Raw genomic sequence first — 112,781 nt, forward strand, 5'->3', positions numbered from 1 at the left:
CGAAGGTGTCGGGATGGGCGGCGATGCCTACGCCGGCGGGCAGGTGTCGCGCCGCGGCAGCCTCGGGCTGCTGGGCGAGCGGGACTTCCTGGAAACGCCCCTGAGCCAGACCTCCTACACCAGCGAGATGGTGAAGAACCAGCAGGCCCGCACCCTGGCCGACCTGGTCGCCAGCGACCCCTCGGTGCGCAGCACCAACCCCTCGGCGGGGCGCTTCGAGCAGTTCTCCATCCGTGGCTACAGCCTCTACAACAGCGATGTCGCCTTCGGCGGCCTGTACGGCGTGCTGCCCACCTATTCCATCGACATGGAGATGGTCGAGCGGGTGGACGTGCTCAAGGGCCCGGGCGCGCTGCTCGGCGGGCTGGCGCCCAACGGCAGCGTCGGCGGCTCGATCAACATCGAGCCCAAGCGCGCCGGGGCCGACCCGGTCACCGAATTCACCGCCATGCAGGCCTCCACCGGGCAACTGGGCGGTCACGTGGACATCGGCCGGCGCTTCGGCGAGGACCAGCGCTTCGGCCTGCGCTTCAACGGTGTGAAGCAGTCCGGCGACACCGAATGGGACCACCAGCACCTGGACCGCGACTCCGCCGTGCTCGGGCTCGACCTGCGTGCCGAGCGCGTGCGCCTGTCCCTCGACCTCGGGCGGCAGACCCGTGACGTGGACGGCCCCATGGAGCGGGTCGGCCTGAACGCCGGGGTCAAGGTGCCCGACCCGAAGGACATCCACGACAACTTCGCCCAGCCCTGGACCTACTCCCGCGCCAAGGACACCTTCGGTGCCCTGCGTGGCGAGTACGACCTGGGGGACTCCACCCTGCTCTATGCCGCCGTCGGCGCGCGCAAGGGCGACTACGACTTCCTCCGCCATGCCGTGCAGGTCACCAACGACGCCGGGCGCTTCGTGGTCAGCCCCCGCGCCTTCCAGCGCGAGGAGGACGTGCGCACCGCCACCGTCGGCCTGCGTCACTGGTTCGCCACCGGCCCGGTCAGCCACACCCTGAACGCCAGCCTCAACCGCTACGAGATGACCTTCGACAACAGTGGCGCGCGCTACGCCAACGGCGTCAGCAACCTGTACAACCCGGTGACCCTGCCGGTGCCGGGCACGCCCACCGCCCCGGACAACCCCACCCACACCGAAAGCGTGCTCAGCAGCCTGGCCCTGGCCGACACCCTCGGCTTCGTCGACGACCAGGTGCTGCTGACCCTCGGTGCGCGCCTGCAGCGGGTGGAGGTGGACAGCTCCGAACCCGGCGAGCCCGACCAGCGCTACGACGAGCGCGCCACCTCGCCGGCCCTGGGCGTGGTCTGGCGCACCACCGAGTCCCTGTCGCTCTACGCCAACTACATGGAAGGCCTGACCCAGGGTCAGACCGCGCCGGAGACCGCCAACAACGCCGGCCAGGTGTTCGCCCCCTACCGCAGCAAGCAGGTGGAGGCCGGCATCAAGTACGACATGGGCAACCTGACCAGCACCCTCAGCGTCTTCCGCATCGAGAAGCCGGCCTACTACACCGAGAACGGCTTCCTGCGGCCCGACGGCGAACAGCGCAACCAGGGCGTGGAGCTGAACCTGTTCGGCGAACCGCTGGAGGGCGTGCGCATCCTCGGCGGCGCCATGCTGCTGGACGCCGAACTGACCCGCACCGCCAATGGCACCAACGACGGCAACCGCGCGGTCGGGGCGCCGATCCTCAATGCCAACCTGGGGTTCGAATGGGACCTGCCCCAGGTCCAGGGCCTGACCCTGACCGCACGGGCCATCCACACCGGCGCCCAGTACCTCGACCAGGCCAACACCCAGAAGGCCGATGCCTGGCAGCGCTACGACCTGGGCGCGCGCTACGCCTTCAGCGTCGGCGAGACGGACGTCACCCTGCGCGCCAGCGTGGAGAACGTCATGGACAAGGCCTACTGGGCCTCCGCCAACGTCCCCGACGGCACCGCCACCGGCCTCACCCTCTCCACCCCGCGTACCTGGCTGATGTCGGCGACGTTCGGTTTCTGAGGAGCGTTCCCGGGCTGAAGCCCGGGCTACGGCATGGCGCGCAGGGTGGGCTTCAGCCCACCATCGGAGCAGCCGGAAACACCCCTGGTGGATGGAAAAAGCGCCATCCACCCTGCGCCTGAGGGGTGTTCCCGGGCTGACGACCGGGCTACTGCATGGCGCGCAGGGTGGGCTTCAGCCCACCATTGGAGCTGCCGGCAACACCCCGGTGGATGGAAAAAGCGCCATCCACCCTGCGCCTTGTAGGGGCGAATTCATTCGCCAAGGGCTGCGTAGCGGCCCCAGGGCGTGTACGACAGGCACAAAAAAGCCCGGCAGGTGCCGGGCTTTCTCGTTCACCGCTCAGGCAATCAGTTGCCGTACACCGGGAACTTGGCGCAGATGGCCTTGACCTGCTCGCGCACGCGGTCGACCACGGACTCGTCGCCCATGTTCTCCAGGATGTCGCAGATCCAGCCAGCCAGTTCGCGGCACTCGGCTTCCTTGAAACCACGGGTGGTCACGGCGGGGGTGCCGATGCGCAGGCCGGAGGTGACGAAGGGGGAGCGCGGGTCGTTGGGCACGCTGTTCTTGTTCACGGTGATGAAGGCGCGACCCAGGGCGGCGTCGGCGTCCTTACCGGTGATGTCCTGCTTGATCAGCGACAGCAGGAACAGGTGGTTCTGGGTGCCACCGGAGACCACGTCGAAGCCGCGCTCGATGAACACGCCAGCCATGGTCTGGGCGTTCTTCAGGACCTGCTGCTGGTAGGCCTTGAACTCGGGCTGCAGGGCTTCCTTGAAGCACACGGCCTTGGCGGCGATCACGTGTTCCAGCGGGCCACCCTGGGCGCCGGGGAAGACGGCGGAGTTCAGCTTCTTCTCGATCTCTTCGTTCTTGCGAGCGAGGATCAGGCCGCCGCGCGGGCCGCGCAGGGTCTTGTGGGTGGTGGTGGTGACCACGTCGGCGAACGGCACCGGGTTCGGGTACACACCGGCGGCGACCAGGCCGGCCACGTGGGCCATGTCGACGAACAGGTAGGCACCGACCTTGTCGGCGATGGCGCGGAAGCGGGCGAAGTCCAGCACCTGGGAGTAGGCGGAGAAGCCGGCGACGATCATCTTCGGCTTGTGCTCGACGGCCAGGCGCTCGACTTCGTCGTAGTCGATCAGGCCGGCGTCGGTGATGCCGTACTGCACGGCGTTGTACAGCTTGCCGGAGGAGGAGACGGAGGCGCCGTGGGTGAGGTGGCCACCGTGGGCCAGGCTCATGCCGAGGATGGTGTCGCCGGCCGACAGCAGGGCCAGGTAGACGGCGGCGTTGGCCTGGGAACCGGCGTGGGGCTGGACGTTGGCGTAGTCGGCGCCGAACAGCTCCTTGGCTCTGTCAATCGCAAGCTGCTCGACCACGTCGACGTACTCGCAACCGCCGTAGTAGCGCTTGCCCGGGTAACCCTCGGCGTACTTGTTGGTCAGCACGCTACCCTGGGCTTCCATCACCGCCGGGCTGGTGTAGTTCTCCGAGGCGATGAGTTCGATGTGCTCTTCCTGGCGCTGGGCTTCCTGCTCCATCGCGGCGAAGAGTTCGGCATCGTAGCGGGCGAGGGTCAAATCACGGCTGAACATGGCGGTCCTCTCAGGGATCGGTACGTGGAAAGGCGCGCATTCTAACCCATAGGTCGCTGGCTGACACATGAAGGTCGGTCATGCGACAGACAAGTGGCGCTCACGCGGATTCCTCTTCTGCGCCGTGCAGCTCGGCGAGCTTTCCTTGCAGGGCTTCGCGTTCGTGGTCGGCCAGCAGCGGCAGCTGCTGCCAGCATTCGTAGAGCGGCTCCAGCCAGCAGCAGTAGCCGGCATCGGGGCGCTGGCGCTCCAGTTGCTCGAAGGCGGTGTGGATCGCCAGGGCGTGGGCGGGCTCCTCCTGGGCCAGGGTGGTCAGCGCACGGATGGCGGCCACCGTGGTCCAGTCGGTGGGGCCGAACAGGGCACTGAGCAGCAGGGCGCGGCGACGCGAGCCCTCCCAGCCGCCGTCGAGCTGGGCGAGGACCTGGGCGGCGGCGGTCTGCACGCGGGTCAGCCAGACCAGCGCGGGGGTCGAACGGTCGGGCACCGCCGGTGGGTGCACCAGGCACGCCAGCACCTGCAGGGCCTCGTCCTCGCCCAGGCCGGTGGCCACATGGCTGGCCTGGGCCCAGTTGCTGCGGGCGTAGGGTTGTGCGGCCAGGCCGGCGATCAGGGCGCAGACCCGCTCGCCGGGCGGCGGCAGGGCGGGCCTGGGCTGGTCGCCTTCGTAGCGCCACAGCAGGTGGTCCACCGGGCCCAGCGGCTGGCGCGGATCGGGGTGGGCGATGGCCTCGGTGGTGACCTCCACCGTGCAGCCGGTGAGGCCGTGGGCAGCCAGTTCGAGGGCGATGGCCAGGGTGTTGCTGGGCGCCTCCAGGGAGGAGGTGCGCAGGCTGATGCGGTCGTTGGCCGAGCCGGAAAAGGCCCCCTCCAGCAGCTTTTCGCGGATCTGCCGCAGCACGTTGGCGCTGGCGTCACTCGGCTCCGGCGGGGCACCGGCGGCGAGGAACCACAGCTGGTAGGCGCGCTCGTTGCCGGCCCGGGCGGCGTCGATCACCCGCTGCAGCCGGGCGTCGTCACCGCTGGCCCGCCATTGGCAGTAGTCCAGTGAGGGCTGCGCCCAGTCATGCTCGGGTTGGCGGGCCAGTACCTGTTCGTACCAGCCGCTGGCCTGGGCCCAGCCCTGTTGCTCCAGCCAGGTGTCGCCGGCCTCCAGGTAGGCGCTGATTTCCTCGGGCTGCTGGCGCACGGCCAGGCTGAAGGCGATGTCGGCCTCGGCGGCCCGCCCCTGCTGGCGCAGCAGCAGCCCTCGGGCGACGGCCAGGTGCCAGTCCTGCTCGGCGCGGGCCAGGTCGGCCAGCGCCAGGGCCTGCTCGAAGCAGGCGGCGCGGCGCAGCAGGCCGATGTGCAGCATGGGCCACTGTGCGGCCAGGTCCGAAGAGGGCGTCACCCGTCCGGCGAGGGCGGCCCAGCGGCGCGCGGCGGTGAGCTGGCGGACGCTGGCCTCTCGGGCCTCCGGGGTGGCCTGGATGACCCGGGAGAACAGGCGCATCTGCAGCGCCGGGTCCAGTCGCTCCAGGGCGCCGGCCGGCTCCAGCCAGCCGAGTGCCCAGGCGTTGAGGTAGTCGGTGCCCGGGGCGACGTCGATCACCTGCAGCAGCAGGTCGACGGCCTCCGGCAGGCGCTCTTCGCGGGCCATGAGCCAGCTGCGCAGGGCTTCGCTGGCGTAGTAGCGCTGCTCCCCGATGGGCAGCAGCTCGGCGTCGGCCGGGCGGCCGACGCGGGTCCGGTACTGCTCGGCCAGGGCCAGCCATTCGGGGTTGCCGGGGGCGTAGCGCAGCAGCTCCGCCAGGTGTTCGGCGCCGTGGACGAGGTTGCCCTGCTCCAGCTCGGCGAGGGTGATGAAGTGCTCGTACTCGGCGGTGCCCTGGCGCAATTCGATGCTGCCGCCGGTAGCCTCGGGTGCCTCGGGCGCGTCGTGGTCGCTGTCGGTGGCGGGCGTGGCGTGCGGGGGGCGGAGGAAGCGTTTCCACCAGGACATGCGGGCTCCTTGTCGTGTCGTGTGCCGGTCGATGGCGAGTGGTGTGGCGGTGGCGGTGCGGGTGGCGCGATCTTACGGCAGGCGGGCGGCCGGGGCCCGGCCGCAGGTCACGAATCGCAGGCTCAGCTGAGCATGAACAGCGCGGCGCCGCCGAACTGGGCTTCCAGCTGGTCGGCGGGCATCGGCCGGCCGAAGAGGAAGCCCTGCACTTCGTCGCAGCCGTGCTCGCGGAGGAAGTCGAGCTGGGCGTGGGTCTCGACGCCTTCGGCGATCACCGCGAGGTTGAGGCTGTGGGACATGGCGATGATGGCGCGGGCGATCTGGGCGTCGCGCTCGCCGTCGGGCAGGCCGTCGACGAAGCTGCGGTCGATCTTCAGCACGTCGATGGGGAAACGCTTGAGGTAGTTGAGCGAGGAGTAGCCGGTGCCGAAGTCGTCCACCGCGATGCACAGGCCGAGGCGCTTGAGGTTGGCGAGGATCTCCATGGCCTCGGCCACGTCGCGCATGAGGATGCTCTCGGTCAGCTCCAGCTCCAGGCAGGCGGGCGGCAGGCCGCTCTCGGCGAGGATGCCGGAGATGCGCTGGACCAGTTGGCCGTCGGCGAACTGGCGGGCGGAGATGTTCACCGAGACCTTGGGCAGGCGCATCTTGCGCTGGTGCCAGGTGCGCAGTTGGCGGCAGGCCTCGCGCAGGACCCAGTCGCCGACTTCCACCACCAGGCCCAGCTCTTCCAGCACGGGGATGAACTCGCCGGGCGGTACCAGGCCGCGCTCGGGATGGCGCCAGCGCAGCAGGGCCTCGACGCCGGTCAGGCGCTTGCCGTCGCCGGAGAACTGCGGCTGGTAGTAAAGGACGAACTCGCGCTGTTCCAGGGCGTGGCGCAGGTCGCTCTCCAGCTCCAGGCGCTCCAGGGCGCGGGCGTTCATCTCGGCCTGGTAGAACTGGAAGTTGTTCTTGCCGCGTTCCTTGGCGTGGTACATGGCGGTGTCGGCGTTCTTCATCAGCTGGCTCGGCTCGTGGCCGTCCTGCGGGCCGAGGGCGATGCCGATGCTGGCGGTGACGAAGAATTCGCGGCCTTCCAGCACGAAGGGCCGGGCCAGGCGCGAGAGGATCTGCTCGGCGACGGTGATGGCCCGGTTCAGGGCCGTTTCGCGCCCGGTGCAGGGCGACAGCAGCAGGGTGAACTCGTCGCCGCCCATGCGCGCCACGGTGTCGTCGTCACCCACGCAGTCGGCCAGGCGCACGGCCACGTCCTTGAGCATGCGGTCACCGGCGGCGTGGCCGAGGGAGTCGTTGATCGGCTTGAAGCGGTCCAGGTCGAGGAACATCAGCACCACCCATTCCTCGCGCCGCTCGGCGTGCTGCAGGGCGGTGTGCAGGCGCTCCTGGAACAGGGTGCGGTTGGGCAGCTGGGTGAGGGCGTCGTAGTAGGCGAGGCGGTGGATGCGCTGCTCGCTGGCCTTGCGCTCGCTGATGTCGCTGAAGAAGCACACGTAGCTGACCAGGTCGCCTTCCTCGTCGTGCACGGCGGTGATGCCGACCCAGGCGGGGTAGTGGTCGCCGGCGCGGCGCTTGAGCCAGATCTCGCCCTCCCAGCTGCCGCGCTGGTTGAGCTGGCGCAGGATGTAGTCCAGCTGGGTGGCCTGCTGGCGGTCGGCGGTGAGCATCGAGGGCAGCTGGTCGAGCATCTCGGCGGACTGGTAGCCGGTGATGCGGGTGAAGGCTTCGTTGACCTGGACGATGTAGCCGGCCGGGTCAGTGACCAGAATGGCCGAGGTGGAGTGCTCGAACACCGTGGCCGCCATGCGCAGGTCCTTCTCGGCGCGGCGCTGCTGGCTGATGTCGCGGCCGACGCCGAGCAGGCCCTCGAAGCGGCCGTGCTCGTCCCACATGAGCATGATGCGCAGCTCCACCGGGATCTTGCGGCCATCGGCGCGCAGGCAGTCGAACAGGAACAGCTGCGGCGGCAGTTGGCTGCGCAGTTCCGCCAGTCGCTGGGGATCGCCCAGGGCGTGGTTGACCTTGTCCATCAGCACGAACAGCGAGGCGAGCTGGCGCGGGTTGGCCACGGTGCCGTTGAAGCCGTGGTCGATCACCCATTCCGGGCTCAGGCCCAGCACCGGCTGCACCGAGGGGCTGATGTAGTTGAGCTTCAGTTCGCGGTCGCTGGTGAAGATGACGTCGCTGATGCTCTCGGCCAGCAGGCGGTAGCGCCGCTCGCTGTCGCGCATCTGCTCGCTGGCTTCGATCTGTTCGGTGATGTCCTTGGCCACGCCGATCAGCCGGCTGACCCGCCCCTGGTCGTCGCGGGTCAGGGCCTGCTCGCGGATGTCAAACCAGTGCCAGCTGCCGTCGCGGTGGCGCCAGCGCAGCAGGCATTGCAGCAGCTGCCCGTCGCTGACCACCTGCTGCAGGCTGCGCATGCGGGCGTACTGTTCCTGGTCGTCGGGGTGGAGGATCTGTTCCCAGAAGTGCTCGCCCATCTCGCGCAGTTCGCGGCGGCTGTAGCCGAGCTGCTGGCCGAGGCGGTTGTTGCTGAGCATGACCCGGCGCGCGCCGATGTCGTGCACGTAGAGGGTGTCGGGCACCGCCAGCACCACGTCGGACCAGAATCGCTCGCGCTCGATCAGCGACAGCTCCATGCGCTTGCGGCTGGTGATGTCGCTCATGCTGAGGGTGACGGCGTGCAGGTCCTGGATCATCTCGGGCATGCGCAGCACCACCCAGAGGTGCCGTTCCACGCCCTGGGGCGTGACGATGCGGGTTTCCAGCTCCAGCTGCTGCTGGGTGCCGAGCACGGCGGCGATGAGCTGCATGCGCATGCCGCCGGGGCGCAGCGGGCGGTCGCCGATGATCAGCTGCCAGACCTGGTCGGCGTTGCGTGCGCCCAGCAGGCGCAGGGCGAACTGGTTGACCTCGGTGACCCGCAGGCGCTGTTGCAGTGGCAGGTGGCGCTCGGGGTGGCCCTGCAGCCAGTGCTCCAGGGCCTGGGCGTCGCGGATGCCGTTGTGCAGCAGGTGCTCGCGCAGGCTGGCGAGGTCGAGCACGCAGAGGGCGACGCCGGTGCCTTCGAATATTTCCTGGTAGCGCCGACGGGTTTCCTGGAGTACGCGCAGGGCTTGCTGCTCCTCGGTGACGTCACGCAGGACCCAGACGTAGCCGATGAGCTTGGCGCCGTCGTTGAGGTCGCTGCGGGTCACGGTGAACAGCCGCTGCACGGTGCCGACGCTGACCTGCACCAGGTCGGGACCGAGGTCCTGGCTGTAGTGGATGGTGTGCAGCAGCAGCGGGTCGAGGTTGGGCAGCAGGGCCAGCAGGTGGACCTGCTGGGCGTCCTCGCTGCTGAGGCCGAACATGGCTTCGGCCTGAGCGTTGAGGTAGCACACCAGGCCGTCGGTCCAGGTCACCACCACACGCTCTTCGATCACCCCGAGGGCGCTGGCGGCCTGGCGCAGGGAGCGCCGCGAGGCGTCGTTGAGGGCCTTCAGGCTGCGTTGCTCGCGTTGCAGGACGAACAGCGCCAACAGGGCCATGGCGGCGCAGACGGAGAACAGGGCGAGCTTGCCGATCAGGCCGGGCAGCATCGTGGCGCGGGCCTGGCGCTCGTCGTACAGGGCGCGCAGTTGCCAGTCGCTGTTGGCCAGGGGCAGTTGGGCGAGGGTCTGGGCCTGCTCTTCGGCGGTGAGGGGCACGCCGGTGGGTTTGCTCTGGTCCGCTTCGGTACCGCCATGGATCAGCACGCGCTGGTTGAGCCGGTCCTCCAGCAGCCAGCCGCAGCTCAGGCCGCGTTCACGCAGCCAGGCCTGCAACGTGGAGGCATCGAGGCGCAGCACCCAACTGCGCCCCTGGCCGTCGTGGAGCATCAGGTAGACGCGGCCGCCGGCCTCGGCGGTGAAGGCGAAATGGTAGGGCTGGCCGGCGCTGCGCTGGGCCAGGGCGGCGATGTAGAGGCTGTCGTCGCTGGCGGGGTCGCTGTCGTCGAGCACGCCGCCCCGGGGCGAGACTCGGGCGATGCTGTGCATCTGCGGATAGAGTACATGGAGGCTGTCGAGCAGGGCCGGTTCGCTGATCTCGCGGCCGCTGTATTGCAGCAGGGCGAGGCCGGCCTCGGCCTCCTGTTCCATGGCGCCTTCCAGCTGGCGCGCCAGTTGCTCGGCGAGGGTCCGGTCGTGCTGGCGTTGGCCGGTCTGCAGGCGGTGGTACTCCTGCAGCAGTTGCCAGAACAGCAGCCCGATCATGACCACCACCAGCACCCCGAGCAGGCTCTTGACCGAGCGCTGAAGGGCGGGCCCCTGGGGCTCTCCGGGCGCGCGGTGGGTGAGGGCGGGCGAGATGTCGGGCACGGGGCAATCCTGATCCATCGGCGCGAGGGCCGAACGGGCTGGTCGGGGTTGTCTGGGGAAAGCGGGCTAGCATGCCTGGGGTTGCGGCAAAGTGCCAGCACAGCCGACGAGCGTCCGGCGGGCCGCAAATACTGGCGCGCCACGGCAGGAAATGCCCACGGCTGGCGCGCGACCAGGGCCCCGATCAGTCCTCTTCGTCGCGCGCTACCGTCGTTCGGACGTTGGACGCGGTAGACGGGCCGGTTGTTCCCAAGGTGGGGTGCCGGCGTTCCGGCCAGATCTGTGCCGGCGCCAGTTCCAGGAGCGCAGCGATGGCGCGTTCGACCCGGGGATAGGGCTGGCGCTTGGCGTTCTTCACTGCTGCGCTGGAGACTCCGAGCTGGCGGGCCACCTCCGCCAGGCTGTGGCCGCGAGCGCGTAATTGGTATTTGACCCACTCCCAGCGTTCGTCCTCGTCATGGGGGATATCGAGGGGTAGCGAGGCGGAGTGCGGCGGTTGGCCGAGGTAGGCCAGCAGGTGCTGGTGCAGGGCGGGTTGGGCTGTGCGTAATGGCCGCTCGAGGGCGGCGCGGGGGAAGTGCAGGCGGTTGTGCAGGCGCTCGAACGCGATAGGGCAGGCGAAGGCCTGACGGTGGAGCCGTTCGTCGTCCGGTGCCGGGTGGGCGAGTTCGAGGCGCAGGGCCTGGGTCGGCGGGTGGGTCAGCGGGGCCAGGGCATTGGCCAGCAGGGCCAGGAAGAGTTCGTCGAATTGCCGGGTGCTGGCCGTTCCCCTGGACAGCAGGCGGAAGTCGACCACCAGGCCACGGGCATCGAGCCGCAGGTCGAGCCGGGCGGGGGTGACGAGCGAGGCCAGGTGGCGCTGGGCGCACATCAGTGCTTCGCCGAAGGTATTGGCGCTCTGTACTGCCAGGCCGTAGAGGCCGAGTGCGCCCAGGTCCAGCAGGGTGCCCTGGTGCAGGCCGATCTGGGGGAGTGGGCCCTCGTCGGCACGCTGCAAGAGGTGGAGAAAGTCATCCAGGGACCAGTGCGAGTCCGGCAGCAAGGCGTCCGGACCATGTCCGAGCGCCTGGGCGAGGGGAGGAAGCAAATGGCGGCAGCCCAGCAGCAGGCTGGCGGCGATCACCCGCCCCTGGGTCGTGTCGGTCATCGGCATGTCAGTAATAGATGAGGGTGAACACTAACGCGCCGTTGGCTAGACCGGCGTTGAACGGTTCGTTCAGCCTTAGATAACGCGCGCTGTAGGGAAAGGCGTACGACTGCCCGGGGGTGTCCGTCAATGCCAGCACGCCTCGTACCACCCGATTGTCCAGAGGCGCGGGTCCCGCCTGCCCTTCGAAACGCTGGCGCACCTCGATGGCCACGCCCTGGGCGCTGTCGGGGCCGGGGCTCAGGCGCATCAGGCCTCGGGCGGCGTCCACAGCACCGTCGCTGGGGCGCAGGGCGATGCCGATATCGTTCTGCTGCCAGCCGGCCTGGCCGTCGAAGAGTCGACGGGTGCCATGGAACGGGGGGCAGTTGACCAGCCGCACGGCGAAGTCGACCCAGGGTGTGGCATCGCCCGGCTGGGCCAGGGCGCTGGCGGGGAAGGTGCCGAGGGGCACGTCGACGTCGGTGGCCATGCAGGTGCTGCTGACGAGGTTGAGGCTGCCGCTCAGCTCGGTGCGCCCCAGTTCGCTTTGGCCGCAGTAGAGCGCCAGGGCCGGTAACTGGTCACCGGCCAGCGTGCCGGGTTGCAGGGTCGGCTCGGTCTTCACCAGTTGCAAGATCACGGCCGAGCCCCGCGCGCTGGCCAGGGCACCGCCGTCGGGGGCGCTGTAGCGCACGCCGACGCCGGGCAGGTTGGTCTGGTACACCGGTGACTCGGCCGAGCGGGCGTCCTGCCAGAGGGCCTGGGCGGGGCGCGGGGTGAGGGCCAGGGTCAGGGGCTGGCCGCTGCCGTCGTCAGCCATCTGGGGCACCGGCAACCATTGTTCATAGAGGACGGTGCCGATCGGTGCAGCGGGTGGTTGACTGATGGCGGGCGCGCCAAATGGCACCTGGCGGCTGGCTGCCACGGGGGCCGGGCAGTCGGCCCAGGCAGCAAGCGGCAGCAGGCCGGCGATCATGAGGGACAGCCAGGTGGCCAGGTACGGGGGGCGCAGGTTCGGCATGGTCGGCTCCGGGTCAGGGGTGGCAGGTGAGGTCGCGAGGGGCTTCGTCGACGGGCGGCAACGGTTGCGGCACGGCGAGGCTGCAGGACTTTCCGGGGGCCCAGTTGGCCCGCAGGGTGGTGGGCGCGCCGTCCAGGCGCAGGTAGATCAGCCCGCCCTGGCCGATCACGCCCAGGGCTTGTCCCTGTTCGTCCTGCAGGCTGGTGCCGAAGGGCAGGGGTTCGCCATCGGGCAGCAGGCCGCGAGCCAGCAGGACGCTGCCGGAACGGGTGGGAAACTTCACCAGCACCACGGCGCCGCTCCGCGGGGCAACGCGTTGCTCGGTTTCTTCGAACTCGACGCTGTCGGCGGCGCCGGCGGGGTCGAGGACCAGTTCGTTCATCTGGTACGGCTGCAGCCCGGCCACCACGGCCTGGCCCTGGCCGTCCAGGGCCAGGCCAGGCTGCTGCGCGACCCAGGCGCCGGCTCCGCCAGGGGCCACCAGTACGGCGAAGGTGTCGCCCTGCATGGGCGTCAGGGTGATGCCTTCCGGGTGGGCCAGCAGGCTGCCGTTGAGGCCGAGGGCGGTGGTGCGGTAGCCGTCGCCCTGGCTCAGTGCGCCGCTGAGCAAGGCTCGGGAGGATTGATAGCTGCCACCGAGGCTGCTGGCGTTCGAGCCCTGGCTGTTGCGGCTGGTGGACAGCGTGTAGGCCAACTGGCGGGATTCACCCGCGCTGCCGCGCAGGGACAGGCGTTCGTCGTGGGTGCCATCGCGGCGCCGGGTGAAGGCAGCGGAGAGGCTCTGGCTGCCGCCGAAGCGGGCACCCAGCGGGATATTGAGGCTCAGCCGCGTCTGGCCGTCGGGTTGGCCCTGGGCGTCGCGCGCGCGGACCGTGTCCAGGCTTAGGCTGAAACGACGGAAACGATGGGTATAGCCGACCTGGTACTGCCGCGCCCAGCCTGGGGTTTGCCAGTCGCGTTGCAGCAGCAGCCCGGCGTTGAGCTGTGCATCCTGGGTGACGTCGAGGGTCAGGGTGGCGCTGGCCCTGTCGCGCAAGCCGGCTGGTCGGGTGTTCGCCTTGAGCGGGGTGGGTTGGTCCTGGCGACGGGCTGCACTGGCCAGCGATTGGTAGCCCGGTGTTGGAGCATGGCGCAGTTCCAGGGCCATGGCGGGGCCTCCGGTTGGCCAACTGCGGGAGAAGGCCAGGCCCAGGCTGTTGCCCGTTTCGTCCTGGCCATGGATGTGTGCCTGGCTGCGGGTAAGGTCGGCTGCGAGCGCGCCCAGTGGCGTGTTGAGTGCCGCCCCGATCATGAGTGCGGTGTAGTCGGGGCTGGCCTGGCCTCCCAGGTAGGCGGTGGTGTGATTGCTAACACCGCGTCTGAAAACGCCATCGATCACCATTGGCTGGCGCTTGAGCGTGGCATCACGCAGGCGGCCTGCAGCCAGGCTGAAGCGCACCTGGCCGGGCCTCAGCAGTTCGACGGCAGGGCTGTATGGCAGGGTGAAGCGTTGCTCGCTGCCGTCTGCTTCGAGGACCCGTACCTCCAGATCACCACCGCGTCCGGGGGGCGTGAGGTCATCCAGTTCGAAGGGACCAGGGGCGACGTTCAGCTCCTTCAGCAGGGTGGTGCCCTGCCAGACCTGGATGCGTGCCTGGGTTCGGGCGACACCACGGAACATCGGAGCGAAGTTGCGCTGGGAGTAAGGCAGCATGCTGGCATCGCTGCGCAAATGGACGCCGGTCAGTGGTACGCCGGAGAGCAGTTGACCGCTGCTGTTGACTTCGCCGACCTCCACCTGGCTGCCCCAGTCGTCCAGGTCGTGCTGCAGGTAGGTGGCGGCATTGCGATAGGCGCTGGAAACATCGCTCTGCCAGGTCTGGGAGCCCTGGTGGCGCAGGCGCCAGCGGCCCAGGTTGAGGCCGCCGTCCAGGCTGAGAAACAGGTTGTCGCTGCGGCTGCCCGTCTGTTCCTGGCGGCTGGCGTTGAGGTTGTAGCCGAGAATGGCGGCGGTCACGCCTGCGTCCCACAGGGTCCGGTCCACATAGTCATAGGCGTTGCGGCGCAAGGCGAACTGGGGGATCTGCAGCTCCAGCACCAGCTCGGCCATGTCGAAGCGCGCCTGGGCGCCGTCCACCTGGTCTTCCAGGCGGCCGCAGGTATCGGGCTCGATGGAGCGCAGGTGGGCAGGGTCAGTGCCGATGAGCTGGAGCAGATCCGGCTGCAGGCAGGGAAAGGATCCTCGCGTATCGGTCGTCACTTCGATCTCGCGCCGCAGGGCTATCCGTTCGTTCAGGCGGATGTCCACCGTGTAGTGCCCTGGCACGACTGGGGCTTCGTCTTCGAATTGGCTGAGGTCGAAGTTGCGGGCCTCGGGGGGCAGGAAGGAGTCGTCGAAGATGACGCGCTCATCGGTGTGGCCTTGGCTTGTCAGAGCCAGCATGCCCCCGAGCAGCACTGCAGGTGGCAGGCAGCGGCAGGACCGCTGCGGGGCGTGGCACATCGAGCGTCAGGGCGACAGGCGGGCGGTATGGGTGGCGTCTGCTCCGAAGTCGTTGATGACCTTGAAGTCGATGGAGGTGTCAGCGGAGCCGGGTACCCGTTGCTTCAGTGGCAGGCGCAAGGTGTCCTGAGGGGCGACCATTGCCGAGCCCTTGTTCAGTGTGACCTCCTGCCCACCCAGGCGGATGTCGACGAAGGTGATGTGGAACGCGCCGCGGTTGGTGCATACCAGTTCATCGCCTTGCACCTTCCATTGCAGGTTCTGGATTCCGGACTCAAGGGATCCCAGGCCCTTGGGGCGATAGAACAGCTTGAGACGGCTGGCAAAGGCCATTTGCAGCTTGTTGGTGGCGGTGCCCTCCGCCGGCTTGGGTGGCAGTTCAAGCACGTTCAGCCAGAACAGTGATTCGCGGTCCTGAGGCAGGCTTTGCTCGATCAGGCGGATGCGCAGGCTCTGTCCCTTGCCGGGGTTGACCCGGGTCACGGGTGGCGTGAGCAGGAAGGGGCTGCGGGCCTTGGCGGCGTTCTCGATGTTCGGGCTCTGGTCGATCCAGGCTTGGGTCAGCGCGGGTACATCGCCGTTGTTGGTGAGCTGGACGGTGATCTCGCGTTGTTCGCCGGGGTAGATCACGCGGGTGCCGGTGATGACAATGCCGGCCTGGGCGAAAGCAGGTGCGAGCATGGCGAGCATGCCCAGCCAGATGTGGATGCGTTTCATGTGGACTCGAAGCACTTCACGGAAGGTAGGAAAGGCAGGCGTTGCGCCTGCCTTCCTGTGCGTCACGGATAGCCGATTACGTAGAGAGCGGTGGCCTCGACGGCGCCCGGCTCGACGACGTCCTTGGCGTAGTAGCGCACCTTGTAGGTGGCACTGCCCTGGCCGGCGTTGAGGCTCATGATGGTCGGGATCTGGCCGCTCAGGTCGACCGGAGTGCCGTTATTGTCAGTCAGCTCCAGAGCGACGTTGGTCGCTGCGCCCGTGGAGGCGATATTGCTCAACTGGTCGCCATCCAGGTAGGCCGAGGTAAACAGCACATCTGCCGAGCTGGCGTTGGTCTTGCAGTCCTTGAGGCTGATGACGAACGGGGTATCGCCAGCGGTCTGGCCTGCGATACGCAGCAGGGCGGCCTGGGTGTCCGGCAGGGTCACGGTGGCCGCGCCCGGGGTCGGGACGCCGTTCACTGCCACGGTGCAGGTTTTCTCCAGGATCTTCCCGGTGAAGTGAATCTCAGCACCGTCGGCGTCGCTGTATGCGTAGGCGGACAGGCTGGAGGCAGAGAGCGCCAGGACGGCGGCGGAGGTCACGAGTTTCCTGATCATGTTGCATTCCTTGAGTGTTAGGAGAGACCTGCCCCGTGGCCTGGGAGGCCGCGGGGCAGGTGCGCAACATGGTAGAAAGCGTGCCCTGTGGGACGCTGGCCGCCATCGCGTAGGTGGGTGAGATGGCGTTTGGGGAATTCGGCTATCACCTTGGACATATCGGCAAGCGAAGGCGGTCGAGGCGATACGTGGCGGACGTGCGCGTGCGGCGTTTGCACAACCCCAGGGGAGCTAATAAGCTGACGCACTTTCCTATTCATTCCGTCTGCGGCCAATGGCTTGCCACGCAAGCCATTGGCCCGATTCCACACGTTCAGCGAGGTCAAACAGTTTGGCTCAGTACGTCTACACCATGCATCGGGTCAGCAAGGTCGTGCCCCCTAAGCGTGAAATCCTCAAGGACATCTCGCTGTCCTTCTTCCCCGGCGCCAAGATCGGCGTGCTCGGCCTGAACGGCGCGGGTAAATCCACCCTGCTGCGCATCATGGCCGGCGTCGACACCGAGATCGACGGCGAAGCCCGCCCGATGCCGGGCATCAAGGTCGGCTACCTGCCTCAGGAACCGCAGCTCGACGCCAGCAAGACGGTCCGCGAGATCGTCGAAGAGGCGGTCGGCGAGATCAAGCAGGCCCAGGCCCGCCTGGACGAGGTCTACGCCGCCTATGCCGAGCCGGATGCCGACTTCGACGCCCTGGCCGCCGAGCAGGCCAAGCTGGAGGCCATCCTCCAGGCCGCCGACGGCCACAACCTGGAGCGTCAGCTGGAAGTTGCCGCCGATGCCCTGCGCCTGCCGCCGTGGGACGCGAAGATCGAGCACCTGTCCGGTGGCGAGAAGCGCCGCGTTGCGCTCTGCCGCCTGCTGCTGTCGGCCCCCGACATGCTGCTGCTCGACGAACCCACCAACCACCTGGACGCCGACTCCGTCGCCTGGCTGGAGCACTTCCTCCACGACTTCCCCGGCACCGTGGTGGCCATCACCCACGACCGTTACTTCCTCGACAACGTCGCCGGTTGGATCCTCGAACTGGACCGTGGCCACGGCATCCCCTTCGAGGGCAACTACTCGGGTTGGCTGGAATCCAAGGCCAACCGCCTGGCCCAGGAAGCCAAGCAGGAAGCCTCCCACGCCAAGGCCATGAAGGCTGAGCTGGAGTGGGTGCGCCAGGGCGCCAAGGGTCGTCAGGCCAAGTCCAAGGCCCGTCTGCAGCGCTTCGAGGAAATGCAGTCCCAGGAATTCCAGAAGCGCAGCGAGACCAACGAGATCTACATCCCGGCCGGTCCGCGCCTGGGCGACAAGGTCATCGAGCTGCACAACGTCACCAAGGGCTACGGCGATCGCGTGCTGATCGACGACCTGTCCCTGAGCATCCCGAAAGGCGCCATCGTCGGCGTGATCGGCGGCAACGGTGCGGGCAAGTCCACCCTGTTCCGCATGCTCACCGGCAAGGAGCAGCCGGATTCCGGCCGCATCGAGATCGGCGAGACCGTGCAGATCGCCAGCGTCGACCAGAGCCGCGACAGCCTGGACGGCAGCAAGACCGTGTGGCAGCAGGTTTCCGATGGCTTCGAGCAGATCAAGATCGGCAACTACGAAGTCCCGTCCCGCAGCTACGTTGGCCGCTTCAACTTCAAGGGCGCCGACCAGCAGAAGTTCGTCAAGGACCTCTCCGGTGGTGAGCGCGGCCGCCTGCACCTGGCCCTGACCCTGAAGCAGGGCGGCAACGTGCTGTTGCTCGACGAACCGTCCAACGACCTCGACGTGGAAACCCTGCGCGCCCTGGAAGAGGCGCTGCTGGACTTCCCCGGCGCCGCCATCGTGATCTCCCACGATCGCTGGTTCCTGGACCGTATCGCCACCCACATCCTGTCCTACGAGGACGACGGCAAGGTGACCTTCTTCGAAGGCAACTACACCGAGTTCGAAGCGGACCGCAAGAAGCGCCTCGGCGAGGCGGCTGCCCAGCCGCACCGCGTGCGCTACAAGAAGCTGGCCCAGTAAGCCGGCAGCACCACGAAAAACGGAGCCCTCGGGCTCCGTTTTTCATTCCGGGGGCGCTTACTTCACCTTGCGGCTCAGGTCCTCCAGGCTGCGTTGCAGCTGGTCGATGCGGCTGTCCTGGCTGTCCACCTCACGCTTGAGGCCGGACAGGTCGCTGGAGGAGGAGCTGTTGCGCTTGGCATCCTCCAGGCCACGCTGCAGCTGGTCGATGCGGTTGTCCTGGCTCTCCAGCTCGCGCTTGAGGCTGGAGACATCGCTGGACGACGAACTGCCACGCTTGGCGTCCTCCAGGCTGCGCTGGAGCTGATCGATCCGCCCCTTCTGGCTGTCCAGGTCGCGCTGGACGTTTGACAGGTCCGACGAGCCGGTGGTGCGCTTCACCTCTTCCAGCTGGCGGTTCAGGGTGCTGATGGTGCTGGCCTGGTCGCTGACCTGCCGGGTCAGCTTCTCCAGGCTTTCCTGGGTTCTCTTCAACTGCTCCTGCATCTTCTCGAGGGTGTCGATGCTGATACGGGATTCCTTCAGCGTTGTGCCACTGACCGGGTTGCGATCGACCGTAACCAGGTTGCTGTAGCTGCTGGACGAACTGCCGACCTCGATGCCCGCCTGAGCCGCCCCGGCAAGACCCGCCAGGACCAGGGCGGCCAGGGAAGCGGTGAAGGGGCGGACAGAACGCTTGGGCAAGCTGGACATGAACAGGTGCTCCTGAGTGGGTGCCGATATGGCACATCGCTATGACTGGAGCGCCGGGGTGCCGTTCCGTTTGTCGGGAAGGATGAGTTGTATCCAATCATGACGGCCGCTGACGACGGAACGCCGAGCCGGTTTCCCGGTGTCGTGAAAACGTCACTTTCTGGTGCTTGAAGCGCTCGAAAAAAGTGCAAAAACGCAAGAATCCAGTGGCACGGGTATCTGCCGGAACAGAGCGTTCTAAGCGTAGGTTTATGGCGTGTGGCGGTGGGGATTTACAGCAAATGCACCAAAAAGTTTCATCAATGCGTCATTTTGCCCTGTTTATGTGCCGGATCGCTTGCTAGAGTCTCGCGCTACCGATTGTCCACAAAAGAAAAATACTGGTGAGCATCATGACTCCTTCCCTGGACCTGTTCCTGCAACGGCTCAAGCAACGCGACCCCCACCAGCCCGAATTCCACCAGGCGGTGGAAGAGGTTCTGCGCAGCCTCTGGCCCTTCCTCGAAGCCAACCCCCGTTACCTGCGCGACGGCCTGCTGGAGCGCCTGGTCGAGCCCGAGCGCGCCATCCTGTTCCGCGTACCCTGGGTCGACGACAAAGGCCAGGCCCAGGTCAACCGTGGCTTCCGCGTGCAGATGAGCAGCGCCATCGGTCCCTATAAGGGCGGCCTGCGCTTCCACCCTTCGGTCAACCTCGGCGTGTTGAAGTTCCTGGCCTTCGAGCAGGTGTTCAAGAACTCCCTCACCTCCCTGCCCATGGGCGGCGGCAAGGGCGGTTCGGACTTCAATCCCAAGGGTAAGAGCGACGCCGAAGTGATGCGCTTCTGCCAGTCGTTCATGAGCGAGCTGTACCGCCACATCGGTGCGGACCTGGACGTACCCGCCGGCGACATCGGCGTCGGCGCCCGCGAGATCGGCTACCTGTTCGGCCAGTACAAGCGCCTCTCCAACGAGTTCACCTCGGTGTTCACCGGCAAGGGCCTGGCCTACGGCGGCAGCCTGGTGCGCCCCGAAGCCACCGGCTACGGCTGCGTCTACTTCGCCCAGGAAATGCTCAAGGGCCAGGGCCGTGGCTTCGACGGCGCGCGCGTGGCCATCTCCGGCTCCGGCAATGTGGCGCAGTACGCCGCGCAGAAGGTCATGGAACTGGGCGGCAAGGTGATTTCCCTGTCCGACTCCGGCGGCACCCTGTTCATCGAAGACGGCCTGACCCCCGAGCAGTGGGATGAGCTGATGGAGCTGAAGAACGAGCGCCGTGGGCGCCTGGAGTCCCTGCAGGGCGCCGGTTTGCGCTTCCTGCCCGGCGAGCGGCCGTGGAAGCTGGCCTGCGACATCGCGCTGCCCTGCGCCACCCAGAACGAACTGGACGCCGAAGACGCCCGCACCCTGCTCGCCAACGGCTGCATCTGCGTGGCCGAGGGTGCCAACATGCCCTCCACCCTCGAAGCGGTGGATGCCTTCCTCGAGGCCGGCATCCTCTTCGCCCCGGGCAAGGCCTCCAACGCCGGCGGCGTCGCCACCAGCGGCCTGGAGATGAGCCAGAACGCCATGCGCCTGCACTGGACCGCCGGCGAAGTGGACCAGCGCCTGCACGGCATCATGCAGAACATCCACCACGCCTGCGTCCACTACGGCGAGGAAAACGGCCGGATCAACTACGTGAAGGGCGCCAACATCGCCGGCTTCGTCAAGGTGGCCGACGCCATGCTGGCGCAGGGGCTGGTCTGACACGACCCACCCGCACCCGGACGAACAAGGGCAGCCAATCGGCTGCCCTTTTCATGTCGCCCTGACGGCAAGGGCTGTTCACTGCAACGGACCGTCCAACCCGCACATGGGGCTCGCACTCAATCGCTGTGCCCGCCCAGGGCGCGTGCGGCCGCGCGGTCCTTGTCCCGCTTCCACTCGTCATCGCGGTCCCGCGTCACCTGTTCGCGGAACTCCCGCAACTCCTGGCTGCGCATCTGCTCCTTGCACTGCTCGAAGCCGTCGCCCCAGCCCTCGGCGTAGGTGCGGTCGCGCAGGTAGCGGGGCACGTCCTTGCGGAACTCGCCGGTGATCGCCCCGGCGGCCTGGCGGCCGCTGCTGCAGCCGTCCTGGTAACCGTCGGCGAACGCCGGTGGATAACCCTGGGCAACCAGGTAGTCATGGGTGGTCTCGCAGCCGGCGAGAAGCAGGGCCGCGCAGAGCAGGACAGGCAGGGTGGCGCGCATGCACGCCATGGTGAGCTCCCATGCGCCGATAGGGCGGGCGCATTCGCCGGATGGTCGGGGCGCGGACCGGGTCCGCGCGCCCATTCTCGGCAGCGGGATGTCGTCTTTTCGTCAAGACGCCGTGAGCGTGACGTTGTGGAAGTCCTCCCGCTCGCTCTGGATCAGACAACGCACGGGCAGGAATTGCTGGATCACCTCGATGTTGCTGGTCAGGTGGTCGCTCAGCACGCAGGTGCTGAACTGCCCGCCGCCGGCCAGGGCCATCGGCAGCAGCAGCTGGTCGGCCAGGTACTCCGAGGTGGCCGCCCCGCTGGTGAGCCAGGCCTGCAGCGGGCGGATCGCCAGGTCCGCCACCCGTTCGGCCGACAGGCGCGTCTGGCCCAGGGCGCAGAACAGCTCGGTCACCGCCTCGCAGCCCACCTTCAGCAGCAAGGCATTGCCCGGTCCCATGCCGGGTGCGAGGTAGGCGCGTTTCAGCGCCTCCTCCGGCCAGCCCAGGCGCATCGCCACCTGGCGCAGCTCGCGCTCACCGACGTGATGCGGGATGTTGGCCAGCACGGCCGTGGCTTCCTGCTCGCGTACCTCGCCGCGTGCCGGCAGCACCAGCGTGCGCAGTTCGCCCGGCTGCACCTGCAGCGTCACCTCGCCACCGCCGGCGGGCATGAAGCCGTGGCGCAACAGCTTCATCTCCACCTGGGCGCCCATGCGCCGCAGCAAGGGCAGCCAGGCATGCTCGATGAAGTCCGCTGGCGGGGCCAGCGGGTTGTGGGTGCCACCGCTTATCCACAGGCGAGCCGGGCTGTCGGCGAACAGCAGGGCCGGCAACAGGGTCTGCAGCACCAGGGTGCAGCTGCCCGCACTGCCGATGGCGAAGCGGTAGTCGCCCCCGCGAATCGCGCCGGGAATGAAGGTCAGCTCCATCGAGCCCAATTCGGCCCCCTGGGTGCGTGCGCCACAAATCTGTGCAGAGGCCTGGACCGCCGTCAGGTGCTGGCGCAACAGGCCCGGACGACCGCGCTGCTTGCGGATGTTGCGGATGCGCATCGGGCGGCCGGTGATCATCGACAGGCTCAGCGCGCTGCGCAGGATCTGGCCACCGCCGATGGCGCCGTCGAGTTCGAGAAAATCCGTGTTCATGGTTCGGTGTTCCAATCAGTTGTTCGTGCCCGGCGCTCTGGCCAGGCCAATGGTGCAATGGGTTGTGAGTTGTACGTCGTTTGCCTGCTCACAGCGCCCTCATCAGCGCCGAGAGCTCTTCCTCCGGCATCAGTTGCTGGCCACGCAGGCTCTCCAGCCGTGCCTTGAGGTGGGTCGTGCTGGTCCAGTTGACGAGTCTTTTCTGCCTGTGGCGCCACGCGCGGAGCGCCTGCAACCAGGGTTCGCGTGATGCTTGCGGCGCCTCGCAGAGCCCGTCCAGCAGTGCCTCCAGCTGGGCGTGGGTGGGGAGTATCCGGCTGAGGCGAAGGCTGCCCGCCATGTCGGTTGCGGCAAGGCGTGTCATCGCGGCCCGGAGTGCGGGTTCGAACGCTGGATGGCACAGGCGCTCCAGGCCCTGCAGCGCTTCGACGACCACACCCGGCGCGCTGTCATCCAGCAAGGCGAGGCAGGCATCGACGGCCTGCTCCGGAACCTGCTCCACCAGCACCTGCAAGCCTCTGCGGCGGACCGACGGCAAGGGCGAGGCGAGCGCCTGGCGGGCCAGGGGCACGGCCTCCTCCAGGCGCAGTTCGGCGGCCTGGCCGAGCACGCCGTGCCAGCGCCCCTTGTCCACCGGGGCCAGCACCAGCGCCCGGCGTACTACGGCCGCCGCATCGACACCGTGGCGCGGCGCGGCCCAGCGGGCCAGGTTGCGGACCGATGGCGAGACGTCCAGCAGGGCCGTTTCCAGCCAGCCGTGCAGTTCCGGTGCATTGGGCTCGGCCTTGATCAGCGCGTACAGCGCCCTGGCGCGCAGGCGGCCGTTGCGGTCCGAGAGGGCCAGCCGCCAGAGCGGTGCGGCGGACTCCGCCGGCAGGCGACCCAGCCTGTCCATGACCCGGGCACGCAGTGCCGGATCGGGGTGCACCAGGGCCTTGTCGATCAGCTCGGCATCCGGCTGTTCTTCGTTTGCCAGGGCGTCGAAGACGAAGCGGGCTTCCTGGCCGCGCAGGCCTGGCAATGCCGCCCGCACGCTGCCTCGCAGGGCGGGCTCGCGCAGGCGCGCGCGGATGCGCTCCAGGGCCACGCTGTGGTCGGCGCGCTGCTTGCGCTGCAGGTCCAGCAGCAGGTCGAGGTTGTCCAGCAGGCTTTCGGCCGTGGCGTTGAGTTGCCGGCGCTCCAGTTCGGCCCGGGCCAGTTCGCGCAGGCTCGCCACCGGGTCGTTCAGGCAGACGAGGCAGTAGGCGAGGGCGGTTTCATCCTCGCGCTCCAGCTGGCGACGCAGCACGCCCTCGCGGATGAAGCCGTTGCGTTGCAGCGGCAATTCGCGGGCTGTGATGACGGTCCCATTGGCCAGTACGGTTTCGGCCTCGTCCAGCCGGTAGCGCAGCCAGTCGGTGTACTCGCCTGCGGCCTGTCTTACGCGTAGCTGGTCCCGCCAATGGGCGAGCCATTGCGTGGTGTTCATTGGATGCTCCTTGGACGGGGATGGCCCATCCGCCTCCCGCCGGCTTACTGCGTCGGTGCGGGCGTGGTCGATAGCTGTGCCAGCGGCACGGTCTCCGGGCGCAGGGTCGCTGCGCACGCGTGCAGGCGGGTGGTTTCCGCCTGGGCTTCGGCGTCGCTTTCCGCCACCTGTGCCAGGGCGTAGCGGGCCGCTGCCGGCGCGCCGGTATCGATGACCGCGTAGGTTGCCAGGCAGCCTTCCTGCCGGTCCCGGGCGGCCATGGCGCTGGGGTGGCGTTCGGCGACCACGGCGCGCAGGGCTGGCGAGGGCGGTGCCATCGACTCGCTGAAGGCCGTGCGATCCGGGTGCCAGGTCAGGCGGCGCGTCTCCAGGCGGTCCGCTGCGTCGATCGCGGCGGCACGCTCGTGCACCAGCAGCACCGGGACGTCGCCCGTGGGTGCCAGCACCCAGCTCTGGTTCGGCCCCGGGGCTTCGTCGTGGAACCAGGCCAGGTGCGGGCCCTGGGGCGTGGCGAGGTACAGGGCGTGATGGCGCTTGGGGTGCTCGAAGCCGCCCATCTGGCTGACCAGCAACGCGGGCGTGCCATCCGCCAGCCGCAGCAGGCGAGCGGCCGCGCTGACCTGCCCCTCTTCCTCGCCGGTTATCCACACCCTGGGCGCCGCGCCAGCCCCCAGGGGCGTACCGGCGCCGTACAGGGGATCGGGCGCTGCCTGGCTGGCGGGTGCCGCTGTCGCTGCCCAGTGCAGCGCCACCGTGGTGCCGTGTGGGCGACCGTCTTTCAACAGGCGCAGCTCGAACGGGCAGGGCGCGGTGGTGCAGGCGGGCAGTGACAGCTCGTAGGCCGTCGCCGAGTCCAGGGGCAGGGCGTCCAGCACCTGGCGCTCCTGGGCGGCGAGGCCGCTGGCCAGGCCCAGGAGCAGCAGGCTGGTGAAGGGTTTGAAGTCCATTTCAGCTGTTCTCCATTTATGCGATGGCCTCAGGTGGCGTGGGTGTGCACGCAGTGCCGCATGAATTCATCCAGCAAGGCGTCGTCCCCCTGGCCGCGCGGCAGTTGCGGGGCTTCGCCGGCGCGGGCCAGCTGGGCCTCGATGAAGGCGTGCAGCCCCTCGCGGCGCGGGCCGTGGGTGGCTTCGGTGGCGGTACGCTTGAGCTGCAGCAGCTCGTCGATTTCCGCCAGCAGCGTCGGGTCGTCCAGGGTCACCAGCAGGTCCTCGAAGGGCATCGGCGGGCGGCCACGGCCTTGGTCGAGCCAGCGTACCGCCAATAGCGAGCGCAGGACGTAGAGGTACTTCTTGAAACGCACCTCGTCGCCTTGCAGGTAGCTACGGAAGTTCTTCTTGGCCATGGACAGGTAGTGATGGCGCACGGCCCGGGGCGACCAGAAGGCTTCGGCCAGTTCGCGCAGGCATGCGGTGGCGGCGTCGTCCTGGCGGTAGACCAAGGGCGAGTCGAGCCACTCCAGCAGCGTGGGGTTGGAGTTGCGCAGCAGGCGCAGGGCCTTGCGCAGCTCCCAGCCGCTCACATCCAGTTCGTCGTCCAGCGGGCGCTCGATCACGTCGCGCGGCTCGCGTACCTGCAGGTACCAGTCGGGCTGCTCGACGTAGACGAAGCGCACGTCGTAGTCGCTGTCGCTGGAGGCGAAGCCCCAGGCGCGGCTGCCGGATTCGCAGGCGTAGAGCACGGTGACGTTGCGCTCGCGCTCGACCCGTTGCAGTTCCTCCAGCACCCGCTCGCGCATGGCGGCGGGGAGGGGATGGCGGTGGTCGCTGGTCATTTCGTTTGTTCCCTTACTGCTTCAATCGGTGGCGCTGGCGGCCAGCGCGCTGAGTGTTCGTCGTCTCGGGTTGTACAGCGTGAGGCACCAGATGCCCCACCATTCCTTGCCGTCATCGAAGTAGCGGCTCCAGGCGCTGCGCTGGGGCTCGCGGTCGGCGTTGCCGACCCAGTCCAGCACCTGCAGGCCTTCGTCCGGATAGAGGCGCAATACGTCGCGCCACTCCTGGAAGTCCGCTGCCTGCAACGGGGTGCCGTAGGGCGGGTCGACCAGGGCGCGGTGCAGTGGGCCGTTCTCACGGGCCAGCTCGGCGATCCGTGCGCTGTCCAGGGCTTGCGGGCGGGCCTGCGCCAGGTCGGGGCTCAGGTCCGGCCACGGGTGGTTGGCGTACCGCGGGTGTTGTTCCACCAGCTTTCGCCGCCAGACCTGGGTGCGTTCGTCGATAGCCTCGAACAGCACCCGCAGCGCATCGCGGTGCTCGGCCTCGCCGGGGCGGGCGGTGGCATCCAGGCTCAGCACGACGAAGTCGAAGACGCTGCCGGCTTCGTCGAGGCGGGCCCGTAATTCGGTGATCCGGCGGTTTTCCAGTTTCTGCAGCATCAGCCGCTCTCCCTCAGGGTCGAAAGGCGTTGGCGGGGCAACGCCGATCGTTTTTCATCCTTTCACGCAGACCACCTGGCGCAGGGTATGCACCACTTCCACCAGCTCGCGCTGGGCGTGCATCACGGCGTCGATGTCCTTGTAGGCCATGGGGATCTCGTCGATCACGTCCTCGTCCTTGCGGCATTCCACATGGGCGGTGGCGCGGATCTGGTCGTCCACGGTGAACAGTTTCTTCGCCTTGGTACGGCTCATGGTGCGGCCGGCGCCGTGGCTGCAGGAGCAGAACGCCTCCTCGTTACCCAGGCCGCGCACGATGAAGCTGCGCGCGCCCATGGAGCCCGGGATGATGCCCAGCTGGCCCTTCTGTGCCGATACCGCGCCCTTGCGGGTCACCAGGACTTCCTGGCCGAAGTGCTGTTCCTTCTGCACGTAGTTGTGGTGGCAGTTCACCGCTTCCAGGTTGGCCTCGAAGGGTTTCTTGATCACCGTACGCGCCGCCGCGATCACGGCGTGCATCATCAGTGCGCGGTTCTGCTTGGCGAAGTCCTGGGCCCAGCCCACGGCCTCCACATAGTCGTCGAAGTGCTGGCTGCCTTCTTCGAAGTAGGCCAGGTCGCGGTCCGGCAGGTTGGCGATGTGCTGGCGCATATCGGCCTGGGCCAGTTCGATGAACAGGCTGCCGATGGCGTTACCCACACCGCGTGATCCGCTGTGGAGCATGAACCAGACGCGCTGGGCCTCGTCCAGGCAGACCTCGATGAAGTGGTTGCCGGTTCCCAGGGTTCCCAGGTGCTTGCGGTTGTTGGTCTTCTCCAGGCGCGGGTACTTGTCGGTGATCACCTTGAAGCGCCCGGCCAGGGCCGACCAGGCGTGGTCCGCCAGCTCCGGCACGTCTTCCCAGGCGCCCTTGTCTCGGCCACCGCGGGACACGCTGCGCCCGTGGGGCACGGCCTTCTCGATGGCGCTGCGCAGGCCGGCCAGGTTATCCGGCAGGTCGGAGGCGGTCAGCGAGGTGCGCGCGGCGATCATTCCGCAACCGATGTCCACGCCCACGGCGGCCGGGATGATGGCGCCGACGGTGGGGATCACGCTGCCGATGGTCGACCCCTTGCCCAGGTGCACGTCCGGCATCACGGCCAGGTGCTTGAAGATGAAGGGCATCTTCGCGGTGTTGATCAGTTGCTTGCGCGCGTCGTCCTCCACCGGTACGCCCTGGGTCCAGAGCTTGATCGGCTTGCCGTTGGCGACTTCCAGCAGGTTGTAGTGCTTTTCCATGGTTCCTTCTTTCCTTTCAAAACGGCGACAAGTCGGGTGAAACGGCATCGCGCTCTATCCGATTGAGCTACGGCCCCGGAGAGCCGGCGGGAGTCGAACCCGCAACCACGACGTCCTGTAGTTCCACCGGCATTCGCCGGGCAAATTCGGTTGGCCGCCTGGGCGGCCGGGGTGCAGCGACAAGGGATGTGGACATGAATTGCTCTACCCGCTGAGCTACCCGTTGCCGGGGCGGGGCTCGAACCCGCGACACATGTAGTGCCCATTGCATTCGCTGCCAGCCCTTGCGGGCACCTCAAAAACTACCTGCGTTGCCATCGCGGCGTTAAAAACAGGCTCAAAATGCTCATTTACACTGCGTAAACTGCGCTTTTTCGCCTGTTTTTGCCTTGCGCTGGCGGCCTCGCCTACGTTTTTGAGGCGCCCTTGCGGGCCGTGGTGAAACAGGTGCGACGACAAAAGGTGGTGAAACGTTTTCGTGTTCTACCGTTGAACTACGGCCCCGCAGTATTGGAGCCGACGGGATTCGAACCCGCATTTCGACCGTTGGAGGGTGTAGTTCCACCGGCATTCGTCGCAAAACTCAAGGTGGCACGACAAGGGAAGGTGACTGTTCCGCGTTGCCGCGGGCCGGAATCGAACCGGCTCAACCGATGTACAGCCACCTGCATTCGTGCCGCGCGCTACGGTGACAAAGGTGTGCAGGGACATCGGTGATGGAGTCCCGGCTGCATTCGCCGTCTCGCGCTTCAACGCGTTGCGGGCCCCACCCTATTGCGGGGCCCTTGTTCAGTTCCTATCGCTACAGCTCGGTCGCCTCGATCAGCTCGACCCAGTGCCGCGCGCCGTATTCGCCATTGGCGAACTGGGCGATCACATCGAATACCGCATCGCCGAAACCGCCGACGTTGAGGATGTCCGCCTGCTCCTGCGCCTGGGTGGTGCCGTAGGGCTGGATGTCGATGCAGACCATCTTCGCCTTCGGGTTCAGCCGCTTCAGCTGCTGCCACTGGAGCATGGTTTCGGTGGCGCCGCGCCGCTTGGCGTCGATCCAGGATTCGTTGTCCGAAACCAGGATCAGCGTGTCCACCTTGGCCTTCTCCTTCACCAACTGCGCCAGCGGTGCCGAGCAGTTGGTGCCACCGCCGCCGATCGAGGCCAGCTTCTGCGCGTTGCTCATCACGCTGTCACGCGGGTTGAGGCGCACGTCCACCACCTGGTTCTCGAACGGCATCACCCGCGCCGCCGGCTGCTTGCGCAGCACCGCCGCCGCCATCAGGGCCGCCACGTCGATGCAGCGCACCGTGCTGGTGGCGCCCTGGCGGTAGCCGGTGGCCGGGCTCTGCATGGAGCCGGACACGTCCGGGCACACCACCACGTTGCCTGCCAGTGCCGGCACGTTGGCCAGCGACAGTTCCAGGGCGTCCTGCAGCGCCTCGCGCACCGGTCCCGGTACGTCGTTGCCGGCCATCGTGTAGGCGGTCAGCAACTGGTACGGGTAGACCCGTGACTTGGCCACCGCTTCCCGGTCCGCCAGCCGCGCGGCAACCGTGTAGGCCGCGCCGGGCAACTGGAACACACCGTGGCGCGCCAGGGTGTTGAGGTTCATCCGCAGGGCCTGCCAACCCATGCGCTGTGCCTGCTCCAGCCATTGCGCGGCGCTCAGTTGACGGTCGCCCAGCAACTGGAAGGGCACGTCCGGCAGCTCGTCGCTGGCGCCGCTGCGGAAGGCCAGCAGGGCGCGGGTCAGCGGCGGCAGCGCGTCGGCATCCGCCGGCTTGCCGAGTACCCAGGCGAAGAAGGCTTCACGCCAGGCTTCGCTCGGTTTCGGGTGGACCATCTTCAGCACGTCCGCCAGGGACGGCTGGTTGCCGATCGCGGCCTGCAGCAGCTGGCGCTCGCTGGCGCTGTTCAGCCACGCCTGCACCAGGCGCTTGGGCTGCGTACCGAGCGATTTGCGACCGGTCACGCCGCTGCGCAGGATCTGCACCACGTTGCGCAGCATCTTGCCGTTGTCCACCACCTGGCCGAAAACCGCCGGCAGCAGGGAGGAGCGTTGCGCCGCCAGGGCGGCCACCAGCAGGGCCGGCATGTCCTTCATGTGGCCGGCACGGCGGGCGTACACGGCGGTCTTGGCCACGAAGGCCGCGTCCAGCTGGGTCACCAGGGCCAGCACCTCGGCCAATTGCTCGGGGGCGTCGGCGTAGAAGGTCTGGTTCAGGCAACCGGTCATCGCCAGCTGGGCCAGCTTGTGCTTCGGTTGCAGGGCGTAGGCGCCGGCCTTGCTGCGGTTGTAGGTATCCACCTGCGGCAGGCTGGCTGCCCGGGTGTTGAAGAGGGCGGTGTTGGCCATCGTGGCGTCTCGCTCTGTTGTCCTTTCGTTGACAGGGATATAGCGAGGCGCGTGCCAACTTCGCTTTGCGTTCCGAAAATATTTTTCAAATCATTGATATTTAAGGGTTTTATTTTTATTCGAGATTTTCGGGTGCAGAATCTCAAGCCGACTGCTGCATGGCTTTCCTATTCCTGTATATACGAATTTATCTTTTTGGATAAACTGCCGCTCTTTCAATCGTCTTCGAGTCGCCAGCGGCAAGTGCCGTGGCGGAGGAATGAACATGAGCCGCAAGACCGTTGCCATCGGCTTCGTTGGCGCGACCCTGGACCGCATGGGCAAGGGCGCCGACCGCTGGAACAAATGGCGCCCCACTGTGGGCCTGTGCCAGCAGCCGGACCTGCTGGTGGACCGGCTGGAGCTGATCCACGGCAGCGATGCCCGCGACCTGGGCCTGTCCCAGCGCATCAAGGGCGACGTGGAGCAGGTGTCGCCGCAGACCGAGGTGCGCCTGCACGAGATGCCGCTGCGCAACCCCTGGGACTTCGAGGAGGTGTATGGCGCGCTGCATGACTTCGTCAGCGCCTACCGTTTCGACACCGAGCACGAGGACTACCTGGTGCACATCACCACCGGTACCCACGTGGCGCAGATCTGCTGGTTCCTGCTCACCGAGGCGCGCTACCTGCCGGCGCGGCTGGTGCAGACCTCGCCGGGCCGGCGCCGAGACGAGGATCGCCACAACATCGGCACCCATTCGCTGATCGACCTCGACCTGTCCCGCTATGACCGCATCGCCTCGCGCTTCCAGCGCGAACAGCTGGAAGGGCTGGAGCTGCTGAAGTCGGGCATCGCCACGCGCAACCCGGCGTTCAACCGCAGCATCGAGCAGATCGAGCGGGTGGCGGTGCGCTCGCGGGCGCCGATGCTGCTGATCGGCCCCACCGGTGCGGGCAAGTCCTTCCTGGCGCGGCGGGTGTACGAACTCAAGCGGGCCAGGCACCAGGTGGCGGGGCGCTTCGTCGAGGTGAACTGCGCCACTCTGCGCGGCGACGGTGCCATGTCGGCGCTGTTCGGCCACCTCAAGGGCGCCTTCACCGGCGCGCAGAGCGCCCGTGACGGCCTGCTGCGGGCGGCGGACGGCGGCATGCTGTTCCTCGACGAGATCGGCGAGCTGGGCCTGGACGAGCAGGCCATGCTGCTCAAGGCCATCGAGGAAAAGCGCTTCTTCCCCATGGGCGCCGACCGCGAGGTGGAAAGCGACTTCCTGCTGATCGCCGGCACCCACCGCGACCTGCGCACGCGGGTGGCCGAGGGGCTGTTCCGCGAGGACCTGTTCGCCCGCATCAACCTCTGGACCTTCGAGCTGCCGGGCCTGGCGGGGCGCCGCGAGGACATCGAGCCGAACATCGACTTCGAGCTGGAACGCCACGCCCGCGACCAGGGGCGCCTGGTGCGCTTCAATCTGGAGGCGCGGCGTCGCTACCTGGCGTTCGCCTGTTCCGCCGAAGCGCGCTGGAGCGGCAACTTCCGCGAGCTGTCGGCGTCCATCACGCGCATGGCGACCCTGGCCGACAGCGGCCGCATCGACGAGGCGCTGGTGCAGGAGGAGATCGACCGGCTGCGCCGTGCCTGGGGCAACGAGTCTGGCCCGGATGACGGGCTGGCGGCGCTGCTGGGGGAGCGCCTGACCGAGCTGGACCGCTTCGACCGCCTGCAACTGGCAGCGGTGGTGGCGGTGTGCCGCGAGGCGAGCAGCCTGTCCGAGGCCGGGCGGCTGCTCTACGACGTGTCGCGCCAGGCCAAGGCGCAACCCAATGACGCGGACCGGTTGCGCAAGTACCTGGGCAAGTTCGGCCTGGAGTGGAAGGACCTGGCGCGGTAGGGCGCGAAGGCGCGGGTTCACGGTGAGCGTGCCGATCCGGGCACAGCCGGAGCCGGCGTGCTCGGCTATCCTGTCGGCCTTTTTCACCCGCCATGCAAGGACCGCCCATGAGCCTTCCCCTGTCCGTCGAGCAGTTGCGCGAGCGCTGCGCCGCCGGAGACACCTTCGACTACCTGTACTTCTGGGGCCACACCTCGGCACCGGGCGCGCCGCTGGGCAAGGCCTGCTTCAGCCAGTGGTTCAAGTCCCCCTTCGTGCTGGAGGGCGTCCGCTATGCCACGGCGGAGCACTGGATGATGGCCGGCAAGGCACGCCTGTTCGGCGATGAACGTGCACTGAAGGCCGTGCTCGCGGCGCGCACGCCGGCCGATGCCAAGGCCGTCGGGCGGGAGGTGCGCGGGTTCGATGAGGCCCGTTGGCTGGCCGCCCGCTTCGACCTGGTGGTGGCAGGCAACCAGGCCAAGTTCGAGCAGAACGTCGAGCTGCGCCGGGTGCTGCTGGCCACGGCCGGTCGGGTGCTGGTGGAAGCCAGCCCGGTGGACCCGGTGTGGGGCATCGGCCTGGCCGAGGCGGATGCGGCGGCCCGTACCCCGGCCACCTGGCGTGGGCTCAACCTGCTGGGCTTTGCGTTGATGGCGGTGCGCGAGCGCCTGGCGGTGGCGCAGCCGATGCAGGAGGTGTGCGAATGAACGCCTTCAGCGCGGAAGACCTCCAGCGCCTGGCCCGGCATGGCCTGGTGCTGTTCGGCGGGCGGCTGATCCACCAGGCGCAGCCGCCCGTCACCGACGAGCAACTGGCCGAGGTGGAGCGCCGTGTCGGCCGCCCGCTGCCGCCGACCCTGGTGCGGCTGTGGCGCGTCGCCTATGGCGGCGTGCTGGATTACGACCTGCGGGTGGATTACCAGGGCCACATCCATCCCTATTCGTTGCGGGAGCTGTTCTACCCCGGCAGCGATGGCTACAACGACCTCTGGGGCTGGCTGGAGCACGAGCAGGAGTGGGCCCGGCAGATCGCCGAGGAGGAGGGCCGCGAGTGGGACGGGCGGCTGGACTTCCTGCCCATCGGCGGCTTCGAGTACCTGGAGCGGCTGTATGTCTGCGTCGAGCCCGGGGACTACTTCGGCCGCGTCTACGCCTGGAGCCAGGGCCTGCCGCCGGCCTGGGCGATGCGCCTGCACGAGGATGCCTTCGCCCGGGTGGCCGATGACCTGGAGGGGCTGTTCGCCCAGTTGGCCTACGAGCGCGACCCGCTGGCGGAGGAAGCCGACGGTTCCGGCCTGGAGCTGCTGGAGGCGCTGATCCCGCTGGAGGAAGGCGATGCCGCCGACCAGGCCCTGGCCGAACGGGTGAAGGCCTGCCTGGGCGCCCTGGTGCTGGATTGGCAGGCGGCGCTGGAAGCCGGCGCGCTCTGTGCACGACCCGACCTGCAGCGCCTGGCCCTGGAGCGGGCGGTGGAGGCCGACGACACGGCACTGCTGGAGCGGCTGGAGGCGTCAGGTGTTGAGCTTGGCCAACTGATCCGCGGCGGGGTCAACGGGCCGGTGTTCGCCCGCCTGCTCAAGCGGGACGCGGTCCAGGCCTGGTTCGCCGCTCGCGGCATCGCGGAGCGCCAGCGCGAGGACGCTCAGTAGTGGTACCAGCGCAGTTGCAGCATCACCTGGTTGTCGTCCCCGGCGAGGTGGCTGAACGAGCGCTCCGCCGACAGGCGCAGGCCCAGTTGCTGGCTCAGTTCCCACTGCTGGGCCAGTGACAGCCGGCGGCGCACCTCGCCGTTGTGGAAGTAGTCCCCGGCGGCTTCCAGGCTGAGGGTGCCGAGGCGGTTGTGCCAGAGCAGGCCGGTGTCGAAGCCGCCCGCGCCGGCGACGAAGGCGGCGAAGTCCGGGTTGTGTTCCACGCGGGCCGTGGCCAGTGCGTAGTAGAGCGCGTCGTCTCCCAGTTGCCAGGTGGCCCCGGCGCCGCCGTTGAGGTGGCTCACCAGGGTTTCGTCGCCGTCCTTCCCGGGCACCCGCTCCAGGCCGCCGGCGACCTGCCAGGACCAGGGCTGCAGCAGGGCGGTGCGGGGTGTCAGCGAGCGGATGGTGGCGAAGTCCAGCTGCTGCAGTTGCCAGTGGTTTTCCTCGTACTGGCGCAGCTTGAGCTGGAGGATTTCGATCTGGGCCCCGAGGGGGAAGCCCGCCAGGTTGTCCTGCAGGTCGTGGTAGGCCATGCGCAGACCGTACTCGGCGTAGGCGCGGTCTTCGCGGCTGCCCAGGCCCAGTTGCCAGGTGCGCGAGTCGTGGCCGTCCTCGGGCAGGGCCGGGCGTTCCACGTCGAGGGCGGGCGGCGGGTTGCGGTTGATCGCCTGCAGCAGCTGGAAGCCACGCCGTGCGCGGTCCTTGTCGCGCTCTTCACCGGCGCTGCGGTAGCGGTCCAGGCGGAAGGCGGCATCCTGCACCAGCGCCCGGCGCGGGGCCGGCAGGGCCTGGAACTCGGGGGCCTGCAGCAGCGAGGCGTCGTCGGCCAGGCGCAGGGCCCACTGCTGTTCCACGGGCTCCAACGGTTCGGCACGGGCGGCCAGCTCCCGCTCGCGGGAGGGGCGGAAGTCGATGCGGTCCACCAGCCCGGCGTTCTTCACCGCGCGCACGGTGTCGGTGGGGATGGCGGTGAGGGGGAACTGCTCGGTCAGCTCGGTGCCGGGGCGGGCGATCTCCAGCAGCTCCAGCAGGCGGTAGGAGCAGTTCTCGTCGAAGAAGAAGTAGTCGAAGCGCACCTGCTTCAGTTCCCACACGTGCTCGACCATGCGCCCGGTCTCCTCGGGGCTGAGGTTGAGCCGGTATTCCCACAGGTCGCGGTTCTCCAGGCGGCTGTATTCCTTGAGCTTGTCGCGGTAGGGGACCAGGGCGAAGAGCCCGGGGTAGCCGCCCATCAGGCCCTTCCAGGCGTAGAGGATGCTGTTGTCGGCGCCTTCGATGAAGGCACCGAAGTTGAGGGCGTAGCTGAGCAGGGCGGTGTTGTTCTCGTCCACGTCGCTCTGGTCGATGCGCAGCAGGGTGTGGCCGAACATCGAGGAGGGGCTGTTGAGGTAGGCCGCCGGGAACACCAGCACGGTGCTGTGGGGGTTGATGTCCTGGAACCACTGCTTGTACTCGTTGCACGCCGGGGTGGGCAGGTCGCGCAGGTCCAGCTGTTCGCGCAGCCAGCGGGTGCGGGCGGGGTAGACGCACTGGGGGTGGCGGTCGCCGAGGGCCGGGTCCTGGTACAGCGCCTGGACGGTGGCGCCGAGTTCCGCTTCCGGGCTGTGTGCGCCGTCAGGCGAGAGGAAGAAGCGCCCGTCGTCGACGTAGCTGCGCCAGCCGCCGAGCTTGCCGCGCTCGTAGTGGCCGAGGGCGATCCAGTAGGGGTCGTTGGCCAGGCGCTGCAGTGTCTCCACGGGGATGGGCGTGGCGGCCAGCAGGGCATTGCAGGTGAGCAGCAGCGGGAGAAGGAGGATCCGTTTCAACGGGCGGCTCGCTTTGCCTGGGGAAGGGGGCGAGCTTTCGTGAAGGGCGGGGCGGGTGTCAAGCAAGGTCAGGCGAGGGATTTTCGCAAGCCGTGACGGGGCTCGCCGCCACACGCGGAACGCCTTGCCACGCGCTTCCGGCGAGCGCCAGAATGCGGTCATCTCCCGCGTCGCCCACAAGGATTCCCGATGCCCGCTCCATTCGCTGCTTCCCTTCGCCTGGCCCCTGAAGCGCTCACCCGCTGCTTCGACGCCGGCCAGTTCTCCTTCACCACCACCGACGACCTCGAGCCCTTCCGTGGCGTGCTCGGCCAGGAGCGCGCGGTGGAGGCCCTGCAATTCGGCGTGGCGATGCCCCGCGCCGGCTACAACGTCTATGTCATGGGCGAGCCGGGCACCGGCCGCTTCTCCTTCGTGCAGCGCTACCTCAAGGCCGAGGGCAAGCGCCTGGCGACCCCGGAGGACTGGGTCTACGTCAACCATTTCGACGAGCCTCGCGAGCCCCGCGCGCTGCGCCTGCCGCCGGGCGAGGCGAACGCCTTCATCGCCGACATCGGCCAGCTTGTGGATAACCTGCTGGCCACCTTCCCGGCGGTGTTCGAGACGCCCACCTTCCAGCAGAAGAAGAGCGCCATCGACCGCGGCTTCAACCAGCGCTACGACCGCGCGCTGGACGTGATCGAGCGCCTGGCCCTGGAGAAGGACGTAGCGCTGTACCGCGATGCATCGAACATCGCCTTCACCCCGATGAAGGACGGCAAGGCGCTGGACGAGGCGGACTTCGCCCAGTTGCCGGAAGCCGAGCGCGAGCGCTTCCACGATGACATCGCGCTGCTGGAGGAGCGCCTCAACGAGGAGCTGGCCAGCCTGCCGCAATGGAAGCGCGAGTCGAGCAACCAGTTGCGCCAGCTCAACGAGGAGACCATCACCCAGGCGCTGCAGCCGCTCTTGGCGCCGCTCTCGGAGAAGTACGCGGAGAACGCCGGGGTGGTGGCTTATCTGCAGGCGATGCAGGTGAACCTGCTGAAGACCGTGGTCGACCAGTTGCTGGACGACAAGCCGGACGTGCAGCGCCGCGAGATGCTGGAGGAGCAGTACTGCCCCAGCCTGGTGGTGGGGCACCCCGATGGCAGCGGGGCACCGGTGGTGTTCGAGCCGCACCCGACCTACGACAACCTGTTCGGCCGCATCGAGTACGGCACCGACCAGGGCGCGCTCTACACCAGCTACCGCCAACTGCGCCCGGGTGCACTGCACCGCGCCAACGGCGGGTTCCTGGTGCTAGAGGCGGAGAAGATGCTCAGCGAGCCCTTCGTCTGGGATGCGCTGAAGCGCGCGCTGCATTCGCGCCAGCTGAAGATGGAGTCGCCGCTGGCCGAGCTGGGCCGCCTGGCCACCGTGACCCTGACGCCCCAGGTGATCCCGCTGCAGGTGAAGGTGGTGATCATCGGGTCGCGCCAGCTGTATTACACGCTGCAGGACCTGGACCCGGACTTCCAGGAGATGTTCCGGGTGCTGGTGGACTTCGATGAAGAGATCGACTTCAACGAGGAGACCCTGGAACAGTTCGCCCAGTTGCTGAAGACCCGTACCACCGAGGAAGGCATGGCGCCGCTGAGCGCGGATGCCGTGGCGCGCCTGGCGACCTACAGCGTGCGCCTGGCGGAGAACCAGCGGCGGCTGTCGGCGAAGATCGGCGACCTGTTCCAGCTGCACAGCGAGGCGGACTTCCTGCGTCAGCTGGCCGGCGAGCCGGTGACCAACGCCGAACACGTGGAGCGGGCGCTGAAGGCCAAGGCCACGCGCACCGGCCGGGTGTCGGCGCGCATCCTCGACGACATGCTGGCCGGCACCATCCTGATCGACACCGAGGGCGCGGCCGTGGGCAAGTGCAACGGCCTCACCGTGCTGGAGGTGGGGGACTCGGCGTTCGGCGTGCCGGCGCGGATTTCCGCCACCGTCTACCCCGGCGGTTCGGGCATCGTCGACATCGAGCGCGAGGTCAACCTGGGCCAGCCGATCCACTCCAAGGGGGTGATGATCCTCACCGGCTACCTGGGCAGCCGCTACGCCCAGGAGTTTCCCCTGGAGATTTCCGCGAGCATCGCGCTGGAGCAGTCCTACGGCTATGTGGACGGCGACAGCGCCTCCCTGGGCGAGGCCTGCACGCTGATCTCGGCGCTGTCGCGCACGCCGCTGAAGCAGTGCTTCGCCATCACCGGTTCGATCAACCAGTTCGGCGAGGTGCAGGCCGTGGGCGGGGTGAACGAGAAGATCGAAGGCTTCTTCCGCCTGTGCGAGGCCCGGGGGCTGACGGGTGAGCAGGGGGTGATCATTCCCTACGCCAACGTCACCAACCTGATGCTCGACGAACGGGTGGTGCAGGCCGTGCGCAAGGGCCAGTTCCATGTCTACGCCGTGCGCCAGGCCGACGAGGCCCTGAGCCTCCTGGTGGGCGAGCCGGCCGGCGCGCCGGACGAGAAGGGCCGCTTCCCGGCGGGCAGCATCAATGCACGCGTGGTGGCCCGCCTGCGGGAGATCGCCGAGATGGGCATGGAGGAGGAGGAGAAGGCCCCCGCCAAGGACGCGGAGGCTGTTGCTGCTGCCGTCGCTGCCGAGAAGGCGCCGGAGCCCGCCAAGCCGAAGCGCAAGGCGCCCACCCGGAAGGCACCTGCGGCCGAGGGTGGCAAAGCGTCGGAATGATCTGACAGACGGTTTGACGCCGTGCCAGGGAGGGCGCGGCTGGTCAGGCTTCGAGCAAGGCCCCGCAGCACAGGCGGGGCGGCGCTTCGGCGGTTTTGCCGACATTCATTCCACAGGGTTATCCACAGAAGGCGTGGATAAGAATTCCTCGCTTTCCCAGGTTTTCGGGGTGTAGGCTGGGCGCCAGGTTCACGCGAGGAATGTCGTCATGTCCCGCACCCTCTGCCTTACCCGTCAATGCCTGGGGCTGGTCACCCGTATCGAATGCGTGATCCTGCCGCTGGCCGGTGACAACGGTCTGTGGACCCTCATCTGTGCGGCCGGCATTTCCGGCACCCAACCGTCCGCCATTCGAGCCCAGGGCCCATTCCATGGGCCTTTCGTCGCCGAGTCGGTGATGGCGAGCATCGCGGATTGCCTGGGCGAGCTGGGCTACTGCCCCTGCGAGGAACCCATGACCTGGCGCCTGCACCAGCAGGCGGAGCTGCGTCGCCTGAACCAGACGCGAGGGCGCACGCTGGGGAATTGCCTGTCACGCCCGGACAGTTGATGGCGGTTTTTCGAGCATCCGTTGCAACGCCGCAGGCGCAGGCGGCGGCAGCGATCCTTGCAGTGCTCATGCACAGGGTTATCCACAGCTTTCGGGGATATTTCCGGGCGTTTCATTCTGTTTTTCTGTAGGAAAGTGCTCGCTATACTCGCCGCCATTTCCACCCCTGCTGCGAGGCTTCATGGAACGCTTTTTGGAAAACTCGATGTACGCGGCGCGCTGGCTGCTGGCGCCCATCTACTTCGGCCTGTCGCTGGCGCTGCTGGCGCTGGCGCTGAAGTTCTTCCAGGAGATCTACCACGTCATTCCCCACGTCTTCGAGAAGACCGAGGGTGAGCTGATCCTGGTGCTGCTCTCGCTGATCGACATGTCCCTGGTGGGCGGCCTGCTGGTGATGGTGATGTTCTCCGGCTACGAGAACTTCGTGTCGCAGCTGGACATCGACGAGAACAAGGAGAAGCTCAGCTGGCTGGGCAAGATGGACTCCGGTTCGCTGAAGATGAAGGTGGCGGCGTCCATCGTGGCGATCTCGTCCATCCACCTGCTGCGGGTCTTCATGGATGCGCAGAACATCGATAACGACAAGATCCTCTGGTACGTGGTGGTGCACATGACCTTCGTGGTCTCGGCGTTCGCCATGGGCTACCTGGACAAGATGAGCAAGAGCAGCCACTGAACCTTGCCGCAACGGCCGCCCGCCTTCCAGGCCGGCGGGCGGTTTCGTTTCCGGGGTAGGGCGGTGCGGGGGGCTGTGCTAGTCTGGCCGACCTTTTTTCCCTGTGCGGAGCCCGGCCATGTCCGAACTCGATCTTTCCAGTGATGAATCCCGCGTCAGCTACGGCATTGGCCGCCAGCTGGGTGACCAGATCCGTGACAACCCTCCGCCCGGCGTGAGCATCGATGCGGTGGTCGCCGGCCTGCGCGATGCCTTTGCCGGCCAGGAAAGCCGCGTCGACGCGGCCGACCTGAACGCGGCGTTCCGGGTCATCCGCGAGCGCATGCAGGCCCAGGCCCAGGCCAAGGCTGAAGCGGCGGCTGGCGAAGGCCGCGCCTACCTGGCGGAGAACGCCAAGCGCGAAGGCGTGACCGTGCTGCCGTCCGGCCTGCAGTTCGAGGTGCTGGTGGCAGGCGAGGGCGCCAAGCCGTCGGCCGAAGACACCGTGCGCACCCACTACCACGGCACGCTGATCGACGGCACCGTGTTCGACAGCTCCTACAACCGTGGCGAGCCGGCCGAGTTCCCGGTGGGTGGCGTGATCCCGGGCTGGGTCGAGGCCCTGCAACTGATGAATGCCGGCAGCAAGTGGCGCCTGCACGTACCCAGCGAGCTGGCCTATGGCGCGCAGGGTGTGGGCAGCATCCCGCCCCACAGCGTGCTGGTGTTCGACGTGGAGCTGCTGGCGATCCTCTGATCCCGCAAAGAGCGATGCCCGGGCTGGCCGTCCTGGCCCGCCCGGGCACCTGCGGGGCCTTTCCGGCCCCGTTTGCAGGCGGGCGCCCCGGGGCGCCCGCTTGCGGGTGGCGCGTCCTGCACCACCCGGATCTCCGTCATGCCAGGTGGGCGTCCTGTTGCGGCCTCAAGGCCCGCGCGTAGCAGAACAGGAAGAGGTTGCGCACCAGTTCCTTGAGCACCAGCGGCTCGCTGGAGTTCAACCCGGCGAGGTCGAGGTCGCCCTGATCACGCAGTTCGTCGAGGGCTTCTTCTTCCAGCACGGCGCAGATTTCCCCGGTTTCACGGTGGAGGATGCGCAGGTAGGGGTGGGGGCGATCCAGCCAGGCATCGATCAGGTAGGTCATGGCTCATCTCCTTGAAAAGCTGTGAGATGAGAATAATTCCTATTATCAAAATAGCAAGGGTCTATCGGTGCCTTTCGTCGCCAGCCGTTTCCTGCGGGCATGAAAAAAGCCCGCCATGTGAGGAGGGCTTTCCGGTGAGCGCTCTGGCTCAGTGTGTGCGGGCGACGGCGAACTGCGTCAGCTCGATCATGGCGTCGCGGTGCTCGCTGGGCGGCAGGGCGTCCAGGCAGGCGATGGCGCGCTCGGCATAGTCGCGGGCGAGGCGGGCGGTGTAGTCGAGGGCGCCGGCGGCTTCCACGGCTTCGCGGATGCCTTCCAGGTCCTGGCTGCCGCCTTGCTGGATGGCCTTGCGGACCAGTGCGGCCTGCTCGGAGCTGCCGTCACGCATGGTGACGATCAGCGGCAGGGTCGGCTTGCCTTCGGCGAGGTCGTCGCCGACGTTCTTGCCGAGGGTGGCGGCGTCGCCACGGTAGTCGAGCAGGTCGTCCACCAGTTGGAAGGCGATGCCCAGGTAGTCACCGAAGGTCCGCAGGGCTTCGGCCTGGGCTTCGCTGGCGCCGGCGAGTACGGCGGCACTGTGGGTGGAGGCCTCGAAGAGCATCGCGGTCTTGCCGCGGATGACTTCCATATAGGTCTCTTCGGTGGTGCTGGCGTCGCGGATCTTCGACAGCTGCAGCACTTCGCCTTCGGCGATGACACGGGTGGCCTGGGAAATGATGCGCATCACCGGCATGGAGCCCAGCTCGACCATCATTTCGAAGGAGCGCGCGTAGAGGAAGTCGCCCACCAGCACGCTCGGCGCGTTGCCCCACAGGGCATTGGCGGTGGAGCGGCCGCGACGCAGGCCCGAGGCATCGACGACGTCGTCGTGCAGCAAGGTGGAGGTGTGCAGGAATTCGATGGTGGCGGCCAGCAGGCGCAGCTGGTCGCCGCCGAATCCGAGGGCATTGCCGCTGAGCAGGACCAGCAGCGGGCGCAGGCGCTTGCCGCCGGCGGAGACGATGTAGTCGCCGATTTTCTCGACCAGGGGTACGCGGGAGGTGAGTTGCCGACGGATGATGTCGTCGACTGCGGTAAAATCGTCCGCCACCACGCGGTAGAAGGCCTGGGGTTGCATCAGCGAGGGGTGCTCCTTTGAGAATGCGCGGCATGCTAGGGGGCGGGTAGGGGGCTGTCAAGGCAAGCCCCGCCGGTGCTTGCGCGGCTTTTGCGGCTTGCGTACAATCGCGGCCCCTGAACTTCCTTGGGCATTTCCCTGCCTTACGCAATTGCACGGGTTCCAGTTCCGGCCCCATGCAGCCATGCCGACCCATTCTTCTTTCTATAAAGCGTCGGGTGAGCAGGTTTAACGGAGAAAATCCATGTACGCAGTTATCGTTACCGGCGGCAAGCAGTACAAAGTCGCTGAAGGTGAATTCCTGAAGATCGAGAAGCTGGAAGTCGCCACTGGCGAATCCGTGACTTTCGATCGCGTTCTGCTGATCGGCAATGGCGACGACGTGAAAATCGGCGCTCCGGTTGTCGATGGCGCCAAAGTGGTTGCCGAAGTGGTCTCTCAAGGCCGTCACGACAAGGTTCGCATCATCAAGTTCCGTCGTCGTAAGCACCACATGAAGCGTCAGGGCCACCGCCAGTGGTTCACTGAAATCAAGATCACCGGCATCCAGGCCTAATTTCCTTTTTGGAGGATTTGACTCATGGCACACAAAAAAGCTGGCGGTTCTACCCGCAACGGTCGCGACTCAGAAAGTAAACGCCTTGGCGTGAAACTGTACGGCGGCCAGGTCATCAAGGCCGGCAACATCATCGTTCGTCAGCGCGGCACCAAGTTCCACGCCGGCGTCGGCGTTGGCCTGGGCAAGGACCACACCCTGTTCGCGAAAGTGGACGGCGTTGTGAAGTTCGAGGTCAAAGGCGCCTTCGGTCGCAAGTACGTGAGCGTCGTCGCGGCCTAATCGCGATCTCGCTGCAAAAGCCCTGTCTCGCGACGGGGCTTTTTTGTTTCTGACAGCGGAAACTGCGCGTAGCGCCGGCTCCCTGTATCCTTGTGTTCCTTTTTAATTGGCCCGCCACCGTGGCGGGAGGCTTCCTGATGAAATTCGTCGATGAAGTTTCGATCTTTGTAAAAGCAGGCGACGGCGGCAATGGCCTGATGAGTTTCCGTCGCGAAAAATTCATTGAGAAAGGCGGCCCCAACGGTGGCGATGGTGGCGACGGCGGTTCCGTGTACATGGAAGCCGATCTGAACCTCAACACCCTGGTGGATTACCGCTATACCCGTCGTTTCGATGCCCAGCGTGGCGAGAACGGCGGCAGCAAGGACTGCACCGGCCGCAAGGGTGAAGACCTTGTCCTGCCGGTGCCGGTCGGCACCACGGTGATCGATGCCGGCACCCAGGAAATCATCGGTGACCTGACCGTGCCCGGTCAGCGCCTGCTGGTGGCCCAGGGTGGTTGGCACGGGCTGGGGAATACCCGCTTCAAGTCCAGTACCAACCGCGCGCCGCGCCAGACCACCAAGGGCAAGCCGGGCGAGTCCCGCGACCTCAAGCTGGAGCTGAAGGTGCTGGCTGACGTCGGTCTGCTGGGGCTGCCGAATGCGGGCAAGAGCACGTTCATTCGTGCGGTGTCGGCCGCCAAGCCGAAAGTGGCGGATTACCCCTTCACTACCCTGGTACCGAACCTGGGTGTGGTCAGCGTCGGGCGCTTCAAGAGCTTCGTCGTGGCCGACATCCCCGGGTTGATCGAGGGCGCTGCCGAGGGTGCTGGCCTGGGGATTCGCTTCCTCAAGCACCTGGCGCGTACGCGCCTGCTGCTGCACATCGTCGACATGGCGCCGCTGGACGAGAGCGATCCGGCCGAGGCGGCTGCGACCATCGTTGAGGAGCTGGGGCGCTTCAGTCCGGCGCTGACCGAGCGTGATCGCTGGCTGGTGCTGAACAAGGCCGACCAGTTGCTGGATGAAGAGCGCGAAGCACGCATGAAAGAGGTGATCCAGCGCCTCGGTTGGGAAGGGCCTGTATTCGTCATCTCCGCCCTGGAGCGCGAGGGGACCGAGGCACTTTCCCAGGAGATCATGCGTTACCTCGACGAGCGGACCCTGCGCATGGAGGAGGACCCGGCCTACGCCGAGTCGCTCGCCGAGCTGGATCAGCGCATCGAGGACGAGGCACGTGCTCGCCTGCAGGCCCTGGATGATCGCCGTGCGCTGCGTCGTGCCGGTCTGAAGAGTGCCGACGAGGCCGATGACGACGATGATTTCTTTGATGACGAGGACGACGGCGACGGGCCGGAGATCTTCTACGTTCCCTGATGACCGCGCCTTCGGGCGCACCGGATGATCGCCATAGGCTGTGCGCCATGGGCCGCACGGCTTTCTAGCTAAGGTTGGAAGATATGCGGGACAAGGTGACTGGCGCGCAGCGCTGGGTGGTGAAGATCGGCAGTGCTTTGCTGACCGCTGATGGGCGTGGCCTCGATCGCGATGCCATGGCGGTGTGGGTGGAGCAGATGGTGGCGCTGCGCAACGCGGGCGTCGAACTGGTGCTGGTGTCGTCCGGCGCGGTGGCGGCGGGCATGAGCCGGTTGGGCTGGAACACCCGCCCGAAGGCCATGCACGAGCTGCAAGCTGCCGCTGCCGTCGGGCAGATGGGGCTGGTGCAGGCCTGGGAATCCAGTTTTGCCGAGCACGGCCGTGGCACTGCCCAGATCCTTCTGACTCACGACGACCTTTCCGACCGCAAGCGCTACCTCAATGCGCGCAGCACCCTGCGTGCACTGGTCGACCTGGGCGTGATTCCCGTCATCAACGAGAACGACACGGTTGTCACCGATGAGATCCGCTTCGGTGACAACGACACCCTGGCGGCCCTGGTGGCCAACCTGGTGGAGGCGGACCTGCTGGTCATCCTCACCGACCGCGATGGCATGTTCGATGCCGATCCGCGTCACAACCCCGATGCCCAGCTGATTTTCGAAGCGCGTGCCGATGATCCGGCGCTGGACGCCGTGGCGGGTGGCACCGGTGGTGCGCTGGGGCGCGGTGGCATGCAGACCAAGCTGCGTGCAGCACGCCTGGCGGCGCGCTCCGGGGCGCACACGATCATCGTTGGTGGCCGTATCGAGCGCGTGCTGGATCGCCTGAAGAGCGGCGAACGCCTGGGTACGCTCCTGGCGCCCGAGCGCGGCATGCTGGCCGCCCGCAAGCAGTGGCTGGCCGGCCACCTGCAGACCCGCGGCACCCTGGTGCTGGATGCGGGGGCGGTGAAGGCGCTGCGTGCCGATCACAAGAGCCTGCTGCCGGTGGGTGTGAAGGCGGTGCAGGGCAGCTTCCGTCGGGGTGAGATGGTGGTCTGTGTCGACCCCGAGGGGGGCGAGGTGGCGCGTGGCCTGGTGAACTACAGCGCTCTGGAAGCGCAGAAGATCATTGGGCAGTCGTCCGAGATGGTGGAGAAGCTGCTGGGCTATGTCGGTGAGCCCGAACTGGTGCACCGGGACAACCTGGTCCTGGTCTGACGAGGAGGTGTCATGAGGCTTCTGAAGGGATTGCTGGCGGCCGTGGCCGCGATGCCGTTGCTGGTGGCGGCCGAGGAGATCGGCTCGGTCTCCACGGTGTTCAAGTGGCTGGGGCCCAATGACAAGATCGTCATCGAGGCGTTCGACGATCCCAAAGTGGAAGGGGTGACCTGCTACCTCTCGCGAGCCAAGACCGGTGGCGTGAAAGGTGGCCTGGGTTTGGCCGAGGATCGTGCGGAGGCCTCCATTGCCTGTCGGCAGGTGGGGCCGGTGCGTTTCACGGCTGAGCTGAAGGATGGCGAGGAAGTGTTCAAGGAGCGCACCTCGCTGGTGTTCAAGACCATGCAGGTGGTGCGCTTCTTCGATCGCAAGCGCAACACGCTCGTCTATCTGGTCTACAGCGACCGGATCATCGAGGGCAGTCCGCAGAACGCGGTGACGGCCATTCCGATCATGCCCTGGTCGAACAAGCCCTGAGTCAACGATGGAAAGCCCGGTTCGCCGGGCTTTTTATTGCCTGGCGGATGTGCAGTGCCAAATCGCGGGCAATAAAAAACCGGCCATCAGGCCGGTTTTTCGTACAAGAACGAGCTTAGGCAGCAGCCTGGCCCAGCGCCTTGATGTGCGCGTTCAGGCGGCTCTTGTGACGAGCGGCCTTGTTCTTGTGGATGATGCCTTTGTCGGCCATGCGGTCGATGACCGGTACAGCAGCGGTGTAGGCTGCTTGGGCCTTGTGCAGGTCCTTGGCGTCGAGCGCCTTGACTACGTTTTTGATGTAGGTACGGACCATGGAGCGCAGGCTGGCGTTATGGCTACGACGCTTCTCAGCCTGTTTCGCGCGTTTTTTGGCAGAAGGTGTATTGGCCACCGTCAAGCTCCTCGGAAACTGGGGGATACGAACAAATAAGGCCGCGAATCATGCCGATGCACTGTGGCGATGTCAAGGGCGGTTGAGTGCCCTTGCCGTGGCGGGCGACGAGCGTGCAACGTGATTTCTTCGCTGCGCAGCTCTACACTCGCGCGCTCCGGGGCTGCCCGGGCGTCGGCTTCTGCGGTCGCGCATTCTTTCCTTCGGCCTCCTGGGATGCAAGCTTTTACGTCATGAATCTGCTCAAGTCGCTGGCCGCCGTCAGCTCCATCACCATGCTGTCGCGGGTACTGGGCTTCGTTCGCGACACCATCGTGGCGCGTGCCTTCGGTGCCGGCATGGCCACGGATGCCTTCTTCGTCGCCTTCAAGCTGCCCAACCTGCTGCGGCGGATCTTCGCCGAGGGGGCGTTCTCCCAGGCGTTCGTCCCGATCCTGGCGGAGTACAAGAGCCAGCAGGGCGAGGAGGCGACCCGAACCTTCATCGCCTACGTGGCGGGGCTGCTGACCCTGGCGCTGGCGCTGGTCACGGCGCTGGGCATTCTTGCGGCGCCCTGGGTGATCTATGCCACCGCTCCCGGCTTCACCGACACCCAGGAGAAGTTCGAACTGACCACCGACCTGTTGCGGGTCACCTTTCCCTATATCTTCCTGATCTCGCTGTCGTCACTGGCGGGCGCGGTCCTGAACACCTGGAACCGCTTCGCGGTGCCGGCCTTTGTGCCGACGCTGCTGAACGTAGCGATGATCGTCTTTGCGGTGTTCCTCACGCCTTATTTCCATCCGCCGGTGATGGCGCTGGCCTGGGCGACCCTGGCGGGCGGGCTGGCCCAGTTGCTGTTCCAGCTGCCGGCGCTCAAACGCATCGGCATGCTCGTGCTGCCGCGCCTGAACCTGCGCGATACCGGCGTCTGGCGGGTGCTGAAGCAGATGGGGCCGGCCATCTTCGGGGTCTCGGTGAGCCAGATCTCGCTGATCATCAACACCATCTTCGCGTCCTTCCTGGTGGCCGGCTCGGTGTCCTGGATGTACTACGCCGACCGCCTGATGGAGCTGCCCTCCGGCGTGCTTGGCGTGGCGCTCGGTACCATCCTGCTGCCGTCGCTGGCCAAGACCTACGCCAATGACGACCGCACGGCCTATTCCGAGCTGCTGGATTGGGGGCTGCGCCTGTGCTTCCTGCTGGTGCTGCCCTGCGCCCTGGCGTTGGCGCTGCTCGCCGAGCCGCTGACGGTGTCGCTGTTCCAGTACGGCAAGTTCACCGCCCATGACGCGCTGATGACCCAGCGCGCGCTGATCGCCTACGCCGTCGGTCTGCTCGGGATCATCCTGGTGAAGGTCCTGGCGCCCGGCTTCTATGCCCGGCAGAACATCCGCACCCCGGTGCGTATCGCCCTGCTGACCCTGGCGGTGACCCAGTTGCTCAACCTGGTGCTGATCGGGCCCTTGCAGCACGCGGGCCTGGCACTGGCCATCGGGCTGGCGGCCTGCCTCAACGCGGCGTTGCTGTTCTGGCAATTGCGCCGGCAGCGTCTTTTCCTGCCCCAGCCGGGCTGGGGTGTGTTCCTGCTCAAGCTGCTGGTAGCGGTTGCGGTGATGGGGGCGGTCCTGGTGCTGGGCGCTGCCTGGCTGCCGGCCTGGGACAGCGGTGGCATGCCCGAGCGTCTGGCGCGGCTGATGCTGCTGGTGGTCGCCGGGGCGGGCAGTTATTTCGCCACCCTGGCGGTGCTGGGTTTCCGCCTTCGCCACTTCGCCCGACGGGCTGTCCGATAGCGGGGTTGTGCCCTCCGGAGAGCGGCTTTGCGACACGTCAGACGTGCCTGTTGTGATGGCGCGGCTGTGCGTATAATCGGCCACTTTGTGAACAAGACGTGTGCTATGCAGCTGGTCCGAGGTCTTCATAACCTGCGGCCCCGATCCGGGGGCTGCGTTGCCACCATCGGCAATTTCGACGGCGTCCACCGGGGTCACCAGGCCATTCTCAAGCGCCTGCGCGAACGCGCGGCCGAGCTGGGCGTACCCAGCTGCGTGGTGATCTTCGAGCCCCAGCCCCGTGAGTTCTTCGGCCCCGATACCGCCCCCGTCCGCCTGACGCGCCTGCGCGACAAGCTTGAGCTGCTGGCTGGCGAGGGCGTGGATTTCGTCCTGTGCCTGGCGTTCAACCGGCGCTTGCGCGAGCTGTCCGCTGCCGAGTTCGTCCATGCGGTGCTGGTGGAAGGGCTGGGCGTGCATCACCTGGAGATCGGTGACGACTTCCGCTTCGGCTGTGATCGCGCCGGAGACTTCGCCTTCCTCCAGGCCGCCGGGGAGGCCGAGGGCTTCACCGTCGAAGCCGCCGCCACCGTCGAACTGGATGGCATGCGGGTCAGCAGCACCCGTGTCCGCGAGGCCCTGGCCGCCGCCGACTTCCCGCTGGCCGAGCACCTGCTCGGGCGGCCCTTCAGCATCACCGGCCGTGTCCTGCATGGCCAGAAGCTGGCCAGGCAGCTCGGCACGCCGACTGCCAACGTGCAACTCAAGCGACGCCGTGTACCGCTCTCCGGGGTCTTCCTGGTCAGCGTGGAGCTGGATGGCCAGCGCTGGCCCGGTGTCGCCAACATCGGCGTGCGCCCCACCGTGAAAGGGGATGGCAACGCCCACCTGGAAGTGCACCTGCTGGATTTCGCCGCCAACCTCTACGACCGGCGTATCAGCGTCACCTTCCACCGCAAGCTGCGCGAAGAGCAGCGATTCGCCTCCCTGGAGGCCCTCAAGTCGGCGATTGACGCGGACGTCGCCGCAGCCCGTGCCTACTGGCAGGGCGCCCACCTTCAATGATGAGCCTGGACTGACATGACCGATTACAAAGCGACCCTCAACCTGCCGGAAACGGCATTTCCGATGAAGGCCGGTCTTCCCCAGCGTGAGCCGGAGACCCTGCAGCGCTGGGACTCCATTGGGCTTTATCAGAAGCTGCGCCAGATCGGTGAGGGCCGCCCCACGTTCATCCTCCACGACGGCCCGCCCTACGCGAACGGCGAGATCCACATCGGCCACGCGCTGAACAAGATCCTCAAGGACATCATCGTCCGCTCCAAGACCCTTTCCGGTTACGACGCGCCCTACGTGCCGGGCTGGGACTGCCATGGCCTGCCCATCGAGCACAAGGTGGAGACCACCCACGGCAAGAACCTGCCGGCGGACAAGGTCCGCGAGCTGTGCCGTGCCTACGCCGCCGAGCAGATCGAGCTGCAGAAGGCCGACTTCATCCGTCTGGGTGTGCTGGGTGACTGGAGCAACCCCTACAAGACCATGAACTTCGCCAACGAAGCCGGCGAGATCCGTGCCCTGGCCGAAATGGTCAAGGGCGGCTTCGTGTTCAAGGGGCTGAAGCCGGTCAACTGGTGCTTCGACTGCGGTTCGGCCCTGGCCGAGGCCGAGGTGGAGTACAAGGACAAGCAGTCCGACGCCATCGACGTTGCCTTCCCGGTGGAAGACGCCGACAAGCTGGCTGCCGCCTTCGGCCTGGCCAGCCTGCCCAAGCCGGCCGCCATCGTGATCTGGACCACCACCCCCTGGACCATCCCGGCCAACCAGGCGCTGAACGTCCACCCCGAATTCGAGTACGCCCTGGTGGACACCGGCGCTCGCCTGCTGGTGCTGGCGACCGAACTTGTGGAGTCCTGCCTGACTCGCTACGGCCTCGAAGGCCAGGTGATCGCCACCGCCAAGGGCGAGGCGCTGGAGCACATTCGCTTCCGCCATCCGTTCTACGAGCGCTTCTCCCCGGTCTACCTGGCCGAGTACGTCGAACTGGGCGCCGGCACGGGCGTGGTGCACTCGGCGCCGGCCTATGGCGAGGATGACTTCCGCTCCTGCAAGAACTACGGCATGAGCAATGACGACATCCTCAGCCCGGTGCAGAGCAATGGCGTGTATGTGGCCGACCTGCCGTTCTTCGGTGGCCAGTTCATCTGGAAGGCCAACCCGGCCATCGTCGCCAAGCTGGAAGAAGTGGGGGCGCTGCTCAAGCACGAGGCGATCAAGCACAGCTACATGCACTGCTGGCGCCACAAGACCCCGCTGATCTATCGCGCTACCGCCCAGTGGTTCGTCGGTATGGACAAGCAGCCCAACCAGGGCGGCACCCTCCGCGAGCGTGCCCTGGCGGCCATCGAGCAGACCCAGTTCACCCCGGCTTGGGGCCAGGCGCGCCTGCACAGCATGATCGCCGGCCGTCCCGACTGGTGCATCTCGCGCCAGCGCAACTGGGGCGTGCCGATCCCGTTCTTCCTGCACAAGGCCACCGGCGAGCTGCACCCGCGCACCGTCGAGCTGATGGAGGAAGTGGCCAAGCGCGTCGAGCAGCAGGGCATCGAGGCCTGGTTCAAGCTGGAGCCTGCGGAGCTGCTGGGCGACGAGGCCGGTGACTACGAGAAGATCCTCGACACCCTGGACGTCTGGTTCGATTCCGGCACCACCCACTGGCATGTGCTGCGTGGTTCGCACCCGCAAGGCCACGCCAGCGGTCCGCGTGCGGACCTCTACCTGGAAGGCTCCGACCAGCACCGCGGCTGGTTCCATTCCTCGTTGCTGACTGGCAGTGCCATCGACGGCCATGCACCCTACAAGGGCCTGCTGACCCACGGCTTTACTGTGGACGAGCGCGGCCACAAGATGTCCAAGTCCCTGGGCAACACCGTGGCGCCGCAGAAGATCAACAACACCCTGGGCGCCGACATCCTGCGCCTGTGGGTTGCGGCCACCGACTATTCGGGCGAGATGGCCGTTTCCGACCAGATCCTGCAGCGCAGCGCCGACGCCTACCGGCGTATCCGCAACACCGCGCGCTTCATGCTGGCCAACCTCAACGGCTTCGACCCGGCCCGCGACCTGCTGCCGCCGGAGCAGATGCTCGACCTCGACCGCTGGGCGCTGGACGCCGCTGCGCGCCTGCAGGACGAGATCCTCGAGGCCTATGGCGAGTACCGCTTCTGGAACGTCTACTCGAAGCTGCACAACTTCTGCGTGCAGGAGCTGGGCGGTTTCTACCTCGACATCATCAAGGACCGTCAGTACACCACCCGTGCCGACAGTGTGGCCCGTCGTTCCTGCCAGACCGCGCTGTTCCACATCACCGAGGCGCTGGTGCGCTGGATCGCGCCGATCCTGGCCTTCACTGCCGAGGAGATCTGGCAGTACCTTCCGGGCGAGCACAACGAGTCGGTCATGCTGAACACCTGGTACGAAGGCCTGGACCGCCTGCCGGAAGGCTTCGCCCTGGATGCGGCCTACTGGACCCGTGTCATGGCGGTCAAAGGGGCGGTCAACAAGGAGCTGGAAGCCCTGCGTTCGGCCAAGGCCATCGGTGGCAACCTGCAGGCCGAAGTCACCCTGTTCGGCGACGACGCCCTGCAGGCCGACCTGGCCCGGTTGGGCAACGAGCTGCGCTTCGTGCTCATCACCTCCACCGCTGAAGTCCGCCCGGCGGGCGAGGCGCCGGAGCAGGCCGTGACCACCGAGGTGCCGGGCCTGAAGCTGCGCATCCTCAAGTCCGAACACGCCAAGTGCGGCCGTTGCTGGCACCACCGTGCGGACGTCGGCACCCACGCGGCGCACCCGGAGCTGTGCGGTCGTTGCGTGGAGAACATCGAAGGCGCCGGCGAGGTTCGCCACCATGCCTGAGGCCCGTTTCGGTCGGCTGGGCTGGCTGCTGCTGAGCGTCCTGGTGTTCCTGCTGGACCAGGGCACCAAGTGGGCAGTGCTGGACCTGATCCCTAAGCACACCCGCATCACGGTGATCCCCGGCTGGTTCGACTGGACCCACGTCTACAACACCGGCGCTGCCTTCAGCTTTCTGGCGGACAGCTCGGGCTGGCAGCGCTGGCTGTTCGCGCTCATCGCCATCGTGGTGAGCGGCGTGCTGGTGGTCTGGCTCAAGCGCCTGAAGGCCGACGAGACCTGGCTGGCCATCGCCCTGGCCGCCGTGCTCGGTGGCGCGCTGGGCAACCTGTACGACCGCGTGGTGCTGGGCCACGTGGTCGACTTCCTCCTGGTGCACTGGCAGGACCGCTGGTATTTCCCGGCGTTCAACCTGGCCGACACCGCGATCACCCTCGGCGCCATCATGCTGGCGCTGGATATGTTCAAGACGAAGAAGTCCGGAGAAGCCGCCCATGACTGAGTCCCTCGCCACCGAGCTGCGCATCGGCCCGGACCGTGAAGTGACGCTGAACTTCGCCATCAAGCTGGAGAACGGCGACGTGGTCGACAGCACCTTCGGCAAGCAGCCGGCCACCTTCAAGGTCGGCGACGGCAACCTGCTGCCGGGCTTCGAGAACGCGCTGTTCGGCCTCAAGGCCGGCGACCGTCGCGAACTGCCCATCAGCCCCGAGCAGGGTTTCGGCCAGCCGAACGAGCAGAACGTCCAGGTCATGCCCCGTGGCCAGTTCCAGGACATGGAGCTGTCCGAAGGCCTGCTGATCATCTTCAACGACGCCGCCAACGCCGAGTTGCCCGGTGTCGTGAAGGCCTTCGACGCTGACCGCGTGACCATCGACTTCAACCACCCGCTGGCTGGCAAGACGCTGCGCTTCGAGGTGGAAATCCTGGCGGTTCGCCCGCTCTGATCCGTTTCCCGACAGGGGAGGGCGGCCGGCAGGCCTGGAGGTAACAAGCATGCAGATCAAACTCGCCAACCCCCGTGGGTTCTGTGCCGGCGTGGACCGTGCCATCGAGATCGTCAACCGTGCGCTGGAAGTGTTCGGCCCGCCGATCTACGTCCGCCACGAAGTGGTGCACAACAAGTTCGTCGTCGAAGACCTGCGCGCCCGTGGCGCCGTGTTCGTCGAAGAGCTGGACCAGGTGCCGGACAACGTCATCGTCATCTTCAGCGCCCACGGCGTGTCCCAGGCCGTGCGCCAGGAGGCCGAGCGCCGTGGCCTCAAGGTGTTCGACGCCACCTGCCCGCTGGTGACCAAGGTGCACATGGAGGTGGCCCGCTACAGCCGTGACGGCCGTGAATGCGTGCTGATCGGCCACGCCGGTCACCCGGAGGTGGAAGGCACCATGGGGCAGTACGACACCGTCAATGGCGGCGCGATCTACCTGGTGGAGAACGAGGACGACGTGGAGCGCCTGGTGGTTCGCAACCCCGAGGCCTTGTCCTTCGTCACCCAGACGACCCTTTCCATGGACGACACCAGCCGCGTGATCGATGCCCTGCGGGCTCGCTTCCCTTCCATCGGCGGGCCGCGCAAGGACGACATCTGCTACGCCACCCAGAACCGCCAGGACGCGGTGAAGCAACTGGCTGACGAAAGCGATGTGGTGCTGGTGGTGGGCAGCCCCAACAGCTCCAACTCCAACCGCCTGCGCGAACTCGCCGAGCGCATCGGCACCCCGGCCTACCTGATCGACGGCGCCGAGGACCTGCAGCAGGGCTGGTTCGCCGGTGTGCAACGGGTCGGCATCACCGCCGGCGCCTCCGCCCCGGAGGTGCTGGTGCAGGGCGTGATCCAGCAACTGCGCGAGTGGGGCGCCGAGGTAGCGCTTGAGCTGGACGGGCGGCCGGAGAACGTCACCTTCTCGATGCCCAAGGAGCTGCGGGTCAAGGCGATCTGAGCTACGGCAGTAAATAAAAACGGGGGCTTCGGCCCCCGTTTTCATTGCCCATGAAAAATGCCGCCCATCAGGGATGGGCGGCATGGAGGGTGCGATGGATCAGTCGAAGACGATCTCCTCCCCCTCGACTCGAGCGTGGATGGCGACGCCTGGGGCGAACTGGCCGGCGAGGATCTGCTGGGCCAGCGGGTTTTCGATCCAGCGCTGGATGGCGCGCTTGAGCGGGCGGGCGCCGTAGACCGGGTCGTAGCCAACGGCAATCAGCTTGTCGAGGGCTTCCGGGCTCAGCTCCAGGCTCAGGTCGCGTTCGGCCAGGCGTTTGCGCAGGCGTTGCAGCTGGATGCTGGCGATGCCGCCGATCTGGTCGCGGCCCAGGGGCTCGAACACCACGACTTCGTCGATCCGGTTGATGAATTCCGGGCGGAAGTGGCTGCTGACGGCATCCATCACCGCCGCGCGCTGGGCCTCACGGTCGCCCACCAGCTCCTGGATCTGCGCGGAGCCGAGGTTGGAGGTCATCACCACCACGGTGTTGCGGAAGTCGACGGTGCGGCCGTGGCTGTCGGTCAGGCGGCCGTCCTCCAGCACCTGCAGGAGGATGTTGAAGACGTCCGGGTGGGCCTTCTCCACTTCATCCATCAGCACGACGGAGTAGGGCTTGCGACGCACGGCTTCGGTCAGGTAGCCGCCTTCCTCGTAGCCGACGTAGCCCGGAGGGGCACCGATGAGGCGGGCCACGGAGTGTTTCTCCATGAACTCGGACATGTCGATGCGCACCAGCGCCTCTTCGGTGTCGAAGAGGAATTCGGCCAGGGCCTTGCACAGCTCGGTCTTGCCCACGCCCGTCGGGCCGAGGAACAGGAAGGAGCCGCTGGGTCGGTTCGGGTCGGCCAGGCCGGCGCGGGAGCGGCGCACGGCGTTGGCCACGGCGACCACGGCTTCATGCTGGCCGATGACGCGCTTGTGCAGCTCGTCTTCCATGCGCAGCAGCTTGTCGCGCTCGCCTTCGAGCATCTTGGCCACCGGGATGCCGGTCCACTTGGAGACGACCTCGGCGATCTCCTCGTCGGTCACCTTGTTGCGCAGCAACTGGTTCTCCGGCTTGCCGTGCTGGTCGACCATCTGCAGGCTGCGTTCCAGGTCGGGGATGATGCCGTACTGCAGCTCGGCCATGCGGTTCAGGTCGCCCCTGCGGCGGGCGGCTTCCAGTTCGGTGCGGGATTGTTCGATCTTCTGCTGGATCTGGGCGGAGCCCTGGACTTCGGCTTTCTCCGATTTCCAGATTTCCTCCAGGTCGGCGTATTCGCGCTCCAGCTTGAGGATGTCGTCCTCCAGTTTGGCCAGGCGCTTGATGGCGGCCTCGTCCTCTTCCTTCTTCATGGCCTCGCGCTCGATCTTCAGCTGGATCAGGCGGCGGTCCAGGCGGTCGAGGGCTTCGGGCTTGGAGTCGATCTCCATGCGGATGCGGCTGGCGGCTTCGTCGATCAGGTCGATGGCCTTGTCCGGCAGCTGGCGATCGGTGATGTAGCGGTGCGAGAGCTTGGCGGCGGCGATGATGGCGCCGTCGGTGATGGTCACGCCGTGGTGCACCTCGTAGCGCTCCTTCAGGCCACGGAGGATGGCGATGGTGTCTTCCTCGCTGGGCTCGTCCACCAGGACTTTCTGGAAGCGGCGCTCCAGGGCGGCGTCCTTCTCGATGTACTGGCGGTACTCGTCCAGGGTGGTGGCGCCAACGCAGTGCAGTTCGCCACGGGCCAGGGCAGGCTTGAGCATGTTGCCGGCGTCCATGGCGCCTTCGGCCTTGCCAGCGCCGACCATGGTGTGCAGCTCGTCGATGAAGAGGATGACGCGGCCTTCCTGCTTGGACAGTTCATTGAGCACGGCCTTGAGGCGCTCTTCGAACTCGCCACGGAACTTGGCACCGGCGATCAGGGCGCCCATGTCCAGGGCCAGCAGGCGCTTGTCCTTCAGGCCATCGGGCACTTCGCCGTTGATGATGCGCTGGGCCAGGCCTTCGGCGATGGCGGTCTTGCCGACGCCAGGCTCGCCGATCAGCACGGGGTTATTCTTGGTGCGGCGCTGCAGGACCTGGATGGTGCGGCGGATCTCGTCGTCACGGCCGATCACCGGGTCGAGCTTGCCGTCTTCGGCGCGCTTGGTGAGGTCGACGGTGTACTTGTCCAGGGCCTGGCGGGCTTCCTCGACGTTGGGGTCGTTCACGGCCTGGCCGCCTCGCAGGTTGGCGATGGCGTTCTCCAGGGCCTTGCGGGTGACGCCCTGGCCGAGCAGCAGCTTGCCCAGGCGAGTGTTTTCGTCCATCGCGGCCAGCACCACCAGTTCGCTGGAGATGAACTGGTCGCCTTTCTGCTGGGCCAGGCGGTCGGCCTGGTTGAGCAGGCGGGCGAGGTCCTGGGACAGGTTCACGTCGCCGGTGGGGTTCTGGATCTTCGGCAGGCCGTCGAGCTCCTTAGTCAGGCCCGCCCGCAGGGCGGCGATGTCGAAGCCCACCTGCATGAGCAGAGGTTTGATGGAGCCGCCCTGCTGGTCGAGCAGGGCGAGCATGAGGTGCAGCGGCTCGATGGCCGAGTGGTCGTGGCCGACGGCCTGGGATTGGGCGTCGGACAGCGCCAGTTGGAGTTTGCTGGTCAGTCGATCTATGCGCATGGGGGCAGTCCTTCCTCTAGGGGGCGGGCTGGGGCGATGAGCGCCCCGAAGACGATGAGCTCGCCGGGATGCAGTGTAGATAAGGACGATTCTGGGCGATTCAAGGTGCCCGGCCTTGATGCAGGTCAGCGGCTCAATCGGCCAGCCAGACGAGGCTCGCGAAGCGCCCGGTGCGGGAGGCGCGGCGGTAGGAGTAGAAGCGCGGGTCGCTGACGGTGCAGAAACCGCCGCCATAAACCGCAGTGATGCCACGGGCGGCGAGGCGGATGCGGGCGAGGGCGTAGATATCCGCCAGGTAGCGGCCGGCATTTGCGCTGGGGCGGAAGGCGGCGTCTGCTTCGGCGTGCTGGGCGATGAAGGCGTCGCGGACCTCCGGGCCGACTTCGAAGGCGTCCGGGCCGATGGCCGGTCCGAGCCAGACCAGGATCTGGTCCGTCGGTGTGGCCAGGGCATCCAGCGTGGCTTCCAGTACACCGTTTGCCAGGCCGCGCCAGCCTGCATGAGCGGCTGCGACACGGGTGCCGTCGCGGTTGCAGAAGAGCGCGGGCAGGCAGTCGGCGGTCATCACCAGGCTGGCGATGCCGGGGGTCTGGCTCCAGCTGGCGTCAGCCGTCTCTACGCGGGAGGGATCGGCTTCGACCACGCGGGTGCCGTGTACCTGGCTGAGCCAGGCGGGCTGGCAGCCGAGGGTGGTCGTGAGCTTGAGGCGGTTGCTGGCGACGGCGGCGGGGTTGTCGTCGACGTGGTCACCGAGGTTGAAGCTGTCGTAGGGCGGAAGGCTGACGCCGTCGGCGCGGGTGGTCACGCAGGCCCTGACCCGCGTGGGGGCGGGCCAGTCGGGCGTGAGCCAGCCCGTCATCAGACGAAGGACTCGTTGTCCTGCCGCAGCAGGGTCAGCAGCCAGACGAAGTCATCGGGCAGCGGGGATTCCCACTTCATGCGATCACCGGTTTCCGGGTGGTCGAGCTCCAGGAAGCGGGCGTGCAGCGCCTGGCGGGGGAATTCTTTCAGCGTCTGTACCAGGGTCGGGCTCGCTGCCGGCGGAATGCGGAAGCGGCCGCCGTACACCGGGTCACCCACCAGCGGGTGGTTGATGTAGGCCATGTGCACGCGGATCTGGTGGGTGCGGCCGGTCTCCAGCTTGACCCGGGTGTGGGTGTGGGAACGGAACCGCTCCAGCACGCGGTAGTGGCTGACGGCCTGCTTGCCACCGGCCACCACGCCCATGCGCTGGCGCTGCTGGGAGCTGCGGCCGATGGGCGCGTCGACTTTGCCACCCGCGGTGATCACGCCGACGACGATGGCTTCGTAGATGCGGCTGACGGTCCGGGCCTGCAACTGGGCGACCAGCTTGGTGTGGGCTTCGAGGGTCTTGGCCACCACCATCAGGCCGGTGGTGTCCTTGTCGAGGCGATGCACGATACCGGCCCGGGGCACGTTGGCCAGGTCGGGGGCATGGTGCAGCAGGGCGTTGAGCAGGGTGCCGTCCATGTGGCCGGCCGCCGGGTGCACCACCAGGCCGGCGGGCTTGTCCAGCACCAGCAGGTGGTCGTCCTCGTAGACGATATTCAGCTCGATGTCCTGGGCCACCCACTCGCCCTGGGACTCCAGCTCGGCATCAAGCGCCAGCACGGAACCGCCATAGACGGTGTCGCGGGGGCGGAGCACTTGGCCGTCCACGGTGAGTCGCCCTTCCTTGATCCAGGCGGACAGGCGGGAGCGGGAGTGTTCGTCGAAGAGTTGTGCGGCAACTTGGTCCAGGCGTTGCCCGCCCAAATCGGACGGCACCTCGGCACTCAGTTGGATGGCCTGTTTATTGGTCAGGGACATGCTCGAAAACGGCGGGGCGCAGCCTTTGGTTTCGGCCACGCGCTTGTGGTTAAATACGGCGTCTTTGTCCTGGGAAAGCCCAGGGCGCCCATCATAACAGGACGGCTCCGCCCAAGACAGCGGACCGTCACAGGGACGCAAGCCACCATGCAAGTGAAACACCTGCTGCTGATCGCCATTCTCGCCCTCACCGCCGCGTGTTCCTCCAAAGAAGTGGTCGACGAGAACCTGAGCGAGTCCGAGCTGTACCAGCAGGCTCAGTCCGACCTGGACAACAAGAGCTATTCCAGCGCCGTCGCCAAGCTCAAGGCCCTCGAGTCCCGCTACCCCTTCGGGCGCTACGCCGAGCAGGCCCAGCTCGAGCTGATCTACGCCTACTACAAGAACGTCGAGCCGGAGGCCGCCAAGTCGGCCGCCGAGCGTTTCATCCGCCTGCACCCGCAGCATGCCAACGTCGACTACGCCTACTACCTGAAGGGCCTGGCCTCCTTCGAACAGGATCGTGGCCTGCTGGCGCGCTTCCTGCCGCTGGATATGACCAAGCGTGACCCGGGTGCCGCCCGCGACTCCTACAACGAGTTCGCCCAGCTGACCAGCCGCTACCCCCACAGCCGCTACGCGCCGGACGCCAAGCAGCGCATGGTCTATCTGCGTAACCTGCTGGCCGCCTACGAAATCCACGTTGCCCACTACTACCTGACCCGCCAGGCCTATGTCGCCGCCGGCAATCGTGGTCGTTACGTGGTGGAGAACTTCCAGGGCACCCCTGCCGTGGGCGATGGCCTGGCCGTGATGGTTGAGTCCTACCAGCGCCTGGGTCTGGATGACCTGGCCGCGACCAGCCTGGAAACCCTGAAGCTGAACTACCCCGAGCACCCGAGCCTGGTCGATGGCCAGTTCGTGCCCCGCGAGGACGAAGCCGACAACCGCAGCTGGCTGGCCAAGGCCACCCTCGGCCTGATCGAAAGCGAAGCGCCGCTGCCCCCGGGCCAGACCCGCGCCAACCAGGACGTGATCAAGCAGTACGAAGATGCCAGGGAAGAAATCCCGGACGAGCTCCAGCCCGAGAACGCCTCAGCTGGTGGCGATACCGGCGGCAAGAAGCGCTCCTGGTTCAGCTATATGACCTTCGGCCTTTTCGACTGAGGCGGATGGACAATAAAAAGAGGCCTGCGGGCCTCTTTTTTCATGCCGGCGAGGACACAGTGCACAGCACTGCCTTTAGCTGCTGGGCGTGGGGAAACGCCTTGGCTTAAACTGCTGGCCTTTCCCCGGACACTCGAGTTCGACGCATGTTGCGCCTGATCTTCTGGATTGCCGTCATTTTTGCTGCCGTATGGGTATGGCGCCGCATGAAGGCCCGCCCGCCCCGCCAGGAGGCCCCGCCCGCCGAGCCGGCCGCCAGCCCCATGGTTCGTTGCGCCCAGTGTGGCGTCCACGTTCCCCAGTCCGAAGCCCTGCCCAGTGCCCAGCGCTGGTACTGCAGCCAGGCCCACCTCGAACAAGGCAAGGCCAGTGGCGAGCACTGAGTCGCCCTCCCTGGCGAGCAACCAGATCCGACGGATCTTCCGCCTTTACAACCTGTATCGCCTGCTCATCGGCCTGGCGCTGGTCGGGCTGATTTCCAGTGAGCTGGACAGCGAGCTGCTGAACCTGGCCCGTGTCCAGCTGTTCCGCAATGCCAGCTGGTTCTACCTGCTGCTGAACATCCTCATTGCGCTGATGGTGCGCCGCCCCCAGCACATGCTGCAGGTGTTCAGCCTGGCGCTGGTGGACGTCATCCTGCTGTCCTGCATCTTCTATGCAGCAGGCGGTTCGCCCAGCGGCATCGGCAACCTGATCATCGTTGCGGTGGCCATTGCCAACATCCTGCTGCGTGGGCGTATCGGGCTGCTGATCGCCGCCGTCGCCGCCATCGGGATGATCTACCTGACCTTCTACCTGAGCTTGTCCCGCCCGGAAGCGGCCAACCAGTACGTACAGGCCGGTGCGCTCGGTGCCCTGTGCTTTGCAGGCGCCCTGTTCGTGCAGGGCATCAGCCGGCGTCTGCAGTTGAGCGAGACCCTGGCCGAGCAGCGTGCTGCCGACGTGGCCAATCTGGAAGCGCTCAACGCGCTCATCCTGCAGCGCATGCGCACCGGCATCCTGGTGCTGGACAGCCGTCACCGGGTGTTGCTGGCCAACCAGGCTGCCCAGGCGATGCTGGGGCACGACGGGCTGGCGGGGCGCCCCCTCGGGCCGCACTGCCCGGAGCTGCTCAAGCGGCTGGAGCAGTGGTGGGATAACCCGACCCTGCGCCCCCAGAGCCTGCAGCCGGTACCCGATGGCACGGTGCTACAGCCCAGCTTCGTCCAGCTGCAGCGTGGCGAGCAGCTGGATACGCTGGTCTTCCTCGAAGACATCTCGCAGATCGCCCAGCAGGCGCAGCAGCTGAAGCTGGCTTCCCTGGGGCGGCTGACCGCCGGTATCGCCCATGAGATCCGCAATCCCCTGGGCGCCATCAGTCATGCCGCCCAGCTGTTGCAGGAGTCCGAAGAGCTGGAGGGGCCCGACCGCCGCCTGGCGCAGATCATCCAGGATCATTCCCGGCGGATGAACCTCGTCATCGAGAACGTCCTGCAACTGTCGCGGCGCCGCCAGTCGGAACCCCAGCTGCTGGATCTCAAGTACTGGCTGCACCGATTCGCCAGCGAGTTCCGCAGCGCTTCACCGGTGGGGCAGACCCTTCACCTGGAGACGAACCCGGGCAGTATCCAGACCCGCATGGACCCCCACCAGCTCACACAGGTGCTGACCAACCTGGTGCAGAACGGCCTGCGCTACAGCGCGCAGAAGCACCGCCAGGGGCAGGTCTGGCTGAAACTCTTCCGTGACGCCGAGAGCGACCTGCCCATACTGGAAGTGATGGACGACGGCCCCGGCGTCGCCGAGGAGCAGCTCCATCACCTGTTCGAGCCCTTCCACACCACGGAGAACAAGGGCACCGGGCTCGGCCTGTACATCTCCCGCGAGCTGTGCGAGAGCAACCAGGCCCGCCTTGACTATCGACCCCGCGAAGGCGGCGGCAGCTGTTTCCGCATCACCTTCGCCCATCCGCGAAAACTGAGTTGACCATGACCCGACAGAGAGCCCTGATCGTCGACGACGAGCCCGATATCCGCGAACTGCTGGAGATCACCCTCGGCCGGATGAAGCTGGACACCCGCAGCGCCCGCAACGTCAAGGAGGCCCGCGAGTGGCTGGCCCGCGAACCGTTCGACCTCTGCCTCACGGACATGCGCCTGCCCGATGGCACCGGGCAGGAGCTGGTGCAGTACATCCAGCAGCGCCATCCCCAGGTGCCGGTGGCCATGATCACGGCCTACGGCAGCCTCGATACCGCCATCAATGCCCTCAAGGCCGGCGCCTTCGACTTCCTGACCAAGCCAGTGGACCTTGGCCGTCTGCGCGAGCTGGTGGCGACTGCCCTGCGGCTGCGCAGCGGCGAGTCGGATGAAGAAGCCAGCGTCGACAGCCGCCTGCTGGGCGAATCGCCCCCCATGCGGGCGTTGCGCAACCAGATCCAGAAACTCGCCCGCAGCCAGGCGCCCGTCTACATCAGCGGCGAGTCGGGAAGCGGCAAGGAACTGGTCGCACGACTCATCCACGAGCAAGGGCCGCGCGCCAGTCACCCCTTCGTGCCGGTGAACTGCGGTGCCATTCCGTCGGAGCTGATGGAGAGCGAGTTCTTCGGCCACAAGAAGGGCAGCTTTACCGGTGCCATCGAGGACAAGCAGGGCCTGTTCCAGGCTGCCCACGGCGGCACCCTGTTCCTCGACGAAGTGGCGGACCTGCCGCTGCCCATGCAGGTCAAGCTGCTGCGGGCCATTCAGGAGAAGGCGGTACGTGCCGTTGGTGGCCAGCAGGAAGTGGTGGTGGACGTGCGCATCCTCAGTGCCACTCACAAGGACCTGGCTGCCGAGGTGGCTGCCGGGCGATTCCGCCAGGACCTGTTCTACCGGCTCAACGTGATCGAACTGGGGGTGCCGCCGTTGCGTGAGCGCCGCGAAGACATTCCCCGCCTGGCGGACGTGATGCTCAAGCGCCTGGCCGAAGCCTGCTCGCTGCCGGCCGCGACCCTTACCCGTGATGCGCTGGAGAAGCTCAAGACCTACCGCTTCCCCGGGAACGTGCGCGAGCTGGAGAACATGCTCGAGCGGGCCTACACCCTGTGCGAAAACGACCAGATCCAGCCCCATGACCTGCGCTTCACTGAGGCTGCTGGCGCGGCAGAAGGCGGCGAGGCGGACCTCGCCAAGATCGACAACCTCGAGGACTACCTCGAGGAGATCGAGCGCAAGCTGATCATGCAGGCCCTGGAAGAGACCCGCTGGAACCGCACGGCAGCAGCCCAGCGTCTTGGGCTGACCTTTCGTTCCATGCGTTACAGGCTGAAGAAGCTGGGGATCGACTGATCCCCAGGCAGGTCAAAGGCGAGCGCTGGGCGCGTAGGGGGTGGGGTCGACAATCGGCTCGCGCCCCAGCATGAGGTCCGCCAACAGCCGGCAGGAGGCCGGCGCAAGAACCAGCCCGTTGCGGTAGTGACCGCAGTTGAGCCAGAGTCCCTCGAACCCCGGCACCGGTCCGATGAACGGGATGCCATCGGGCGAGCCCGGCCGCAACCCCGCCCAGTGCCCGACGATGGGCTGTTTCGCCAGCGCAGGAATCAGCGCCTCCGCAGAAGCCTGGAGACTCTCCCGCGCCACGTCGGTAGGCGTCTTGTCGAAACCTTCATGCTCCAGGGTGCTGCCCACGAGGATGTGACCATCCCGGCGCGGGATGGCATAGCGCCCCTTGGCCAGCACCATGCTGGGCAGAAAACCCGGCTCGCACTTGTAGAGGATCATCTGCCCCTTTACCGGCTCGACCGGCAGCGAAAGGCCGAGCGTTGCGAGCAGCTCGCCGCTCCAGGCGCCTGCACAAAGCACCACGCGGTCGGCGTGGAGTTCTTCATGGCCGATCCTGACGCCGACCACCTTCTCCCCTTCGACGATGAAACTGTCGATTCCCGTCTGCTCATGGAGCGTGACGTTGGGAAGCGCCAGAAGCGCAGTACGCAGTGACTGCGCGAGGCGCGGGTTGCGGATGTTGGCCACACCCGGCATGTGGATGGCCCGTTCGAACCCTGCGCCCAGGGGCGGCACCTGCCGGTGCACGGAAGCCATGTCCACTGCGTGAAGCGGACGCCCTTCACGGCGCGCCCATTCCAGGGCCTCGGTCTCATCATCCAGATCCAGCCAGTACAAGCCGGTGGTGTGCACCTCCGGATCCAGGTCGGTGGCCTTCAGCAGTTTCTCCCCAAGGCCTGGGTAGAAATCCTGCGACCAATGAGCCAAGGCCGTCACTGCAGCGCTGTAACGCCAGGGATAGAGGGGGGATACAATTCCGCCTCCGGCCCAGGAGGCCTCGCGTCCCACGTTCGAACGCTCGACGAGCATGACTTCGCTGGCACTGGCCAGCTCCAGGGCAGTGAGAAGCCCGATGACCCCTCCGCCTACAACAAGGACCGACACGAAGACCTCCTGACTACTGAGTCACTCCATGGAACTGGAGCAAGGACAAATGGAACGTAAGAATCGTGGAATGGGCTTGGCTTCCCAACTGGTTTCTCTTGCGGTGCTATCGGCCATCATCGTGATGTTCCTGCCCAGCGGTCTGTCTTGGGTGATGGGAAATCGCGTCGCGGGCTTCAGTCGCGACCTTGCTCATGCTGCTCATCAGGCTCGCCACCTGGCGCTTACCGAGGGACGCCGCGTGACGCTATGTCCGCTCGATACCCAGGGGCAATGCACCCGCAACTGGAACGGCGTCCTGAGCACGTTCTTCGATGACGGCGCGCACCGTGCGCTGTCGTCTCCTGATCATCTGATCTCGATACTGGATGTGCCGCCAGGTATCGATCTCCACTGGGGTGGGTTCGGTAACAAACGAGCAGTGCATTTCAATGGAAGTGGCCTGACATCAACCACTAACGGCACGTTTCTAGTAAGTGCATCAACATCTCGAATCGAGCGACGGATTATCATCAATCGCCAAGGTCGGGTGCGCATGAAGCACGGCGGCGAATAGCCGCATCTCTGTACGACAGCCGCTCGTACGCTCCTCCACGCCGGCCATCCCATGCTGTTTGAGGTTGGAGTTTCGGCTCGCTAGCTTACAGCCTGCGCAGAGGAAGTACCCATGGAACGTATACGCGGATTCAGTCTCATCGAGCTTCTGGTGACCATCCTCATTATGGGGATCGTTGCTTCAATCGCCCTGCCCGCCATGGGCGGGTTCATTGTCCGGCAGCGGGTGTCCGGGCAGGCCAGCGAACTCATGAATGCCCTGGCTGTGGCCCGTATCGAAGCGACCAAGCTCAACGCCAATGTGGTGGTGCTGCCCATGACCAACAGCGAGGACGGGTGGACGGATGGCTGGTGCATAGGGCCTGCCACCATCAATGACTGCACAAGCGCCGAGGTCATACGCACCTTCCAGGGGGCGACGGATGTCACGCTCAATGCACCTTATCTGCAGTCCACCAACAAGCTGACTTTCCGGCGTGATGGGACGCTGCTCTCAGGCATCAGCGCTCAGTCCTTCAAAGTGACCTCGGAGCGCCTGCAGGACAATGACGGCAGCGCACGCTGTGTCTCTCTCAATGCCATGGGCAAGGCTTCGATCAAGAAGGTGAACCGCGATGCGTCCTGTTGATAACGTTTCCACGCAGGCGGGGATCTCGTTGATCGAGGTGCTGATTGCCCTCCTGATCTTCGCCGTCGGCCTGCTCGGTTTTGCGGCACTTCAGCTCAGCGCACTGCAGAGCTCCGGGGACAGCAACCAGCGAACCCAGGCAACCTGGGTCGTACAGGACCTGGCGGAGCGTATCCGTGCGAACCAGGAGGCCGGTACCAGTGACTACACCACCGCCCCCAACTGTTCCAACCTGCCGGCCCAGCGCTGCAGTGACTACTACGACCCCATTACGGGCGCCAAGGTGAACGGGACCAATTGCACCGCTGCCCAGATGGCGGCTTATGACCGCTGGGAGGCCCAGTGCTCCTACAGCGGAACCACCGCATACGGTGCCAACGCGACGGCAGCGTCAGGGCGCTACACCAGTCGCGACTTCCTGGGCCTGGCAGCCAGTGGCACGCAACCCCTCGCCGTTGTCGCATCCGGAACTCAGCTGAGTGTCACGGCGACTTGGCAAAGCAAGGCCAGCAAGAACGCGGCCGGGGAAAACCTGACCAGCAGTGCGCAGGTGCAACGATGAACAAGCATTTCGTCATCACTCTTCATCGCCAACGCGGCCTGAGCCTGGTCGAGTTGATGATCGGTCTGACCCTCGGGCTGATCCTGCTGTTGGGCATCATCCAGGTCTTCATCTCCAGCAAGCAGACGTTCGCCACCAACGATGCCATGGCGAAACTGCAAGAGAACGGGCGGTTTGCCCTTGAGTTCATTACCCAAAGCGCTCGCCAGGCTGGTTATACCTCCCCTGGCTCCACATTGAGCCGTCCTTTTCCGGTGGAAAGAACGGTCTGTGGTCTCGGTAACAGCGGCAGCAATCCTTGTGCATTCAATGGCAACGGTAGCGCCGCCGATGTGGTGGGTTTCACTTTCGAACCTCCGATCATCGACGGTGCCAAGCGCGATTGTGCCGGACGTGAAGTTCCAGACAATGTTTTGATTGTTAACAGTTTTTTTATATTGGGTTCGGATGCAAATAACCCTACGTCTTCTCTGGCATGTCGCTCTTTTAGGCGAGATACCGGGGGTGAGTGGAGTTCGCAACAGCGCCTTATCGATGGCATTGATTCTCTTCAGGTGCTCTATGGCATCGATACCGGTGGCAATTCCCAGAGCGTGAATCAGTACGTCTCGGCGGATCGCGTCAGCAACTGGGGCAAGGTTGTCTCCGTTCGTATCGCCGTACTGGCCAACTCGGTTGATGTCCTGAACCCGGCCCCCGTCCAGCGGAACTACTACCTGCTGGATGCCGCACCGTTTTCCTCCAACGACGGTCGTGCGCGCCAGGTGTTCACCACCACCGTCCAGTTCAAGAATCTCTAGGAAACGCACATATGCAGTCCCTTCGACCGCTGCAACGCCAGGCAGGCGCCACCTTGATCGTCGCGTTGGTCTTTCTTGTCGTGTTGACTGCGGCGGGCATCACCGCAGTCCGCTTCGCGACCAACGACGAACGCATGGCCAGCAGCAACCAGTTTCGCAATACCGCATACCAGCAAAGCCAGACCGAGATTCGTTCTCAACTGCTCAGTTTGAATGTGGTGGCGAACCGTCAGCCACTGATGTCTGCAACAAACGGCACCCTCGCCACATCGACGAATGAGAACGACCCCAACTGGGTCAATTCGCTGTCTCTTTTCCCCTCCCTGAGGAGACCTATTTCCCTGACCTCGATCGTTCCCTTACCTACATCGAGTAACAGCGACAACTCCCAGACCAACACCATCCGCAGTGTCGGCCAACTGGACTGTGCGAGTTTCGGCAAGGGGTACTCCTTCGGCAACTACACCTGCCAGCAGTACGAGATCAAGGCGACCACCCGATTTGGCGGTGCTCTTTCCGATCAGGCACAAGGCCTGGTCTTCTTCAACCTCAAGTGAACGAGGCCAGCATATGAACCGTTTGATCCCATTCTTACTGGCGCTTTTCGTTTCCGGCTTTGCCTTGCATGGGGTTGCAGAGGAGGTCGACGAAACGCCGCCGAAGTACATCGAAAGTGCCACGCTGATTGTCAGCCTGACCAGCAAGCCTGGCGAGCCCGTCAAGGGGTATGTGCTCACTACCGCTTGCCCGACCTGCGCTCCGCAACGCCTTGAGGTGAACGACCAGACCAAGGTGTACCTGCGCGGCGAAGCGACTGACTTCGCCCGCCTCGGTTTGAAGATCGATTGGCAAGGCTCGGTGTTCTACACCCCGACCGGCCTGCCTACCGTTACCGAATTGTTCCTGAACTGACGCCGAGGATAGACCCATGAGCGTTACCAGAAAGCTGGCCCTTGGCGCCTCCGCGTTCACCTACCTGGCACTGTCCCTTAACACAGCGCTGGCCGATGACACCGAGATCTACACCACCCGCGATCTCCCGGCGGATCAGCGTGTCCGTCCCAACATCATGTTCGTGATCGACACCTCGGGTTCCATGCAGAGTGGAGTTCCGGGGACCAACTGCAGATCCTTGGTGCCTCTTGATAACTCCTCCACCGGTATTCCTCGTGATTGGTGTACCAGTACCGAGGCGCGTACCAATCGGGTCAACAACGGACAGCTCACGCGTATCCAGGTCGTCAAGCAAGTCGTTGGACAGTTGGTGGACGAGCTTGCACTTTCCAACGATTCGAACATCGGTCTGGTTCGTTTCAGCGCGAACAATGAAGGCGGGTTCGTCAACGTTCCGGTTCAGCAGGCCGGCACCGTTGCCAATAGCTTCAAGACCCAACTGAATAGCTACTACGCAAGTGGCGCCACTCCTCTTCTGGAGGCTTATCACGAGGCTGCGCAATACTTGCGCGGCGGCTCCATCATTTACGGCCGGCAATCGACTGGTTACATCGAGGACTGGAAAGGGGCCGCGTTCGTTTCTCCGTGGAACAGCGATCGGGCGTCCTATTCTGGCTCTACCTACAATTCCCCCATCCAGAACTCCTGCCAGAAGTCGAGCATCATCGTTCTGACTGACGGCCTGCCCAACGGGGACAGCAGCAGTAACTCTGCAATTGCCTCCTTGGTGCGTACCGGCACGCCCAACAGCATCTACACCTCCTGCAACCGTGGCTATCCCACTGACGGCGAGGCAAATGCGGGTTGCTGGATGCCTGGCCTTGCGGAATGGCTGGCGAACAATGACAACGGGCCGGCGTCCGTTACCGGCAAGCAGACGATCTCCACCTACACCGTGGGCTTCGGCAGCATCAGCGATACCCGTCTGCTGGATGACACGGCCACCTTGGGCCAGGGCAAGTTCTTCACCACCAACGACACCTCAGGGCTGGTCACATCGCTGCGCTCTATCCTGGTGGACATCCTTGCTGACAACACAACGTTCACCACCCCCACCGTATCCGTCAGTGCATACAGCAACTTCGGTTACCGTAATGACCTTTACTACGCCCTGTTCCGCCCGGCCCAAGGGGCTCGCTGGCTGGGTAACGTGAAGAAGTACAAGGCAACTTCGGATGCCAGCGGCAATTTGGTGGTAACCGATGTCAACGGGCGTAGTGCCGTGGATACGTCCACCGGCTTCTTCCTGGACAGCGCACAGAGCTACTGGACGCCCTCCAACGTGGTGGACGGCAAGAATGCTTCGCTGGGTGGCGCCGCAAGTCGTCTGACCAACCCGAGTGCCCGCAACCTCTACACCTACACCGGCGGCAACCGTGATCCGGGGAGCACGGGTTCGGTCAACCTGACGGGCAGCGCCCATCTGTTGTCTACCAGCAATACCTCCCTGACCAAGACAATGCTGGGTGATGCCAGCATGGCAGACGCCTACAAGACCAACCTGCTGACCTGGGCCCGGGGTACTGACCCGGCGGACAGCTCCGTCAGGGCGCAGATCGGCGACGTATTGCACAACGCTCCGAAAGTGGTGGCCTACGCCAGTGACGAGAGCATCGAGCGCATTGCCAACGGCACAGCGCAGGACAGCCTCGTGCTGTTCTACGGCACCAACGAGGGCTTCATCGGCGCCATCGACCCCAGCACTGGTAATGAGTTGTTCTCCTTCATTCCGAAGGAGTTGTTGCCGAACCTGAAGGCGTACTACGACGATCCCAAGGGCAGCGCCAACAAGAAGTACGGCATCGATGGTCAATTCGACCTGAAGGTGACGTACGGAAACGTGAACCCCACCACCCAGATCCGTAACGCTTCCACTGTGGTTCTTTACGCCGGTATGGGGCGCGGTGGGCGTAACTACTATGCCCTGGACATGTCCCCCGGCACCCAGGGCAATACTTCAACCATCCAGCCCAAGCTGAAATGGGTCATTCGTGGTGGCTCGGGTGGCAGTACCGGTTTCACCCGACTGGGCCAGACCTGGTCCACGCCCAAGTACGCCAAGGTCAAGTGGAACGGCCAAACCAAGGAAGTGCTGATCTTCACCGGGGGTTATGACACCACCCAGGACAACGATGCGATTCCGGACAACCCGAAAAGCGACAGCTCTGGCAACGCGCTTTACGTCGTGGATGCGGACACCGGCCAGAAACTGTGGATGGCCGGTCCCACGGGGGACAGCGATGCCAATCTGACGCTGTCTACCATGACCAACAGCATGCCCGGTGATCCGGCGCTTATCGATATTGGGGGCGATGGTCTGATCGACACCATCTTCACTGCAGACACCCGTGGCCAGATCTTCCGTTTCGACATCAAGTCCGGTAACGGCGGAGCCAGCGATTTCGCCACCGGGGGGCGTGTGGCTGCCCTGGGCGGAACCGATGCGAGCAACAACCGTCGCTTCTACAACCAGCCCGACGTCGCCTTGATCAAGGAGCGTGGCGGGGACACCTACTTCACTATTTCCATCGGCTCGGGTTATCGCGGCCACCCGCTCAGCGAAGCAGCGCTGGATCGCTTCTATGTCATTCGCGACAAGAACGTCTATGCCGCACCGACGAGCTACACCTCCATCACCGAGAGCAACCTGGTCGACGTCAGCAGCGTGAACCTGACCAGTGCCCAGGCCCAGAGCATCCAGAACCAGATCAACACCAAGCGGGCCGAGATCGACACGCTCAATGCCAATGAAGCCACTGCACGGGCCAATCTGGCGAGCTACCAGGCCAGCATTGGTTACACGGACAAGTTGAACACCCTGGTCGGTGTCAACAACTCCATCAACCAGAAGCAGGCCGCCATCGACACCATTCTGCGCAACGACCCCTATGTGGTTGCGCATGCGACGGAGTCCGGCAGCCAGACCCAGTCTCACAGCCTGGTCGTGGCGGCTCAGTCTGCGTTGTCGCAGCTGAATGGCCTGAATGCCACCAGTCCTGATGCCAGTTCGTTCAAGGCTTCGGAGCTGAACAGCACCACGGCAGGCAACATCGGTACCCTGCAAGCCAGAATCACTGCCGGTTTGAGCGACTCGTCCCTGAGCAGCCAGTACAGCGCGATCCTGGCCAAGCAGGACCAGATCACCGCCGCCAAGGCGGCGGGATCGGATACCACCACGTTGGAGTCGGATCTGGCCACGCTGAATAGCAACTATGAGAACTCGGCGGCCTACGGTGTGCGTGACGGCCTGATCCAGAACCTTTCTGCAATCAATGACAAGATCAGCCAGATCGCCGAGTTGCAGGCTGCCATCGTCGACGCCTACAACCAAGGCAACACTGCTGACGCTACCAGCAAGCTGGCGGATCTGAGCTCGGCCAAGAATGCGCTCAATAGCCTGCTGCCAAGCGGTTTGCCTGCAGCGCCTGCCGGGACCACCAGCAGCGCCTTGCTGGCTGCCAACGAGGCGCAGACGCAAACCAACCTGGAGGCTGTGAGCTCGCCGCTGGTCACCCAGTCCAACCTGCTCACCACTCTGGAAGCTGACCGGGTCACCCTGGCCGGCCAGGCGTCCAGTTTGCAGGCGGATCTGCAAGCACTGGCCAACCGCGCTTACAACACGGCTTCCAACGTGCTCAATGCAACCCAGCTCGCTGCGGCCACTGCGGCGGATACCACGCCGCCGTTGACCCAGTTCGAGGCCTACAACTACCTGATCGAACAAGCTCGGGCAGATGCAGCCTCCGGTATCCCGACCAAGCGTGCCGAGATCAACGCCCTGTATGCACAGCTCACCCCCGGTGACAGCTACACCCCCAACCCGACCCTGCTGGCCCAGAGCAGCGGCTGGTTCATCCGCTTCCCCAGTGGCGAGAAAGTGCTGTCCAGCTCGGTGAGCTTCGCTGGCTCCGTGCTGTTCACCACCTTCCGTCCCAGCGGCCAGCAGGTCACCACCTGCGGTCCGGACGTTGGCCGCGGTCGCTTCTACGCGCTCAACCTGGTGGATGCGAGTGCCGTCTTCACCGAGACCGTCAATGGCACCAAGACCGCCAAGCGCAGCTTTGACCTGGCCCATGGTGGTATTCCGTCGAAGCCCGCGACTATCCTGCGCGACGACAAGTCGGTCGGGCTGCTGTGTGGTGCGGAGAACTGCCTGGTCGATCCGAGCAACAAGGGTTGCGTGGATGGTGCTGAAATCTGCGAAACCAACAAAGCCATCCAAGGCCTCTACTGGAGAGAGAACTGATGACCAGAGCCAAGGGATTCACCCTGGTCGAATTGCTGATCGTGGTGGCGATCATCGGCATCATTGCCGCGATCGCCTACCCGAACTACCAGCGTTACGTGATGCGGACCGGCCGCAGTGACGGCCAGGCCACGATGATGCAGATCATGCAGGCCCAGGAGCGCTTCTATTCCCAGAACCAGACCTACACCAACAACCTGGGCACCAATGGCCTCGCCTTCCGCGACTCTTCCGGGAATGCAATAGCCCAGGGGGCGGCGGTGATTTCCGAAAGCCAGCGCTACAACATCACCGCAAACGCTTGTGCGGGTACGACCATTGCCCGGTGCGTCATCCTGACTGCCCAGCCACAGGGGGGGCAAGCGGCCGACAGTTGCGGCAACCTCACCCTGGATAGCCGGGGCGTCAAAGGCGTTTCGGGTGCAGGCGCGACCGTAGCCAGCTGCTGGTAAGGCCTGTAAAAAAGCCCCGCTTCGTGTGCAGTCCTCGACTGCTCATGAAGCGGGGCTTTTTGCTGTTTTGAGGATGGTGGAGGAGGAGTCAGATCCGACCCAACACCACTTCCAACGCCCTGGCCTGATCCTCCGCCAGGTCGATGATGTGGAACCCCGCCCAGGCGTGCTGGCCGTCCGCGCCGGGGCGGCTCCAGAGGCAGTCGGCGCCGAGGCGGACTTCGGTGATGCCGTCCACGGGTTCGGCGGGGACCAGGCGGCACTCCCAGACGGAATCGGTGGCCAGCGGCGCTTCGCTGAACAGCATGAAGCCATCCAGGGAGAGGTCCACCACGCGGCCCAGGCGGTTGCCGGAATGCAGGTCGTAGACCTCCACCTGGATGCCCGCGTTGTGGCGACTGTGATGACGGCGGTCTTCCATGGTGGCTCCTCAGTTGGCTCGCGGGCTGCGGCCGGTGAAGCGCTGCAGGACCCGGTAGATGGCGCCCAGCGCCCGGTCCATCAGCGGTACGTTGTGTTCGGGGGCGACGATGCGTGCGTTGCCGCGCTCCATGTCCTGCGCCAGCTGGGTGATCGGCTTGATCGCCACGCGCTGGCCGCTGTGGTCGACGAACATGTAGTTGTGGGTCGTCGGGCTGTACCAGGACAGCTTCAGCGTGCGGCTCTGGCCGTTCTCGACGAACTCGAACCAGGTGTTGAACTCCAGGCTTTCCAGCTCCTTGACCAGCGCCTGCGCGCGGGGTGAAAGGGTGGCGGGCCGACGTTCCGCGAGGCTGGCGTCTTCACCCAGCATTTCGCTGAGCGGGCTTTTCGGCAGTTCCGGGTTGAGCTGTGCCGCAACCTGCGGCTGCTTGCCTTGCACGGCGTGCTGGCAAGCCACCAGGTCCTGCAGCAGGCGGCGGATGCCGTCCTCGTGGTAGCCACCGAGCAGCTCCAGCCCCTTGCGCAGGTCTTCCAGCATCCCGACCCGCAGCCCCTGGAGGCGCTCACGCCCCCGGGCATCGAGCGGGGTGCCGCTCCAGGCCAGTTGGTCGGCCACCTCGCAGGCGCGTCGCCATTCCTCCCCAGCGTCGCCGTGGCGCAGCAGCACGAACACCAGCACGTCGCTCCAGGTCTGCTCCAGGAAGTGGCGGATGATCTTCGGTAGCTCGCGGCCTTCGAGGAGGCGCGCGATGGCGTCCACCGAGCGCTGACGGGCTTCCAGCAGGCGGTCGCGGCCTTTGGCTGCTTCCACCGCGCGGCGCTCACGCAATTCGACCTTGTGGCGCAGTGTGGCGACGTATTCGTTGAACTCGTCCTGCAGGGAGTCGAACAGCTGGAGATCGCCGGCAAAGCCGTGGATCACCCGCTCCACCACCCACTGCATCTTCGCCAGCAGACCTTTCTCCTCGCTTTCACCGCCGTACAGCGCACCGGCCTGGGCCATGGTGTTGAGCAGGCGGCGGGCCGGGTGGTGATGCTGGGTGAACAGCGCCTTGTCCTGCAGCGCCACCTTCAGGTAGGGCGTGTGCAGGTGGGAGAGGGCGGTCTTGCAGGTGTCCGGCAGGCTGTCGTCGTCGAGGATGAAGTCGAACAGCATGCCGACCAGGTCGATCACGTCCGCTTCCTGCTCGGCCACCTTTTGTTGGCCCGGCTGCGCGCTGTGGCTTTCCAGCTGCTGGTGCAGGTCCGCCTTCAGGCCCTCGACCCGCTGGGGCTGCTGCAGGCGTGAGGCCAGGTCGTGGGCCGATTGTTGCTGCAAGCGGTTCAGCGCTTCCAGCAGGTCGGCCGCGCTGTAGGTCCGCGTTGCGCCCTGAGGAGCATAGCTGACGATGCTGGGTGTGCCGGTGAAGGCGACCCCGGCTTCCTGGTTGAGCCGGCGATGCTCCTCCAGCAGTGCCGACAGGCCGCTGTACAGCGCACCAGGTTCCTGGGGGGGCGGTGCCGAAAGATCGGCCGGCGGCGCGACCGGGGCGGAGGAGGCGGGCGCGGGGGCATCCTGGCGCGGAGCCGGCTCACGGGGCTGCGGCTTGGCAGGGGCGGCCTGGTGTTGCGCGGTGTACTTGAGGTTGGGCAACACGCCGGCATCGATCAGGCGCTTGTTGAGCCCGTCGTACAGACCATCCAGCCCCTGCATCACCTGCTGGTCGAAGAGCATATAAAGGATGGTCTTGATGCGCAGGGGGAAGGGCATGTTCTGCAGCGCATCGCGGAATGACTGGGCGATGACCTGGGGGCCGAAGGGGTTGCTGTCCTCACCGAGCTTGCGACCGTTGTTGAGCAGCGCCAGGCGCTGGTCCAGCGCAAAGAGTGGCTGGGCGCAACGCGCCTTGACCCGGCTGACCATGTTGGTGACCAGCAGGCTCTCTTCGTAGACCTCGTTCTGGATCAGTTCCAGATGGTCGGCGTCCAGCTGGGTGACCTTCGCCTCGGGCTCGCGGCCCTCCATGAAGTCACCGAACTGCTGGGCGATGCGCTGGTGGTAGAGGCGTTCGATGTGCGGCCGCTGTCGACGGATCTCGCGCATGCTGTCGAAGAACAGCGTCTGCACCTGATTGTTCTCAGCTTTTTCCGCGCATTCGAAAAGGGTGTCGTCGACCTGGGCGAAGACGCCGGTCAGGTGCTCGGCAAGGTGGTTCATCACCAGCTTGCGACAGCCCAGCACGAGATCGCCGAAGCGCGGTTGGATACCTCGGTTGGCCAGCGTGGCGACCGGGCGGGGAGGAGGCGGTGTATCTTGGCGGCTCATGGGCCCTGTCGCCTGGGCCTTGCGGCCGGCGCGTCCTGCGTTGTGTCGGATGAGGCACAGATATAGCAGCGGGCGCATCAACTGCAAAGCACTGAATAAAATCGCTTTTAAGGGGTTGACAGCCGATTCGCCATACGTAAAATGGCGCGCCTCTGCAGCAGCAATCTGAAAGACGAAGCCGCAGAGATTGGAAATGTGAAGTTCCGCGATAGCTCAGTCGGTAGAGCAAATGACTGTTAATCATTGGGTCCCTGGTTCGAGTCCAGGTCGCGGAGCCAACTTCCAAAACGGGGTATAGCGCAGTCCGGTAGCGCGCCTGCTTTGGGAGCAGGATGTCGGGAGTTCGAATCTCTCTACCCCGACCAATCCAAATTTCGGGTCGTTAGCTCAGTCGGTAGAGCAGTTGGCTTTTAACCAATTGGTCGTAGGTTCGAATCCTACACGACCCACCATATAGACGTTCGCCCAGGCATCTCCTGGTCGACGACGAGAAGCCCACCTGAACAGGTGGGCTTTTTCGTTTCTGCTCGTTCGTTCCGGCGCGCCGGGTCATCCACCAGACCTTCCGCGACTTCCTTCCCGCCGCCTCCGTCGCCTGCCTGCGTCCGGTTGTCGCAGTTACCCATTCTTTTCAGGTCTGCTGGCCGACATCGTCTGTCTGGCGCGTTCCGTCGAACGCCGTTTCGCCTGCCCGTCTTCCGCTGCATCCGTTCAGGTCTGGAGTCGGACCTGTCGGGTCTGATTCCTCCGCCTTATCCACCGCGAATGCCCTGTCATGCACATGGTCTTTCCTCGTCCCAGGGGCTGGGAAAGACTCCGCCCCACGTCAGAACGGCCCGGGACACCACCACCCCCGGCCGGGCGTGCCGGGCCCGCCCCCTGCAATCCGACCCCATCGGCCGCCCCGCGGCTGGCCGAAGGGAAAGGCTGGGCGGCCCGACGGGATAGGGATCCCCGTAGAGGTTGCGAATGTAGAGCAGTACGCAAGCGGGTATCCGGATGCCCTCTACATGACCACGTTTCACCAAGGGCACGCAGCCAGGAGAGGGAACATGAGCAACACAAGCGCCGGGGTGAAGGGCAAGGACGTCCAGATCGCCAAGGAAGTAGCTGTCCCGCAGGACTTCGAAACGCCAGAAACCATTTCCAGGCGGAGCTCGGTCAGGCTCGCCAACATCCGCAAGGCCGGTGAATCCAAGCGCACCGCCAACGACAGCCAGCTGGTCTGGTTCGACAGCGCCCAGTTGGCCAGCAAGCGCCCCGACGACGGCATCTTCGTCCGCGTCATCAACTCGCTCTACACCGGCATCGTCCTCTATATGGACAACCTCGCCGAACTGCTCCCCGCCGTGCCGGCGCGCATGCACGTGGTGCTGCGCCTGCGCAACGCCGCCGAGCTCAAGGCTTTCCGCGAAGGCGCGGACTTCGAAGCCTTCAAGAAGGGCGCCGCCGCCCGCAACCGCTCCGTCGCCCTGAACGACGCCGAGGCCCTGGCCGAACTGGGCCAGGACGGCCTGCTCACCTGTTTCACCAGCTACGTGGACGACCGCGACAGCCTGCTCGGCGCCATCGACCAGGGGCTGCGCTTCAACTACCTGTGGATCCTCTTCCGCGACCCCACCAATATCCCCCTGGAACTGGTGATCGCCTCGCTGCAGCCCACCTCCACCGTCCTGATGAAGGAGATCAAGGCGCCCACCGACGTCGACGACGCCATCGTCTCCTACGGCGTGATGGAATACGGCGCCGAAGGGGTGATCTTCTCCCCCCGCGACCACGGCGTGATGAGCGAATTCCTCGCCCGCATGTCCCAGGCGCAGAGCTACGCCAACCTCAACATCCAGGTCGGCACCGTCATCGACAGCCGCCCCGTCGGCATGGGCTACCGTGCCTGCATCGACGCCGCCACCCTGTTCGAGCCCGACGAAGGCATGCTGGTCGGCAGCACCTCCCAGGGCGGCGTGCTCTGCTGCCCCGAGGTCTACTTCCTGCCCTACATGGAACTGCGGCCGTTCCGCGTCAACGCCGGCGCCGTGCACTCCTACGTGTTCAACACCGACAACCGCACCGACTACATGAGCGAGCTGAAGGCCGGCTCGCCGATCATGATCGTCAACTCCAAGGGCAGGGTCCGCCGCGCCGTCGTCGGCCGCATGAAGATCGAGCAGCGCCCGCTGCGCCTGATCGAAGTGGAGTTCCCCGGCAAGGAGCGGGTCAACGTCCTCATGCAGGACGACTGGCACGTGCGCATCTTCTCCGACGCCGCCAAGCCCCTGAATATTTCCGAGCTCAAGCCCGGCGACAAGGTCCTCGGCTACGTCACCGAGCCCGGGCGCCACGTCGGCATCAAGATCAACGAATCGATCATCGAGAAATAGAGGGCGCCATGAGCTACATCAGCAGAGTTCTCCGAGAACGGCGGCTGTTGTTCCCGGCCTCGCGCCGCGGCCTGATCGTCCCCATCGACCACGGCCTGACCCTCGGACCGATTGCCGGCATGACCCAGACCGCCGACTTCGAGAAGTGGATCGGCAGCGACCACATCAGCGCCATCATTGCCCACAAGGGCCTGATCGAGCGGCTCATCCTGCGGGACATGTTGCACCCGGCCACCGGCATCATCCTCCACCTCAACGGCATGGCCAGCATCGCCCCCGAGCCCGACACCAAGATCCCCGTCGCCAGCGTCGACGCCGCGTTGGAGCTGGGGGCGGACGCGGTGTCCCTGCAGGTCAACTTCACCGAGGACAACTTCCAGCACAACGTCGCCCAGCTCGGCGCCATGACCGACGCCGCCCACGCCGCCGGCCTGCCCATCCTCACCATGCTCTACGACAAGGTGCGCGGCCTCACCGCCCAGGAGCGCCAGCGGCGCCTCAGCCACCTGGTGCGGGTGGTCGCCGAACTCGGCTCCGACGCCGTCAAGCTGGCCCTGCCTGAAACCAGCGTCGAATGCACCGAACTGGTGGAGACCCACTGCCGCGACATCCGCATCTTCTTCGCCGGCGGCGAGCGCACCGAGGACGAGCGGCTGCTGGCCATGACCCGCGCCATGCTCGCCAGTGGCGCCGCCGGGCTCTGCGTCGGCCGCAACGTCTTCCAGCACCCCCGCCCCCTCGACCTGCTGCGCCGCCTGGCGGACTGCATCCGGGGCGAAACGGAATACCTCAGCCGCGCCGTGTGAATGGAACTCAATCGACGGCCGCCCCGCGGCCGTCCAGGAGAAGGTCAATGGAAAACTTCGACATGCGCGCCGACGGCCGCAACGACTACGTGCTGTCCCCCCTCTGGACGGACCTCTTCCCCGAGGGCCTGCTCGGCCAGCTCAGGGCCAACCCCTTCCTCATGGCCTGCCGCAACGGCGCGGTCAGCCTCGACCAGCTGCGCCACTTCCTCATCCAGCACCACTACTACTCCCAGTACTTCACCCGCTACCTGTGCACCCTCATGGGCAGCCTGGCCGACCAGGGCGAGTTCAAGGCCCTGTCCCACAACCTCACCGAAGAGCTCTCCGGCGGCGACAGCGTCGATATCTCCCACGCCGAGCTGTACCGCCGCTCCATGGACCTGATGGCCGCCGCCCCGCGCAGCCGCCCGCTGCTGGACGGCACCCGCCAGCTCATCGACGCCATGTTCCGCCACTGCCGCAGCAGCGACCCGCTGGACGGCCTGGCCGCACTCTGCCTCGGCGCCGAAGCCATCGTCCCGCTGATCTACGGCCCGGTGCTCGACGCCCTGCGCAGCCACAACGCCCCGGCCGAGGCCGAGCACTTCTTCGTCCTGCACATCGAAGAGGACGAGCAGCACGCCATCGTCATGCGCGACATCATCGACCGCATGCTCGGCGAGCGGCCCTACCTGCGCAGCCGGGTCATCGCCATCGGCGAAGAGATGGTCCACCTGCGCATGAACATGCTCGCCGAACTGGTCGGGCAGGGCAGCGGCACCGGCCAGGCCCAGGGCACCCTCACCAGCCCCGACGCCCTCCAGGCCCTGCGCGCCGACGCCAGCCTCGGCAGCGCCAACTTCCTCGACCGCTGCCTGGCCCTGAGCACCACCGCCGACCAGCCGTTCCTGTTCCTCGACCGGCCGCTGCACCTCCTCCAGGGCGCCCCGGTCAGCGCCCTCGGCCTCAACGACCTGCAGCGCCACCGCATGGCCCTGGCCGACTGGTACCTGCAACAGGGCGTCAAGCCCGGCGACGTGGTGGCCGTCAGCGTCGAGGACGGGCTCATGCCCATGCTCCACTACCTCGCCCTCACCAGCCTCGGCGCCGCCATCTCCCTGATGAACCCGGCCATGCCCGCCGAGTTCGGCCTCGCCTACATGGCCGAGAACGGCTTCGAGCGCCTGGTCACCGACAGCGCCACCCTGGCCACCAGCGCCTTCGTCCGCCAGTGGCGCAACCAGGCGCCCCAGGCCGTGCTCGACGTCAGCCTGTCGCGCCTCGACCCGGACCCGCAACTGCCCGCCTGGTGGCCGCTGGAGCCCGAGGACTCGACCCTGGTCATGCTCAGCCACACCTCCGGCACCACCGGCCTGCCCAAGGCCGTGCGCTTCGAGCACCGGCAGTTCTTCATGGGCAAGCGCGCCCGCATCGGCCGCTTCGCTGAAGGCCCCGACGAGCGCCTGCTGACCGCCCTGCCGCAGTCTCACTCGGCGGCCATCAGCCACCTGGAGACGGCCATTCTCCACGGCATCCCCACCTACGTGCTGGGCACCCAGGACGGCCAGGCCCTGCGCGAAGCCATCCGCTACTTCCAGCCCACCACCGTGGTCGCCTTCCCGCGCAGCTACGTGCTGCTGGTGGACGGCGGCATCCACCCCGGCGAATTCCCCGGCGTGCGCCGCTGGTTCGCCATGGGCGACGCCTCCCACCAGAGCCACGTGCGCGCCATCCTCGACGGCGCCCCGCAGTCGCGCTTCATCGACGCCTTCGGCAGCTCCGAACTGGGCATGGCCCTGTTCCGCAGCGAATCCACCCGCGAATCCCTGGCCGACCAGCGCTCCATCGGTCGCCCGGTGGACATCGCCGTGGCCAAGGTCCTCGACCCCCGCAGCGGCGAAGAGGTGAAGCCCGGCGAAGTCGGCCTGCTGGCCGTGCGCTCGCCCACCGTCACCTCCGGCTACTGGAAGCAGCCGCAGAAGACCGTCGAAGCCTGGCGCGGCGGCTACTTCCTCACCGGCGACGTCGCCTACTGCCGTGACGGCGAGTTCTTCCAGATCGACCGCGCCGTGGACGTCATCGAAGCCAGCGGCGGTGCCCTCTACACCCTGCAGCTGGAAGAGGCCGCGCAGCAGGTGGAAGGCGTCTGCGACGTCACCGTGGTCGGCGTCGACCCCGCTCATGCCGAGGGCACTCGTGTGCTCGCCATCGTCCTGCCCGAACGGCAGGCGCTGGACCAGGCCGCCACCCTGGCCGCCCGCGTCCTGCCCGCCCTGCACCAGGCCGCCGCGCGCCGGGGCGTGACCCTGGCGAACGGCGAACTGGCCGTGGCCGTGGCCAGCGACCTCGCGTTCCTCCCCGTCGGCGCCACCGGCAAGGTCCTCAAGCGCCGTCTGCGCGGCCTGGCCGAGACCCTGCTGGCCGGCGAGCACGAACAGGCCCTGCTGCACCTGCAGCGCCAGGCCGGGGAATCCGAACGCCCGCTGGCCTCCACCGGAACCGAGCGCTGAGCGCGCCCACGAACAAGGACCGAACCATGACCCAGGCCACCTTCCAACCCGATGCCCTCGCCTCGGTGCGCCAGCGGCTCGCCGCCGCCCAGGCCGACCAGCAGGACGAATACGAATGCATGGGGCGCCGCTTCGTCGTCCAGGACGGCGTATTCCCGCCCACCCACTTCCAGTCCACCGGCATCTTCACCCGCCACCTGCCCTATCCCCGGGGCGGGCGCTTCCTGGAGATCGGCTGCGGGGCCGGCGTCACCGCCGTCACCGCCGCCCTCGAAGGCTGCGCCGTGGTGGTGGCCAGCGACATCAGCGCCGATGCCGTCGCCAACACCCGCGCCAACGCCAATCGGCACGGCGTTGCCGCGCGCATGTCCATCCGCCAGGGCGACCTGTTCGACGTGCTGGAGGAGGGCGAGCGCTTCGACGTCATCTTCTGGAACTCCAACTTCGTCTTCGTCGAAGCCGACCACGTGTTCGACGCCGCCATCATGCTGGCCTTCTGCGACCCGGGGTACGCCGCGCACCGGCGCTTCCTCGACGAAGCCCCGCGCCACCTCGCCCTCGGCGGCATGCTGCTGATGGGCTTCAGCAGCCAGGGCGACGGCCAGGCCCTGGAGGCCCTGCTGCGCGAGCACGGCTACGCCTCGCGGGTGATCGCCTCGGTCAGCGGGCAGGGCGACGGCGCGCCGCGCTACGACATCCTCCAGCTCCTGCCGGGTGCCCACGCACCGGCCGGGGCCTGAGTCCACGGGAGCGATCGCCATGCACGACATCCTCAAGGCCCCGGTGGCCATCGTCGGTGGCGGCCCGGTGGGGATGATGCTCGCCCTTTTCCTGGACCGTCACGGCGTGCCGGTGGTGCTGTTCAACAGCGAGCGCACCACCCGCTGGCACCCCAAGGGCAACACCCACAACGCCCGCACCATGGAGCACTACCGGCGGCTCGGGTTGTCCGACGGCATCCGCCGGCTCGGCCTGCCCGCCGACCACCCCCGGGACGTTGCATACTTCACCCGCCTCAACGGCTGGGAGCTGGCGCGCCTGGACATGCCCGCCGAGCGCGAGCGCCTGCAGGCGGCCCGCCAGGCGCCGGACACCGACCAGGTGTCCGAGCCCCTGCTGCGGGCCAACCAGATGTACGTCGAGCGCTTCCTGCTGGACCACCTGCGCACCCGCCCCGGCATCCAGCTGCGTTTCGGCTGGCGGGTCGACGACTTCCAGCAGGACGCCGACGGCGTCAGCCTGCATGCCGTCGACAGCGCCGGGCAGGCCGCCGACGAGCACTGGCGCGCCGACTACCTGGTGGGCTGCGACGGCGGCCACAGCTTCGTCCGCCGTCGCCTGGGCATCGGCTACATCGGCCCGGACGGCAGCACCGGCGGCTTCCTCAGCGGGCGCATGTTCTCCAGCCACGTGCGCATCCCCGACCTGCACCGGCGCCTGCTGCCGGACCGCAAGGCCTGGATGTACAACGTCGTCGCCCCGGAAGGGCGGATGCTGCTGATCAGCCTGGACGGCGCCGACGAGTTCCTGCTCATGACCCAGGCCCGCAGCCACGACGAGATGCCCCAGGACGACGCGGTGATCCGCGCCATCCAGCGGGGCATCGGCGAGCCCGTCGAGGTCAGCGTGCTGGCCCATGCCGTCTGGCACGGCGGCCTGGCCCTGGTGGCCGAGCGCTTCGCCGATCGCCGGGTGCTGCTGGCCGGCGACGCCACCCACCTGTTCTCGCCCACCGGCGGCTTCGGCATGAACACCGGCATCGACGGCGCCGCCAACCTCGCCTGGAAGCTCGCCGCCGCCGTGCAGGGCTGGGCCGGCGACGGGCTCCTGGCCACCTACGAGCTGGAGCGCCGCCCGGTCACCCTGCGCAACACCCACGCCGCCCGCCGCCTTACCCAGCGCGTCGGCCAGGTGGACGTGCCCGCCGAGGTCGAGGACCCGGGGCCCGCCGGCCAGCAGGCGCGGGCGCGCCTGGGCGAGGCGCTGCAGCAGTTCCGCGGGCAGTTCGCCTCCCTCGGCGTCGAGCTGGGCGCCCGCTACGACGGCTCGCCGATCCTCTGGCCGGACGACGGCACGCCCCCCGAGGACGACCCGCTGCTCTACCGCCCCAGCACCTTGCCGGGTGGGCGCCTGCCGCACCTGTGGATCGCCGATGGCAGCACCGGCCGGTGCTCGGTGTTCGACCGGCTGGGCGTCGGCTTCACCCTCCTGCGCAACGGCCCGCAGGCCCCCGAGGCCACGCGCCTGGTGGAAGCGGCACGGGCCCGAGGCATTCCCCTGGAGGTGGTCGACCTGCCGGCCACCGCCTTCACCTTCTACGCAGTGCAGCTGCTGCTGGTCCGGCCCGACCAGCACATCGGCTGGCGCGGCGACGCCCTGCCGGAGGATGCCGGCGCGTTGCTGGACCGCCTCGTCGGGCAGGGCGTGGCGGGCATCCAGGCTCCCGGCCCGGTGCTGGGCTGCGTATTCAGTGCAGTGGGCTGATCGACAACCTGATGGCATCAAGGAGGCGACATGAGTGCATTGGCAAGTGAACGAATCCGGGAACCGGCCCTTGAGGCGAGCGGGCTGGAATCCGAGTACGCGGACGACGCCCAGGAGAACGCGGCGGCCTTCGCCCTGATCGAGGACGACCCCAACCCGCAGGTGGTCAACGGCGAGCCCGAAGGGGCCTCCATCCGCTTCGTGAAGACCGGCGAGACCACCCGTGGCCGCTACCTCATGGCCAAGGTGGAGATCCCCCCGGGCTCCGGCCCGCCGCTGCATGTGCACACCCGCACCGACGAGTGGTTCTACGCCCCCGACGGCGGCGTGGTGATGTTCATGGGCACCCGCACCTACACCGACCTGGACAACCCGCCGGACGTGTCCGGGCGCGACACCATCCGCATGATCCCGATGAAGAAGGGCGCCATGGTGTTCGGCCGGCGCAACCACATCCACGGCTTCGTCAACATCACCGACAAGACCGTGATGATGTGGCTGGTGTGGACCCCCGACACCCCCGAAGTGACCCTCAAGGACTACTTCGAATCCATCGCCCGGCCGATCCTCCCCGGCGTGCGCGGTGCCCGCAACAACCCCATCGTCCAGCTCAAGGCCGTCAGCGAAGCACGCGACTACGGAATGATGTTCAGCACTGACTTCTGGCAGTACGCCGAGACGGTGGAGGAGGGCGAGCCGCCCTTCGGCAAGAACCTGGACGGACTGATCCGGCTCTTCGAGTCCGGCAAACGGGACTGATCCCTCAACACGACATGGAAGAAAAGGTGAACGCATGAAAACTCTGGCGAACAAGACCGCGATCGTCACCGGTGCCAGCTCCGGCATCGGCTATGAAACCGCCAAGCTCTTCGCGGCCCAAGGCGCCAAGGTGGTGGCCGTGGCCCGCCGTGCCGACTGCCTGGACCGCCTGCTGGGCGAGATCCACGCCCTGGGCGGCAAGGCCCTGGCCCTGGTGGGCGACGTCAAGGAAGAAGCCTGCGCCCGCGAGGCCGTGGCCCTGGCCGTGGGCCAGTTCGGCGGCCTGGACATCGCCTTCAACAACGCCGGCAGCATGGGCGCCCTGGGCAGCGTGACCGACATCAGCCTGGAGGGCTGGCACGACACCCTCGACACCAACCTCACCAGCGCCTTCCTCAGCGCCCGCCACCAGATCCCCGAGCTGCTCAAGCGTCCCGGCAGCTCGCTGATCTTCACCTCCTCCTTCGTCGGCCACAGCGTCGGCTTCCCCGGCATGGCCGCCTACGCCGCCAGCAAGGCCGGCCTGGTGGGCCTGACCCGCACCCTGGCCGCCGAATACGGCGCCCAGGGGTTGCGGGTCAACGTGCTGCTGCCCGGCGGCACCGACACCGAGATGGGCCGCGCCGCCGCCTCCACGGCGGAGCAGAAGGCCTTCGTCGAGAGCATCCACGCCCTCAAGCGCATGGCCCGCCCGGAGGAGATCGCCCAATCGGCGCTGTACCTCGCCTCCGATGCCTCCAGCTTCGTCACCGGCACCACGCTGTTCGTGGAAGGCGGCGTGACCATCACCCGCACCTGAGGCCACTCGGCCGACCCGGGCGCCGCCACCGCAGCGCCCGTCCCCACCGCGAATGGAATCCGCATCGACATGAAGACGCACAACGACATGCCCGACCTTGCGGGCGAGGGCGAAGCGACGCCCGGTTTCGGCGCCTCCGGGCGGCGGGACTTCCTCACCCGACTGCTGGCCCTGGGAGCCGGTGCCGCCGGCATGGGGCTGCTGCCTGCCGCCGCCCTGGCCGCCGCTGAACAAGGCCGCCCCAGCCACCGCCGGGACTACGACTACATCATCGTCGGCGCCGGGTCCGCCGGTTGCCTGCTGGCCGACCGGCTCTCCGCCACCGGCGCCTCGGTGCTGCTGCTGGAGGCCGGCAGCCACCGCATCGACCAGCCCAAGGTGCGCGAAGTCGCGCTGTGGCTGCAGAACCTCGGCAGCGACACCGACTGGGCCCGCACCAGCACCCCGCAGCCGCAGCTGGACCAGCGCGCCCAGAGCCTGGCGGCCGGGCGCGTCGTCGGCGGCTCCGGCAGCATCAACGCGATGATCTGGTTGCGTGGCGACCCCCGCGACCTGCAGCGCTGGCAGCAGCTGGTCGGCGCCCCCTGGACGGTGGAGGCGTTGCACCGTGCCTACCTGGACATGGCGCAGCCCGTGGGCAGCCCCGCCGGCCAGGGCGCGCCGCGCATCCGCCTCGGGCGCTTCGCCGGGGAGCACCCGCTGACCGCCGCCTACCTGGCGGCCAGCAGCGCCACCGGGCTCGGCGTGCAGACCCTCAACGACGGGCTGCCGCTGGAAGGCGCCGGCATCACCGAGGTCAACGCCACCGCCGACGGCTACCGGGTGGGGCCGGCCCAGGCCTTCCTGGTGCCGGCGCTGGCCCGGCCCAACCTCAGCGTGCTGAGCGAGGCGCTGATCACCAACCTGATCCTCCGGGGCTCGCACTGCGAGGGCGTGCGGGTGCTGGTGGACAACCGCCTGGTGTCGATCCGCGCGCGCCGCGAAACGATCCTCTGCGCCGGCACCTGCGAGTCGCCCAAGCTGCTCATGCTCTCCGGCATCGGCCCGCAGCAGGCCCTGCGCGAGCAGGGCATCCCGGTGCGGCTGCACCTGCCGGCCGTGGGGCAGAACCTGCAGGACCACCTGCTGCTCAGCCTGCAGTACCGTTCGCGCCTGGCCATTCCCCCGCAGGTCTCCAACGGCGTGGCGACCATGAGCTACTACCACCACGGCAGTGGCCAGCAGGCGCCGGACATCCAGGTGGCCGGCATGCAGTACCCCTTCGGCCCGGTGCCCCTGCCCAGCGGCAGCTCCTACACCGTCATCCCCTTCCTGGCCAAGCCGCGCAGCCGGGGGCGGGTGCGCCTGGCCGGGACCGACCCGCGCCAGTCCCTGCTGATCGACCCCAACTACCTGGGCGAGGCCATCGACCGCGACATCATGCTCGCCGCCCTGGACCGTGGCCTGGCCCTCGGCGCCGGGGTCACCGACTACTTCGGCGGGCTCTACCCCAGCGACCCGCTGGACACCCCCGCGCAGAAGCTCGCCTTCATCGCCCGCAACGGCGGGCCCGGCCTGCACTACACCGGCACCTGCAGCGCCGGGCGCGACCCGCGCAGCAGCGTGGTGGACGGGCGCTTCCGGGTCTGGGGCGTGTCCGGCCTGCGGGTGGTGGACGCTTCGGTGATCCCCGAAATGCCGGCGGTGAACATCCACGCCTCGGTGCTCACCGTGGCGCAACTGGCGGCGCGGGTGCTGGTGGCCGAGCAGCGCCTTGGCCAGCGCCTCGCTGAAACCGCCTGAACCCTCACCCCATCCCGCGGAGCGCCGCTCCCTGAACTGAACCCAGGAGATCCACCATGCAGCATTCCCTGCTTTCCAAGACCGCCCTGGTCACCGGGGCCTCCCGTGGCATCGGCAAGGCCACCGCCCTGGCCCTGGGGGCCGCCGGCGCCCATGTGCTGGTGCATTGCAACCGGGGCGTGGAAGAGGCCCACGCCGTGGCCGCCGAGATCCGCGACCGGGGCGGCCGCGCCGACGTGCTGGTGGCGGACCTGGCCAGCGTCGACGGGCCGCGCATCCTCGCCGCCGAGGTGGGCGAGCGGGTGCGCCGGCTCGACGTGCTGGTGGCCTGCGCCGGCATCGCCCAGACGGCCCGCCTGGAGGACACCCGCGTGGAGGACTTCGACCGGCTGTTCGCGGTCAACGTGCGGGCGCCGTTCTTCCTCGTGCAGCAACTGCTGTCGCTGATGGGGGAGGGCAGCAGCGTGGTGATGGTGTCGTCCCTCGGGGCGCGCTCGGCGGTGGGCGAGATCCCCGCCTACGCCGCCACCAAGGGCGCCCTGGACACGCTGGTGCTGCACTTCGCGCAGGCCCTCGGCGGGCGCGGCATCCGCGTCAACGGCCTGGCCCCGGGGGTGGTGGACACCGAGATGTCCAGCTTCGTGCGCAGCGACGAGGGGCGGGACTTCGTGCTCGGCATCCAGGCCCTGAAGCGCGTGGCACAGCCCGAGGACATTGCCGATGTCGCGCTGTTCCTGGCCTCCGACGCCTCGCGCTGGATCACCGGCGACATCCTCAGCGTCGACGGTGGCACCAAGCTCTGACCGCCAGCCACCTCCGGGGGGTAGACCCATGAACATGAAGACCGAAGTGCCCGCCGCCGGCCTTGCCGGCGAGGGTGGCCCGTCGAGGAACCTCGAACTCGACCGGCTGCGCGCCATCGCCGTGCTGCTGACCTTCTACGTCCACCTGTACCAGGTGTTCTACCCCTGGACCTTCACCATGCATTACCCCAGGCCCGAGTCGGTGGCGGACCTGTTCGGCAATGCCTGGGGCGGGGTCGACCTGTTCTTCGTCATCTCCGGCTACATCATCTCGCGCACCCTGCTGGAGCAACTGGACGGGCTGCGCAGCGGCGTGCAGCGGGCGGCCTGCATCAAGGCGTTCTACGTGCGCCGGGTGTTCCGCATCCTGCCGGTGGCCTGGGTGGTGGTGGCGCTGGTGATGGCCTGCAGCCTGTTCCTCAACCAGGGCCAGTACTTCGCCCCGCCGGTGTACAACGCCCAGGCGGCGCTGGGCATCTTCACCTACACGTTCAACTTCTGGCTGCCGGACAACAAGATCGCCGGCGGGGTGCCGCTGGCGCCTTACTGGAGCCTGTCGGTGGAGGAGCAGTTCTACCTGTTCTACCCGCTGTTCCTGATCCTGCTGAAGAGCACCCGCGCGCGGGTGCTGGCGCTGCTGGGCACGCTGCTGCTGGTGAGCCTGGTGCTGCGGCCCTTCAGCCTGTCCGATCCGATGAAGGTGTTCTTCTTCACCCAGACCCGTTGCGACGGGCTGATCTATGGCTGCCTGCTGTACCTGGCCAGCACCCAGCCCTGGTTCGCCGCCCTGCGCGTGCGGGCCGGCCGCCATCGCTACGCCGGCGCGCTGCTGGCCACGGTGCTGGCGCTGGTGCTGGCCAGCGTCACCGCCATCGGCTTCGGCAACGTGCTGGCGGTGCCGGTGGTCTGTGCACTGTCCCTGGCGCTGGTGTTCATGGCGGCGTGCGAGGGCGGCCTGCTGGTGTTCCCGCAGCCGCTGCAGGTGCTGCTGGACTACCTGGGCAAGCGCTCCTACACCCTGTACCTGGTGCACATCCCGATGTTCTTCCTGACCCTGGAGCTGATGCACCGCTACACCCGCAGCGAAGGCATCGCCATCACCGACGCGCTCTGGCCGCAGTACACGGTGCTGATGCTGGTGCTGGTGTTCGGCGCCACCGAGCTGATCCACCGCACCGTGGAGCGACCGATGATCGCCCTGGGCAAGCGCATCGCCGAACGCAGCCGCACCGCCGAAGCCGCCACGCCCCAGGCCCTGGCACCCACCCCGACGCCCTGAGCCCCACGCGTTTGTGTAGGAGGGAGCGCTGCTCGCGAACGGCCGTCCAGGCTGCCTCCGTAGCCCGGACTTCAGTCCGGGTTCTGTGCCCGAACTCCCCGGACTGAAGCCCGGGCTACGAACGGTGGCCATTGGTGGGCTGAAGCCCACCCTACGGGGTACGCCAATCCCCTGTAGGAGCGAGCGCTGCTCGCGAACGGCCGCCCAGGCGGGCTCCGTAGCCCGGACTTCAGTCCGGGTTCTGTGCCCGAGATCCCCGGGCTGAAGCCCGGGCTACGAACTGAAGCCCACCCGACGGGGGAGGCGACAGCTCGCCGGCCTTCCACGCCCGGTACCGTTCGGGCATGCACACGGCGCAGGGCCGGTAGCCGGCGCTCAAGGCGGTGGCTTCGTCGAGGAAGAACACCCGCTGTGCCACGTAGCCGCCGCGCGCCAGGGCCTGCAGGGCGCTGCGGCAATCCAGGCGGCCGTAGAGGCGGTTGCGGCGGTGCCCGCCGAGGGTGCCGGGCACCGGGCTGAGGCAGGGGCGGCCGTCGGCGCCGATCAGGCGCCAGGCCTTGGGTTCGCCCGCTTCAGCCGTCATGACGGCCCTGGAAGCTCACTTCCAGGCCAACCCGCACGCCGCTGCGCACCCGGCCGATGCCGTGGCGCAGCTGGGCGCCATAGAGCTGCCCCTGGTTGTTGCGCACGGGGCGGCGCTGGTTGCACAGCAGCACGCCGTCGCCACGGGCCAGGGGCACCACCCAGGGGCGCGACTGCATGCGCGGCCGCTGCTCGGTGAGCACCAGCTCGCCACCGCTGAAGTCCTGCGGGTCGGAGAGCAGCACCAGCAGCCGCACCGGCAGCAGCGCCGGGTCGTCGTCGCCCGGGTGCAGGGTCATGAAGTCCTCAGGGCCGAGGCGGGTCAGGTGGGCGCAGTGCACTTGGCCGTTGGTGGCGTGCTGTTCGGGCTGGCCGAACGCCTGGCACCAGCGGTTGGCGATGGCGGCGAGCGGGGCGTGGAGGCTGTCCCAGTGGCCGTGGGGCAGGCCGGCGCGCACGCCTTCGCCCTGGCCCATGCCGAGGGTTTCCAGGCGCTCCCGCGGGCCCTGGGCCAGGCGCTCCCCCAGCCGCCGCGCGGCCTCGGGGTCGAGCAGGTCGGGCAGGGGCGCGTGGCCGTGTTCGTCCAGGGCCTGGGCGATGGCGGCCCAGTCTTCGGGCAGGTTCAGAGCGCAGGCTGTTTCAGGCATGGCGCTGTGCTCGTCGGGTGGCTGGGCTGGCTTTCACGTTGCAGCAGTTCGCGCTTGCGCTCGACGCCCCAGCGGTAGCCGGAGAGGTCGCCGTTGCGGCGCACCACGCGGTGGCAGGGGATGGCCACGGCTATGTGGTTGGCGCCACAGGCCTGGGCCACGGCCCGTACGGCCTTGGGCGCGCCGATGCGTTCGGCGATCTCGGTGTAGCTGGCGGTGGCCCCCGGCGGGATTTCCCGCAGGGCCTGCCAGACCCGTTGCTGGAAGGCAGTACCACGCACGTCCAGCGGCAGGTCGAGCCCCAGGGACGGGGCTTCGACGAAGCCCACCACCTGGGCCACCAGGCGTTCGAAGTCGGCATCGCCGCCCACCAGCTGGGCCTTGGGGAACTGGTCCTGCAGGTCGCGGACCAGGGCGTCCGGGTCGTCGCCCAGGAGGATCGCGCAGACGCCCCGCTGGCTCTGGGCAACCAGGATGGAGCCGAGGGAGCACTGGCCGACGGCGAAGTGGATGGAGGCACCGGTGCCGCCGTCGCGGTAGTCGCTGGCGCGCATGCCCAGCAACTGGTCGGCGGTTTCGTAGAAGCGGCTGTTGGAGTTGAAGCCGGCGCCGTAGATGGCGTCGGTCACCGTGGTGCCCTGTTCGCTCAGCTCCCGGCGCAGGCGCTGGGCGCGGTAGGCCGAGGCGTAGGCCTTGGGGGTGAGCCCGGTCTCGGTCTTGAACAGCCGGTGGAAGTGCGAGGGGCTCATGCCGGCGCATTCCGCCAACTGGTGCAGGTTGGGCGGCGAGTCGGCGGCCTCGATGGCGCGGCAGGCCTCGGCGATCACGGCGGTGCGGTGGGCGGCGGCAGCGGTGCGGTCGCCGGCCTGGCGGCGGCTGGCGCGGTAGCCGGCGGCTTCGGCGGCCTCGGGGGTGTCGAAGAACTCGACGTTGCGGCGATTGGGCAGGCGCGCGGAGGAGCTGGGGCGGCAGTACACGCCTGTGGTTCGCACGGCGTAGACGAACTGGCCGTCGGCGGCCGGGTCGCGTGCCTGGACGGCGGCCCAGCGCTGGTCATCCGTGAGGTAGCGCGGGGCGGTGGGAAGGGTCCTGCTCATGGCATTCATCCAAAAGGGCCTGTTGACGGTTGCAGGTTAACGGGGTTGGTGACGGTGAGAACTCCGGTTCTTGCGATCGAATTCACGCTGTGGGCGGCATCCTCCACAGGTACCAGGCGGCGACGGTGCGCCAGGGGCTCCAGGCCTGGCCGAGCTGGCGCATGCGGGCGGCGCTGGGGGCCTTGTCCAGGCCCTTGAGGCGGCGGTAGCCCTCACGCACGCCGAAGTCGTCGGCGGGGAGGATGTCGCGGCGCTCAAGGGTATAGATGAGGAACATCTCCACCGTCCAGCGCCCGACGCCATGCAGGGGCGTGAGGCGCGCCAGCAGGGCGTCGTCATCCAGGGTGAGGGCTTCGTCGCGGCCGGGTACCTGGCCGTCGACGGTGGCCTGGGCGATGCCCAGCAGGGTCTGCAGCTTGCGGGCGGAGAAGCCGCAGGCGCGCAGCCGCTCGGGTTCGGTGGCCAGCAGTTCGCTCGGGGTGGGGAAGCGCCCGCCGGGGTACAGCGCCAGCAGCCGGGCGAGGATGGCGTCGCCCGCGCGGGCATGCAGCTGCTGGTAGGCCACGGCGCGAACCAGGGCTTCGTAGGGTTCGCGCTGGGGGTGGGGCTGGTGCCGGCAGGGGCCGATGGCGTCGATGTGCCGCGCCCAGTCGGCGTCCTGAGCGGCGAGGAAGCGGCTGGCATCGGTGAAGGCCGGCGGGGTCAGCGTCAGCGCCATGCTCAGAACCCCGGCAGGCTGGCGGTACGCGGCGTGGCGGCAAGGGGCCGCAGGGCGCGCTCGTGCTCCAGCAGCCAGTGCTTGCGCTCCAGGCCCCAGGCGTAGCCGCGCAGCTCGCCGTTGCTGGCCACCACCCGGTGGCAGGGGATCAGCACGGCGATGGGGTTGGCGGCGTTGGCGGCACCCACCTCGATGGCGGCGCGTGGGTCGTTCAGCCCCAGCTGGCGGGCGACTTCGCCGTAGCTGCGGGTGCTGCCGGGCGGGATCTGCCCCAGGGCGTCCCAGACCTTGCGCTGGAAGGGCGTGCCGTCGGGCTCCAGCACCAGGCAGTCGATGGCGCCCAGGTCGCCCTGGAAGTAGCCGCGCAGGGCGTCGGCGATCCCGCGCGGGAGCGGGGTGTCCTGCAGGCGGTAGTCACCGAAGCGCTGGCGCAGGTTGCGCAGCAGCGCCAGGCGGTAGTCGCCGAAGCCGAGGGCGCGGATGCGCTGTTCGGTGTCGGTGACCACCAGCAGGGTGCCCAGCGGGGACTCGAGGGCGCTCAGCAACAGGTTCATGGGGTGGTTCTCCTTGTCATGGACGGTGTTCCTTGTGGCGGGGTTCAGCGCAGCCGGACCACGCCGTGGCGTTGCAGGAGGTAGACCTCGCCGCTGGCGAGGTGCAGTTCGGTCCGCCCCGTTTCGTGGGTGCGCCACCAGGCCTGGCGGGCATCCACCATGGCCTGGAAGGCATCCAGCACCTGGCGCTTGGCCTGTTCCGCCGCGTCGTGGGCCGCTGGCGGTTCGCCGAGGTGGGCGGCCGCTGCGGCGGTAATGTCGGTGAGGTCGGGCACGAAGGGGCTCTCGTGGCTGGCACGGCGGCGTCAGCCGGCGCGGCGGAAGGTGAAGTTCAGGCGCTGCTCGCCCAGGCTCGGGTGCGGCGGCCCTTTGAGCGGGGCCACGCCGTGAAAACGCAGGCGGTCCTGGCCACCCCACACGGCCACGTCGCCGTGGTGCAGGAGGAAGCGCCGGACCGGGTCGTTGCGGCGCTGCCCGCCGAACAGGAAGGTGGCGCTCATGCCGAGGGAGACGGACACCACGGGGGCGTCGAAGCCGCGTTCGTTGCGGTCCTGGTGCAGGCTCAGGCGGGCGCCGGGCTGGTAGCGGTTGAGCAGGCAGGCGTCGGCGTCGAAACCCGGGAAGCCGGCGGCTTCGGCCGCCTGGCGGGCCAGTTGGCGGAAGCGTTCCGGCATGGCCGGCCAGGGGGCGCCGCTGTCCGGGTCGGTGGCGCTGTAGCGGTAGCCACGGCGGTCGGTGGTCCAGCCCAGGGCGCCGCAGTTGGTCAGCGCGACGGACATGCGGAAGCCGCCGGGGGTGAGCATGTGGCGGAACGGTGCCTGGGCCTGCAGCTGGAGGATCTGCCGCAGCAGTTCGTCGGCCTGGTCCAGGGCGAAGCCGCGCAGGATCACGGCCTGCTCGGCCATGGCTTCGCGCTGGCCGCTGGCGTGGGTGGCGAAGAGGTCGGGGGTCATGGGCGCTCCTCAGGTGGCGTCATGGAAGATCAGCCCAAGGGTGTGGCGCTGGCCGCTGCGCACCAGGCTGACACCGTGGCGCATGGCGGCGCGGCGGAAGCCGCTGCGCTTGCCGGGTACGGGGCGCAGGTCCACCGGGAAGATCACCGCGTCGCCCTGGCGCAGGGGCACCACGTCGGCCCGCTGGGTGCCGGCCAGGTGCTCGGTGAGGACGAACTCGCCGCCGGTGAAGTCGCGCCCGGGCTCGGAGAGCAGGATCGCGATCTGCAGCGGGAAGTTGTGCTCGCCGTAGAGGTCCTGGTGCAGGCGGTTGTAGTCGCCCGCTCCGTAGCGCAGCAGCAGCGGGGTAGGGCGTGTCTGCCCGGCCCGGTGGCAGCGCATGAGGAAGGCATCCAGGGCCTCGGGGTAGCGCGTCTCCAGGCCGAGGCGGGCCTGCCAGCGGTTGGCGATCCGCGCCAGCGGCGGGAACAGCCGGTGGCGCAGGGTCGTGAGCAGGGCGGGCAGGGGGTAGGCGAAGTACTTGTACTCACCCTGGCCGAAGCTGTGCCGGGCCATGACGATGCGCGAGCGGAAGGTGCGTGCGTCCGGGTAGAGCGCGGCCAGGTGGGCGCAGGTGTCGGCGTCCAGCAGCTGCTCGATGCAGGCGTGGCCGTGGCGGTCCAGCTGCGCTTCCAGTTGGGGCCAGTCCAGGGCATCGAGCCGGTCGAGGAGGGCGGTGGGGGTGAGGTCCGGCGCCGCCGGGCACGAGAGCACGGCACTCATGATACGGACAGGCTGCCGTGGGCCTGGGGCAGGCCCATGGGGCGCAGGCGGGTGAGCGGTGCCAGGGGCCGCAGGCTGTCGAACAGGCCTTGGGGGCTGGGCTCTTCGGTGCGCCGGCAGGTCTGCGCGACCCGTTCGAGGAAGCGCGAGAGGTGGGCGCTGGGTTCGCCTGCCGGGCGCAGCAGGTAGGTGGTGAGTTCGGAGTCGGGCAGCGACAGGGCGCGGGTGACGATCTCGCTGCCGGCCAGGTCGCTGCGCTCGGTGCCGCTCACCAGGGCGACGCCATAGCCGGCGGCGACCAGGGCCTGCATGGTCTCGCGGGAGATGTACTGCTCGGCGATGTCGAGGCGGGCGGCTTCGTCTTCGCTGAGGTGGGCCCGGAGCAGCCGGCTGATCTGCTGGAACTGCCCTTCGTGGACTTCGCTGTGGCTGAGGATGAGCGGGTGGCGGACCAGCTCCTGCAGCGGGATGCGCCGGTGCGAGAGCAGCGGGTGGCGGGCCGGCAGGGCGGCGACCAGCGGGTCGCTCCAGACGGGCTGGGCCTGCAGGCCGCTGCCGGCGGCGTCGATGCGGGCGAAGCCGAGGTCGTAGTGGTGTTCCAGCAGGCCTTTCACCTGCTGGGCGTAGCTGACTTCGAACAGGCGGATGCCCAGTTCCGGCTCCTCCTGCCGGCAGCGGGCGAGCAGGTCGGCCAGGCGATTCGGGGCGATGCCGTCGGACACGGCGATGCGCAGGGTGCCGCGAAAGCCCAGGGCGACGCCGCGCATGTCCATGCGGGCCTGTTCGAGGGCGGCGAAGATGCGCTTGGCGTTATCGAGGAACACGCTGCCGGCCCAGGTGAGCTGCACGCCCCGGGGGTTGCGCTCGAACAGCTGGATGCCGAGCTCGGACTCCAGTTCCTTGATGGCCCGGGACAGCGGGGATTGCTCGATGTGGAGGCGGGCGGCGGCGCGGGTGAAGTTCAGTTCCTCGGCCACGGCGAGAAAATAGCGAAGATGACGTAGCTCCATGTGTGTTTCGTCTCCTGTCTGTCATCGACTCTGCGTTCTTCAGGGCTGGGTGCGGGGCGTTCTCCCGGGTTACTGCGAATGAGGGGGCACGCCGGGCCAGGCCATGCCTGGGCCCCGGGTGGCCGTTGCGCGGGGCGCACGGGCCGACGCGCCCACTATCGGGGGACAGTGGGGCGTTGGCACTCCGTTTCTTGCGCTTGAATTTGCGGGCCGGATGGCCGGGCCTAGAGCGCCCGGCCGGCTTCTTTCTAGTGCAGCTTGAGGCGGGGGTCGGTGCTGCGGCCGATGCGGTCGCTGAGCATCAGCAGGAAGGTGCGGAAGGCGCCGTACAGGGCCATCTGGTGCATGCGGTAGAGGGAGATGTAGAACATCCGCGCCAGCCAGCCTTCCAGCTTCACGCTGCCCATGAGGTTGCCCATCAGGTTGCCGACGGCGCTGAAGCTGGAAAGGGAGATCAGCGAGCCGTAGTCCTGGTAGCGGTACTCGGGCAGGGTGTGCTGGCCGGCGATCCGCGCCTTGAGCGATTTCACCAGCAGGGAGGCCTGCTGGTGCGCGGCCTGGGCGCGGGGCGGGACGTTGCGCTCGCTGCCGTCGCCCAGGGGGCAGGCGGCGCAGTCGCCGAAGGCGAAGATGTCGGCATCCCGGGTAGTCTGCAGGGTGGGGGTGACCACCAGCTGGTTGATGCGGTTGCTCTCCAGGCCGTCGAGGTCCTTGAGGAAGGCCGGGGCGCGGATGCCGGCGGCCCAGACCTTGAGGCTGGCGGGAATCTTCTCGCCCTGGGCGGTGAGCAGGCCGTCGGCGGTGACTTCCTTGACGGCGGCGCCGGTCATGACGCGCACGCCGAGCCCTTCCAGGGTGCGGTGCACCGGGGCGCTGATGCGCTCGGGCAGGGCGGGCAGTACCCGCGGGCCGGCTTCGATCAGGGTGATGCGCATGTTCTCCGGCTGGATGCTGTCCAGGCCGTAGGCCGCCAGTTCGTGGGCGGCGTGGTGCAGTTCGGCGGCCAGTTCGACGCCGGTGGCACCGGCGCCGACGATGGCGACGCTGATCTGGTCGTCGTCACCGTCGCGGGCGTGGGCGCGCAGGTAGTGGCTGAGCATCTGCCGGTGGAAGCGCTCGGCCTGCTCGCGGGTGTCGAGGAAGATGCAGTGGCGCGCGGCGCCCTCGGTGCCGAAGTCGTTGGTGGTGCTGCCGACGGCGATCACCAGGGTGTCGTAGGCCACTTCGCGGGCGGGCACCAGTTCGCGGCCTTCCTCGTCGAGGGTGGCGGCCAGCTGGATGGCCTTGCGGCTGCGGTCCAGCCCGCTCATGCGGCCGAGCTGGAACTCGAAGTGGTTCCATTTGGCCTGGGCGACGTAGTTCAGCTCGTTCTCGGTGGAGTTGAGCGAGCCCGCCGCGACTTCGTGCAGCAGCGGTTTCCAGATGTGGGTGAGGTTGGCGTCGGCCAGGATGATCTTCGCCTGGCCGCGTTTGCCGAGGGTTCTACCCAGGCGGGTGGCAAGCTCCAGGCCGCCGGCGCCGCCGCCGACGATCACGATGCGATGGGTCATGGGGATTTCTCACAAGGCTATAAGAATTCTTTTCGTGGGCGCCTTCGTGGCGCTTGGCGCGGCTCACAGGACGAGTCGCGCGAGGAGGCGGCTGAGCAGGCCCAGGCCGATGACGAGTGCCAGGAGGATGAGCAGGAGCCGCCAGGGCTTGAACGGCTGGCGTTCGACCTGGTGCTGGGGGAGGCTCAGGTACTGCTCGACCTTCTGCTGGTCGTCGGGTGTCAGGCGGCTGGGCATGGCGTGCCTCGACGGGGAAATATGACGTGCATTCTAGACGTGCCTTCCGGCGGCGCTCAATGCGCGTTTGCGTGAGCGGTCACAGGCCGATGCCAAGGTCGAAGAGCACGGTCCGCCCGAGGTTGGCGCGGAGGAACTCCGGGGCACCCGGCTGGGCGAAAAGCACGCGGGCGTAGGTGGGGCCCACCACGGACAGCGAGCGCCAGCCCTGCAGGAGGAATTCGGTCGGCGGCGGGAACGGGCTGTTGAAGTCGGGGCGCACGCGCTTGAGGCTGACGAAGGCGAGCAGGTCGAGCTCGGCCGGGTCCAGGCCGCGTTCGCGGTAGTTGTGGGCCTTCTTGCGCAGCGTGGGGGCCAGCGTCGCCTGCAGCTCCTTCATGGCGATGCGCTTGGGGCGCGTCTCCCGGCGCAGCAATTGGCTGAGGGAGGATGCGCTGCGGCGGCGCTCCAGTTCGGCGCGCCATTCGTCGTTGAGGCGGCGGCCTTCGTCGAGCACGAAGAAGACCTCGAAGTTGGCCTCGCGGAACTCCACGTCGGGGGGCTCGGCGCCGGTGCTGAAGTCTTCCAGCCGATAGGGCTGGTTGAGCGCCTGCAGCAGGCGCTGGCAGACCCAGCGTTCGCGCTCCCACTTGCGCGCGTTGGAGAGGAATTCATTGGCCTGCTCGGCCTGGCGGGTGAGCAGGCGCAGGTAGTCGGATTCGTCCATGGCCGGAGAGTAGGGGGCGAGGGCGGTCGGCTGCAAGCCGCCGCCAGGTGTGGCATTGCGCTGCGATGTGGCGGCCGGCGCCTTGGTATAGACTCTGCTGCGTTTGCCGGATGCCCGCCATGCACCTTCGCCCTGTCACCCCTGATGACCACGCCCAACTGATTGCCCTCTGGCAGCGTACGCCGGGGCTGCGCCTGCGCGAGGACGATGCTCATGCGCCGTTCTGCGCCTACCTGGCGCGAAACCCGGGTCTCAGCCTGCTGGTGGAGCGCGAGGGCCAGGTGGTGGCCTCGCTGATGGCCGGGCATGACGGCCGCCGTGGCTACCTGCAGCACCTGGTGGTGGATGTGCCGCTGCGCGGGCAGGGCCTGGCGCGGCGGTTGCTGGACGCGGTGCTGCAGCGGCTGGCGGCCGAGGGCATCGGCAAGTCCCATGTATTCGTCCTGCGGGACGCGCCCGAGGCGCTGGCGTTCTGGTCCGCCCAGGCGGACTGGTCCCGGCGCGGGGATATCGCGGTTTTTTCCACGAACGGAGTGACACGATGAAACGGCTCTCTTTGGCGCTGCTGCTGGCTCTGCTGGCCGGTGGTGCGCAGGCGCTGGAACAGGGTGAGCGTCTGGCGCCCTGGACCCTGCTGGACCAGTACGAGAAACCCTACAGCCTGGACAACCAGCTGGGGCTGCTGCTGGTGGCGCGCGACATGGATGGGGCGAAGCTTGTGAAGGCGGCTCTGGACGGCAAGCCGAAGGACTTCCTCGAACAGCGCCATGCGGTGTTCGTGGCGGACATCAGCCGCATGCCGTCGGTGATTTCCAAGCTGTTCGCCGTGCCGGCGATGCAGGACTACAACTACCGCGTGCTGCTGGACCGCGAGTCCCGCGTGGCGCCGCGCTACGAGGCCCCCGAGGGCCAGGTGCTGGTGCTGACCCTGCGTGACGGCGTGCTGCAGGGGCAGAAGGCCTTCGCATCGGCCGAGTCGCTGCGCGCGGCGCTGGACGCGGTGCCGCCGGCGCCGTGATCGCCGCCGAACTGCTGTCCGACACCAGCCTGGGGCTGGGCTGGGCGATCTACGTCCCGGCCCTGGCCTGGGCGGTGATGCGCGCGCCGTGGCTGGAGTTGTTCAGCGACTTCCGGCGCCAGCACCTGCTGTTCGGCACGGTGCTGGCGTTGTTCCTGTTGTGGATGGTGCGGCGGGACTTCGATTCCGGGGTCTCCTACCACTTCATCGGCATGACGGCGGTGACGCTGCTGCTGGACTGGCCCCTGGCGGTGCTGGGTGGCCTCGTTGCACAGCTCGGCTTGCTGGCGCTGGGGCGCCAGGACGTTGCGGCGATGGGCATCAACGGGGCGCTGCTGGTGCTGCTGCCGGTGCTGGTGACAGAGCTGTGTGCAAAGTGGGTGGAGCACTTCCAGCCGCGCAACCTGTTCGTCTACATCTTCTGCTGCGGGTTCTTTCCCGCGGCGCTGGCCGCTCTACTCTGCACCCTGGTGGGGCTGGGACTGCTGTTCATCGATGGCATCTTCCCGATGCCGCCCTGGCTGGAGGACTTCGTCGGCTACCTGTGGCTGGTGATGTTCCCGGAGGCCTTCATCAACGGTACGGCGGTGACGGCGCTGGTGGTGTTCTGCCCCGAGTGGCTGGAGACCTTCAACCGCACGCGCTACCTGCAGGCGCCCTGGAAGGACGACGACAAGAGCTGAATGGCGCTGGATTCACTGCCCCGATGATCGGCGCCGATTGACGCCGATCAAGGTCGGGCGACCTGGCGCGCGCGGATGATCCCCCGGTCACTTCGAACGAGGATGCAACCATGGGTGTTCACGATTGGGCGCGCGTCGCGCTGGCGCAGGTGCTGGAGCAGGGCGGTGGCGAGGGCTTCGACGAGGCACTGGCCTTGCGGGCGCTGCTGAGTGCGGTGGTGGAGCGCAGCAAGGGCGTGCGCTCACAGGAGGATCTGGCAGCGGAGCTGATGTTCCTGGCGGACAACCTGGATGACGGGCGGGACTACGCCTTCATGCGCCCCTGAGGGCGCATGGGATCAGTGGCGATCAGGGAGGTCACCGGAGAACAGCTCATCCTCGAGGTTGTCACCGGGTATGGCGTGCTCTTCAGCGGCCCAGGCGCCCAGGTCGATCAGCTTGCAGCGGTGGGAGCAGAAGGGCCGGTTGGGGCTTTGCGGGCCCCATTCGACGGGCGCTCCGCAGGTGGGGCATTCAACGGTCATGGGTTGGCTCATGGCTGGCCTCCTCGCAGTGTCAGATAGAAGGCGTGCAGTCGTTCGACTTCGGTGCGCATCCAGGCCAGGTCCCGGTCATTCAGCAGCACGTCGTGGGCGGCAGCCAGGCGCTTGTCCCGGTCAGCCTGGGCCTTGAGGATGGCCTGGACCTGTTCCTCGGAGACGCCATCGCGGGCCATGGTGCGCTGCACTTGCAGGGCCTCGGGGACGTCCACCACCAGCACGCGCTGGGTCATGCGGTGCTGCCCGGACTCGATGAGCAGCGGGGAAACCAGGATGGCGTAGGGGGACTTGGCCTCCGCCAGGTTGCTGGCGATCTCCTGGTTGATCAGCGGATGCAGCAGGTTTTCCAGCCAGCGGCGTTCCTCCGGGTGCTGGAAGATGTGCTGGCGCAGGGCGGCGCGGTCGAGCTGCCCGTCGGCCAGGAGGACGCCTTCGCCGAAATGCTCGGCAATGCGAGCCAGGGCGGGGCGGCCGGGCTCCACCACCCAGCGGGCGGCGTGATCGGCATCCACCATGTGGACGCCCAGGGCGTTGAAATGAGCAGCAGCGGCACTCTTGCCGCTGCCGATGCCGCCTGTGAGGCCAAGAATCCAGGGTGTGGTCATTTGAAACCGGCGAACTGCAGATAGGTCCCGGTTATTTGATCACCCCAGAGCAATGCGATCCAGCCGGCAATTGCCAGGTAGGGGCCGAAGGGAATGGGCGTGCCGCTGTCGGCATCGCGCAGCTTGAGGATGATGATCCCCAGTACCGCGCCGACCAGGGACGACAGCAGGATGGTCAGCGGAAGCACCTGCCAGCCACCCCAGGCGCCGAGCATGGCCAGCAGCTTGAAGTCGCCATAGCCCATGCCTTCCTTGCCGGTCACCAGCTTGAACACCCAGTACACGCTCCACAGGCTCAGGTAGCCGCCTACCGCGCCCCAGAGGGCATCCTCCAGCCCGGTGAACAGGCCCTGGCTGTTGACGATCAGCCCGAGCCAGAGCAGCGGCAGCACCAGGGAATCAGGAAGCAGCTGGTGGTCGATGTCGATCATGCTCATCGCCAGCAAACCCCAGGTCAGCACCAGGAAGGCACCCGCCTGCCAGGTGAAACCGAAGTGCCAGGCGACGTAGGCGGAAAGCAGCCCGCAGGCCAGTTCCACCAGCGGATAGCGCTTCTTGATCGGTGCCTTGCACGACGAACACTTGCCGCCCAGGGCCAGCCAGCTCACCACCGGGATGTTCTCCCAGGCCTTGATCTCATGCTGGCAATGGGGGCAACGGGAGTTCGGCAGAACCAGGTTGAACGTCTCGCCTGGTGGCTCCGGCGGTAACTCCAGGGCCTCGCGGGCTTGGACTTTCCAATCGCGGAACATCATCACCGGCAAACGGTAAATGACCACGTTGAGGAAACTGCCGACCAAAAGGCCGAGGAGAAATACGCAGAAAACAAAGGCCGGCAAGTTGCCGGCCAGGAAATCGAGAACGGTCACTTAGCCTACTACCGAGCCGAGCGTGAAGATGGGGAGGTACATCGCGACAATCAGACCGCCAACCAATACACCGAGTACAGCCATGATCATCGGCTCCATCAGGGTAGTCAGGTTGTCCACTGCGTTGTCGACTTCTTCTTCGTAAAAGGACGCGACCTTATCGAGCATGGTGTCCAGTGCGCCGGACTCTTCACCAATGGCTGTCATCTGGATGGCCATGGAGGGGAATACGCCGGTAGTCCGCATGGAGAAGTTAAGCTGCATGCCTGTTGATACATCTTGTTTGATCTTGCCAACGGCATTCTTGAATACGACGTTGCCAGTGGCCCCAGATACGGAGTCTAGGGCGTCTACCAAGGGAACGCCTGCTGCGAACGTGGTGGAAAGCGTACGTGCATAGCGCGCCACGGCAGACTTGTAGACGATGTCCCCAATAATCGGGAGTTTAAGAACGCCTCTATCTACCGAGTCACGGAATTTCTGCGATCGCTTGTAGAACTGCCCAATACCAAACACCGCACCAAAGGTAACTATCAATATGACGAGCCACCAGGTTTGAAGAGCCTCTGATAGGTTTACGACCATTTGAGTAAAGGCCGGAAGTTCAGCGCCAAAACCTTTGAAGACGTCTTGGAACTGTGGCACCACTTTGATGAGTAGAATCATGGTGACAATGACAGCTACGAGCAAGACTGCGATCGGGTAGGTCATGGCCTTCTTGATCTTGGCTTTCAGCTGTTCGGTCTTCTCCTTATACGTCGCGACTCGATCCAGCAGTGTTTCAAGCGCGCCGGACTGTTCGCCTGAGTCAACCAGGTTGCAATACAGCTCATCAAAGTACATGGGTTTCTTGCGCAAGGAGTTGGCAAAGCTATTACCTGCCGCTACCTCCTGCTTCACCTCATCCACCAGCTTGCGCATATTCTGGTTTTCTACACCATCGCCAATGATGTCGAAGCTTTGCAGAAGGGGTACGCCAGCCTTCATCATCGTGGCCATTTGCCTGGTGAACAAGGCAATATCCATTGGCTTGATTCTTTTGCCAGCGCTGAAAAGTGATGCTGTTTTCTTGCGCACCTTGAGCGGGTTGATACCCTGCTTGCGGAGCTGTGCCTTAACCAGCGCCGGGTTCACGCCGCTGATCTCGCCAGTGACCTTGGCCCCTTTCTTGTCGGTGCCTTCCCATTTGAAGACACTTGCCTTTATTGCTTTTTCCGCCATGGATTAGTCCTTGGTCACGCGGTTGACTTCCTCGAGGCTGGTTACGCCTTGCATGGCTTTCAGCAGGCCCGAGGCGCGCAAATCATTGAAGCCGTCTTTGCGCATCTGCGCTGCGATATCGATGGAGTTGCCTTCCTCCATGATAATGCGCTGCAGTGCCGGCGTGTTTTTAACCACTTCATAAATACCGACCCTGCCTTTGTAGCCACCCTTGCAATTATCGCAGCCGACGGGGCCGTAAATCTTGAACGTGCCGATCTTGTCCTCGGGGAAACCCTCCTTGATCAGAGTGTCTCGAGGCACCTCGACATCCTTCTTGCAGGAGTTGCAGAGCTTTCGGGCGAGGCGCTGGGCAATGATCAGGTTGACCGAGGTTGCAATGTTGAACGCAGGAACGCCCATGTTTCTTAATCGCGTCAAGGTTTCCGCAGCGCTGTTGGTGTGCAACGTGGACATCACCATGTGGCCAGTCTGTGCCGCCTTGATGGCGATTTCAGCCGTCTCAAGGTCGCGAATTTCACCGACCATGATCACGTCCGGGTCCTGACGCAAGAAGGCGCGAAGAGCCTGGGCGAAGTCCATGCCTTGGCGTGGGTTGACGTTGACCTGGTTGATACCTTCCAGGTTTATCTCCACCGGGTCTTCAGCAGTGGAGATGTTGATGTCGACAGTGTTGAGAATATTGAGACCGGTGTAGAGCGAGACCGTCTTTCCCGAACCCGTAGGGCCAGTCACCAGGATCATGCCTTGGGGTTGCTTCAGGGCGTTCAGGTAGAGCTCTTTTTGCACCTCTTCATAACCAAGGGCATCGATACCCATCTGCGCGCTGGACGGGTCAAGGATCCGCATCACGATCTTCTCACCCCAGAGAGTGGGCAGTGTGTTGACACGAAAGTCGATGGCCTTGGTCTTGGATATCTTCATCTTGATCCGGCCGTCCTGCGGTTTGCGACGCTCGGAAATGTCAAGGGCTGCCATGACTTTCAAGCGTGCTGAGATACGGCTGGCCAGTTGAATCGGGGGGCGTGCCACTTCGTGAAGGATTCCATCGGTTCGCAACCTGACTCGGTAGGAGCGCTCGTAGGGTTCGAAGTGCAGGTCAGAAGAGCCACCTTTGATCGCGTCCAGAAGCATTTTATTGACGAAGCGCACAACAGGGGCGTCGTCGGCACTGTCGCCTGCGCCGCTGTCTTGCTTGTCGTCGTCAACGGCCTCGATGTCGACCCCGTCCAGGTCGACGTCACCGAGTTCTTCCATACCAGAGCTGGGACTATCGAAGAACTTCTCGATGGCATCGCCCAGCTTGTCGTCCTCGACCAGGATTGCCTCCGTGGTGAGGCCCGTGCTGAACTGAATATCTGTCACGGCCTGATGGTTAGTGGGGTCGGAAACCCCGACGAACAACTTGTTGCCTCTGCGCCATAGCGGTATTACGCGGTGTTGCCGGATCAGTTTTTCGCTGATCAGTTCCTTGGGCTGTCCCTCCTTATCAATGGCCCCTAAATCGAAGAAAGCGACCCCGAACTGCTCGGCGGCCAATTCCGCAAGCGCCCGGCTTTTGACCAGCTTGTTCTGCACCAGGTAGGTAACCAGCGAAAGCTTGTTGCGTTGAGCCTGTAGCTGCGCCTGCTGGGCACCTTTTTCGTCCATCAGCTTTGCGAGGACCATCTGCTTGGCCAAGCCGGAAAGATTTATGCTGTCATTCATATGGGCGCTAGCTGTCTGTGACGGTAATCTTGGGGTTATAGCCGAAATTCTAAAACGAAGTGAAGCTGGAGAGGGGCGTTAAAGGAAGAAGGCGCCATAAAGGCGCCTTCCAATTGGAGCTCAAACCATTACTTGCAGTTGCGAGGTTGGAATTCCGGATCCAGGGTAGTAAGGCAAGTCCAAGTACCGCTAGCGTTGCGGGACAGGGTGATGGTCTTGCCGGAAGTTTTGACGCCAGAGGTGCCGTTCACACCAAAACTGAAGACCAGTGTGCCCGCGCCGCTGGCAAAGGTGGTGGTGGAAATCTGACCCAGCGGGCTGGCGGTTGCTGCGCTACCGAGGGTGGTGACGGAGATGGAGGCTTCGTTGCGGCCTTGGGCGTAGTAGTCTTCTACAGCAGTTTTCAGCGGTGCGATGGCAGCCAGGCCAGTGGCGGCTTCCGAGCGGCCGATGTAGTTCTGGTAGGCGGGGATGGCGATTGCTGCCAGGATGCCGATGATCGCGACGACGATCATCAGTTCGATCAGGGTGAAGCCTTTCTGTGCTTTCATTCGTGAATCTCCAAATGTGGTGTTTACGGCTGCATTCGCAGCTGACATCCTCCCAAGCAATTCCCTTGCCAGTTTTTCGGACCCGCATTTCTGCGGGTGCCGGCGGGCTGGTTTAACTGTCGCACTGACAAAAAATGTCAATGAGTCCCTAAGAATGCACCTGAACTCAAGCGCTCGCCCAATCTTTGCGTTAGCGGTGGTTGTCGTTGGCCTGTCTTTCTGTATACCGCTGCATCTCTACCCCTTCCCCAACTACATTGAGGAGTTGCTGGTCACTCTGGGGGTTTTCGCCTGCTCGGCATGGCTGATGTGGCGAAGACCTGATCTGAAATTTTCCCTTTGGTCCGCTCTTTGGCTCCTTCTAGGGGGACTGTTTCTTGCTTCAGCTCTAGTGCACAGTGCCTCGTTCGTTGCTTTCAAGCTGTTCTATATATTGTTTTGGTTCGTCGGCGGGTTGGCGCTGCTGATCAGTGAGCAGGTCAACTGGGACGACCATGAGGTTTCTGACGTCCTGGCTGTGGTGTTGTTTTATTCGGCCTTGGTGTGTGCAGTGGTTGGGCTGCTACGTCATTTTGATCTGCTTTGGCGGGATATATCAGTATTCATTCCCATGTACCGATCAGAGCGGATGATGGGGCTCATCGGACATAGCAATTACTTTGCTTTTGTATGCCTGTTGGGCGTCTTGTCGGCAGGGTGGTTGTTTCAGCGTGGCAAGGTGGGTGTGTTCGGAGTCGTGTCATCCTCTTTGATTTTTATCATTTGTATTGTGTTGACCTGGACTCGCTCGGTGGTTTTGGCGTGGTTCGTACTGGCTCTGCTTTTGTCGCTGCAATTCAGACGGCTCAATGCAGGCAGGTTCATGTCTGTAGTGTTGGCGGGCTTGGCGGTGTTGGTGCTGTTGCAGCCGTTTGGTGGCCTACTGAGCCAGTTGTTGGGGGCGGGGGCGGCTAACGTCGTGGTTGATGAAAGGCTCGCGGCATTTGGTGGCAAGGGAGGAGACAGCTCTGGGCGTCTCAGGGAGTGGGCCATCGCTTGGCAGGTGTTCCGTGAGCATCCCTTGCTCGGCGTGGGTATAGGTAATTATGGCGAAATGGCCTTTGCGAAGCATATCGACTTAGGTGTGCTTTCTCCGGCGGGCTTCTTTATTCATTCCCATAATTTATTGTTGCAGTTTCTTGTTGAATTGGGTGTTTTTGGTGGACTTTGGCTTTTGCTCTTCTTCGCCTTGGGCATGAGGGGGTGGTGGCGTGCGGCTGCGGATCTGCGGCGTGTGCTTCCAGTATCGATATTGTTGATTTTTAGTGTCTATAGTTTTTTTGAGTTTCCTTACTGGCTCATGCATTTCTTTGTTTTGAATTTGCTTGTTTTGGGGGCGTTGGGTAGGGAGCAGGTCCAAGTTGGTCTGAAATTGGGGAAGGCGTTCTCTGTTATTCTTGCTTTCGTGTTTTGTGTAACTGCTGTTGTGTATGTGCCACTTGTTGAGCGATTCTACTGGTCTTTGAAGCAGTACCTGGTGCGGGCGCCTACCGATTCAAGTCAGTATGTCTTTGTCGATTCGCTTATTAGGGATCCTCTTATGGAGCCTTATGGGTATCTGGTTTATATCGCCAATTTCGAGGTTTCTCCCAAAACGGCTCAGCAGGAATTGGTGGCGCTTGAGAGGCTCAGGCGCCACTTGCCGTACGACACCGTTCTGGGGCGGCTTGCAATTTTGCAATACGCCACTGGAAACACCGCTGAGAGCTTCAAGACTATTGAAGACATGCGAATCTATTATGGGGACGAGTCGATGGAGAATGTCTTGTCACAGCTTGGAGAGGCTGAGCGTGCGTTCCCCAGCGTCGACTTCTCGCCTCTCTCCAGTGTAGTTGGGCAGTGATTGCCTTACGGGAAGAGGGGTGCTAATTTCCGCCCCGCCGCCGGAATAGCTCAGTAGGTAGAGCAGCGCACTCGTAACGCGAAGGTCGCAGGTTCGATTCCTGTTTCCGGCACCAGCTCAACAAAAAGCCCCGCAATCGCGGGGCTTTTTGCTTTCTGGCGGTTCGCCCTCAGAGGCTGAGCCGCATGGACAGGTCCACCGCCCGGACATCCTTGGTCAGGGTGCCGATGGAGATGTAGTCGACTCCCGTCTCGGCGATGGTGCGCAGGGTGGTGTCGTTGATGCCGCCGGAGGCTTCCAGTTTGGCGCGGCCGGCGGTGAGGGGCACGGCGGTGCGCATGTCGTCGAGGCTCAGCTCGTCCAGCATGATGATGTCGGCACCGGCATCCAGCGCCTGTTGCAGTTCGTCCAGGTTTTCCACCTCCACTTCAACCGGCTTGCCGGGTGCGATGCGGTGTGCGGCGTTGATGGCCTGGGTGATTCCGCCGCAGGCGGCGATGTGGTTTTCCTTGATCAGGAAGGCGTCGTACAGGCCGATCCGATGGTTATGCCCGCCGCCGCAGGTGACGGCGTACTTCTGCGCAAGGCGCAGGCCGGGCAGGGTCTTGCGGGTGTCCAGCAGCTTCACCGAGGTGCCTTTTACCAGGTCCACATAGTGAGCGACGCGGGTGGCGACGCCGGAGAGGCATTGGAGGAAGTTCAGCGCGCTGCGTTCGCCGCTGAGCAGTGCCCGCGCCGGGCCTTCCAGGTGGAAGAGGGGCTGGTTGGGCTGGACGCGATCACCGTCCGCCACCTGCCAATGCACGGCCACGCGTGGGTCGAGTTGGCGGAACACCGCGTCGACCCACGCGGTCCCAGCAATCACAGCGGTTTCGCGGGTGATCACCGTGGCATGGGCGAGGCGTTCCTCGGGGATGAGCTGTGCGGTGATGTCGCCGCTGCCGATGTCCTCGGTCAGCGCGCGTCGTACGTTGGCTTCGATTTCCGCGCTCAGGTCGGCAAGGGTCAGGTTGGGCATGGGAGGCTCCGCTGCGAGATGGCGCGATTATAGAGGCCGGCGGACCGCCGGTGCAGCGGCGGTGGTAACGGTCGCTGGCTTTCTGCTAGATATTCAGAACGGCACCGGCTGTCAGCCGCGTGCCTACAAGGGTTGGGTTCTGTGTGACATGCGTCATAACTGCAGGAAGTGTCCCCTTGGTTGCGGAACGAGTATCCCTATAATGAGTCTGAATTTCTCTATTTGACGCCAGAGGCTTGACGTTGAAGTGATCCTTCGACGTAGCTGAGCAGTCCGAATCCCCTGTCCCAGGTGGTCGGCTGCGGGAGACTCGCTATGCAGACCGACGCGAACGTGGTGCCTCTCAAGGGCGCCTCCGAGCAAACGCCAACTTCGCCGGTAGGAAGGCTGCCCGTGGCACTCATCCAGGTGCGCGACAAGGCTGCACAACAGCTCAAGCAAGCGCTGCAGGCGCTGTTCGACAACGCGGACGACACTCTCTTCCAGATGGCCGACCGCGCGACCAGCAACGCCGAGCAGAATGCATTCTTCGAAGCCATGCGCGACCTGCGCCTCAAGCGCAAGAGCATCGAGCGTGGCTTCCTGCAAAAGGTCTTCGAGACCTTCTCCAACCTCAACCAGTACGAGATCGGCCGCGCGCCGCAGCTCGACGCGGTGTCGTTCGAGAGCCTGAGCCTGGTCCAGAACGACGACCTCGAAGAGTCCGTCGCCCAGGACACCATGGTGTCCAAGGTGATGAGCCGTGATGCCGTGGCCCTCAGCCACCTCACCACCCGCATCAATACCCTCGTCAGCAAGAAGATCGACGACCGCACCAACCCGCTCGGCCCGCGCGCCCTGTGCGAGGCCTTCCTCGACGCCTGCCGCAGCCTGGGCGTGGAGATCAAGGTCAAGCTGATCATCTTCAAGCTGTTCGACAAGTACGTGCTGACCGAACTGGACCAGCTCTACGCCGAAGCCAACCAGCTGCTGATCACCGCCGGCGTGCTGCCGGAGCTGAAGTCCGCCCCCCCGGCCCGCCGTCCCCAGGGGCGCACCCCGGGTGCCGCGCGTTCCGCTGCTGCTGGCGGGGATGCCGCCGGTGTCGTCGCTGACATGGCCAGCGAAGAGGTCCAGGAAGTCTTCGGCGCCCTGCAGGCCCTGCTCTCCGAAGTGCGTGGCAGCGGGCTGCCCCGCCGTGAGGTGCCGGCCGATGCCGTGCCCATCACCAGCAACGACCTCATGCGCCTGCTGTCGCACCTGCAGCAGCACCTGTCCGCCCAGAAGGTGGACGATATCGACGTCCGCTTCCAGCTGGACAGCCTGCTCACCCGCGCCAGCGCCAAGAGCGGCCGCTCCCGAGTGGTCGGCCAGGTGGATGACGACGTCATCAACCTGGTGTCGATGCTTTTCGAATTCATCCTCGACGACCGCTCCCTGCCGGATTCGCTCAAGGCCCTCATTGGCCGCCTGCAGATCCCGATGCTCAAGGTCGCCGTGCTGGACAAGACCTTCTTCAGCCGCGGCAGCCATCCGGCGCGCCGCCTGCTCAACGAGATCGCCTCGGCCGCCATGGGCTGGAGCGAGCAGGACGACCTCCAGCGCGACGTGCTCTACCAGCGCATCGAACAGGTGGTGCTGCGCCTGCTGAACGATTTCGTCGACGATCCGGGCATCTTCTCCGACCTGCTGTCCGACTTCCTCGCCTACACCGGCGACGAGCGCCGCCGCAGCGAGCTGCTGGAACAGCGCACCCGTGACGCCGAAGAAGGCCGCGCCAAGGCCGAGCTGGCTCGCCAGCAGGTGGAGCAGGCCCTGAACGAGCGCCTGCTTGGCCGTACCCTGCCCGAAGTGGTGGTGCGCCTGCTGCAGGAAGCCTGGAGCAAGGTGATGCTGCTCACCTGCCTCAAGTACGGTGCAGACTCCGAAGAATGGCGTGCCACCCTGGCCACCATGGACGACCTGATCTGGAGCGTGGAGCCCCACGAGGCGCCCGAGGCCCGCATGCGCCTGCTGGAACTGGTGCCTGGCCTGCTCAAGTCGCTGCGCGAAGGGCTGACCAGCGCCGCCTTCGACCCGTTCTCCACCAGCGAATTCTTCAGCCAGCTGGAATCCCTGCATGTCCAGGCCTTCCAGCGCTTCAAGCGCCCCGAGCCGGAGCCGGTGGTGGCCGACGTCGCCGAGCCCGATGCGCCGATCGCCGCAGATGCCGCCCTGGTCGTGGACCTGCCCGAACTGGAGCTGGAAGCCGCTGCAGAAGCGCCGGCCATGGTCGAGGTGGTGGAAGAGATCATCCTGCTGGCGCCCGGCGAAAGCCGCGCGCCCGAGCCGGAAGCCTCGCTGCCCGAGGGCGACGAGGCCCTGGACCAGGTGGACAACCTGCGTGTCGGCAGCTGGGTCGAGTTTCAGGAAGACGAGGACCACAAGGTCCGCTGCAAGCTGGCGGCGATCATCAAGCCCACCGGCAAGTACATCTTCGTCAACCGCACCGGCATGAAGGTGCTGGAGAAGACCCGCATGGGCCTGGCCGTGGAGTTCCGCCGTGGCGCCATCCGCCTGCTGGACGACGCCCTGCTGTTCGACCGGGCCCTGGAATCGGTGATCGGCAACCTGCGCAAGCTCAAGGGCGCCTGATCCAGGCGCTTCACCCAGGACGCCCGGCCCCGGCCGGGCGTCTGCGTTTCCGGGCCTTGGCCCGGGCAGCAGGCTGCTCTAGAGTGTCGGCGGATCAAGGAGCCGCCATGCAACCGGACATCGCCACCGGCTGGTGTGAAGACGCCCGCCATTGCCCCTCGCCCAACTTCAATGCCCGTCCGCACGGGGAAATCTCCCTGCTGGTCATCCACAACATCAGCCTGCCCCCGGGCCAGTTCGGCACCGGCAAGGTGGTGGAGTTCTTCCAGAACCGCCTGGGCGCCGACGAGCATCCCTACTTCGCCGGCATCGCCGACATGCAGGTGTCCGCACACTTCCTCATCGAGCGCGACGGCCGGGTGACCCAGTTCGTCTCCTGTCTCGACCGCGCCTGGCACGCCGGCAAGTCCTCTTTCGAAGGTCGCGAGAACTGCAACGACTTTTCCCTGGGCATCGAACTGGAAGGCACCGACGACCTGCCCTACAGCGATGCCCAGTACGACGCCCTGGGCCGCCTGGCCCGTGGTTTGCTGCGTGCCTACCCCGCCATAACCCCCGAGCGGGTCTGCGGCCACAGCGACATCGCCCCCGTGCGCAAGACCGACCCGGGGCCCGCTTTCGACTGGGCGCGGTTGCGCGCCAGCCTGCTGCATAAGGAGATGACCCCATGAGCTTCCTGGTACTGCTGCTGGTGCTGTGGATCGAGAAACTCTCCAACTGGCGCCAGCGCCTGCAACGGGACAGTGCTTGGCTGCGGCAGCTGGATGGCGCCGCCGCCAGCCGCCCCCTGGCGGGGCGGCCCTGGCTGGCGCTGGGGATCTGGGTGGTGCTGCCGCTGGTGGCGCTGGCCCTGCTGCTGACCCTGCTGCAGCCCCTGGCCTATGGCTGGCTGGCCCTGCCGGTGCACCTGCTGGTGGTGGTGTTCGCCCTTGGCCGTGGTGATGTCCAGGCCGACCTCGGCTCCTTCCGCGACGCCTGGCGCCGGGGCGATACCCAGGGTGCCCTGCATGTCGCCGAGCGCGACCTGGGCCTGCGGGTGGAGGAGGGCGACGACCTGCTGATGCGGGTGCAGGAGCACCTGGTCTGGCAGGCCTACCAGAGCTTCTTCGCGGTGATCTTCTGGTACTTCCTGCTGGGCCCGGTGGCGGCCCTGGCCTACCGCCTGCTGGCCCTGGCCGAGGAGCGCGCCGCGTCCCCCGCCATCCGCGAGCAGGCCCGCCAGGTGCGGCATGCCTTCGACTGGGTACCGGTGCGGGTACTGGCGGCCAGCTTCTCCCTGGTGGGCAACTTCGTCGCTGTCAGCCGCGTACTGCTGCATGAGCTGCTCAACTGGGAGATGTCCGCCGAGCGTTTCGTGGTGATCGCCGGGCGTGCTGCCGGCGAGCTGCCCGAGTCCAGCGCGGGCGAGGAGGGGGTGGCCAGCCTGGACGCCCTGTGGCACCTGCTGGTCCGTTCCGCCGTGCTCTGGTACGCGGGTTTCGCCCTGTGGACGCTGTTCTTCTGACGGCGCCTTTCGCGTTGATCTGTAGCCGTTCTTAACCTTAAGTTACAGAAACCCTCGCCGATATCAGGTACACAGGGCCTGCGTCGAGTGAGGGTCTTTTGTGATATCCGTCACTTTTATCGCCGGGCATAGGACGCCCTGATCGGTCTGCCGCAGGTCGGGCGATAGGGGACGGCATGCTGTCACCGTGCCATCCTGATTCCGTCCAAGACGCCGCATAACAATAAATAAGCAAGCCAGGAGACGTCGTGTGAAGACTCTGCTGTATCCGGCCATCGCGCTGATGAATCGCCTCAGCTTCGGCATGAAGTTCAGTCTGATCAGCGTGCTGTTCTTCCTGCCGATGATCGTCACCAACTACTTCCTCGTTCGCGAGTCCTACGAGCAGTTCGTCAGCACCCGCAATGAACTGCAGAGCCTGGACCTGCTGCACGCCAGCCAGGGCCTGCGGCGCAACCTGGAAAGCCTCAACGACCTGGTGCTGATCAACTCCCTGATCGGCCAGTCCGGCCAGGCGGGCGACCTCGACAGCCGCGTCACCCGCGTGGAACAGGACGTGCTCGCGGCCCTCAAGGCGCTTCAGCCGGTCACCACCGACGCCGAGCAGGTCACCGAGTTCAACACCAAGCGCGACGAAATGCTCAACGCCCTCCAGGCCGCGCAGAAGGAAACCTCCCTGCAGAGCAAGAGCGCGATGATCGAGAAGCTCCTCGGCAATGCCCAGGTCTTCATCAAGCTGGTCGCCAGCCAGGCCGGCCTCAGCCAGGACAGCCAGCGCGATGTGCGCCAGGTGGCCGAGCTGATCACCAGCGTCACCCCCGATGTCACCGCCGGCATCAGCCAGGGGCGTGCCATCGGTTCCTATTCCCTGGGCCAGGGCTTCCTCAACTCCGCCGCCAGCACCAAGCTCGACGACCTGCTGCTGGACCTGGAGAAGCTCGGCAGCGAGTACGGCCTCAAGCTGCAGGACGCCCTCAGCGGCAACCCGCGCGCCCAGGCCGCCCTCAGCCAGCAGGCCGACGCCAGCCGCGCCACCCTCAAGGAGGCCGCCACCCTGTTCGAGGAGCAGGTGATCATGGCTGATACCCTCGACACGCCCTGGGCCAGCTTCTACGACCAGGCCAGCGCGCTGATGGACAAGACCTACGCGCTGAACGACGCCGCCCTGGAGTTCCTGCGCAGCGACCTGGACAAGCGCCTCGGCGAGAAGCGCGTCCAGACCATCCTGCTGGTGGTGGCGCTGGTGGGTGTCTTCCTCGCCATCGTCTACCTCTACAGCGGTTTCTACGTCTCCACCCGCACCACCCTCAAGCGCCTCGGCAAGGTGCTCGACCAGGTGGCCGCCGGTGACATGACCGTCAGCTTCCAGGCCGAAAGCCGCGACGAACTGGGCGAGCTGGGGCAGGTGTTCAACGCCACCGTGGCCAAGATCCATGACCTGATCCAGCTGGTCGGCCAGACCGTCTCGGAGGTCGAACGCCAGGCCGGCCGCGTCCAGCAGGTGTCCGAGGAGAGCAACCTCGCCGTCGCCGGGCAGCGCAGCCAGATCGAGCAGGTCGCCACCGCCATGAACCAGATGTCCGCCACCGCCCAGGAAGTGGCGCGCAGCGCGGCGGCCGCCGTCAGCAGTGCCCACAGCGTCAACGAAGAGACCGTCAACGGCCGCAGCCTGGTGGAGTCCCAGTTGGGCAGCATCGAACGCCTGGCCCACGAGATCGAGCAGTCGGTGAACGTCATCAACCAGCTGGCGTCCGACAGCGCCTCCATCAGTCGGGTGCTGGAAGTGATCAAGGGCATCGCCGAGCAGACCAACCTGCTCGCCCTCAACGCCGCCATCGAAGCCGCCCGTGCCGGCGAGCAGGGGCGCGGGTTCGCCGTGGTGGCCGACGAGGTGCGCACCCTCGCCAAGCGCACCCAGCAGTCCACCGAGGAGATCGAACAGATGATCGCCCGCCTGCAGGGTGGTGTCGGCGCGGCCGTGAAGGCGATGAACACCAGCCACCAGATGGCCGGCGGCACCGTCAACCAGTCCGGCCGCGTGCAGCAGGCGCTGGAGAACATCCTTGGCGCCGTGGGGATGATCGTCGACCAGAACCAGCAGATCGCTGCGGCTGCCGAGCAGCAGACCGCCGTCGCCCACGACATCGACCAGAACATCGTCGAGATCAACAGCGCCGGCGAACGCACCGCCCAAGGGGCCAGCCAGACCGAACAGGCCAGCCGCCAGCTGTCCGACCTGGTCGCGCAGCTCAAGCAGCTGATCGGCGCGTTCCGCGTCTGATCGTTAGCCGCAAGCAAAAGCCCGCCAATCGGCGGGCTTTTCGTTTGTTGGCCTACGGGATAGGTCGTGGCCCGGGCTTCAGCCTGGGAACGGCGCCCAGCCGAACAGCTCGCAGGCATTCCGGCTGCTGGTCGCC

Annotated in this window: 99 protein-coding genes, 4 tRNA genes and 1 pseudogene (2 of these 104 running past the window's edge); 57 read left to right on the top strand and 47 right to left on the bottom strand. The window is 66.5% G+C overall.

All coding sequences use genetic code 11. The features are described 5' to 3' along the window. Positions 1-2,014, top strand: the 3' portion of a protein-coding gene (locus RTK35_RS11860) for a TonB-dependent receptor (protein WP_316908079.1). It extends 377 nt beyond the left edge of the window; the window shows 2,014 of its 2,391 coding nt (coding positions 378-2,391); its start codon lies off the left edge, out of view; it ends in the stop codon at positions 2,012-2,014. A gap of 350 nt (positions 2,015-2,364) precedes the next feature. Here RTK35_RS11860 and glyA read toward each other — a convergent pair whose 3' ends face one another. The 8 genes from glyA to RTK35_RS11900 form a co-directional block, all read right to left on the bottom strand. Beyond that, positions 2,365-3,618 (bottom strand): serine hydroxymethyltransferase, encoded by a 1,254-nt coding sequence (gene glyA, locus RTK35_RS11865; RefSeq protein ID WP_107328847.1) that lies wholly within the window; start codon positions 3,616-3,618, stop codon positions 2,365-2,367. A gap of 100 nt (positions 3,619-3,718) precedes the next feature. After that, on the bottom strand, positions 3,719-5,599 hold the full coding sequence (locus tag RTK35_RS11870) for a hypothetical protein (protein WP_316908080.1): 1,881 nt from the start codon (positions 5,597-5,599) through the stop codon (positions 3,719-3,721). 122 nt (positions 5,600-5,721) lie between these two features. Continuing rightward, positions 5,722-9,723: an EAL domain-containing protein gene (locus tag RTK35_RS11875; protein ID WP_410478666.1), complete on the bottom strand. Its 4,002-nt coding sequence runs from the start codon at positions 9,721-9,723 to the stop codon at positions 5,722-5,724. Between the two features lie 403 nt (positions 9,724-10,126). Next, positions 10,127-11,089 (bottom strand): AraC family transcriptional regulator ligand-binding domain-containing protein, encoded by a 963-nt coding sequence (locus RTK35_RS11880; RefSeq protein ID WP_316908081.1) that lies wholly within the window; start codon positions 11,087-11,089, stop codon positions 10,127-10,129. A gap of 7 nt (positions 11,090-11,096) precedes the next feature. Further along, the gene (locus RTK35_RS11885) at positions 11,097-12,092 is read right to left on the bottom strand and encodes a fimbrial protein (RefSeq protein ID WP_316908082.1); all 996 of its coding nucleotides are present in this window, start codon (positions 12,090-12,092) and stop codon (positions 11,097-11,099) included. A gap of 13 nt (positions 12,093-12,105) precedes the next feature. Then, positions 12,106-14,514, bottom strand: a complete 2,409-nt coding sequence (locus tag RTK35_RS11890) for a fimbria/pilus outer membrane usher protein (RefSeq protein ID WP_316908083.1) — start codon at positions 14,512-14,514, stop codon at positions 12,106-12,108. Between the two features lie 66 nt (positions 14,515-14,580). Then, a complete protein-coding gene (locus RTK35_RS11895; RefSeq protein WP_074972959.1) occupies positions 14,581-15,291 on the bottom strand; it encodes a molecular chaperone in 711 nt (236 codons plus the stop codon). 62 nt (positions 15,292-15,353) lie between these two features. Continuing rightward, positions 15,354-15,893: a fimbrial protein gene (locus tag RTK35_RS11900; RefSeq protein ID WP_142012079.1), complete on the bottom strand. Its 540-nt coding sequence runs from the start codon at positions 15,891-15,893 to the stop codon at positions 15,354-15,356. Positions 15,894-16,224: 331 nt separating this feature from the next. On the opposite strand from RTK35_RS11900, the gene ettA reads away from it, so the two are divergent. Then, the gene (ettA, locus tag RTK35_RS11905) at positions 16,225-17,892 is read left to right on the top strand and encodes an energy-dependent translational throttle protein EttA (RefSeq protein ID WP_044410459.1); all 1,668 of its coding nucleotides are present in this window, start codon (positions 16,225-16,227) and stop codon (positions 17,890-17,892) included. A gap of 57 nt (positions 17,893-17,949) precedes the next feature. Here ettA and RTK35_RS11910 read toward each other — a convergent pair whose 3' ends face one another. Further along, on the bottom strand, positions 17,950-18,585 hold the full coding sequence (locus RTK35_RS11910; RefSeq protein ID WP_074972964.1) for a hypothetical protein: 636 nt from the start codon (positions 18,583-18,585) through the stop codon (positions 17,950-17,952). Positions 18,586-18,977: 392 nt separating this feature from the next. On the opposite strand from RTK35_RS11910, the gene gdhA reads away from it, so the two are divergent. Then, entirely contained in the window at positions 18,978-20,312 is a 1,335-nt protein-coding gene (gdhA, locus tag RTK35_RS11915; protein WP_044410853.1) for an NADP-specific glutamate dehydrogenase, read from the top strand. A 119-nt stretch (positions 20,313-20,431) separates the two neighbouring features. Here gdhA and RTK35_RS11920 read toward each other — a convergent pair whose 3' ends face one another. The 8 genes from RTK35_RS11920 to RTK35_RS11955 form a co-directional block, all read right to left on the bottom strand. Continuing rightward, a complete protein-coding gene (locus RTK35_RS11920; RefSeq protein ID WP_044410453.1) occupies positions 20,432-20,806 on the bottom strand; it encodes a hypothetical protein in 375 nt (124 codons plus the stop codon). A gap of 102 nt (positions 20,807-20,908) precedes the next feature. Next, entirely contained in the window at positions 20,909-21,934 is a 1,026-nt protein-coding gene (gene rtcA, locus RTK35_RS11925; RefSeq protein ID WP_316908084.1) for an RNA 3'-terminal phosphate cyclase, read from the bottom strand. 88 nt (positions 21,935-22,022) lie between these two features. Beyond that, on the bottom strand, positions 22,023-23,402 hold the full coding sequence (locus RTK35_RS11930; RefSeq protein WP_316908085.1) for a hypothetical protein: 1,380 nt from the start codon (positions 23,400-23,402) through the stop codon (positions 22,023-22,025). Positions 23,403-23,446: 44 nt separating this feature from the next. After that, positions 23,447-24,349 carry a hypothetical protein gene (locus RTK35_RS11935; RefSeq protein WP_316908086.1) on the bottom strand — a complete coding sequence of 301 codons (903 nt, stop codon included), beginning with the start codon at positions 24,347-24,349 and terminating at the stop codon, positions 23,447-23,449. Between the two features lie 29 nt (positions 24,350-24,378). Then, a complete protein-coding gene (locus RTK35_RS11940) occupies positions 24,379-25,176 on the bottom strand; it encodes a nucleotidyltransferase domain-containing protein (RefSeq protein ID WP_316908087.1) in 798 nt (265 codons plus the stop codon). A gap of 21 nt (positions 25,177-25,197) precedes the next feature. Further along, a complete protein-coding gene (locus RTK35_RS11945; RefSeq protein WP_316908088.1) occupies positions 25,198-25,776 on the bottom strand; it encodes a hypothetical protein in 579 nt (192 codons plus the stop codon). Between the two features lie 54 nt (positions 25,777-25,830). Beyond that, positions 25,831-27,054: an RtcB family protein gene (locus RTK35_RS11950; protein ID WP_107330233.1), complete on the bottom strand. Its 1,224-nt coding sequence runs from the start codon at positions 27,052-27,054 to the stop codon at positions 25,831-25,833. An 802-nt stretch (positions 27,055-27,856) separates the two neighbouring features. Then, the gene (locus tag RTK35_RS11955) at positions 27,857-29,407 is read right to left on the bottom strand and encodes a vWA domain-containing protein (protein WP_316908089.1); all 1,551 of its coding nucleotides are present in this window, start codon (positions 29,405-29,407) and stop codon (positions 27,857-27,859) included. A 265-nt stretch (positions 29,408-29,672) separates the two neighbouring features. Between RTK35_RS11955 and rtcR the strand changes: the two genes are divergently transcribed. From rtcR to RTK35_RS11970, 3 genes are all read left to right on the top strand, one after another. Next, positions 29,673-31,274 carry an RNA repair transcriptional activator RtcR gene (gene rtcR / locus RTK35_RS11960; RefSeq protein ID WP_316908090.1) on the top strand — a complete coding sequence of 534 codons (1,602 nt, stop codon included), beginning with the start codon at positions 29,673-29,675 and terminating at the stop codon, positions 31,272-31,274. A 107-nt stretch (positions 31,275-31,381) separates the two neighbouring features. After that, entirely contained in the window at positions 31,382-31,963 is a 582-nt protein-coding gene (locus RTK35_RS11965; protein ID WP_316908091.1) for an NADAR family protein, read from the top strand. Beyond that, on the top strand, positions 31,960-32,904 hold the full coding sequence (locus RTK35_RS11970; protein WP_316908092.1) for an SMI1/KNR4 family protein: 945 nt from the start codon (positions 31,960-31,962) through the stop codon (positions 32,902-32,904). Before RTK35_RS11965 ends, RTK35_RS11970 begins: the two co-directional genes overlap by 4 nt. On the opposite strand, the gene RTK35_RS11975 is transcribed toward RTK35_RS11970, so the two are convergent. Further along, the gene (locus RTK35_RS11975) at positions 32,898-34,751 is read right to left on the bottom strand and encodes a DUF4105 domain-containing protein (RefSeq protein WP_316908093.1); all 1,854 of its coding nucleotides are present in this window, start codon (positions 34,749-34,751) and stop codon (positions 32,898-32,900) included. The two genes, RTK35_RS11970 and RTK35_RS11975, sit on opposite strands and share 7 nt — an antisense overlap. Before the next feature lie 189 nt (positions 34,752-34,940). Between RTK35_RS11975 and RTK35_RS11980 the strand changes: the two genes are divergently transcribed. The 4 genes from RTK35_RS11980 (at position 34,941) to RTK35_RS11995 (ending at position 39,416) form a co-directional block, all read left to right on the top strand. Then, positions 34,941-37,454: a Lon protease family protein gene (locus RTK35_RS11980; RefSeq protein WP_282886643.1), complete on the top strand. Its 2,514-nt coding sequence runs from the start codon at positions 34,941-34,943 to the stop codon at positions 37,452-37,454. Between the two features lie 208 nt (positions 37,455-37,662). Then, complete coding sequence (locus RTK35_RS11985; RefSeq protein ID WP_044410422.1) at positions 37,663-38,004, top strand: hypothetical protein; 342 nt, start codon at positions 37,663-37,665, stop codon at positions 38,002-38,004. 181 nt (positions 38,005-38,185) lie between these two features. Beyond that, positions 38,186-38,680: a TIGR00645 family protein gene (locus RTK35_RS11990; protein WP_044410420.1), complete on the top strand. Its 495-nt coding sequence runs from the start codon at positions 38,186-38,188 to the stop codon at positions 38,678-38,680. Between the two features lie 118 nt (positions 38,681-38,798). Then, positions 38,799-39,416: an FKBP-type peptidyl-prolyl cis-trans isomerase gene (locus RTK35_RS11995; protein WP_044410417.1), complete on the top strand. Its 618-nt coding sequence runs from the start codon at positions 38,799-38,801 to the stop codon at positions 39,414-39,416. A 136-nt stretch (positions 39,417-39,552) separates the two neighbouring features. On the opposite strand, the gene RTK35_RS12000 is transcribed toward RTK35_RS11995, so the two are convergent. Both RTK35_RS12000 and RTK35_RS12005 read right to left on the bottom strand, forming a co-directional pair. After that, positions 39,553-39,801, bottom strand: coding sequence for a hypothetical protein (locus RTK35_RS12000; RefSeq protein WP_044410414.1), 249 nt, complete (start codon positions 39,799-39,801; stop codon positions 39,553-39,555). Positions 39,802-39,949: 148 nt separating this feature from the next. Further along, the gene (locus RTK35_RS12005; RefSeq protein ID WP_316908094.1) at positions 39,950-40,918 is read right to left on the bottom strand and encodes a polyprenyl synthetase family protein; all 969 of its coding nucleotides are present in this window, start codon (positions 40,916-40,918) and stop codon (positions 39,950-39,952) included. 244 nt (positions 40,919-41,162) lie between these two features. On the opposite strand from RTK35_RS12005, the gene rplU reads away from it, so the two are divergent. From rplU to RTK35_RS12030, 5 genes are all read left to right on the top strand, one after another. Beyond that, complete coding sequence (gene rplU / locus RTK35_RS12010) at positions 41,163-41,474, top strand: 50S ribosomal protein L21 (RefSeq protein ID WP_044410409.1); 312 nt, start codon at positions 41,163-41,165, stop codon at positions 41,472-41,474. 24 nt (positions 41,475-41,498) lie between these two features. Continuing rightward, entirely contained in the window at positions 41,499-41,756 is a 258-nt protein-coding gene (rpmA, locus tag RTK35_RS12015; RefSeq protein WP_044410405.1) for a 50S ribosomal protein L27, read from the top strand. A gap of 137 nt (positions 41,757-41,893) precedes the next feature. Continuing rightward, positions 41,894-43,114, top strand: a complete 1,221-nt coding sequence (cgtA, locus tag RTK35_RS12020) for an Obg family GTPase CgtA (protein WP_316908095.1) — start codon at positions 41,894-41,896, stop codon at positions 43,112-43,114. 83 nt (positions 43,115-43,197) lie between these two features. Then, positions 43,198-44,316: a glutamate 5-kinase gene (proB, locus tag RTK35_RS12025; RefSeq protein WP_044410399.1), complete on the top strand. Its 1,119-nt coding sequence runs from the start codon at positions 43,198-43,200 to the stop codon at positions 44,314-44,316. Between the two features lie 12 nt (positions 44,317-44,328). Further along, entirely contained in the window at positions 44,329-44,793 is a 465-nt protein-coding gene (locus RTK35_RS12030; protein WP_316908096.1) for a CreA family protein, read from the top strand. A 115-nt stretch (positions 44,794-44,908) separates the two neighbouring features. Here the strand turns inward: RTK35_RS12030 and rpsT are convergent, their stop codons facing one another. Continuing rightward, a complete protein-coding gene (gene rpsT, locus RTK35_RS12035) occupies positions 44,909-45,184 on the bottom strand; it encodes a 30S ribosomal protein S20 (RefSeq protein WP_316908097.1) in 276 nt (91 codons plus the stop codon). A gap of 233 nt (positions 45,185-45,417) precedes the next feature. Between rpsT and murJ the strand changes: the two genes are divergently transcribed. The 6 genes from murJ (at position 45,418) to ispH (ending at position 52,785) form a co-directional block, all read left to right on the top strand. Continuing rightward, positions 45,418-46,956, top strand: coding sequence for a murein biosynthesis integral membrane protein MurJ (gene murJ / locus RTK35_RS12040; RefSeq protein WP_316908098.1), 1,539 nt, complete (start codon positions 45,418-45,420; stop codon positions 46,954-46,956). Between the two features lie 105 nt (positions 46,957-47,061). Continuing rightward, the gene (gene ribF / locus RTK35_RS12045; protein ID WP_316908099.1) at positions 47,062-48,000 is read left to right on the top strand and encodes a bifunctional riboflavin kinase/FAD synthetase; all 939 of its coding nucleotides are present in this window, start codon (positions 47,062-47,064) and stop codon (positions 47,998-48,000) included. Between the two features lie 15 nt (positions 48,001-48,015). Then, on the top strand, positions 48,016-50,847 hold the full coding sequence (gene ileS / locus RTK35_RS12050) for an isoleucine--tRNA ligase (protein WP_316908100.1): 2,832 nt from the start codon (positions 48,016-48,018) through the stop codon (positions 50,845-50,847). Beyond that, positions 50,840-51,346: a signal peptidase II gene (lspA, locus tag RTK35_RS12055; protein ID WP_074972991.1), complete on the top strand. Its 507-nt coding sequence runs from the start codon at positions 50,840-50,842 to the stop codon at positions 51,344-51,346. The genes ileS and lspA overlap by 8 nt, the downstream gene beginning before the upstream one ends. Next, on the top strand, positions 51,339-51,791 hold the full coding sequence (locus RTK35_RS12060; protein WP_044410376.1) for a peptidylprolyl isomerase: 453 nt from the start codon (positions 51,339-51,341) through the stop codon (positions 51,789-51,791). Before lspA ends, RTK35_RS12060 begins: the two co-directional genes overlap by 8 nt. Before the next feature lie 49 nt (positions 51,792-51,840). Then, positions 51,841-52,785 (top strand): 4-hydroxy-3-methylbut-2-enyl diphosphate reductase, encoded by a 945-nt coding sequence (gene ispH, locus RTK35_RS12065; RefSeq protein WP_044410372.1) that lies wholly within the window; start codon positions 51,841-51,843, stop codon positions 52,783-52,785. 99 nt (positions 52,786-52,884) lie between these two features. Here ispH and clpB read toward each other — a convergent pair whose 3' ends face one another. From clpB to rluD, 3 genes are all read right to left on the bottom strand, one after another. After that, positions 52,885-55,449, bottom strand: coding sequence for an ATP-dependent chaperone ClpB (gene clpB, locus RTK35_RS12070; protein WP_316908101.1), 2,565 nt, complete (start codon positions 55,447-55,449; stop codon positions 52,885-52,887). A gap of 133 nt (positions 55,450-55,582) precedes the next feature. Then, complete coding sequence (gene pgeF, locus RTK35_RS12075; RefSeq protein ID WP_316908102.1) at positions 55,583-56,308, bottom strand: peptidoglycan editing factor PgeF; 726 nt, start codon at positions 56,306-56,308, stop codon at positions 55,583-55,585. Beyond that, positions 56,308-57,279 carry a 23S rRNA pseudouridine(1911/1915/1917) synthase RluD gene (gene rluD, locus RTK35_RS12080; RefSeq protein WP_316908103.1) on the bottom strand — a complete coding sequence of 324 codons (972 nt, stop codon included), beginning with the start codon at positions 57,277-57,279 and terminating at the stop codon, positions 56,308-56,310. The genes pgeF and rluD overlap by 1 nt, the downstream gene beginning before the upstream one ends. 147 nt (positions 57,280-57,426) lie before the next feature. Between rluD and RTK35_RS12085 the strand changes: the two genes are divergently transcribed. From RTK35_RS12085 to RTK35_RS12100, 4 genes are all read left to right on the top strand, one after another. Then, on the top strand, positions 57,427-58,425 hold the full coding sequence (locus tag RTK35_RS12085) for an outer membrane protein assembly factor BamD (protein WP_044410365.1): 999 nt from the start codon (positions 57,427-57,429) through the stop codon (positions 58,423-58,425). A gap of 146 nt (positions 58,426-58,571) precedes the next feature. Further along, positions 58,572-58,808 carry a PP0621 family protein gene (locus RTK35_RS12090; RefSeq protein WP_172432732.1) on the top strand — a complete coding sequence of 79 codons (237 nt, stop codon included), beginning with the start codon at positions 58,572-58,574 and terminating at the stop codon, positions 58,806-58,808. Then, complete coding sequence (locus RTK35_RS12095; protein WP_074973001.1) at positions 58,795-60,390, top strand: sensor histidine kinase; 1,596 nt, start codon at positions 58,795-58,797, stop codon at positions 60,388-60,390. Before RTK35_RS12090 ends, RTK35_RS12095 begins: the two co-directional genes overlap by 14 nt. A gap of 2 nt (positions 60,391-60,392) precedes the next feature. Beyond that, positions 60,393-61,733 carry a sigma-54-dependent transcriptional regulator gene (locus RTK35_RS12100; RefSeq protein ID WP_044410357.1) on the top strand — a complete coding sequence of 447 codons (1,341 nt, stop codon included), beginning with the start codon at positions 60,393-60,395 and terminating at the stop codon, positions 61,731-61,733. Between the two features lie 12 nt (positions 61,734-61,745). On the opposite strand, the gene thiO is transcribed toward RTK35_RS12100, so the two are convergent. Further along, positions 61,746-62,831 (bottom strand): glycine oxidase ThiO, encoded by a 1,086-nt coding sequence (thiO, locus tag RTK35_RS12105; RefSeq protein ID WP_316908104.1) that lies wholly within the window; start codon positions 62,829-62,831, stop codon positions 61,746-61,748. Positions 62,832-62,859: 28 nt separating this feature from the next. On the opposite strand from thiO, the gene RTK35_RS12110 reads away from it, so the two are divergent. From RTK35_RS12110 to RTK35_RS12145, 8 genes are all read left to right on the top strand, one after another. Next, entirely contained in the window at positions 62,860-63,387 is a 528-nt protein-coding gene (locus RTK35_RS12110; protein WP_316908105.1) for a GspH/FimT family pseudopilin, read from the top strand. Positions 63,388-63,498: 111 nt separating this feature from the next. Continuing rightward, complete coding sequence (locus RTK35_RS12115; protein ID WP_316908106.1) at positions 63,499-64,014, top strand: GspH/FimT family pseudopilin; 516 nt, start codon at positions 63,499-63,501, stop codon at positions 64,012-64,014. Beyond that, the gene (gene pilV / locus RTK35_RS12120) at positions 64,001-64,576 is read left to right on the top strand and encodes a type IV pilus modification protein PilV (protein ID WP_316908107.1); all 576 of its coding nucleotides are present in this window, start codon (positions 64,001-64,003) and stop codon (positions 64,574-64,576) included. Before RTK35_RS12115 ends, pilV begins: the two co-directional genes overlap by 14 nt. Beyond that, entirely contained in the window at positions 64,573-65,376 is an 804-nt protein-coding gene (locus tag RTK35_RS12125) for a PilW family protein (RefSeq protein WP_316908108.1), read from the top strand. Before pilV ends, RTK35_RS12125 begins: the two co-directional genes overlap by 4 nt. 11 nt (positions 65,377-65,387) lie before the next feature. Then, positions 65,388-65,933 carry a PilX N-terminal domain-containing pilus assembly protein gene (locus RTK35_RS12130; RefSeq protein WP_316908109.1) on the top strand — a complete coding sequence of 182 codons (546 nt, stop codon included), beginning with the start codon at positions 65,388-65,390 and terminating at the stop codon, positions 65,931-65,933. A 13-nt stretch (positions 65,934-65,946) separates the two neighbouring features. Then, entirely contained in the window at positions 65,947-66,288 is a 342-nt protein-coding gene (locus RTK35_RS12135) for a hypothetical protein (protein ID WP_160481506.1), read from the top strand. Between the two features lie 16 nt (positions 66,289-66,304). Beyond that, positions 66,305-70,576, top strand: a complete 4,272-nt coding sequence (locus RTK35_RS12140) for a PilC/PilY family type IV pilus protein (RefSeq protein WP_316908110.1) — start codon at positions 66,305-66,307, stop codon at positions 70,574-70,576. Then, a complete protein-coding gene (locus tag RTK35_RS12145; RefSeq protein WP_316908111.1) occupies positions 70,576-71,028 on the top strand; it encodes a type IV pilin protein in 453 nt (150 codons plus the stop codon). Before RTK35_RS12140 ends, RTK35_RS12145 begins: the two co-directional genes overlap by 1 nt. Positions 71,029-71,116: 88 nt before the next feature. On the opposite strand, the gene RTK35_RS12150 is transcribed toward RTK35_RS12145, so the two are convergent. Both RTK35_RS12150 and RTK35_RS12155 read right to left on the bottom strand, forming a co-directional pair. Continuing rightward, positions 71,117-71,449, bottom strand: coding sequence for a PilZ domain-containing protein (locus RTK35_RS12150; protein ID WP_069559840.1), 333 nt, complete (start codon positions 71,447-71,449; stop codon positions 71,117-71,119). A gap of 9 nt (positions 71,450-71,458) precedes the next feature. Continuing rightward, positions 71,459-73,756 carry a DUF1631 domain-containing protein gene (locus RTK35_RS12155; protein ID WP_316908112.1) on the bottom strand — a complete coding sequence of 766 codons (2,298 nt, stop codon included), beginning with the start codon at positions 73,754-73,756 and terminating at the stop codon, positions 71,459-71,461. A 202-nt stretch (positions 73,757-73,958) separates the two neighbouring features. Between RTK35_RS12155 and RTK35_RS12160 the strand changes: the two genes are divergently transcribed. The 13 genes from RTK35_RS12160 (at position 73,959) to RTK35_RS12220 (ending at position 87,338) form a co-directional block, all read left to right on the top strand. Beyond that, a tRNA-Asn gene (locus tag RTK35_RS12160) sits at positions 73,959-74,034 on the top strand. A 10-nt stretch (positions 74,035-74,044) separates the two neighbouring features. Next, positions 74,045-74,121 (top strand) — tRNA-Pro (locus RTK35_RS12165). Between the two features lie 11 nt (positions 74,122-74,132). Next, positions 74,133-74,208 (top strand) — tRNA-Lys (locus RTK35_RS12170). 600 nt (positions 74,209-74,808) lie between these two features. Continuing rightward, on the top strand, positions 74,809-76,134 hold the full coding sequence (locus RTK35_RS12175; protein ID WP_316908113.1) for a 3-dehydroquinate synthase II: 1,326 nt from the start codon (positions 74,809-74,811) through the stop codon (positions 76,132-76,134). Between the two features lie 8 nt (positions 76,135-76,142). Then, entirely contained in the window at positions 76,143-76,940 is a 798-nt protein-coding gene (locus RTK35_RS12180) for a class I fructose-bisphosphate aldolase (RefSeq protein WP_044403758.1), read from the top strand. 47 nt (positions 76,941-76,987) lie between these two features. Next, positions 76,988-79,432: an AMP-binding protein gene (locus RTK35_RS12185; protein WP_316908114.1), complete on the top strand. Its 2,445-nt coding sequence runs from the start codon at positions 76,988-76,990 to the stop codon at positions 79,430-79,432. A gap of 26 nt (positions 79,433-79,458) precedes the next feature. Continuing rightward, positions 79,459-80,172, top strand: a complete 714-nt coding sequence (locus RTK35_RS12190) for a methyltransferase (protein ID WP_052807553.1) — start codon at positions 79,459-79,461, stop codon at positions 80,170-80,172. A gap of 19 nt (positions 80,173-80,191) precedes the next feature. Further along, the gene (locus RTK35_RS12195) at positions 80,192-81,916 is read left to right on the top strand and encodes an FAD-dependent monooxygenase (RefSeq protein WP_316908115.1); all 1,725 of its coding nucleotides are present in this window, start codon (positions 80,192-80,194) and stop codon (positions 81,914-81,916) included. Between the two features lie 30 nt (positions 81,917-81,946). Further along, a complete protein-coding gene (locus tag RTK35_RS12200; protein ID WP_044403762.1) occupies positions 81,947-82,675 on the top strand; it encodes a cupin domain-containing protein in 729 nt (242 codons plus the stop codon). A gap of 34 nt (positions 82,676-82,709) precedes the next feature. After that, a complete protein-coding gene (locus RTK35_RS12205) occupies positions 82,710-83,474 on the top strand; it encodes an SDR family oxidoreductase (RefSeq protein ID WP_044403764.1) in 765 nt (254 codons plus the stop codon). A gap of 69 nt (positions 83,475-83,543) precedes the next feature. Further along, the gene (locus RTK35_RS12210) at positions 83,544-85,256 is read left to right on the top strand and encodes a GMC family oxidoreductase (protein ID WP_316908116.1); all 1,713 of its coding nucleotides are present in this window, start codon (positions 83,544-83,546) and stop codon (positions 85,254-85,256) included. A gap of 56 nt (positions 85,257-85,312) precedes the next feature. Beyond that, a complete protein-coding gene (locus RTK35_RS12215; protein WP_316908117.1) occupies positions 85,313-86,059 on the top strand; it encodes an SDR family NAD(P)-dependent oxidoreductase in 747 nt (248 codons plus the stop codon). A gap of 28 nt (positions 86,060-86,087) precedes the next feature. Continuing rightward, positions 86,088-87,338 carry an acyltransferase gene (locus RTK35_RS12220; RefSeq protein ID WP_316908118.1) on the top strand — a complete coding sequence of 417 codons (1,251 nt, stop codon included), beginning with the start codon at positions 86,088-86,090 and terminating at the stop codon, positions 87,336-87,338. 229 nt (positions 87,339-87,567) lie between these two features. On the opposite strand, the gene RTK35_RS12225 is transcribed toward RTK35_RS12220, so the two are convergent. From RTK35_RS12225 to RTK35_RS12280, 12 genes are all read right to left on the bottom strand, one after another. Continuing rightward, positions 87,568-87,921 (bottom strand): metal-binding protein, encoded by a 354-nt coding sequence (locus tag RTK35_RS12225; RefSeq protein ID WP_316908119.1) that lies wholly within the window; start codon positions 87,919-87,921, stop codon positions 87,568-87,570. Further along, positions 87,911-88,567, bottom strand: a complete 657-nt coding sequence (locus tag RTK35_RS12230) for a 2OG-Fe(II) oxygenase (protein WP_316908120.1) — start codon at positions 88,565-88,567, stop codon at positions 87,911-87,913. The genes RTK35_RS12225 and RTK35_RS12230 overlap by 11 nt, the downstream gene beginning before the upstream one ends. Then, a complete protein-coding gene (gene ada, locus RTK35_RS12235) occupies positions 88,543-89,664 on the bottom strand; it encodes a bifunctional DNA-binding transcriptional regulator/O6-methylguanine-DNA methyltransferase Ada (protein ID WP_044406829.1) in 1,122 nt (373 codons plus the stop codon). Before ada ends, RTK35_RS12230 begins: the two co-directional genes overlap by 25 nt. 82 nt (positions 89,665-89,746) lie before the next feature. After that, positions 89,747-90,382 carry a DNA-3-methyladenine glycosylase family protein gene (locus RTK35_RS12240; RefSeq protein WP_279815839.1) on the bottom strand — a complete coding sequence of 212 codons (636 nt, stop codon included), beginning with the start codon at positions 90,380-90,382 and terminating at the stop codon, positions 89,747-89,749. 2 nt (positions 90,383-90,384) lie between these two features. Next, a complete protein-coding gene (locus tag RTK35_RS12245; RefSeq protein WP_172432744.1) occupies positions 90,385-90,936 on the bottom strand; it encodes a methylated-DNA--[protein]-cysteine S-methyltransferase in 552 nt (183 codons plus the stop codon). Between the two features lie 44 nt (positions 90,937-90,980). Then, positions 90,981-91,211 carry a hypothetical protein gene (locus RTK35_RS12250; RefSeq protein ID WP_316908121.1) on the bottom strand — a complete coding sequence of 77 codons (231 nt, stop codon included), beginning with the start codon at positions 91,209-91,211 and terminating at the stop codon, positions 90,981-90,983. A gap of 30 nt (positions 91,212-91,241) precedes the next feature. After that, positions 91,242-91,889: a DNA oxidative demethylase AlkB gene (gene alkB, locus RTK35_RS12255; protein ID WP_182851834.1), complete on the bottom strand. Its 648-nt coding sequence runs from the start codon at positions 91,887-91,889 to the stop codon at positions 91,242-91,244. A gap of 9 nt (positions 91,890-91,898) precedes the next feature. Further along, the gene (locus tag RTK35_RS12260; protein ID WP_160481383.1) at positions 91,899-92,651 is read right to left on the bottom strand and encodes a 2OG-Fe(II) oxygenase; all 753 of its coding nucleotides are present in this window, start codon (positions 92,649-92,651) and stop codon (positions 91,899-91,901) included. After that, positions 92,648-93,661 carry a LysR family transcriptional regulator gene (locus tag RTK35_RS12265; protein ID WP_082078230.1) on the bottom strand — a complete coding sequence of 338 codons (1,014 nt, stop codon included), beginning with the start codon at positions 93,659-93,661 and terminating at the stop codon, positions 92,648-92,650. The genes RTK35_RS12260 and RTK35_RS12265 overlap by 4 nt, the downstream gene beginning before the upstream one ends. Before the next feature lie 248 nt (positions 93,662-93,909). After that, positions 93,910-95,211, bottom strand: coding sequence for an NAD(P)/FAD-dependent oxidoreductase (locus RTK35_RS12270; protein WP_044406844.1), 1,302 nt, complete (start codon positions 95,209-95,211; stop codon positions 93,910-93,912). 63 nt (positions 95,212-95,274) lie between these two features. After that, positions 95,275-95,448, bottom strand: a complete 174-nt coding sequence (locus tag RTK35_RS12275; RefSeq protein WP_044406847.1) for a DUF3094 family protein — start codon at positions 95,446-95,448, stop codon at positions 95,275-95,277. A gap of 79 nt (positions 95,449-95,527) precedes the next feature. Beyond that, positions 95,528-96,154 carry a DUF1780 domain-containing protein gene (locus RTK35_RS12280; protein ID WP_044406964.1) on the bottom strand — a complete coding sequence of 209 codons (627 nt, stop codon included), beginning with the start codon at positions 96,152-96,154 and terminating at the stop codon, positions 95,528-95,530. Positions 96,155-96,273: 119 nt separating this feature from the next. Between RTK35_RS12280 and RTK35_RS12285 the strand changes: the two genes are divergently transcribed. The 4 genes from RTK35_RS12285 (at position 96,274) to RTK35_RS12300 (ending at position 98,181) form a co-directional block, all read left to right on the top strand. Further along, positions 96,274-96,699: a GNAT family N-acetyltransferase gene (locus tag RTK35_RS12285; RefSeq protein WP_107331796.1), complete on the top strand. Its 426-nt coding sequence runs from the start codon at positions 96,274-96,276 to the stop codon at positions 96,697-96,699. Then, positions 96,696-97,172: a hypothetical protein gene (locus RTK35_RS12290; RefSeq protein WP_052807598.1), complete on the top strand. Its 477-nt coding sequence runs from the start codon at positions 96,696-96,698 to the stop codon at positions 97,170-97,172. The genes RTK35_RS12285 and RTK35_RS12290 overlap by 4 nt, the downstream gene beginning before the upstream one ends. Continuing rightward, entirely contained in the window at positions 97,169-97,855 is a 687-nt protein-coding gene (locus RTK35_RS12295) for an energy-coupling factor ABC transporter permease (RefSeq protein WP_044406853.1), read from the top strand. The genes RTK35_RS12290 and RTK35_RS12295 overlap by 4 nt, the downstream gene beginning before the upstream one ends. A gap of 110 nt (positions 97,856-97,965) precedes the next feature. Beyond that, complete coding sequence (locus RTK35_RS12300) at positions 97,966-98,181, top strand: hypothetical protein (protein ID WP_268194236.1); 216 nt, start codon at positions 97,966-97,968, stop codon at positions 98,179-98,181. Between the two features lie 12 nt (positions 98,182-98,193). On the opposite strand, the gene yacG is transcribed toward RTK35_RS12300, so the two are convergent. The 6 genes from yacG to RTK35_RS12330 form a co-directional block, all read right to left on the bottom strand. Continuing rightward, complete coding sequence (gene yacG / locus RTK35_RS12305) at positions 98,194-98,391, bottom strand: DNA gyrase inhibitor YacG (RefSeq protein WP_044406857.1); 198 nt, start codon at positions 98,389-98,391, stop codon at positions 98,194-98,196. Beyond that, complete coding sequence (coaE, locus tag RTK35_RS12310; RefSeq protein WP_160481385.1) at positions 98,388-98,999, bottom strand: dephospho-CoA kinase; 612 nt, start codon at positions 98,997-98,999, stop codon at positions 98,388-98,390. The genes yacG and coaE overlap by 4 nt, the downstream gene beginning before the upstream one ends. Continuing rightward, positions 98,996-99,868 (bottom strand): prepilin peptidase, encoded by an 873-nt coding sequence (locus RTK35_RS12315; RefSeq protein WP_309042242.1) that lies wholly within the window; start codon positions 99,866-99,868, stop codon positions 98,996-98,998. Before RTK35_RS12315 ends, coaE begins: the two co-directional genes overlap by 4 nt. Next, complete coding sequence (locus RTK35_RS12320; RefSeq protein WP_316908122.1) at positions 99,869-101,089, bottom strand: type II secretion system F family protein; 1,221 nt, start codon at positions 101,087-101,089, stop codon at positions 99,869-99,871. Between the two features lie 3 nt (positions 101,090-101,092). Beyond that, a complete protein-coding gene (gene pilB / locus RTK35_RS12325) occupies positions 101,093-102,796 on the bottom strand; it encodes a type IV-A pilus assembly ATPase PilB (protein ID WP_316908123.1) in 1,704 nt (567 codons plus the stop codon). 128 nt (positions 102,797-102,924) lie between these two features. Continuing rightward, positions 102,925-103,347 (bottom strand): pilin, encoded by a 423-nt coding sequence (locus tag RTK35_RS12330; RefSeq protein WP_316908124.1) that lies wholly within the window; start codon positions 103,345-103,347, stop codon positions 102,925-102,927. 154 nt (positions 103,348-103,501) lie between these two features. On the opposite strand from RTK35_RS12330, the gene RTK35_RS12335 reads away from it, so the two are divergent. Both RTK35_RS12335 and RTK35_RS12340 read left to right on the top strand, forming a co-directional pair. Next, entirely contained in the window at positions 103,502-105,229 is a 1,728-nt protein-coding gene (locus RTK35_RS12335; RefSeq protein WP_316908125.1) for a PglL family O-oligosaccharyltransferase, read from the top strand. Positions 105,230-105,268: 39 nt separating this feature from the next. Next, positions 105,269-105,344: transfer RNA gene (locus RTK35_RS12340), tRNA-Thr, on the top strand. 54 nt (positions 105,345-105,398) lie between these two features. Here the strand turns inward: RTK35_RS12340 and nadC are convergent. Beyond that, positions 105,399-106,247, bottom strand: coding sequence for a carboxylating nicotinate-nucleotide diphosphorylase (gene nadC / locus RTK35_RS12345; protein WP_316908126.1), 849 nt, complete (start codon positions 106,245-106,247; stop codon positions 105,399-105,401). Positions 106,248-106,562: 315 nt separating this feature from the next. Here nadC and RTK35_RS12350 point away from each other — a divergent pair, with 315 nt between their 5' ends. From RTK35_RS12350 to RTK35_RS30570, 5 genes and pseudogenes are all read left to right on the top strand, one after another. Next, positions 106,563-108,860 (top strand): DUF1631 domain-containing protein, encoded by a 2,298-nt coding sequence (locus RTK35_RS12350; protein ID WP_316908127.1) that lies wholly within the window; start codon positions 106,563-106,565, stop codon positions 108,858-108,860. Positions 108,861-108,967: 107 nt separating this feature from the next. Then, positions 108,968-109,531 carry a 1,6-anhydro-N-acetylmuramyl-L-alanine amidase AmpD gene (gene ampD, locus RTK35_RS12355; protein ID WP_316908128.1) on the top strand — a complete coding sequence of 188 codons (564 nt, stop codon included), beginning with the start codon at positions 108,968-108,970 and terminating at the stop codon, positions 109,529-109,531. Next, positions 109,528-110,364 (top strand): regulatory signaling modulator protein AmpE, encoded by an 837-nt coding sequence (ampE, locus tag RTK35_RS12360; RefSeq protein ID WP_182851845.1) that lies wholly within the window; start codon positions 109,528-109,530, stop codon positions 110,362-110,364. The genes ampD and ampE overlap by 4 nt, the downstream gene beginning before the upstream one ends. 1,132 nt (positions 110,365-111,496) lie before the next feature. After that, positions 111,497-111,787, top strand: a pseudogene (locus RTK35_RS30565) (HAMP domain-containing protein); the annotation flags it as partial. Between the two features lie 153 nt (positions 111,788-111,940). Next, the gene (locus RTK35_RS30570; protein ID WP_410478667.1) at positions 111,941-112,645 is read left to right on the top strand and encodes a methyl-accepting chemotaxis protein; all 705 of its coding nucleotides are present in this window, start codon (positions 111,941-111,943) and stop codon (positions 112,643-112,645) included. A gap of 78 nt (positions 112,646-112,723) precedes the next feature. On the opposite strand, the gene RTK35_RS12370 is transcribed toward RTK35_RS30570, so the two are convergent. After that, positions 112,724-112,781: the end of a TatD family hydrolase gene (locus tag RTK35_RS12370; protein ID WP_316908130.1), read on the bottom strand. It continues 731 nt past the right edge of the window; only the last 58 of its 789 coding nucleotides appear in the window; its start codon lies off the right edge, out of view — the gene reads right to left on this strand; the stop codon is at positions 112,724-112,726.

Source organism: Pseudomonas sp. zfem003 (assembly GCF_032621675.1).
GTDB classification, from domain to species: Bacteria; Pseudomonadota; Gammaproteobacteria; order Pseudomonadales; family Pseudomonadaceae; genus Metapseudomonas; species Metapseudomonas otitidis.

What these genes read in the sequence shown, in the direction of transcription:
- glyA (WP_107328847.1), bottom strand. Translation starts at nt 3,618, where the DNA reads ATGTTCAGCCGTGATTTGACCCTCGCCCGCTACGATGCCGAACTCTTC.
- RTK35_RS11870 (WP_316908080.1), bottom strand. Translation starts at nt 5,599, where the DNA reads ATGTCCTGGTGGAAACGCTTCCTCCGCCCCCCGCACGCCACGCCCGCC.
- RTK35_RS11875 (WP_410478666.1), bottom strand. Translation starts at nt 9,723, where the DNA reads ATGGAACAGGAGGCCGAGGCCGGCCTCGCCCTGCTGCAATACAGCGGC.
- RTK35_RS11880 (WP_316908081.1), bottom strand. Translation starts at nt 11,089, where the DNA reads ATGACCGACACGACCCAGGGGCGGGTGATCGCCGCCAGCCTGCTGCTG.
- RTK35_RS11885 (WP_316908082.1), bottom strand. Translation starts at nt 12,092, where the DNA reads ATGCCGAACCTGCGCCCCCCGTACCTGGCCACCTGGCTGTCCCTCATG.
- RTK35_RS11890 (WP_316908083.1), bottom strand. Translation starts at nt 14,514, where the DNA reads ATGCTGGCTCTGACAAGCCAAGGCCACACCGATGAGCGCGTCATCTTC.
- RTK35_RS11895 (WP_074972959.1), bottom strand. Translation starts at nt 15,291, where the DNA reads ATGAAACGCATCCACATCTGGCTGGGCATGCTCGCCATGCTCGCACCT.
- RTK35_RS11900 (WP_142012079.1), bottom strand. Translation starts at nt 15,893, where the DNA reads ATGATCAGGAAACTCGTGACCTCCGCCGCCGTCCTGGCGCTCTCTGCC.
- RTK35_RS11910 (WP_074972964.1), bottom strand. Translation starts at nt 18,585, where the DNA reads ATGTCCAGCTTGCCCAAGCGTTCTGTCCGCCCCTTCACCGCTTCCCTG.
- gdhA (WP_044410853.1), top strand. Translation starts at nt 18,978, where the DNA reads ATGACTCCTTCCCTGGACCTGTTCCTGCAACGGCTCAAGCAACGCGAC.
- RTK35_RS11920 (WP_044410453.1), bottom strand. Translation starts at nt 20,806, where the DNA reads ATGGCGTGCATGCGCGCCACCCTGCCTGTCCTGCTCTGCGCGGCCCTG.
- rtcA (WP_316908084.1), bottom strand. Translation starts at nt 21,934, where the DNA reads ATGAACACGGATTTTCTCGAACTCGACGGCGCCATCGGCGGTGGCCAG.
- RTK35_RS11930 (WP_316908085.1), bottom strand. Translation starts at nt 23,402, where the DNA reads ATGAACACCACGCAATGGCTCGCCCATTGGCGGGACCAGCTACGCGTA.
- RTK35_RS11935 (WP_316908086.1), bottom strand. Translation starts at nt 24,349, where the DNA reads ATGGACTTCAAACCCTTCACCAGCCTGCTGCTCCTGGGCCTGGCCAGC.
- RTK35_RS11940 (WP_316908087.1), bottom strand. Translation starts at nt 25,176, where the DNA reads ATGACCAGCGACCACCGCCATCCCCTCCCCGCCGCCATGCGCGAGCGG.
- RTK35_RS11945 (WP_316908088.1), bottom strand. Translation starts at nt 25,776, where the DNA reads ATGCTGCAGAAACTGGAAAACCGCCGGATCACCGAATTACGGGCCCGC.
- RTK35_RS11950 (WP_107330233.1), bottom strand. Translation starts at nt 27,054, where the DNA reads ATGGAAAAGCACTACAACCTGCTGGAAGTCGCCAACGGCAAGCCGATC.
- RTK35_RS11955 (WP_316908089.1), bottom strand. Translation starts at nt 29,407, where the DNA reads ATGGCCAACACCGCCCTCTTCAACACCCGGGCAGCCAGCCTGCCGCAG.
- rtcR (WP_316908090.1), top strand. Translation starts at nt 29,673, where the DNA reads ATGAGCCGCAAGACCGTTGCCATCGGCTTCGTTGGCGCGACCCTGGAC.
- RTK35_RS11965 (WP_316908091.1), top strand. Translation starts at nt 31,382, where the DNA reads ATGAGCCTTCCCCTGTCCGTCGAGCAGTTGCGCGAGCGCTGCGCCGCC.
- RTK35_RS11970 (WP_316908092.1), top strand. Translation starts at nt 31,960, where the DNA reads ATGAACGCCTTCAGCGCGGAAGACCTCCAGCGCCTGGCCCGGCATGGC.
- RTK35_RS11980 (WP_282886643.1), top strand. Translation starts at nt 34,941, where the DNA reads ATGCCCGCTCCATTCGCTGCTTCCCTTCGCCTGGCCCCTGAAGCGCTC.
- RTK35_RS11985 (WP_044410422.1), top strand. Translation starts at nt 37,663, where the DNA reads ATGTCCCGCACCCTCTGCCTTACCCGTCAATGCCTGGGGCTGGTCACC.
- RTK35_RS11990 (WP_044410420.1), top strand. Translation starts at nt 38,186, where the DNA reads ATGGAACGCTTTTTGGAAAACTCGATGTACGCGGCGCGCTGGCTGCTG.
- RTK35_RS11995 (WP_044410417.1), top strand. Translation starts at nt 38,799, where the DNA reads ATGTCCGAACTCGATCTTTCCAGTGATGAATCCCGCGTCAGCTACGGC.
- RTK35_RS12000 (WP_044410414.1), bottom strand. Translation starts at nt 39,801, where the DNA reads ATGACCTACCTGATCGATGCCTGGCTGGATCGCCCCCACCCCTACCTG.
- RTK35_RS12005 (WP_316908094.1), bottom strand. Translation starts at nt 40,918, where the DNA reads ATGCAACCCCAGGCCTTCTACCGCGTGGTGGCGGACGATTTTACCGCA.
- rplU (WP_044410409.1), top strand. Translation starts at nt 41,163, where the DNA reads ATGTACGCAGTTATCGTTACCGGCGGCAAGCAGTACAAAGTCGCTGAA.
- rpmA (WP_044410405.1), top strand. Translation starts at nt 41,499, where the DNA reads ATGGCACACAAAAAAGCTGGCGGTTCTACCCGCAACGGTCGCGACTCA.
- cgtA (WP_316908095.1), top strand. Translation starts at nt 41,894, where the DNA reads ATGAAATTCGTCGATGAAGTTTCGATCTTTGTAAAAGCAGGCGACGGC.
- proB (WP_044410399.1), top strand. Translation starts at nt 43,198, where the DNA reads ATGCGGGACAAGGTGACTGGCGCGCAGCGCTGGGTGGTGAAGATCGGC.
- RTK35_RS12030 (WP_316908096.1), top strand. Translation starts at nt 44,329, where the DNA reads ATGAGGCTTCTGAAGGGATTGCTGGCGGCCGTGGCCGCGATGCCGTTG.
- murJ (WP_316908098.1), top strand. Translation starts at nt 45,418, where the DNA reads ATGAATCTGCTCAAGTCGCTGGCCGCCGTCAGCTCCATCACCATGCTG.
- ribF (WP_316908099.1), top strand. Translation starts at nt 47,062, where the DNA reads ATGCAGCTGGTCCGAGGTCTTCATAACCTGCGGCCCCGATCCGGGGGC.
- ileS (WP_316908100.1), top strand. Translation starts at nt 48,016, where the DNA reads ATGACCGATTACAAAGCGACCCTCAACCTGCCGGAAACGGCATTTCCG.
- lspA (WP_074972991.1), top strand. Translation starts at nt 50,840, where the DNA reads ATGCCTGAGGCCCGTTTCGGTCGGCTGGGCTGGCTGCTGCTGAGCGTC.
- RTK35_RS12060 (WP_044410376.1), top strand. Translation starts at nt 51,339, where the DNA reads ATGACTGAGTCCCTCGCCACCGAGCTGCGCATCGGCCCGGACCGTGAA.
- ispH (WP_044410372.1), top strand. Translation starts at nt 51,841, where the DNA reads ATGCAGATCAAACTCGCCAACCCCCGTGGGTTCTGTGCCGGCGTGGAC.
- clpB (WP_316908101.1), bottom strand. Translation starts at nt 55,449, where the DNA reads ATGCGCATAGATCGACTGACCAGCAAACTCCAACTGGCGCTGTCCGAC.
- pgeF (WP_316908102.1), bottom strand. Translation starts at nt 56,308, where the DNA reads ATGACGGGCTGGCTCACGCCCGACTGGCCCGCCCCCACGCGGGTCAGG.
- rluD (WP_316908103.1), bottom strand. Translation starts at nt 57,279, where the DNA reads ATGTCCCTGACCAATAAACAGGCCATCCAACTGAGTGCCGAGGTGCCG.
- RTK35_RS12085 (WP_044410365.1), top strand. Translation starts at nt 57,427, where the DNA reads ATGCAAGTGAAACACCTGCTGCTGATCGCCATTCTCGCCCTCACCGCC.
- RTK35_RS12090 (WP_172432732.1), top strand. Translation starts at nt 58,572, where the DNA reads ATGTTGCGCCTGATCTTCTGGATTGCCGTCATTTTTGCTGCCGTATGG.
- RTK35_RS12100 (WP_044410357.1), top strand. Translation starts at nt 60,393, where the DNA reads ATGACCCGACAGAGAGCCCTGATCGTCGACGACGAGCCCGATATCCGC.
- RTK35_RS12110 (WP_316908105.1), top strand. Translation starts at nt 62,860, where the DNA reads ATGGAACTGGAGCAAGGACAAATGGAACGTAAGAATCGTGGAATGGGC.
- RTK35_RS12115 (WP_316908106.1), top strand. Translation starts at nt 63,499, where the DNA reads ATGGAACGTATACGCGGATTCAGTCTCATCGAGCTTCTGGTGACCATC.
- pilV (WP_316908107.1), top strand. Translation starts at nt 64,001, where the DNA reads ATGCGTCCTGTTGATAACGTTTCCACGCAGGCGGGGATCTCGTTGATC.
- RTK35_RS12125 (WP_316908108.1), top strand. Translation starts at nt 64,573, where the DNA reads ATGAACAAGCATTTCGTCATCACTCTTCATCGCCAACGCGGCCTGAGC.
- RTK35_RS12130 (WP_316908109.1), top strand. Translation starts at nt 65,388, where the DNA reads ATGCAGTCCCTTCGACCGCTGCAACGCCAGGCAGGCGCCACCTTGATC.
- RTK35_RS12135 (WP_160481506.1), top strand. Translation starts at nt 65,947, where the DNA reads ATGAACCGTTTGATCCCATTCTTACTGGCGCTTTTCGTTTCCGGCTTT.
- RTK35_RS12140 (WP_316908110.1), top strand. Translation starts at nt 66,305, where the DNA reads ATGAGCGTTACCAGAAAGCTGGCCCTTGGCGCCTCCGCGTTCACCTAC.
- RTK35_RS12145 (WP_316908111.1), top strand. Translation starts at nt 70,576, where the DNA reads ATGACCAGAGCCAAGGGATTCACCCTGGTCGAATTGCTGATCGTGGTG.
- RTK35_RS12150 (WP_069559840.1), bottom strand. Translation starts at nt 71,449, where the DNA reads ATGGAAGACCGCCGTCATCACAGTCGCCACAACGCGGGCATCCAGGTG.
- RTK35_RS12155 (WP_316908112.1), bottom strand. Translation starts at nt 73,756, where the DNA reads ATGAGCCGCCAAGATACACCGCCTCCTCCCCGCCCGGTCGCCACGCTG.
- RTK35_RS12175 (WP_316908113.1), top strand. Translation starts at nt 74,809, where the DNA reads ATGAGCAACACAAGCGCCGGGGTGAAGGGCAAGGACGTCCAGATCGCC.
- RTK35_RS12180 (WP_044403758.1), top strand. Translation starts at nt 76,143, where the DNA reads ATGAGCTACATCAGCAGAGTTCTCCGAGAACGGCGGCTGTTGTTCCCG.
- RTK35_RS12185 (WP_316908114.1), top strand. Translation starts at nt 76,988, where the DNA reads ATGGAAAACTTCGACATGCGCGCCGACGGCCGCAACGACTACGTGCTG.
- RTK35_RS12190 (WP_052807553.1), top strand. Translation starts at nt 79,459, where the DNA reads ATGACCCAGGCCACCTTCCAACCCGATGCCCTCGCCTCGGTGCGCCAG.
- RTK35_RS12195 (WP_316908115.1), top strand. Translation starts at nt 80,192, where the DNA reads ATGCACGACATCCTCAAGGCCCCGGTGGCCATCGTCGGTGGCGGCCCG.
- RTK35_RS12200 (WP_044403762.1), top strand. Translation starts at nt 81,947, where the DNA reads ATGAGTGCATTGGCAAGTGAACGAATCCGGGAACCGGCCCTTGAGGCG.
- RTK35_RS12205 (WP_044403764.1), top strand. Translation starts at nt 82,710, where the DNA reads ATGAAAACTCTGGCGAACAAGACCGCGATCGTCACCGGTGCCAGCTCC.
- RTK35_RS12210 (WP_316908116.1), top strand. Translation starts at nt 83,544, where the DNA reads ATGAAGACGCACAACGACATGCCCGACCTTGCGGGCGAGGGCGAAGCG.
- RTK35_RS12215 (WP_316908117.1), top strand. Translation starts at nt 85,313, where the DNA reads ATGCAGCATTCCCTGCTTTCCAAGACCGCCCTGGTCACCGGGGCCTCC.
- RTK35_RS12220 (WP_316908118.1), top strand. Translation starts at nt 86,088, where the DNA reads ATGAACATGAAGACCGAAGTGCCCGCCGCCGGCCTTGCCGGCGAGGGT.
- RTK35_RS12225 (WP_316908119.1), bottom strand. Translation starts at nt 87,921, where the DNA reads ATGACGGCTGAAGCGGGCGAACCCAAGGCCTGGCGCCTGATCGGCGCC.
- RTK35_RS12230 (WP_316908120.1), bottom strand. Translation starts at nt 88,567, where the DNA reads ATGCCTGAAACAGCCTGCGCTCTGAACCTGCCCGAAGACTGGGCCGCC.
- ada (WP_044406829.1), bottom strand. Translation starts at nt 89,664, where the DNA reads ATGAGCAGGACCCTTCCCACCGCCCCGCGCTACCTCACGGATGACCAG.
- RTK35_RS12240 (WP_279815839.1), bottom strand. Translation starts at nt 90,382, where the DNA reads ATGGCGCTGACGCTGACCCCGCCGGCCTTCACCGATGCCAGCCGCTTC.
- RTK35_RS12245 (WP_172432744.1), bottom strand. Translation starts at nt 90,936, where the DNA reads ATGAACCTGTTGCTGAGCGCCCTCGAGTCCCCGCTGGGCACCCTGCTG.
- alkB (WP_182851834.1), bottom strand. Translation starts at nt 91,889, where the DNA reads ATGACCCCCGACCTCTTCGCCACCCACGCCAGCGGCCAGCGCGAAGCC.
- RTK35_RS12260 (WP_160481383.1), bottom strand. Translation starts at nt 92,651, where the DNA reads ATGAGTGCCGTGCTCTCGTGCCCGGCGGCGCCGGACCTCACCCCCACC.
- RTK35_RS12265 (WP_082078230.1), bottom strand. Translation starts at nt 93,661, where the DNA reads ATGGAGCTACGTCATCTTCGCTATTTTCTCGCCGTGGCCGAGGAACTG.
- RTK35_RS12270 (WP_044406844.1), bottom strand. Translation starts at nt 95,211, where the DNA reads ATGACCCATCGCATCGTGATCGTCGGCGGCGGCGCCGGCGGCCTGGAG.
- RTK35_RS12275 (WP_044406847.1), bottom strand. Translation starts at nt 95,448, where the DNA reads ATGCCCAGCCGCCTGACACCCGACGACCAGCAGAAGGTCGAGCAGTAC.
- RTK35_RS12280 (WP_044406964.1), bottom strand. Translation starts at nt 96,154, where the DNA reads ATGGACGAATCCGACTACCTGCGCCTGCTCACCCGCCAGGCCGAGCAG.
- RTK35_RS12285 (WP_107331796.1), top strand. Translation starts at nt 96,274, where the DNA reads ATGCACCTTCGCCCTGTCACCCCTGATGACCACGCCCAACTGATTGCC.
- RTK35_RS12290 (WP_052807598.1), top strand. Translation starts at nt 96,696, where the DNA reads ATGAAACGGCTCTCTTTGGCGCTGCTGCTGGCTCTGCTGGCCGGTGGT.
- RTK35_RS12300 (WP_268194236.1), top strand. Translation starts at nt 97,966, where the DNA reads ATGGGTGTTCACGATTGGGCGCGCGTCGCGCTGGCGCAGGTGCTGGAG.
- yacG (WP_044406857.1), bottom strand. Translation starts at nt 98,391, where the DNA reads ATGAGCCAACCCATGACCGTTGAATGCCCCACCTGCGGAGCGCCCGTC.
- coaE (WP_160481385.1), bottom strand. Translation starts at nt 98,999, where the DNA reads ATGACCACACCCTGGATTCTTGGCCTCACAGGCGGCATCGGCAGCGGC.
- RTK35_RS12320 (WP_316908122.1), bottom strand. Translation starts at nt 101,089, where the DNA reads ATGGCGGAAAAAGCAATAAAGGCAAGTGTCTTCAAATGGGAAGGCACC.
- pilB (WP_316908123.1), bottom strand. Translation starts at nt 102,796, where the DNA reads ATGAATGACAGCATAAATCTTTCCGGCTTGGCCAAGCAGATGGTCCTC.
- RTK35_RS12330 (WP_316908124.1), bottom strand. Translation starts at nt 103,347, where the DNA reads ATGAAAGCACAGAAAGGCTTCACCCTGATCGAACTGATGATCGTCGTC.
- RTK35_RS12335 (WP_316908125.1), top strand. Translation starts at nt 103,502, where the DNA reads ATGCACCTGAACTCAAGCGCTCGCCCAATCTTTGCGTTAGCGGTGGTT.
- nadC (WP_316908126.1), bottom strand. Translation starts at nt 106,247, where the DNA reads ATGCCCAACCTGACCCTTGCCGACCTGAGCGCGGAAATCGAAGCCAAC.
- RTK35_RS12350 (WP_316908127.1), top strand. Translation starts at nt 106,563, where the DNA reads ATGCAGACCGACGCGAACGTGGTGCCTCTCAAGGGCGCCTCCGAGCAA.
- ampD (WP_316908128.1), top strand. Translation starts at nt 108,968, where the DNA reads ATGCAACCGGACATCGCCACCGGCTGGTGTGAAGACGCCCGCCATTGC.
- ampE (WP_182851845.1), top strand. Translation starts at nt 109,528, where the DNA reads ATGAGCTTCCTGGTACTGCTGCTGGTGCTGTGGATCGAGAAACTCTCC.
- RTK35_RS30570 (WP_410478667.1), top strand. Translation starts at nt 111,941, where the DNA reads ATGTCCGCCACCGCCCAGGAAGTGGCGCGCAGCGCGGCGGCCGCCGTC.